This is a genomic window from Paenibacillus tepidiphilus (assembly GCF_008635795.1).
GTDB classification, from domain to species: domain Bacteria; phylum Bacillota; class Bacilli; order Paenibacillales; family Paenibacillaceae; genus Paenibacillus_AQ; species Paenibacillus_AQ tepidiphilus.
Genome location: NZ_VWRQ01000015.1, coordinates 1 through 115,343 on the forward strand (window position 1 = coordinate 1; position 115,343 = coordinate 115,343).

Here is a 115,343-nt window from a genome sequence, read left to right on the forward strand (position 1 = left end):
TCCCTACTGCTGCCTCCCGTAGGAGTCTGGGCCGTGTCTCAGTCCCAGTGTGGCCGTTCACCCTCTCAGGTCGGCTACGCATCGTCGCCTTGGTGGGCCGTTACCCCACCAACTAGCTAATGCGCCGCAGGCCCATCCCTTAGTGACAGATTGCTCCGCCTTTCATTCTTCCGCCATGCAGCCAAAGAAATTATCCGGTATTAGCTACCGTTTCCGGTAGTTATCCCAGTCCAAGGGGCAGGTTGCCTACGTGTTACTCACCCGTCCGCCGCTAAGTTAATCAGGAGCAAGCTCCTTCATAACTCCGCTCGACTTGCATGTATTAGGCACGCCGCCAGCGTTCGTCCTGAGCCAGGATCAAACTCTCCAATAAGGTTGTCCCGAATCGGCGTTAACCGTTCAGAACTTTATCGAATAAGCTGATAGCTCATTTTGAAACTGACGAGAATAAATTCTCATTTTGGAATCACCGAAGTGATTTCCGATACTCACTCGTTGTTCAGTTTTCAAAGATCAACATTGTTGCGTTCGATCAATTTCTTATCACCAGCAACTCTTATACTATATCATATCCAACCGATCATTGCAAGCTCTTTTTTAATTTCTTATTTCGAGCAATTATTTGATCTTTCTTGGCCGGAATTAGAATATACCATGTATACAGAATCATTGCAAGTATTTTTTTGAATAAATTATAAAAGCCGTGCTTCCTGCTTTACCTATCTTATTGGGGCAAACAGGTCTCACGGCTAAATCATATAGTATGGACTACCCTAAGCAATAATCTCCATGATGTATAACTCCCGCTCCAGCATCAGATTCACAATTTGCCCCTCAACTTGCACCATAGGCCGGGTCGGGTTACTGCGGTCTGTAAAAATAATCTCACCATGGCGTCCGTCGCTCAGACGAATCCGGGTTCCGTTGTAGAGATCTGTAGTCTTCTGGATGAAGGTCTGCACAATGACCGGGTCGAGCTTACCGAAGCTCTCCTTCTGCAGCTGCTCTAATACCAGATAAGGGGACTGTGCTCTTCTGTAGGCCTTTTCCAGTGTCATGGCGTGAAAAATATCGGCTACCGCGACAATCTTCGCATAGAAATGAATCTGGCTGCCTTCCAGACGCAGCGGATAGCCTGTGCCGTCAATCTTTTCATGATGCTGCAGTGCCGATAACCGGACGCCCTCATTGATGGCTGTTACGTTACGCAGTAATTGGTATCCGTATGTGGTGTGCCGCCGAACCTCATCCAGCTCAGAGGAGGTCAGCGGTGTGGGCTTCTGCAATAATGCGGAATCTACCTTCACATTTCCGATATCATGCAGCAGACCGGCAAAGGCCGCCTGCATCCAATCTTTTTGGGGATGGCCGCACCACTGGGCAATTCTATAGGAGGTTAGTGCCGATAATACGGCATTATGATAGTTATAATCCTGATCTGCGATCACCCGCGGGGTGAACTTCAGTACATGGTAATCCTTTAGCTGACCTATTAACGCTTCAAGCTGCCCTCTCAACTCCAGAATTGGCAGCGGAGCCGCGGCGGCAGACTGGTATATTTTCTTGATCAGCAGCAGCATTTTCTCGTACTCGTCATGAAGCGAAGATACACTCCTTGACAGCAGTGCTTCATTGATGGTGGCACCGGGCTTTACTGCAGGCTGTTTGGCAACCGGCTTAACCGGCTCAGCCGGCTTGTTGTCCCCTTGTGCGCCTTCAATCTCCACCTGCTGGATCAGGAAGGCCTGCATAATTTCAATATCGCGCGGCAGCACTATTTTACCTTTGGTGAATAGCGTTCCGCCCAGCGGGGTAATCACATCCTGAATAATCTTTGAACCTAATTTAATTTCTGCTACGGATACACTTGGCATACATTCAGCCCCTCTACTTCATGACACGGTGTTGAAACCAATCTGCTTAATATGAATGCTTTAATTATAGTATGGAAGGCTCTAAGCGACTAGATAGCGCGGCGGTCCGACTGAACTTTATTTTTGGTCCTGATTGGCGAATAAAAAAGCACAGATTTCGCCTGAACGAAACCTGTGCTGTATATCTGCTTACTCCAAATTATCTTCCGTGCTATCTTCACTTTGTTCTGGAGCCGTTTCCGATGTTGTTTCCGCAGCCGATTCCCCGGCTTCCTCATTGCCCGCCATTTCCAGGCTCTCTTCCGGGAGCTCTTCTTCCTTATCGGCCCGGCAAAGGGTGGCCACAGCGTCATCCTCGCGGATATTGATCAGTCTAACACCCTGCGCATAACGGCCCATCGTGGATATTCCGTCCATGCTGGTGCGGATCAGCGTTCCGCTTGTGGTAATAATCATTAAATCCTCATCATCCTTAACGACCTTCAGGCCGACGACAAGGCCGTTCTTCTCCGTAAGATTGATTGTCTTGATTCCCTTGCCGCCCCGGGTCTGAGAGCGGTAATCCGCAGCAGGTGTACGCTTCCCGTAGCCTTTGGCAGTAACAATCAGGACGTCAAGTTCCTTGTCCACGCAGTCCATGCCGATGACATGGTCATCATCGTCCAGCGTAATGCCCTTAACGCCTGTGGCGCTGCGGCCCATCGAACGGACATCCGTCTCCGAGAAGGTAATGGACATTCCCTTGGCTGTACCGATAATCAGGTTCTGCTCTCCATCGGTCAGCTTAACCTCAATCAATGAATCTTCCTCACGCAGATGTATGGCAATCAGACCGCCCTTGCGGATGTTGGAGTAGTCTTCAAGCGGAGTCTTCTTCACAATGCCTTCACGCGTTGCAAAGAACAGATATTTGTCGCTGTCCGCTTCCTCCACCTGAATAACGGCACTGATCTTCTCACCCTGTTCGATCTGGATCAGGTTGATAATCGGCGTTCCCCGGGCAATTCGGCTGAGCTCCGGAATCTCATACGCTTTGATCCGGTACACCTTGCCCTTATCGGTAAAGAACATAAGGTAATTATGGGAGTTGCTGACGAACAGATGCTCCACAAAGTCCTCATCTTTGGTATCCATCCCGATGACGCCGCGTCCGCCGCGCTTCTGGCTGCGGTAAGTGTTAACCGGCAAACGTTTGATGTAACCCGTATGCGTAACGGTTATAACTACCTCTTCACGCGGAATAAGGTCTTCATCGAGAATGCTCTCTTCGCCGACGGTAATCTCCGTACGACGTTCATCGCCGTATTTGTCGCGGATCTCCTGCAGCTCATCGTTGATGATCTCCAGTACCAGATGTTCGTTGGCCAGAATTTCCTTATACTCGGCAATTTTACCCATCAGCTCATTATATTCATTCTCGATCTTCTCGCGTTCCAGGCCGGTCAGGCGCTGCATCCGCATGTCGAGGATAGCCTGGGACTGTTCCAAGCTGAGATGGAATCGTTCCATTAAGCCTTCGCGTGCAATTTCAGTCGTGCGCGATGCCCGGATCAGGGCGATCACTTCGTCCAGATTGTCGAGCGCGATCCGCAGACCTTCCAGAATGTGTGCCCGTGCTTCGGCCTTCTTCAGATCAAAGATGGTCCGCCGCCGGATGACCTCAATCTGATGCTGTAAATAATGGTACAGTATATCGCGAAGATTAAGCACTTTCGGTTCATTATTAACAATAGCCAGCATGTTAATCCCGAACGTCGATTGCATCGCTGTATGCTTGTACAGATTGTTAAGCAGGACGCTTGGATTGACATCACGCCGCATTTCAATGACGATGCGCATACCGTTGCGGTCGGACTCGTCACGCAGGTCAGTAATGCCCTCAATACGCTTCTCCCGAACCAGCTCAGCGATCTTCTCGATCAGTCTGGCCTTATTGACCTGATAAGGAAGTTCATGCACAATGATGCGTGCCTTCCCGTTGTTGTCCTCAATGTCTGCTTTGGCACGCATGGTAACTGCCCCACGGCCCGTGCGGTAAGCTTGCCGGATGCCTTCACGTCCAAGGATATAACCTGCTGTCGGGAAGTCCGGTCCCTTAATATATTCCATCAATTCCATCGGGGTAATGTCAGGATTCTTGATCATCGCCTGTACGCCCTCGATCACTTCACCGAGGTTATGGGGCGGAATATTCGTAGCCATACCCACCGCGATCCCGGATACCCCATTGACGAGGAGGTTTGGAAAGCGGGCCGGCAACACGGCAGGCTCATGCTCCTCACCGTCATAGTTAGGCACGAAATCAACGGTATCTTTGTTCAGATCGCGCAGCATCTCGCCGGCGATTTTGGACAACCGGGCTTCGGTGTAACGCATGGCCGCAGCCATATCGCCGTCAATCGATCCAAAGTTGCCGTGTCCGTCTACAAGCATATATCGCATGGAGAAATCCTGCGCCATCCGTACCATCGTTTCATAAACCGCAGAATCACCATGAGGATGGTACTTACCAATGACCTCACCCACGATTCTTGCCGATTTCTTGTGAGGTTTATCCGAGAACATGCCTAGTTCCGACATTGCAAACATAATGCGTCGGTGAACAGGCTTCATTCCGTCCCGCACATCCGGTAAAGCCCGGCTGACAATAATGCTCATGGCGTAATCCATAAAGGATTCACGCATCTCCACACCAATGTCCCGATCTTTAATTTGCGGGTTATTTTGTTCAGCCATGAATTGCTGGACCTCCTTCAGTTAAAAACCGCTACCCTTAATTATATTACTTTCACAAAAACTGCACAATTAAACACGCTAGCTTCTGTGTGTCGATTGAATTTCTTTTTCGTCAGATAAGGGTATACGCCCTTTCCGCCAATGCGCATGGCACATAGACTATACAGACAAAAAGAGTAGTGATATGGCCCTGTTACAGTCAACAAAGACGTAACCCCATATCCTTATATTATACCATTGTTTAGCTTGCTTGTCCTGACATTTCAGCTTAGGTTTAACAGCCCGGCAACATTGAAGGAGGTACCTCATGAAGATTCAACGGGTGTCCAGTAAATGGGCCAAAACCAAAGTCATTCTGCAGAACCGCCTTCTGGCAGCCTACATTCCGGATACGCGAAAATACAGTCAGACATCCCTTCGGGAACTGCTTGAATTATACGAGACGGTATACATTAAGCCAGACAGGGGCACTTATGGAATCGGGGTCATGCGTGCCCAGCGGCGGCTGGTCAATCTGGAACCAAGCGGTCAGCAGTTGCTCTCCCCCTTAGCTCAATCAGAAGTTTATGAGGCGGCAGAACGCGTGGAGCCGAAACTCATGTACGTTCTGCGCTATGGTCTGGAGGCGGAAGCATTCACCAGTCTGGAGGAACTTCATGCCGCCATTATGCCCAAGCTGGGCAGGCGTACCTATCTGATTCAGCAAGGAATCGATCTGCTTCGCTACGAGGACCGGCCGTTTGATCTGCGGGTGCTCACGCAGCAGACTCCGGGCGGTGCCTGGGAAACGACCGGAATGCTGGGCAGATTGGCCGCACCGCAGAAGATTGTTACTAACTACCATAATGGCGGGAGTATTCATCAGGTAAAAACGCTGTTTAAGCCTCATATGTCTAAGCTGGAGATGCAAAATACGCTGCAGGAGCTGAAAGACTTGGGGGTTAAGATTGGCGCCCAGCTGCAAACCGCCTATCCGGGCATCAAGGAAATCGGCCTTGATGTGGCGCTTGATCAGCACCATGATCTGTGGCTGCTTGAGGTGAACACCTTGCCTGCGGTAATGGTGTTCAAGACGTTTCCGAACAAGGAGATTTACCGGCGGATTTACCGGTATGCCGTAGCCTACGGGCGTTTCCGGAAAGCACATTCCGCCCCGTCACGCAGCCGAAGGGCAGCTTCCAAACGCTAGTCAACCGCAAAAAGAACCTCCGGCTCACTATTAGCAGAACATAGGAGCGGAGGTTCTTCTTTCTATCGAATCTAAACTTATTAAGATTAAATATCCAGGTTGCGCACCGTTTGAGCATGCTCCTGAATAAAGTCGCGCCGCGGCTCGACATTGTCGCCCATGAGTGTGTCAAAGATGGCGTCGGCCAGAATGGCGTCTTCAATCGTCACCTGCAGCATACTGCGGCTCTCAGGGTCCATCGTTGTATCCCAGAGCTGAGTCGCGTTCATCTCTCCAAGGCCTTTGTAGCGCTGAACGTTGACCTTGGCGCCTTCACCGTAGGTGGCAATGATATCATCGCGTTCCTTCTCGGTTTGTGCATAGCGGATCACCTTGTTGCGCTCAATCTTGAACAGCGGCGGCTGAGCAATGTAGACAAATCCGGCATCGATAATCTTCCGCATGTAGCGGTAGAAGAAGGTTAACAGCAAGGTGCGGATATGAGCGCCGTCTACGTCGGCGTCGGTCATAATGACCACCTTGTGGTAACGGGCTTTGGCAATATCGAAATCATCGCCGATACCGGTGCCGAGAGCCGTGATAATCGCCCGGATTTCAGCATTGGACAATATGCGGTCCAGACGTGCCTTCTCAACGTTGAGGATCTTACCGCGCAGCGGAAGGATAGCCTGGAAGTGCCGGTCCCGTCCCTGCTTGGCCGATCCGCCTGCAGAGTCACCTTCGACAATGAACAGCTCACTGATGGAAGCATCCTTGGAGGAGCAGTCTGCCAGCTTGCCGGGCAGCGCACTGACTTCCAGGGCACTCTTGCGGCGGGTCAGCTCACGGGCCTTACGGGCCGCTTCACGTGCTCTGGAGGCCTGCAGGGCTTTATCCAGCACTTTGCGGGATACGGACGGGTTCTCATCCAGGAACTCCTGCAGCTTCTCACCGAACAAGGACTCCACAATTCCGCGCACTTCACTGTTCCCCAGCTTGGTCTTGGTCTGGCCTTCGAACTGCGGCTCAGGAATCTTGACCGAGATAATAGCCGTCAGGCCTTCACGCACATCGTCACCGGTCAGATTGGAGTTGCTGTCCTTGATTACGCCGGTCTTGCGTGCATAATCGTTAATAATTCGCGTCAGCGCGCTCTTGAAGCCGGATTCGTGCGTGCCGCCTTCGTGCGTGTTGATATTATTGGCGAAAGAATAAATGTTCTCTGTATAAGAATCGTTATATTGTAAAGCGACCTCCACCTGGATCATATCCCGTGCGCCTTCCACGTAGATCGGTTCCTCATGCAGCGCTTCTTTTTTCTCGTTCAGATATTTCACGTATTCCACAATACCGCCGTCGTACCGGAAGGTGTTCGAGGCACCGGTCCGTTCGTCGAGAAGCGAAAGCTCAATTCCCTTGTTAAGGAACGCCAGCTCGCGGATACGGGTAAGCAGCGTAGTATAGTCATAGACTGTGGTTTCGGTGAAAATCTCCGGATCGGGGTGGAATTTCGTAGTGGTACCCGTCTCCTCTGAATCCCCGATAATCTGAATATCATATTGCGGTGCACCGCGTCTATATTCCTGCCGGTATACATGTCCGTCACGTTTGACGGTGACTTCCACACGCTCCGACAAGGCGTTAACGACCGAAATCCCTACACCGTGAAGACCGCCGGATACTTTGTACCCGCCGCCGCCGAATTTACCGCCTGCATGAAGAACGGTCATGACGACTTCCAGCGTCGATTTCTTCAGCTTTACGTTCTCGCCGACAGGAATACCCCGCCCGTTATCGATAACCGTAATGCTGTTATCCTCATGAATAATCACTTGGATCCGGTCGCAGAAGCCCGCGAGCGCTTCATCGATACTGTTATCGACAACCTCCCAAACCAGATGATGCAGGCCTTTGGCGCTGGTAGAGCCAATGTACATACCGGGACGTTTCCGGACAGCCTCCAGCCCTTCGAGCACCTGAATCTGGCTTTCATCATATGTCGGTTGATTCATTGACAATGCCTTCACCTACTTCTTTCTGATGATCTCTTGAAACACACACAATCTTATAATTCCAGCAGCGTTCTGGCTCTTTTCTGGAGAGTGGAGGAGGAAATAGGGGAATAATAGACCGTATTCTTCGTGACGATAATAGACTTCGCTTCTTCATCGCCAATGCGTTCCAGACGTTTGTCCTGCTGGGAATGAACCATAAACTGCTTGGACACCTTGGAAGATTTCTCGATCGAGATGTCAAAAATCGCAATCAGCTCCGAGGATCGGATAACCTTCTCCCCGCCCAAATGAATATACATGATCTGCCTCCGCTCTCTAATGCTCCACTTCGCCACTCTTCACGTGATACAGGTTCGAGCCTTTTAGCTTATCTGTGTTTAAACCCTCCACACCGGTAGCAGTGATAAAGGTCTGTACTTTGCTTTGAAACGTCTCGATCAGTTGGGTCTGGCGGAAAGGGTCCAGCTCCGAGAGCACATCGTCCAGCAGCAGCACCGGATACTCTCCGATCTCCTCGTGAATCAGCTCAATCTCGGCCAATTTCAGCGATAAGGCCGTAGTGCGCTGCTGTCCCTGGGAACCGTATACCTGCGCTTCTCTGCCGTTGATAAAAAAGGACAGGTCATCCCGGTGGGGGCCCGTCAGCGTCATACCGCGCCTGATTTCCTGTTCTCTCGTTTGTGATAACTTTAACATAAATTTGTCTAATAAGACAGCTTCATCTTCCGTATCACGATCTCCAAAAGAAGGCACGTAATGCAGTTTCAGCTCTTCTCCGCCGCTTGTTATGCTGCGGTGAATGTCTTCCGCCCACTTCTGCAGCTTTTTTATGAATTGTTTCCTCTTTTGGACAATTTTAACACCATGCTCCGCAAGTTGAATATCCCAGATCTCGAGCAGATCCTTGGCCGACCCTTCTTTACCCCACAGCTGCTTCAGCAGATTGCCCCGCTGGAGCAGTACCTTCTGGTATTGCTGCAGATGAAAAAGATAGCTTGGCTGGACCTGTCCGATTTCCATATCAAGAAAGCGCCGCCGGATTCCGGGGGTGCCTTTAACGATCTCCAGATCCTCGGGGGCAAACATCACGACATTGAGCGAGCCGATAAATTCGCTGAGCCGGCGCTGCTCCAGTCCATTAATCTTGGCCTTCTTGCCCTGTGCCGACAAGATCAATTCCAGCTTCAAATTCCCGTATTTACGCTCCACTTCGCAAGCAATATGCGCGGAGCCCCCTGGCGCCTCGAACGCAATCAATTCCCGGTCTTTGGATGTACGGTGGCTCTTGGTCATAGCCAGAACATACAGGGCCTCCATCAGGTTCGTTTTGCCCTGGGCATTCTGACCGAGGATCAGGTTGACATCGCCCAGATTCTCCAGACGCAGCAGTCCGTAGTTCCGGTAATACTGCAGACCGATATTTTTAACAAACACGAAACCCTGCCTCCCCGAGTGGTCTACTCTTCAGTTCCGCCGCCTTCGACGACGAAAGCGCCTTGATCCTGAACCTCTATTGTATCACCCGGATACAGCTTTCGGCCACGCCGATCTTCCTGTTCCCCGTTTACACGCACATGTCCTTCTTGCAGCAGCGCTTTGGCCATACCGCCTGTGGATACACAATCCGCGAGCTTCAGAAACGAGTCCAGCTTAATATATCCACTGTGGATAAGTATTTTTTTCATGAGAAATAATCCTTTCCACCGGTTATCCACAAGTCTTCAAACGTATGGATCCGGTGTTAATTGGTTGTACGGTAAGGCAGAATGACATACAGGCTGCGGCTGTCATCAAGCGGCTTCAGGATAATCGGGCTCATCATGCCGGTAAAGGCGATCAGCAGCTGCTCGCTTTCCACCACTTTGAGGACATCCAGCATATATTTCGAGTTGAAGGAGATTTTCAGCGGTTCACCTTTGAAATCAATAACTTCCAGTTCTTCACGCACCTTGCCGAGATCGGAGGAGCTTGAGGAAATTTCGACATCGCCATTCTCCAGCGTCTGCATGCGAACAATGTTCGTCTTCTCTTCACGGGACAGAAGATAGGCGCGATCGATGGAATCGGTCAGCTTTTTTGTATCCAAAGTCAGTTCTGTTTTGTAAGCTGTCGGAATAATTCTAGAAGTATCCGGATAAACCCCGTCCAGAATGCGCGAATAGAACAGCACTTTGTCGAGTTTAAACAGTACCTGGTTATCGGCTACGACAATATCCACGAGCATGTTCTGGTCCGGAATGATTTTGCTCAGTTCGTTCAGCGTCTTGCCGGCGATGACGACATTGCTGAAGTTGACATTCTCTGTGCTCTCCAAATGGGCGGCGCGGGTGGCCAGGCGGTGACGGTCGGTGGCGGTGAATTTAAATTCGTTATCATGAAGATTCCACAGAATGCCTGTCAGAATCGGTGTCGTTTCCTGGGTAGAGATCGAGAATGCGGTCTGCTTGATCATATTCTTCAGCAAATCTCCAGGTATCGAAATGGTCTCATTCTCTTCAATGTTCGGGAGTACGGGAAATTCCTCAGGATCAAGGCCGACGATCTGGATCTCGGTGGAACCGGAGGAAATATAGGTTTGAAAGCCTTCTTTGACTTCCATGTGAATTTCTTTGGACGGCAGCTTCTTAATAATTTCAACGAAGAATTTGGCCGGAAGCACCACACTGCCGGGCTGATCCACTTTGACGATGGTCTGGCTGTCATTCTCTGCAGGGATGAAGGATTGGATGGAAATATCCGTGTCGCTTGCAGTCAGGGTTACGCCCTGGTAGCCGACTTCGAATTTGATGCCGGTGAGAATGGGGATGGTCGTGCGGCTGGAAATAGCCTTGGATACATGTCCGATTGCTTCGTTGAGTTCATTTTTAAGAATGCTGATTTTCATGATTTCACTCCTAGCTCGAAAATTGGAAATGGGCACTGCCTGATTCTCTTCTGTCCACGCTTTAGGAAGAAGAATATTTATAGTTATTTAATAGTATTAGTAGTAGGGGCGACGTTTATGTGGATAACTGGGCAAAGCGCATAAAATTAAGCCTACCCACATGTGTATAGATTGTGTATAGGCTTGTTATTCCTTTCAGGAAGGATTTTTAATTTTCTCCGCTAAATTGTTTACCACTTTGTACAGCTCCTGGTCTACCTTAAGGGACTGGGTGATCTTCTCATGCGCATGAATGACTGTCGTATGGTCTCTTCCCCCGAAGGCTTCTCCGATCTTGGGCAGTGAATAGTCGGTCAGCTCGCGGGACAGATACATGGCGATTTGCCGCGGAAAAGCTACGGCCTTAGTCCGCTTGCGCGCCTTAAAGTCCTCCATCCGCAGATTGTAATACTCGCCGACCTTTTGCTGAATATCACCGATCGTAATCATCTTCGGCCGGCTGGACGGAATGATATCCTTCAGCGCTTCGGCAGCCAGATGCGTTGTCACATCCTGGTTCGTCAATGACGAATAGGCGACTACCCGGATTAGCGCGCCTTCAAGCTCGCGGATGTTGGTGTCGATCTGATTGGCAATATACATCATGGCTTCGTTCGGGATATCCAGGTTCTCCGCTTTGGCCTTCTTGCGCAAAATGGCGATCCGCGTCTCCAGATCCGGAGGCTGAATATCGGTAATAAGTCCCCATTCGAACCGGGATCTCAGCCGTTCCTCCAGAGTGGGGATTTCCTTGGGTGGACGGTCACTGGAGATGATGATCTGCTTGCGTTCCTCATGGAGCGCGTTAAACGTATGGAAAAATTCCTCCTGCGTCGATTCCTTGCCGGCCAGGAATTGAATATCGTCAATCAGCAATATGTCAACGTTGCGGTATTTGTTGCGAAAGCTTTCGCCGCGGTTGTCACGGATGGAGTTGATGAATTCATTCGTAAATTTCTCGGACGAGATGTAGATCACCTTATGGTTGGGGTTGTGCTCCAGCACATAGTGTCCAATGGCATGCATCAGATGGGTCTTGCCGAGACCTACGCCGCCGTACAGAAACAGCGGATTATAGGCTTTGGCGGGCGCTTCGGCGACAGCCAGGGAAGCTGCGTGAGCGAAACGGTTGCCGGAACCGATGACGAAAGTGTCGAAGGTGTATTTGGGATTCAGCAGATGGGTCTGCGCCTCTTCGCGCAATACCGCAGGCGAAGCAGCCATTGGCTGTACGACGGGTTCTGCCGGCTTGTTCTCCTCAATGACAAATCTGACGTCGACCTGTTCTCCGGTCACCTCATAAACTGTTGCCCCCACAAGCTTGGTGTAGCGGCTTTCCAGCCATTCGACAGCAAAGGTGGTGGGTGCCGAGATGATCAGGCCCTGCGGACTGAAGCTGATAGCTTTCGTCGCCTTAAACCAGGTATCAAAGCTCGGCTTGCTCAGTTTGGTTTGGATAATTGATAAAATTTGCTGCCATAATTCGGAAGTATGGCTGTCCACAGACTGTCACTCCTTTAAATCTTCCAAATGTGGCGTCAGCCAAGAAGTGGAAATGTCGAAGAAAATGGGTTTGTGCTGCATCTTATCCCCAATATGCAATATAAAGAGACAAAAAAATATGGATAAATTTGATTTGTTCACAACTTTATCCACAGCTTGTTGATAATTTATAGAACAAACAAATCTATTCACATTCAAAAGTAATACCATCATAGCAAAACCACCCTTGTTTTTCAATGAGCCCCGCCATTTTATCCACAAATTCAATCACTTGTGTATAATTCTTAAGCACACCACTACATATTGTTGATAATTTGTTCATGGTTCGACAAGTTCCGGCATGTGGATGATTTTTTTATACACAAGTTGTGCGCAATCGTTGGCAGTCGACTTTATTCTTTAATCACAGGTGGATAACTGCCGAACCCTGTGGATTGCTGTAACCGGCGCAGTGGATTATGGATAATGAGAATTGAAAAGAGGGAGAGGACTGTCTTTTTGAGGTTGACTTTTCGGTGGAAGTTATGGTTAAATATATAAAGGTGTTTTCTGTGAGGATATACCGCGTTTAAATTGATGATAAGAAATGATACTGTCCTTAAATAAAGGGCGGCTTAGTCCGTTTCTGCTAAATATGACAGTAATAAGTTTCCTGTAAGGGAGGTGCAATACATGAGACCAACGTTCAAACCGAATGTAAGCAAACGCAAGAAGGTACATGGTTTCCGCAAAAGAATGAGCACAAAGAACGGCCGTAAAGTGCTGGCAGCCCGCCGCCTGAAAGGCAGAAAAGTTCTGAGTGCGTAAGGTTAGGCCGCTTGGGACCACTGCCGTGGTCCTTTTTTAAAATGAGCACACCCCACTCAGGTGGGGTTCTTTTAGATATATGGAGGAAACGGACCGGCGAACGGATGGTTTCCTTCTATATATAGTGCCCCGGGAACGGACATGCTTCTCCAGTGAGGGAGCGGGCGGCCGTTTCTTCTTGTTGCTAAGCCATTGTATAAGCTCTGCAGAGGATGCCATGCCGCACTTTGCGGAGCTTTTTTACTGTTCTTTTGATCTCAAACGGCGCTCTGGCGCTGCGGTTTACCGCTGTGTTTCATTGCCCATACTATATTAGTAGCAAATTTGCCGGAATGATGAACATCCGGTCTTGGAATAGGAGATTCCCGTGCACAAAAGTTTACGATTACGAAACCGTGCCGACTTCAGCCGCGTATACCGCCATGGGAAGTCATTTGCCAATCACCAATTTGTAGTGTATTGGTTCAGTAGAAAAGAGGTGGAGCGGTTCCGGCTGGGTGTGTCGGTCAGCAAGAAGGTCGGAAATGCCGTTGTACGCAACCGGATGCGGAGGCTCGTGAAGGAGATTATCCGACATCACGAAGACGAGATTGCCGGCGGTCTGGATATGGTATTTATCGTAAGAAAAGGAGCGCTCTCCATGAATTACGCCGAACTCGAGAAAAGTGCGCTTCATGTGCTGCGCAAAGCCAAGCTGCTCAAGGCTTCACGTAAGTGATGCCTCCCGAAGAGGCTTGTTTATTTGTATTCATAATTATGGTATGATTTACGGTGCAATGGAATGTTTAAGAGAGGGGTTTTGAGGTGTCTCTATTGAAGACTAAACGAGGAAAACAGTTTCTCCTCCTCGGGGTATTGGTATTGCTGATTGCTGTTCTATCCGGGTGCGCACCTTCATCAACGGTAACGCATACCACGGAAGATTTGAAGAACGGAGGCTTTTGGCAGAGTAATGTTGTGTACTACTTCGCCATCGCCCTTGATACGTTTGCCAAATGGTTTAACGGACAGTATGGACTAGCCGTCCTTGTTATGGTGATTATCGTGCGTACGCTGATTCTGCCGCTTACCCTCAAACAGGTAAGAAGCTCGCGTGCGATGCAGGCCATTCAGCCGGAGCTCCAGAAGATCCAGAAAAAATATAAAGATCAGCCGGAAAAAGTGCAGCAGGAAACGATGCGTCTCTTCCAGGAGAATAAGGTCAACCCGATGGCCGGCTGTCTGCCGCTGATCGTGCAAATGCCAATCTTTATCGCCCTGTACAATTCAATCTATTATAATCCCGATCTGCGCGAACATTCCTTCTTATGGCTTCAACTGGGTGAGCCGGACAAGATGTTCATCCTTCCGATTCTCGCGGCTGCTACAACTTTCCTGCAGACCCGGATGATGACCAAGATGAATCCGGTGCAGCAGCAGGGGCCTATGCAGTTCATGATGATGGTCTATCCTGTATTGATCTTCATTATGTCCTACAATTTCCCGGCAGCATTGCCGCTGTATTGGTTCTATAGCAATGTGTACACGATTATTCAGAACTACTTCTTGTACCGCAACAATGGTAAAACACCGGTGGTTGTTCAGGGCGTCGATAATGCTAAGGATGTCACTCCTTCCGCCAAGAGCAAGACAAATGCTTCAGCTGTTAAGAACAACAGCGGTAAGCCGGCTAATTCCGGAAAGAACAAATCCGGTGCTTCCGCGGGTAAGGGCAATAACGGCAAAGGGGTAAAGGAGGCCAAAAAGTCAAAATGAGCAAAGTCGTCGCGACAGGGAAAACCATTGAAGCAGCTGTGGAACGGGGACTTCACCAGCTTGGAGTTCAAAAAGACCGGGTCACGGTCGACGTACTTGAACAGCCGTCAAAAGGATTCCTTGGTTTGATCGGTGCAAGGGAGGCCAAGGTGGAGCTCACCTTGATTCCTGAGGCTGCACCGGTATCAGCGGCGAGTGCTCCGTCACTGCCTCAGCAGCCAGCGAACAAGAGCAACCAGGAGGCGGAAGGCGGCGTGCCACGCCAAGATTCGGGACATTCGGTGAGTGAGGCTTATGATGAGGCCGTTCATTTCATCGTGGATGTCGCAAGAACCATGGGACTTACGGTGGAAGTGGAGATCGTTCACACCAAGGAAACAACGATTCTGCAAATATCCGGCCCGGATCTGGGACTCTTGATCGGCCGAAGAGGACAAACGCTTGACGCTTTGCAATATTTGGCCAACATCGTAGCCAACCGGTATTCCGATAGCTTCGTCCGGCTGGTACTTGATGCCGAGAACTTCCGTGAGCGCCGCAAGAAGACGCTGGAAGAGCTGGCCGACCGGCTAGCAGGGCGGGTGATCCGAACCCGCAAAGAGGTCGTGCTGGAGCCGATGTCTCCGCAGGAGCGGAAGATTATTCACTCCAGGCTGCAGGACAACCCGCAGGTAACCACCTCAAGCAAGGGTGAAGAACCCAACCGCCGTGTAGTGATAAGCTTGAAGTAAAGAAACTATATTGCCGCAATGACTCCTTGACCGTGTAAGGAGTCATTGTTTTTTTCAATAGAGAAAAGAAAGGATCAAGGGGGGAACATACTGTATGCTAAGTGATACAATCGCTGCCGTATCGACGGCATTGGGCGAAGGAGGCATCGCCATTATCCGGGTAAGCGGGCCTCAGGCGGTCAGAGAGACAGCCAAGCTGTTTAGAGGCCGTATTCCATTAACTGAAGCAGAGTCGCACACCGTGCATTATGGACATATCATTCAGCCCGAAACCGGCGAACGGATGGAAGAGGTGCTGGTAACGGTGATGAAAGCACCGCGGTCATTTACTACTGAGGATGTAGTGGAGATCAGCGCCCATGGCGGAGTCATATCTGTTAGAAGAGTGATGGACCTGCTGCTTCAGCAGGACATCAGGCTGGCTGAACCGGGTGAGTTTACGAAGCGCGCTTTTTTGAACGGACGGATTGATTTATCTCAGGCAGAAGCGGTGATCGACCTGATCCGCTCGAAGTCGGACCGTGCCTTCTCCGTAGCGTTGAAGCAAGTCAGCGGATCTTTATCGCAGCGGATAGGCGCTTTGCGCCATACCTTAATTGAAACGATGGCTCATATCGAAGTCAATATCGATTATCCGGAGCATGATGTGGAGTCTCTGACCGCAGAGTTTATCAAGGAGAAGAGCCGGGAAGTGATGGAGGGTATCGATAAGCTGCTGAAGACGGCTGGCGAAGGCAAAATTTTGCGCGAAGGCATTACAACTGCCATTGTCGGGCGGCCCAACGTCGGCAAATCCTCGCTGCTTAACGCACTGGCCCGCGATAACAAAGCCATCGTTACCGATATCCCAGGAACCACTCGGGATGTTATCGAAGAATATGTAACGATCAACAATATTCCGTTAAAATTGTTAGATACTGCGGGAATACGCGAAACAATGGATATTGTGGAGAAGATTGGCGTAGAACGTTCCAAGGCTGCTTTCAGTGAGGCGGATCTGATTCTGCTTGTGCTGAATGCCAGTGAAGAGCTGCACGAAGATGAATTGGCGCTAATGGAACAAATCCACGGTAGACAAGCGTTGGTAATCATGAATAAAATGGACTTACCGTCCCGTCTGGATAAAGGACAATTGCTTTCCTATTTTAATGAAGAGAGCATTGTACCCATGTCTGTTCTGGAGGAAGAGGGTCTGGATAAACTGGAGGAGGCCATCTCTGAATTATTCTTCGGAGGCAAGCTTGAAGCGGGTGACTTGACTTATGTAAGCAATGTGCGGCATATCGCTTTGCTTAAGAAAGCGCGCAAGTCGTTACAGGATGCCTATGAAGCAGCGGATATGCTGATTCCAATTGATATGATTCAGATTGATGTGCGTCTGGCCTGGGAACAGCTTGGCGAAATTATCGGCGACACTGCTGCAGATTCGCTGCTGGACCAGATTTTCTCGCAATTCTGCTTAGGCAAATAACAACTCTCCCCGGGTGGAGGGTTGTACACTATAAATTGAGGGGACAGCGTGACGACGGTTGTCCCTCTATTCAGGAGGAATAGATTTATGAGTTATGATGGAGGCAGCTATGACGTTGTTGTCATCGGTGCAGGACATGCCGGCTGTGAAGCTGCCCTGGCAGCAGCGCGGATGGGCTGCCGCACGTTGATGATAACGATTAATCTGGATATGGTGGCGTTTATGCCCTGCAACCCGTCCATCGGCGGACCAGCAAAGGGCCATGTGGTGCGGGAAATTGATGCACTCGGCGGTGAAATGGGCCGAAATATCGATAAGACGTTTATTCAATTGCGGATGCTGAACACAGGTAAAGGTCCGGCTGTACATGCCTTGCGTGCACAAGCAGACAAATTCCTCTATCAGCATACGATGAAGGAAACGATGGAGAAGACCCCAAACCTGACACTTCGTCAAGGGATGGTGGAAGAGTTAATCGTAGAGGACGGCCACGTCGCCGGAGTCATTACCAAGACCGGAACGGCCTACTATAGTAAAACTGTAATTCTGACAACGGGAACGTATCTGCGCGGCAAAGTCATTATGGGTGAGCTGACCTATGAGAGCGGGCCAAACAACCAGCAGCCTTCCGTGAAGCTGTCCGAGAATTTACGTGAGCTGGGCTTTGAGCTGGTTCGATTTAAGACCGGAACACCGCCGCGTGTTCATAAAGACACCATTGATTTCTCGAAAACGGAAATTCAACCGGGCGATGAACAGCCGAAGTTCTTTTCCTATGAAACGAAGTCATCTTCGAATGAACAGCTTCCTTGCTGGCTGACTTACACTTCAGAAGTGACACATCAGATTATTAATGATAACCTGCACCGTGCGCCAATGTTCACCGGTATTATTGAAGGAACAGGACCACGGTACTGTCCTTCGATTGAGGATAAGGTCGTACGCTTCAGCGACAAATCGAAGCATCAGATCTTCCTGGAGCCTGAAGGCAAGAACACTTCGGAGTACTATGTGCAGGGATTGTCGACCAGTCTGCCGGAAGATGTGCAGCTCGCTATTCTCCGTTCGATTCCCGGGATGGAAAAGGTTGAAATGATGCGTAATGGATATGCTATCGAATATGACGCTATGGTACCCACGCAGCTCTGGCCATCTCTGGAGACAAAGCGTCTGCCGGGATTATTTACGGCCGGACAGATCAACGGAACCTCCGGTTATGAGGAAGCGGCAGGACAAGGAATCATGGCCGGCATTAATGCGGCGCGCAAAGTTCAGGGGAAGGAGCCAGTAGTGCTCGACCGTTCCCAGGGCTATATCGGAGTGCTCATTGATGATCTGGTCACCAAGGGCACCAATGAGCCTTACCGACTGCTGACCTCCCGGGCAGAATACAGATTACTGCTGCGTCACGACAATGCAGATTTGCGTTTGACGCCAATCGGGTACGATATTGGTCTGATTACAGAGGAACGGTATACCGCATTCACCGATAAAAAGTCCCGTGTCGAGCGTGAAGTCGCCCGGCTGCAGGAGACTAAGGTGAAACCGCAAGAGGTGAACGAGGCGCTTGCCGCTTACGGCTCCGCACCGATTGTTGACGGCAGCAACCTGCTGACGCTGATGCGCCGTCCAGAGGTGGAATACAGCTTTGTGGAACGAATTTCGCCGTCTGCTGAAGAATTGGATGACGAAATGAAAGAACAGGTTGAAATTCAAATTAAATATGCCGGTTATATTGAGAAGCAGCTGCAGCATGTGGACAAGCTGCAAAAGATGGAGCAAAAGAAGATTCCTGAGGATATCAACTATAATGAGATTCATGGTCTGGCAATGGAAGCCCGGCAAAAGCTGACCAAAATTGCTCCGATCTCGATTGGTCAAGCTTCACGCATTTCAGGAGTGACGCCTGCAGATATTTCAATTCTTCTTGTCTATCTGGAGCACTATAACCGTGTAACGGCAGCGAAAGGATAACCGATGGATCAGATTACGGAAAAGTTCACTACCCTATTGAAGGAGCAAGGGATTCAGCTTACAGAGATACAATTGGCACAATTCGAGCTTTATTATCAGGAGCTGGTTTCCTGGAATGAGAAGATGAATTTAACCGGCATTACAGAGCGGGCACAAGTGTATATGAAGCATTTTTACGATTCCTTGTCGCTTTCCTTCTATTTAAATATGCAAGAGGTTCAGAGTCTGGCGGATATCGGCTCAGGGGCCGGATTTCCCGGTATTCCCCTGAAGATCGCTTTTCCCCATTTAAAGCTGTCCATTGTAGATTCTTTGGCCAAGCGAATCTCGTTTCTGCAGCATATTTGTGATAGCCTGAAATTATCGGATGTAGAGCTGATCCATGGACGGGCAGAGGATATTGCCAGACAGCCAGCCCATCGGGATGCTTATGATGTTGTAACAGCCCGGGCAGTTGCCCGGTTAGCGCTGCTCAATGAATTCTGCCTGCCATTCGTCCGTCAAGGTGGAATGTTCGCAGCTATGAAGGGCAGCGATCCCGTTGAAGAAGTTGCAGAGTCACGAAAGAGTCTCAAGGAGTTACGTGCTACCTTGAACAAGGTGGAGGCTTTCCGGCTGCCTGTGGAGGAATCGGATCGTCACATTGTTCTGATCCACAAAAGCGGCGCTACTCCTGCAAAATATCCACGCAAAGCGGGAATTCCCGCCAAGTCTCCAATCCTCTAATTGTTTCACGTGAAACAATAAACATGGAAACAAATAACACACAGATCAAGCCGCTTATCGCGGACTTGGTCTTTTTTTATAGTAAATGTAAGCTTAGAGCCTAAAAATTAAAGAGATTTCTCTAGAGAATGAGCCAAAACAGGAAAAATAGGTCTAAACGGAGAATAGGATTATTGGCAGAAAAGTGATAGAATAATATAGTAAGACTTTAAAGGAAAATTGGTAATCAGGGAATTACCGGGATATCCGGCTCCTGCTGGATGAAGTGTTGTCATGAAATGGATGCTGCATGTGTATTGAAGACATAAAAAGCATGATATGCTTCTTCCCCGAACCGTACGATCAGCTTTTCACTTGAAGAAGGGTTATTAGTATCGTACTATAATGAAACTAGGTGGTAATGAACGGAATGAAAGAACAATTCACCAAGCTTTTTGGATTTACCGAGCGGAGCAGCGGAGAAGAGATCAAACAAATCCCGGTTCATGAGGTCATCAGCAGTCCTTATCAACCCCGGACGATATTCGATGACGAGAAGATAGACGAGCTCTGTCAGACCATAAAGACCCACGGTGTGATTCAGCCTATAGTCGTGCGCTACCGCGATTCACGTTATGAGATTATTGCCGGTGAGCGCCGGTGGCGTGCTGTGAAGAAGCTGGGGCTGGAGTCTATTCCGGCTATTGTACGTGAATTTAATGATTCACAAGCTGCTTCCATTGCTCTTATTGAAAATCTGCAGCGTGAAGGCTTGACTTCCATTGAAGAAGCCATTGCTTACCAAAAACTTATAGATCTCCATCAATTAACCCAGGAAAGCCTTGCACAACGGCTTGGCAAGAGTCAATCTACAATCGCCAACAAAATCCGGCTGCTGCAGCTTCCTGAAGAGGTGAAGACCGCTTTGATGGAACGCCAAATTACAGAGCGTCACGCCCGTTCCCTGCTGTCGCTGGACACTGTAGAAATGCAATTGAAGGTGCTTGGCGAGATCATTGCCAAAGGCCTTAATGTCAAACAAACGGAAGCGAGAATTGCCTTCTACAAAGCAGCCTCGCAAACGAAAAAGTCGAAACGCATCTCCTACACGAAGGATGTCCGTCTTGCGCTTAACACCATCCGGCAGTCTATAGATATGGTATCCGGATCAGGTATGGATATTAAAACCTCAGAAAATGACCGTGGAGACCATTACGAGATTGTAATTCAGATCCCAAAACGATAAATCGATTCAAAAGCTGAAGGCGGCCCTGAGGTGATTGGCCGCCTTTTCTGTGACCTCCCTCGGCGTATATTGTTTTATGGAAATTGAACAGCAATGTACATAGGTTATTTCATTGTTAATGATCGTTTCCGAGCGGATGCACTGTTACAACTCACGACCGACAAGATGATTCTTTCTAACAATTCGAGGTGAACTAAGTGTCCAAGATTATTGCCATAGCAAATCAAAAAGGTGGTGTCGGAAAAACGACGACCTCTGTCAACCTGGGTGCCGGAATGGCTACTTTGGGGAAACGGGTGCTATTAGTCGACATAGACCCCCAAGGCAACACCACAAGCGGCGTTGGTGTCAATAAAGCTGATGTAGCCAATTGTGTGTACGATATTTTGATCAATGAAGTAAACACGGAAGAAACCATTTTGGAGACGGGAATCGAAGGTCTGCATATTATTCCGGCAACCATACAGTTGGCTGGGGCGGAAATCGAATTGGTCTCCACCATTTCGCGTGAGTTAAAGCTAAAGAAGGCTCTTCATGCCGTGAAGAGCAACTATGACTATATCATTATTGATTGTCCGCCATCGCTCGGGATTCTCACAATTAACTCGCTGACCGCTGCGGATTCGGTAATTATTCCAATTCAATGCGAGTATTACGCGCTTGAGGGGCTCAGTCAGTTACTCAACACAGTCCGGCTCGTACAGAAGAACCTTAATCCGCATTTGAAGATTGAAGGTGTATTGCTGACGATGCTGGATGCCCGGACCAACCTGGGGATTCAAGTTATCGAAGAAGTGAAGAAGTATTTTCAAGAAAAAGTATACCGCACCATTATTCCCCGCAATGTACGGCTTAGCGAAGCGCCTTCGCACGGCCAGTCTATCATAACCTATGATACAAGGTCTAAAGGGGCGGAAGTGTATTTAGAGCTGGCAAAGGAAGTGATCTCCTATGAGTAAACGTTTGGGCAAAGGGCTGGATGCTCTGATTCCTTCGCTCTCCATCAATGAGGATGACAAGGTGGTTGAAATTCCACTGAGTCAATTGCGGGCCAATCCTTACCAACCGCGTAAAAACTTCGATGAGGATGCGATTCATGAACTGGCTGAGTCGATCAGACAGCATGGCATCATACAGCCTATTATCGTCCGCAGCGTACTGAAAGGCTACGAGATTATCGCCGGGGAACGCCGCTTCAGGGCATCGCAATATTGTGGCAAGGCTACCATACCGGCGGTTGTCCGCTCGTTTAGCGACCAGCAGGTAATGGAAATTGCCCTGATCGAGAACCTGCAGCGGGAAAACCTGAATGCAATGGAGATTGCAGTAGCCTATCAAGGGTTGATGGACCAGTTCTCATTGACGCAGGAAGAACTTTCCTTAAAGGTCGGCAAATCAAGATCACATATTGCGAATTTTTTGCGGCTGCTGACCTTGCCAGATGAAGTCAAAGAATATGTTTCACGTGGAACAATTTCGATGGGGCATGCGCGGGCAATTGTTGGTCTTAAAGATGCGGACACTATAAAAGAGCTGGCTAAGCAATGTGTGGAGCAGGAATGGAATGTTCGGCAGCTGGAAGAAATCGTGAAGAACTTGGATCGGAAGCCGGCAAATGCAGCCAAGGTTAAAGCGGTGAAAGTTGACCCTTATATCAATAATGTGGAAGAGACATTGCGGGAACGCTTCAAGACAACGGTGAAAATTAAGCAAGGGAAAGAAAAGGGCAAGATCGAGATAAATTATTACAGTGCTCAGGATCTGGAAAGACTTCTTGAATTGTTGGGGAATTAATCCGGATAGATCGGTATTCGCGAACATACTCTGAGATATCCTGGAAACGGATATGGAGGAGTATGTTTTTTGTAATATGCATATTAGAATACAATAGTAAGGTGTGACGTGAAGGTTGAGAGAGGGGGAGGAAAAGTGGATGAGATACAACCGTTGATTTATTTGGATCATGCCGCAACTTCATGGCCCAAACCTCCGGAGGTAGCTGCAGCAATGTTGGATGCTCTACAGAACTCTGGTGCAAACGCCGGGCGGGGGAATCACTCTCTGGCGGTAGGCACCGGGAGGGTGCTTGTCCGGACAAGAAGTATGCTTGCGGAGTTATTCGGAGTCGCCAACTCCCAGGATATAGCCTTCACTCATAACACAACTATGGGGCTAAATATGGCGATAAAGGGCACACTTCAACCAGGGGATCATGTCATTTCTACAATGACGGAACACAACTCTGTTCGGAGGCCACTGGAATACTTGCGCAATACAATAGGTGTTGAAGTGGATTATTTGCAGGTGGACCAGAAGGGACAAGTGGATTTGCTTGAGTTGGAACGGACGTTTAGACCAAATACACGGATGGTTATATGTAACCATAGCTCGAACCTGCTCGGCAGTATATTGCCGATAGGAGATATCGGCGATATAGCAAAAACCCATGGTGCGCTATTTCTAGTCGATGCTGCCCAAAGTGCAGGTGCGCTTGATATTGATGTGGCGAAAATGAATATTGATCTCCTTGCCTTCCCGGGACACAAAGGTCTGCTCGGTCCCCAAGGCACAGGGGGGTTGTATATTTCACCGGGTCTCGATTTGGAGCCGCTAATGCTGGGAGGAACGGGGAGCCAGTCCGAAAACAGTATGCAGCCCAATGTACGTCCAGACCGTTACGAGGCGGGTACCCAGAATGCGGTGGGGATTGCCGGTCTATTGGCCGGATTGAAGGTCATACGGACAATCGGGACGGAAGTGATTCATCATAAAGAATGGCTGCTGACACAGCGGTTGATGGAGGGTCTAGCAGGTATAAAGGGGCTACGGTTACTCGGACCCGCTCTGGGAGAAGCGAGGACCGGGATTGTATCCTTCGTTATTGAGGGAGAGGACTCGGCGGCTATAGCCCATTATCTGGATCGTGGATGCCATATTGCCGTCCGGGCCGGAATGCACTGTACACCGCTGGCCCATAAATCTGCTGATACGCTGGAAAGCGGAGCAGTCCGTGCCAGTGTAGGAGTTAGCTCGACAGAGTTGGAGATAGAGAGAATGCTGGCTGCAATGAAGGAAAAGTACGGCCAAGCCGGCAGCAGACAAAAATAAAGGATGGTTCAGGCGATGTCGGAATTAAATGAATTGTTTAGTGAACAGTTGGCAGCAGTTCTTATGCTTATGAGTGTGTTGATAATCATTATGCTAATCCTTATCATTGTCCAGGGTGCCAAAATACGCAAGATGCGGCGCAGGTATGAAGCGATGATGGCAGGCAGTGGAGTAGAGGATTTGGAAAGTCTTCTGATTGAGCTGAAGAACCAGGCTGACATGCTGGAAGAAGGGCAACGCGAACAGAAGGCGTATCTTGAAGCTGCACAAGCCAAAATTCGTGGGATGAAATCAAAAGTGGCCATGAAGCGGTATAATGCTTTTGGTGAACGGGGCAATGAAATGAGCTTCTCACTGGCTATCCTCGATGATAACCGTAACGGAGTCGTGCTAACCAGTCTTCATAACCGGGAAAATTCATATATTTACTCCAAGCCCCTCACAGGGGGAGAGTCGCCGTATCCATTGTCCCCGGAGGAAAAAGAGGTTATTGCTCTCGCGTTGCAGCAGAATTAGCATGCAGATTCCATTGCTTCAAGGCGGAGTATAGACTGGCAGCGATAATGTCAGATAAACGCATTACCAGACTCAATCTCGTGTTTTGCAGGACAAAATATTCCATGAATCCGCCGACATTCACGATGCCTGTCAAGTGGATATCGCCGACCGGAGGCAGCTGCTTATTTACACCGGCGCCGGGTCTGAGCGGTCCTTCGACGACCTGAATCGAGCCGACACTGGCCGAATGTCCGAGACAAGCGTCAATGCCGATAATGAACGGGTTCCGGTGCTTGTCTTGAATAAGGCGGAGAGTCTCCTCCAGATTGACAGCATGTACAGGTTCGTCCAATGTACCGTACAAGTGGAACAGATGGCTGTGGAAACGGGCTAATGCCGTGCCTACCAGGGGGCCAAGCGCATCACCTGTGGAACGGTCTGTACCTACACAGACAATAACGATCGGTGTATCCGGGCGGGTACGCGAAAAGTGGAAAAGCAGACGGTGGGTAATCGCCGAGTAAATGTCGGGGTCCTCATGAGATACTTTTAAGCAGGACGGCTCCGGCAGCGGTGTGGCTTTGGAAAAGAGGTTCATACGATCTTCCTTTCTGAAGGGAGAAGTATACTAAAATATCAGGCTATTTTATTTTGCTTTGAAAAAAGCTTATAATCGTGCAAAGACTCTGAAGTGTAAAGGTTCTTTTGCTGATGATCCTAGTATATGGATGAAAAAGAGTTTTTATACTTCACAGTCGAGAGACAGGAAGAGCAGAGCGGAGGGAGGCGAGAAGATGGAGGGTGAATTGCTGATTGCCTTTGATTCTACCCAGCAGGCGCTGCGGGCGGAAATGCTGCTGGAATACGCTGAAATAGAAATAGATATCTTCCCGACTCCCAAGGAAATTACGGCCGGGTGTGCGATGTCGATTGCTTTTGGCCGAAGTGAACTGGGACCGGTCTGTACCATTATTAAAGAGCAAACCATCGAAATTCGCGGGATTTACGGAAGAGCCGGGGAAGACGGCGGATATGCGCTAATCGTGGAACAGGAGGAACTTAAATGAACAAATGGCTGTTAAATGCGGCAGACCCGGATCCAATACAAAGTATGGTAACCTTCAGCGATAAAATCTGGGCCTGGTTCACGGACGCCGACATGTGGGCGAATGTAATGTTTGCCGGAATCCGGATTCTGGTGATCTTTATTCTTACGCGAATTGTAATCAAAATAGTCGGCAGGTTCATTGACCGCTCGATGGAGAGTGAGAGCAAAGGGGGAAGATTACTTTCCAACAACCGCAGAATCACTACTGTCGGCGGCCTGCTGAAGAATGTAGTGACGGTCATTTGTAACTTTATTATGATCATGCTGATTCTCTCTGAGTTTGGGTTCCAGCTAGGACCGCTGCTGGCCAGCGCCAGTGTGGCCGGTTTGGCTATTGGTTTCGGGGCGCAGAGCTTGGTCAAGGATGTCATTACCGGCTTCTTTATCATCTTTGAAGACCAGTTCGCCGTAGGTGATGTGATCCAGATCGGTACTTATAAGGGAACTGTAGAAATGATCGGTCTACGGACCACGAAACTGCTGAGTACGACGGGCGAAGTCCACATTATCCCTAATGGCTCAATCGTTAACATCACCAATTACTCGCTAGCCAATGCGCTGGCGGTTGTGGACGTACCGGTTAAGATGGAGCGGGGTCTGGAGGCAACGCTGGCGCTGATCGGCAATGCGCTGCAGGGTATTGAGGAACGCAATCCGAGCGTCATTGAATATCCGAATATTCTTGGCATTCAGTCCATGAGTACCTCCGAGTTCGTGATCCGTGTTGCGGCCAACTGTCTGCCTAATGGCAGAGAATCGGCCGAACGGCAGATCCAGGCAGATATCAAGCAGGCCCTGGAGCAGCAAAGTGTACTTGAAGCAGCCAAGGCAGAAGCCGCAGCCAAAGAAGAGGCGGAGCGTGCAGCCAAAGAGCAGGCGGAACAAGCAGAACGTTCGGAAGCAGTAGGGCGGGACGGACAGTCAGAGGCACTGCGCCTGATTAAGCAGATTGCTGCAGCATCCGAAACAGGCGGCACAAAGACCCAAAAGGGGGAAGAGTGATGGAACGCAAGGTCTTCGGTCTGGGTGACATTGTGCAGATGAAGAAGCCGCATCCCTGCGGCAGCAATGAGATGGAGATTATCCGAATGGGAATGGATATCCGGATCAAATGCGTCGGCTGCCAGCACAGTGTACTGATTCCCCGGGCTAAATTCGAGAAGAATATGAAGAAGGTGCTGCGTGCTGCCGAAGGCGGTCCAGCGGCAAATATTTAATGCTTGCAAAACTGTAGACACCATGATACAATAAGTCTTGCTGCGGAGAGGTACCCAAGAGGCCCAAGGGGGCTGACTCGAAATCAGTTAGGCGTGTCAAAGCGTGCGTGGGTTCGAATCCCACCCTCTCCGCCACCACAGCATAAATAAATAATTAACCAAGCCTCCGCGTAGCGGGGGCTTTTTTTGGCGGCAATGTAGTGGGGTCCCCGCAAAGTAATAGGAATAAGCTGCGTCAGTATTCACTTCAATTTGTGGGGCTAAAACAAAAAGAGGAACCGCAAGGGTCCCTCTTCAGGAGGCAGTACATCATTGATGTTCGGATTAAGTCTGTACACAGCTTCTAAAGTGATTGGGCAGTGCTAAGGGTGAATGCTCTTTTTTAAGGAGCGCCTTACTCTTCCCGTAGTACGATAGTTGCTTTATTCAGAAACCCTGTGAGATCCAACGGAACCACACCTCTCTTTTGTACTGCCTGAGATTATTATGGTGCAGGAGTCCTTTTATTATACATGCTCTTCAAAAAAATTAATGGACCCGCGCTTTCTCGACCTTTTTCCATTTACGGTCCTTATTGGTGGTCTCCGGGAATGTGTCCCCGCGTTTCATCTCAATGCGCTTCGGGTTCTGTATCTGGGTGTGGAAGCTGCGGGCCTCGCCCACCTCAGTGTAAATGCCGGGATTTGGCGCTTTGTCGCCTTTTTCATACTCCGTCTGTTCGCCCATGGGGATCATCCTCCTTCATGTAATGAAGTGCATTGAATATTGTGCGCAGGGAGAGGGTGGTTCATGTAACGGTGCAGGTGCCTTTTCCTGCCGCTGCGGTTAGTTTTGCTTGCAATTGGAAAGGTGATTTGGTATAGTAATACGGTGCGAGTTTACATTTGTGCTCGTTCCTTGCTCCTGACGTTGATCAGGGGCCTCAGACCATAAGGAGGTGAAATTTATGCGCAAATATGAAGTGATGTACATTATTCGCCCTGATCTTGAGCAAGAAGCCGTTCAAGCAGCAGTCGAAAAATTCCAAGGCATCATCTCCAACGGCGGAGAAATTACAAAGCACGAAGTGCAAGGTAAACGCCGTCTTGCGTATGAGATCAAGAAGTTCCGTGATGGCGTCTATGTTCTGGTTAACTTCACTGCAGAACCTGCAGTAGTTACTGAGCTTGAGCGTATCATGAAGATTTCCGACGAAGTAATTCGTTATCTCATTACGAACGACGTTGCCTAAGCATCAGACAAGCTTTGTAGTGAATCGCTGTAAAGGAGGGGACTTGAATTGTTGAACCGAATCATTCTGATCGGTCGGTTGACCCGTGACCCGGAGCTTCGTTATACTCCCGCTGGTGTTGCCGTAACGCAGTTTACGCTTGCCGTAGACCGCAACTTTACGGGCCAGAACGGTGAACGCGAGGCGGACTTCATCCCGATTGTAACCTGGAGACAGCTGGCGGAAACCTGTGCCAATTATTTGCGCAAGGGTCGTCTGGCAGCCGTGGAAGGACGCATCCAAGTACGGAATTACGAAAATAATGAAGGTAAGCGTGTATACGTAACCGAAGTCATTGCCGATAATGTCCGTTTCCTGGAATCTTCGCAGAACCGTGAAGGCGGAAACTCATCAAGCGGAGCCGGTATGCCGGAAGAACCAGCCTATGGCGGTGGCGGTAACAGTGGACGCGGAAATAACAACAATTTCTCGCGTAGCAACAATCAACAGGATCCTTTTTCCGGCGATGGAAAACCGATCGATATATCGGACGATGATTTGCCATTTTAATAAGGAAGGACTGAAACTGACATGGCTTTCAAACAAAGAGAAGGCGGAGACAACGACAAGCGCCCAGCTCGTCGCGGTGGACGCAACAAGCGCAAGAAAGTGTGCTACTTCACTGTGAACAAAATTACTCACATTGACTATAAAGACACTGAACTTCTGAAGAAGTTCATCAGCGAACGCGGCAAGATCTTGCCACGTCGTGTAACTGGCACCAGTGCCAAGTACCAACGCGCTCTGACTATTGCTGTAAAGCGCTCGCGTCAAATCGCGCTGCTGCCTTACACAACAGAATAGGACGTATGAATAACGAAGCAGCCGGATTTCCGGCTGCTTTTTTACATATGCATCAGATTGGATGGACACTTATGTACCTGATTGGCGCAGTCCTGTTTCTTCGGATATAATCAAGAACGACGGTACACCCGTGCCGTAAATAAATCAGCTGGAGGCATAGGAAAATGATCAGTGCAAGTCCGTACGTTATCATTCAACAGGTGCAGGAATCCGTGGAATATTATCAAAGTGTATTAGGCGGAGACATCAAGGTACTCAATGAGCATCAAGGCAAATGGCTGCATGCGGAGCTGCATTTGGGCCAGACGCTGATTCATTTCTCTGATGACTACGGCCGGGGAGCAAAGACGGAGAACGTAAGCATCATTCTGCAGCTGGACAGTGAAGGGCAGCTGCAGGCCATCTATGACAGGCTCAAGGCGGATGGAGGAACTGTAACTGTGGAACTGCAGAAAACGTTCTTCGGCGCGCTGCATGGACAGGTTTCGGATGTTAAAAACGGGATTACCTGGGTCATGAATTGCTTTGCCGGGAATTGACGCAAAGAGCTAAATGTAGTAAATTACAAATATCCTATACTAAAGGGGAAATTTTGATGACGGGGATCGTTCTTAACTAAGCAATTTCATATCACCTGACTGACCAAGCAGCTACGGGTCCGCATTTGATGCGGTGCTTGTGCTCTGTTCGAGTCTGTCGCCTTACAGCTTACGTAGGGTTAACGGTGGATGATTTAGTTAAGAACACGCGAAGCGTCAACATGGCCTCTTTATGGCTACTGTTCTCTTTGTGATTAACCGTGCTCTTGCAGCACGGTTTTTTGGCGTTTAGGGGACAAGTAGCAGAAGAATGAGGGCAAAGACAGCCGCAGTGGCTGTCTTTGCCCTTTTTTGCTTTAGGCAGGAATAATTAAGGGAGGAATCCAAGTGAACGTACAACAGTTGAACCAGTTAGAATATGACGGGATCAAAGCGGAGCTGGCGCGGTATACGGTATCTTATGAAGGAAGGAGACATGTGGAGGCTCTGGCACCAATGACCGTTCTGCCGGGTATTCAGAGAGCACTGGATGAGACAGAGGAAGCCAGAGAATTGCTGGAACGGGGGGCAAGCGTACCGATTCCTTCACTGGAGGGCATGGATGTGCTGATGTCGCTCCTGGGCAGCGGATATCTGTTCTCGGAGCAAGAGCTTACTGCGCTGACAGTCTTTCTCGGAAGCTGCGCCCAATTGCGTAAGTATATGATAGCTAAAGAGCAAAGCTCCCCGCGGATGGCTGCCTATGCTGTTTCGCTGCAGGAGCTGAGATCCCTCAAGGAAGAAATCGAGCGCTGCATCCGGTTTGGCGTCATTGAGACCCATGCGAGCAAAGGTCTGGAGCGTGCCCGCAAGAAGCTGGCGGTAGCCAAGGAACGGCTGCAGCGCAAGCTTGACGGGATCATGTCCCGGCATCATTCCATTCTGCAGGAGAATCTGGTCAGCATGCGCGGGGGCCGCTATGTCATACCGGTGAAGAAAGAGTACTACAAGCAGGTAAAAGGAACAGTGCTGGACCAGTCGACAAGCGGGCAGACGGTATATGTGGAGCCGGATGAAATTGCCGCTCTGCAGGGCGAGGTGGAGCTGCTGGCCGCTGATGAAGCGAGAGAGGAGAATATCATCTTAAGCATGCTCAGCGGGCTTGTAGAGCGGGAGCAGGCAGCACTCGCCGCCAATATTGAGGTGACGGGCGTTTATGATTTTATATTTGCCAAGGCTAAATATGCCCGTACGCTCGGAGCCAGAAATGCGTCTTTGAATGACCGAGGGTACCTGAGGATGAATGGCGGGCGCCACCCAATGCTGAAGGAGATGATTCCGGTCACTCTCGAATTGGGGTCTGGCTATAAGTCCCTGATTATTACGGGTCCGAATACTGGCGGAAAAACAGTGGTGCTTAAGACGGTAGGGCTGCTCGCCGTTATGCTCCAGTCGGGAATGCTGATCCCCGTGGAGGAAGACAGCTGCTTTCCGGTATTCGCCGATATCATCAGCGTAATTGGCGACGGTCAAAGCCTGACCCAGTCGCTGAGCACGTTCTCGGCTCAAATGAAGAGCATTGAAGGGATGCTCCGCCAGGCCACCCGGGGTGTGCTGCTGCTGATCGACGAGCTGGCTGCGGGCACCGATCCGGGAGAAGGCTTTGCGCTATCCATCGCAATCCTGGAGGAGCTGAACCGGCGGGGAGCCAACATTATTGTGACTACGCATTTTAACGAGCTGAAAGCCTTTGCTGCGGCTACAGCGGGCTTTGAGAACGCGCGAATGGAGTTCGATAAAGACTCGCTGCAGCCGCTTTACAAGCTGACGATAGGCGAAGCCGGCGAGAGCTATGCGCTGCAAATCGCCGGTCGGCTGGGGATTCCGGATGCAGTTATAGGCCGTTCCCGGGAGCTCATTGACGGGCAGCGGGAACAAGCAGGAGGGAGCCCCTTTGACCCGGCAGCATTTGCACAAAAAGAGCGTACGGAGAGGGTTCCGGAAGCAGATAGACGCCCCCAGGCTCACAAATCTCAAAAGGATGGGGCCAGGACCATTTTTGAAATCGGCGATGCTGTACATGTTACTTCACTTGGCAAGAGTGGCATCGTATATGCCAAACAGGACAGCATGGGGATGGTTGGAGTGATGGTGCAGAAGCATAAGCTGCGGATCAACCACAAGCGGCTGAAGCCGTACTTGTCCAAGGATGAGCTGTACCCGGAGGAATATGATTTCGACATCATCTTTGAAAGTAAGGAGAACCGCAAGAAACGCAAGCTGATGAACAAACGGCATGTAGAAGGACTGAGCATCATAAAGACGGAGGATGAGCAATAAATCCGAGCTAATGAACACTGAAATCTGCCCGCTCAGGGCAGATTTTTATTTGATCAGATAAGAGCGTCCGGTACCAAACCGGTGTGCAATGGCTTGAAGCTCTTCACAATCCCCCGATTTTTGTATATTCTCTATAATAGTTATTCAATTTTCCGAAATTAAAATTTACGCAGTGCATGTTATATACAAGATATAATAAGGAAACGCTTACAAATAAATCAGACGAGAAGCGAAGTGCCCGGCTTAAAGGAACAGAAGAAAGGAAGGCACAGATGCAGAAGCAGAAGATTATCGCATTCGTACTTGTTCTTGCGTGCACACTTACCGCATGTTCGGCAACAGATACGTTACGGTTTACCAATATGGCAGGGCGTGAAGGGAATACCGTTCAACCCAGAGAAGGAGGAATAGCCACCTTTGCTTACACCTCCGCGTTTCAGGGATTGTTCGAACCGGCCTTCGTCGAAGGCGAGGATGATACCAATGTCCTGGAGTTTATCACCGAGGGTATGTTCACGGTCAGTGATGATCTGACTACGGTTCCCAATATTGCATCGTGGCAGGAGTCGGAGGACCATACGGTGTTCACATTCCGGATCAAGCCCGGTGTCCGGTGGCACAATGGCGACGAATTGACTGTGGAAGACTGGAAGTTCGCCTTGGAGACGATTGCCAGTCCGGATTACACCGGCTCCAGGTATTACAGTGTAGAGATGATCAAGGGCGCTGAAGAGTATCATGCAGGAACAGCCGATGAAATTTCCGGCCTCAAAGTGATTGATCCCTATACGCTGAAAATCACGATGAACGCCGCCCGCGTCAATACAATTACCAATCTATGGCCTTATCCGATGAATAAAAAATATTACACCGGCGTAGCTGTCAAGGACATGCCGGATAGCGACCAGGTTCGTAAACAGCCGATCGGCATCGGGCCATTCAAGGTCGTAAGCATTGATCCGGGCCGGCAGGTTGACATGCAGCGGTTCGATCAATACCACCGCGGCAAGGCACTGCTGGACGGTGTGAGCTATACGGTGGTCGACGACCAGTCACTGCCGGGACTTCTTGAACAAGGAGCGATTGACATGGCGGCGGCTCCCCGCGACCAGTACAAGACGCTAAGCGGGCTTGAACATATCTCCGTACTGCAATCACAGGAGCTGGCTTACGAATACATAGGCTTTAAGTTTGGACACTGGGATGAGACGTTGCAGCAGAATGTGATGGACAATCCGAAGTTTGCCGACAGGCGGCTTCGCCAGGCTATGTACTATGCGCTCGACCGCCAAGGCATTATCGATAAGTATTCTTACGGATTGGGCAATCTGATCGAAACCCCGATTCCCAGCTCCAGCTGGGCTAAAATTGCCGACGAAGAGATCAACACCTACCCGTATAATCCGGAAAAGGCAAAGGCGCTGCTGGAGGAGGCCGGGTATCTGGATACGGATGGAGACGGGCTGCGGGAGGACCCAGAGGGCCAGCCGTTTGTCATCCGTTATGATGCCATGAGCGGGAGTACGACAGCAGAAGCACGGACACAGGCTATTCTGCAGAATTGGCGGGAGGTCGGGCTGAATGTACAGCTCAGCGGCGGCCGCCTGAAGGAGCTGAATGACTTCTACGAGGCAGTGGAGCAGGATGAGCCGGGCGTGGAGCTGTTCAACGGAGTATGGGGACTCGCCAGTGACCCTGATCCTACAGGATTATGGCGGAAGGATGATATGTGGAACTATCCCCGCTGGTATTCGGAGCGTAGCGACTCGTTGATCAGCGAGGGTGTGGGCAGCAAAGCCTATGATCCTAAATACCGTAAGCAGATTTATAACGACTGGCAGAGGCTGATCAATGAAGAGGTGCCAATGATCTTCTTCGCGGAACGTACAAGAATCACTGCAGTTCATGAACGATTGCAGGGAGTCCGTGTGAATGCCATGAGCATTATCCTGGAGCCTTATAAATGGTGGATCAAGGAATAGGAACAGAACTCAGCCAGGACCGTGGCTGCTGCTGTGAAGCGGCTGCTGCGGTCCTCTTTCGTTAACCTGTGGCGGAAGGTCTGTAAAAATTATTTTGCCAAATGCAAAACAAAACGGGGCTTTTTCCGTCATATACTATAGTAATTACAGGCTCCTTATACCTCAGCCGGGAGAATCCTGTCGTTATTTGTTGTTTCTTTTTGCAGGCAGAGTGATTACAATAGAAATATTGTTTGTGTGTCAAAGGTTATTTCCAGGTTTATTCTACATCTATAAGCGGCCCTAATTCCTGAAAGGGGGAACACTAACAACCGGAAAGGGAGCAAGACAACAAGAGAAGCTTACGTCATGACTGCCTGGAAGCAGCAGGCAAGCATTTGCAAATAGATTGCAGGCAATTCTTTGCGCTTATGCATATTCCATCATAAAAGAAGGTCGAACGATGAAAAAATTGAAAATGAAAAAAAGGTATTTAATACCTCTTATTATTCTTGTACTGATCGTCGCCGGGGGCTTCTTGTTTCGCAAGCCGCTGACGGTGCTGGCCTTTGATTTGTTTCTGGCAGACCAGGTCGAGGACAAACTGCAGCAGGAGTCCTATCAGCCGCTGGAGAACGACCGCGTTACAGATCAGGTAAAGCCTGAGCCTGTCGTCTATGAAAGTGATCCGTTCTCGGTGATGCTTCTGGGTACAGACCAGCGGGAGAACGAAGTAGCACGCTCGGATACGATGATTTATGCGGTCATCCGTCCCGAGGATTACAAGGTTCTGCTGATTTCAATTCCGCGTGATACGTATACGGAGATTATTGGCCACAAAGATAACAAAAAGGATAAAATCACGCATGCGTTCGCTTTTGGCGGACAGCAAATGGCCAAGGATACGCTGGAGGCGCTGCTGGAGCATGATATCCAGTACTATGCGACGATTAACTTCCAGGGTCTGAAGGATGCGGTCGATGCCATTGGCGGGCTGCCCCTGCCGATCAAGAAGGATATTGTCAACAAGAAATCCGACCATGAGAAATTTACAATTGAAGGCGGCAAGTCCAGCTATGACGGTCAGGAATCGCTGAATTACACGCGTTACCGCGAGGACAGCGATTTTAACCGCACCAAACGCCAGCAGGTCTTTATTGACGTGTTCGCGAATAAAATGTTATCTATCAGCCAAATCGGGAAAATCCCCGAGCTGCTGGATATTATGGGCGATAATTTCAAGACCGATATTGAGCCGGCAACCATCATCAGCCTGGCGAAGAAATTTATGAGCGGCAAGGACATGGATATTTCCAGCTTTACGGTCATGGGCGAAGGCAAACGCATTGACGGCGTATATTATGATATTGTCGATGAAGAGGATCTGGGCGAAGCCAGAGTGATGATCGACAACTGGATGAATGCCAGTACTCCGGTCAGCCAGCTGATTGAACCGGGCAAGGCTGCAAATGCGCTTGAACCGAAAGCAACGGCGGAAGCGCAGTAACAGCTTACGGGACAGTACAACGCTAGTAAGATAAGCTATATGTAAGAAGACAGCAGCCATGGAAAAGATCAATGGCTGCTGCTTACTGTCCCGGGATGGTATAATAACAAAGTGGAACGTATGGCCTTGTCTTTACGTATGAGCAACTGGATGCCCCTGCCGCCAAAGGGGCGGGAAGAACGAATCCCTTCGCACTCTTTGAGGAGGATCAAGAGATGAATATTGCTTTTTTTCTGCTTCCTAAACAGGAGGTAGCCTGTGTTACCCTCGATTCCACGCTGCGCCAGACCCTGGAGCGGATGGAGTTTCACCGCTATACGGCAGTGCCGATTCTTACCCGGAACGGAGAATATGCCGGTACGGTTACCGAGGGAGATTTGCTGTGGTACATGAAGGATTCCGACGGCGGGGTTACTTTTGAAAATGCCTCGAAATATCTGCTTAAGGATGTACCGCTGCGTGTGAATAACCGCCCGGTGTCGATTGACGCCGACATGGAGGATTTGATCAAGCTGGCCAAGGTGCAGAACTTTGTGCCGGTCGTCGATGATATGAACAAATTTATCGGCATTGTCCGCCGTAGTCAGATCATTGAATATTGCGAGAACGTAGTCGCCCGCCAGTCCCAGGAATCTGTATAACGCGCTGTAACAGAGTAAGAGCATGCCAGTTAAGGCCTGTACTTCCGCAAGCACGGAAATGCGGGCCTTTTTTGAAGACGGCAGACTGTCGTTGTCCGTTAAGCCTACAGGCGGCGATCGCCGGTACCCGGAGGCTTCAGTGTAGCCCGGATATATTTATGCTATAATGGAGAATAATGCTTTTTCCGGAGGTAGAGAGACGTGCCCAATGTGCCCAAGGACCTCGATGTAGCCAAACGCGCCAAGGTAATTGAGTGGTTGAAGACCGAAGTAATTGATCAGGTCTCCCGGTTGTTCAAAGCAATGTGGGAAGGCAGCACCGCCCGTGTAGGCGACAGTCTGGCCAGCTTGGTAATGAGTTCCTATATTCTGGGGCGCAGACTCGGCCTATCTTACCGTGAGCTTGACGATTTGCTGCTGGAGAAGCTGCGAAAACACAAGCAGGAAGGGCATCAGCTTGAAGAATGGTATCAGGATATATCCGCACTAGAAGAACATATGCGTAAGAGGTGAATACTGTTGAAATTTCGCTGGACATCAGTGGCTTGGAGCATCGTATATCTGCTTCTTCTGCTATCCTTGTCAACCCCGCTGCTCATTATCACCACCCTATTTATGTTTATTCCGGCCGTAGTGCTGTTCACTACACTGAATACAAAACAGTTTATCGTACATCTGGTGCCGGTGCTGCTGATTGTGGCGCTGATATCGCCGGTGTATGTTCTGCTCGCTGTCTACTTCCTGATTCCGGCGCTCGTCATGGGACGCTGGTATAAGAAACGTGCTTCTGCCATGTCCACGATTCTTGCGGGTATGATTGCCATACTGGGTGAATATCTGCTGATTCTGCTGCTTGGCACGGTACTCTTTAATTTTGACCTCTCCACCTATGTCAACGATATGATGCATACGGCTCTCGCACCGCTGAACGATCTGAGCACAGCCAATCCGCTGATGAGTGACCTGGGCTTTACCTCGGAGGATGTCAGCACGATCAGTTACCTGACCGTTCAGATTATCCCGATGACACTGATTGTAAGTGCGTTCCTGCTCTCCGTCATTACCCATTCGGTTGTACGGCCGATTCTGAACAGCATGGAGTATGCTGTACCTAAGCTGAAGCCGGCCCGTGAATGGAGATTGCCAAGATCGCTGATCTGGTATTACCTGATCGGTGTGGTGATCACCTTGCTGTTCGGCGGCCTGGAAAGCGGCTTTATGTCGATGATTACCGCCAATCTGCTGCCGCTCCTCAGGATCGTCTTCAAGATTCAGGCTATCGGCTTCCTGTTCTTCCTGGTCTATGAACGCAAATGGAGCAAAGCCGTCGCACTGCTGCTGTCCATCCCGGTCATTCTGTTTCCGGGACTCTGGATTATCGGTGTCATTGATCTGGCGATGCCGCTGCGGCAGCTTGTGACGAAATCGAAACGATAGGGTGAGAGCTCATGCCTAAATTTCTGCTACGGCGCTGGCACGGCTATCATACCGTATGGGCGTTTATGCTGCTGCTGGTCCTGATTATTGTGGTCAGTATCTACAACCCGGTGTTGGGCGTAGCCAGCCTGTTCGTGACCGGCACCATGTGCTTCTCCATGCTGAAGGCGGAGATTTCTTTCCGCCGCAATCTGGTGGAGTATATCAACGGGCTATCCTTCCGGATCAAGCGGGTAGAAGGTGAAGCGGTCAGCATGCTGCCGCTGGGAATTATGCTGTACGGCGAGGACCGGACGGTAGAGTGGCATAACCGGAATGCCGGAGAGATCTTTGCCCGTAAAACGCTGGTAGGTGAAGCACTGCAGGAATTGATGCCGGATATTATGTCATCCCTGACGGTAAATCCGGCGCATAAGCGAGAGCAGGCCAAGGATAAAGAGCAGGGCATTAAGGAGATCAGACAGGAAATTACAGTCAATGACCGTTATTATCAGGTGGTCATTATTCCGAGCGAACGTCTGCTGTATCTGGATGATATCACGGAGCTGGTTGTGCTGCGTGAGCGGTACGAGGAAGAGAAGCTGGCGATCGGAATAGTCATGATGGACAATCTGGATGAGGCGGCGCAGGGCATGGATGACCAGCAGCGCACCTCCTTGATTGCCAAGGTGGCAAGTGAAATTACCGAATGGAGCAAGATGTTCGATGTCTATCTTCGCCGCCTTTCTTCAGAGCGGTATCTGATGCTGCTGAATCACCGCAGCCTGACAGCGCTTGAAGAGAGCCGGTTCGTTATTCTCGATGAGGTGCGCGAGATGACGGCGGATCTCAAGGTTCCGATGACGCTGAGCATCGGGCTCGCCTACGGCGCGGAATCGGCCAGTGAGCTGGGCGCGCTGGCACAGTCCAGTCTTGATATGGCCCTTGGCCGCGGCGGTGACCAGGCGGCCGTCAAGGCGGGCCAGCGGCTCTCCTTCTATGGCGGCAAGAGCAACGCCGCCGAGAAGCGTACCAGAGTACGGGCCCGGGTCATCGCCCATGCGCTCCGCGATTTGATGCAGGAGAGCGACCGGGTGCTGATTATGGGGCACCGGACGCCGGATATCGACGCCGTCGGCGCCGCCATCGGGCTGCTGAAGGCGGCGCAAATGTACAATGTGGAAGCGAACATTGTGATGGAGCCGCCCAATCCGTCGATTACCCGGATGATGGAGCAGATCCGCAAGGATGAGGATTTGTACAAGTCCTTTGTCACTCCGGAGCAGGCGCTGCAGATGATGACGGAGCATACGCTGCTCATTGTGGTGGATACCCATAAGGCTTCGATGACGATGGAGGCGCGTCTGGTCCATTATGCCAGCCGGATTGTCGTGGTGGACCATCACCGCCGGGGCGAGGAATTTATCAATGATGCGGTGCTGGTCTATCTGGAGCCGTATGCCTCATCCACCTGTGAGCTGGTCACGGAGCTGCTGCAATATATCCATGATAAGATCAAGCTCAGTCCGCTGGAGGCCACGATGCTGCTGGCCGGAATTACAGTTGATACGAAGCATTTCGCGCTGCACACGGGTTCGCGCACGTTCGAGGCTGCCGGATTCCTGCGCAGGATCGGGGCGGATACGGTGCTCATTCAGCGCATGCTGAAGGAGGACCTGCAGGAGTACATCTCCAAGGCGGAGATCATCAAGCATGCACGGATGGTCTACGACCACATTGCCCTGGTTGTGACAGAGCCGGGCAAGAGAATCCCGCAGCTCCTGATTGCCCAGACGGCGGACACGCTGCTGGGGATGACGAATGTGGTAGCGTCCTTCGTCATCAGTGAGCGCCCGGATGGCCTGATCGGCATCAGTGCACGCTCCCTTGGACGGATGAATGTCCAGGTGGTTATGGAGAAGCTGGGGGGCGGCGGGCATTTAACCAATGCCGCAGTCCAGCTGGAAGGAACAAGCAAGGAAGCGGAAGCCAGACTGCTTGAAGTGCTGGCGGAAATTGAAGCGAAAGAGGGGCTATTCGAATGAAGGTCATTTTCATAAAAGATGTGAAGGGTCAAGGCAAAAAGGGACAAGTCAAAGAGGTATCGGAAGGCTACGCAACAAACTTCCTGCTGCCGCGCGGACTGGTGCGTCCGGCGACGGACGGCAATGTGAAGACGCTGGAGAATCAGGCAGCGGCCGAACAGCGCAAGAAGGAGCAGGAGAAGGAAGAAGCCCAGCAGCTCGGCAAGAAGCTGGATGAGCTTACGCTGACCATCAAAGCGAAGGCCGGTGAAGGCGGCCGTCTCTTCGGCGCCATCACCAGCAAGCAGATTGCTGAGGCGTTGGCGTCGGCGAACGGCATTGTAATCGACAAGCGCAAGATTGAACTGAACGATCCGATTCGCCATATCGGTACTTTCCTGGTTAATGTGAAATTGCATTCCGAAGTGAAGGCCCGGTTCACGGTTCAGGTTACGGAGGAGTAGGATGGGCGGAGATCTCTTTTTCGATCGGGTCCCTCCCCAGAATCTGGAGGCGGAGCAGGCCGTCATCGGCGCCGTTCTGCTGCAGGATGAAGCGCTGATCACAGCGATGGAGCGGGTGAATCCCGAAGACTTCTACGACAAGGCGCATCAAATGATCTTTGATGCCATGATACAGCTCGGAGAAGAGAGCCAGCCGATCGACCTAGTTACGCTGACTTCACGGCTGCAGGATAAGGGGGAGCTGGAGGACATCGGCGGGGTCAGCTATCTGGCCAAGCTGGCGCATGCGGTGCCGACTGCAGCGAACGTAGATTACTACGCTCAGATTATCGAAGAAAAGGCCATGCTGCGCCGGTTGATCCGAACCGCGACCCAGATCGTAAGCGAAGGGTATACCGGCGGCGAAGACGTCGGTATTATGCTGAGCGACGCCGAGCGGCGGATTCTTGAAATCTCCAACCGGCGCAGCGGCAGCGGCTTTATCGCCATCCGTGACGTGGTCATGGAGGTCTTCGAGCGCGTTGAGCTGCTGCATCAGAATAAAGGGAACACCTCGGGCATTCCGTCTGGCTTTGCCGATCTGGACAAGATGACCAATGGTTTTCAGCGCAATGATCTGATTATTGTCGCTGCGCGTCCTTCCGTCGGCAAGACGGCGTTTGCGCTTAACATCGCCCAGAACGTCGCGGTCCGCGCCAAAGAGACCGTAGCCATCTTCAGTCTCGAAATGTCCGCGGCCCAGCTCGTACAGCGTATGATCTGCGCCGAGGCTAACCTGGACGCCAACATCATGCGGACCGGCGAATTCAAGAATGATGACGACTGGTCCAAGCTGACCATGGGAATCGCCTCGCTGGGCGAATCGGAGATTTATATCGACGATACGCCAGGCGTTACGGTTACCGATATTCGGGCCAAATGCCGGCGCCTGAAGAAGGAGAAGGGCCTTGGGATGATCGTCATCGACTATCTCCAGCTGATCCAGGGCCGCGGCAAGCCCGGCGAGAACCGCCAGCAGGAGGTCTCGGAAATCTCCCGTACACTGAAGCAGATTGCCCGTGAGCTGGATGTGCCGGTCATTGCCCTTTCCCAGCTTAGCCGCGGGGTAGAGCAGCGTCAGGACAAGCGTCCGATGATGAGTGACCTTCGTGAATCCGGTTCTATCGAGCAGGATGCCGATATTGTAGCATTCCTGTACCGGGATGATTACTATAATCAGGAGACCGAGAAGAAGAATATTATCGAAATCATTATAGCCAAGCAGCGTAACGGCCCGGTGGGCACGGTTGAGCTTGTGTTTCTGAAAAATTTCAACAAATTCGTCAACTATGAGCGTGCTCATGCCGAACCCTTTGCAGGTTAGACGATTTTCGTACAATATCCGAACGATCGCACATTTGATGGTGTGATCGTTCGTTTTTATTTGACTTTAAAAAGTCCCGCTGGTACACTGGTTATTGTGCTTTAGCGGGTTAAACCGCTTAGTGTCCGGAGGGCGGTGTACATAAGAAACCCGTACAGAGCCCATATTATGAAAAATAATGGTGCTGCCAGCACCTACGGAGGAATGAACATGTCAACGGTAGTCGTCGTGGGAACACAATGGGGAGACGAAGGCAAAGGGAAAATCACGGATTTTCTGGCGGAGAGCGCAGATGTGGTCGCCAGATATCAAGGAGGTAACAATGCCGGTCACACGATTCTGATTGACGGAAAGAAGTTCAAGCTGAGCTTGATTCCATCGGGTGTATTCTATAAAGAGAAGACTTGTGTTATCGGCAACGGGATGGTTATTAATCCGGAAGCCCTGATTCAAGAAATTAATTATATTCATGAGAACGGCTTTGATACGAAGAATCTGGTGATCAGCGACCGCGCCCATGTCATTATGCCTTATCATATGCTGCTGGATGCGCTGGAGGAAGACCGCAAGGGACCGAACAAAATTGGTACCACCCGGAAGGGCATCGGCCCGGCATACATGGATAAAGCAGCCCGCAACGGAATCCGCATCGCCGATCTGATGGACGCCGAGGAGTTCGAGCTGAGACTGCGTCATCTGATGGAAGAGAAGAACCAGGTCATCACGCAGGTATACGGGGCAGAGCCGCTGGATGTCGAAGAGATTCTGGTGAAATACCTGGAATATGCGGAGGTCCTTCGAGGCTATGTGACCGATACTTCGGTGGTGCTGAACGATGCCATCGACGCCGACTCGAAAGTGCTGTTTGAGGGTGCACAAGGCGTCATGCTCGACATCGACCAAGGTACTTATCCGTTCGTAACCTCCTCGAATCCTTCCGCCGGTGGAGTATGTATCGGCTCCGGCGTGGGTCCTTCGAAGATCAAGCAGGTTATCGGCGTAGCGAAATCTTACACCACCCGTGTCGGCGACGGTCCGTTCCCGACCGAGCTGAACGATTCGATCGGTGATTACATCCGCGAGACAGGACATGAATATGGTACAGTTACCGGGCGTCCCCGCCGGGTGGGCTGGTTCGACAGTGTTGTGGTGCGTCATGCGCGCCGTGTCAGCGGAATCACCGGATTGTCGCTGAACTCGCTGGATGTGCTGAGCGGTTTGGAAACGGTAAAGATCTGCACCGGCTACAAGTACCGTGGTGAGGTTATCACGCACTATCCGGCCAGTCTCAAGATGCTGGCGGAATGTGAAGCCGTTTATGAGGAGCTTCCGGGCTGGAGCGAGGATATCACCTCGGCCAAGACACTGGAGGATCTTCCGGCCAACACACGCCGTTATGTAGAGCGTGTTGCCGAACTGACCGGCATTCCTATTGCCATCTTCTCGGTGGGACGCAACCGTGAGCAGACCAATCAGGTACTGCCGATTTACGAATAAGTAAGAGCATAGTAACGACTTTGGAGGGACCCTGGCGGGTCTCTTTTTTTTGCAAAAACTAAATATTTAGAGAATTAAGGGGCTTCGCAAATTTCCTGAACGGGCATCGGGTATATCCTCACTTTATGGGGTGAATTAGGTTTCTCCCGGCGGCTTCCGGTCAATACTGGAAGAATAGAAGAGTATAAAAGCTCAGGTTATCCAGACAATGGGGAGCCCGCCAAGCAGATGTGAGGGAGAGAACAAAATGAAATTGCTGAAACGTGCATTGGGAGTAGGGCTGATCGTCGTATTGGCCAGCGCATTATCCATCGGGACTACTGCAATCGTCGTACATACGTACATCCAGTCCGTACTGACAGGACTCGGTATTGAGCTGGATACGCCAGAACCCGGAATAGGCGGGCTAATGAAGACCCTAACCGGAATGGGCGGCAGCAGCGTAGTGAAGCAGCAGGATAATGGGGATGCAGCCGGGCAGGAAGGCGGTTCCGGTTCTGCAGGTCCAGGCAGCGGGCAGCAGGATGGCGAAGAACCGGCAAATGATGAGGTTCCCGAGGATTCCCTGGCCGTTATGGGGGAGGCAAGCACAGAGGAACAAACCGGGGGAGCGCTTGACCAGCAGCTTGTGATGACACCCGAGGCCATGGGCGAAATGAAGGACAGCCTGCCCTCTGAGGAAAAGGCCAGTATTTTTAATATACTGATGAACAAGCTGCCGCAAGAGGAAATGCAGAAGATTTCGACGGCAATGGAAGACGGATTAACAGAGAGTGAAGTTAAGGAACTGCAGGATATTATTGCTAAGTACGTAGAGCCGGATGAATATGACAGCTTAATGAAAATGCTTACACCGGACGAAGCTACGAATTCCGGAAATTAAAAATTGTCACTTTTTGGACACACCGGACCTGTTTAAACCTTATATTTACGCATAAAACCCGCGATTATCGCGGGTTTTGTCATGAGAACAAAGTTGAAATATTTCAGGAGGCTATGGTACAGTAAAAAAGGACTGCAAGGGGTTAATTTTTTGTAACCTTTTTGAAATCAAAAATTTATAAATCCCGGGCAGAGCTTTAACTGACGCAAATCCTATAAATAGACGCAGCAATTATATATATAAGGGGTCGTACAACAAGCATGGACGTCTTGTAACGGACTGAAGGGGACGGACTGAAAGGGAGAGTTTCATGAAAGGATTTAAGTTTATGCGCCGGGCGGGGAAACTGCGGGAATCCGCAGGGTTCGGTGCAGAAGACCGGCAGGATGCCGGTGCTCCAGAGCAAACTCATGTCTTCGTTCAAGAAACCAAACGCCGGAAATTGCGGCGCTCCTGGATTCTCGGCTCTGCCGGCCTGGTGCTGGTAACCGCGTTCTTGATTGGGGCAGAGCAGAAGTATGTGACTGCCAATACGGAGACCTATTACAAAGTGCTGGTCAAGGGCCAGGAAGTCGGCAAGATTTATGATGAGGCGGAATTGGACAAGCTGTTCGAAAGCAAACGTGAGGAATATCAGCTTAAATATCCGGAGTCGGTCATGGTATTGCAAACACAAGGCATCACGACAGAGCAGGAGCAGGCCTTCAAGCCGGAGGTTGATGCGGAGGCCACGCTGGAGAAGCTGGACGGCATGCTGAAGGCCTATGCGCTTGGTGTGCAGCTGACGGTGGACGGTGAAGCGCTCGGCATTGTCAAGGATCAGGAGACGGCAAATGCGGTGCTGGAAGCGGTCAAGCAGCATTACGCGCCGCAGGCTGCTGCCGCCACCGGTTCCAAGCTGATGAGGACAGCGGCAACGACCAAAGCCGTGGCTGCCGATGCGGACAAGCTGGAGTCGGCTGAAATTCGTGAAGAGGTATCCATTGTTCCGGTCAAAGCAGACCCGAACAAGGTGCTGACAGTGGAGGATGCCGTTAAGGTGCTGACGGAAGGTGATGAAGAACCGCTGGTCTATGCTGTACAGGAAGGCGACACGGTCTCTGCCATTGCCCAGCGTTACGGCATAACCCAGGCTGACATTTTCCGCAATAATCCGGCCGTCAAGGAGTTAACTCTGCAGATCGGGGATGAGCTGCAGCTGACCGTGCCGCAGCCGGACCTGACGGTGGTGACCGTAGAGCAGGTGACAGAGCAGGTCGTGACCGAACCGGAGGTTGAAATCCGCAAGAGCGATCAGCTGGCTGCCGGCAAACGCAAGGTCGTGCGTCCGGGCCAGACGGGGCTTAAGGAAATGCAGTACCGGGTCACTAAAGAGAACGGCATCGTTGTGAAGGAAGAATGGCTGGGCCAGACGGTGCTGAAGGCGTCGCTGCCTGAAGTCGTGTACAGCGGCACCAAGGTCGTTGGCGAAGGCACCGGCAGGTTCGCTTGGCCGGTCAGCGGCGCGACGATCTCCAGCAGCTTCGGTGAACGGTGGGGCCGTGCCCATAAAGGCGTGGATCTGGTCTCGGGTAACCGGACGATCAAGGCTGCGGACGCCGGCGTGGTCACCTTTGCCGGAACACAAAGCGGTTATGGCAATGTGGTCATTGTAAATCATAGGAACGGTTATGTGACCTACTATGGTCACTTGAGAAGCATATCAGTGTCTGTCGGCCAGAGGCTGTCGCAAGGCAGCAAGATCGGCATTATGGGCAACACCGGCCGCTCGACAGGGACTCATCTGCATTTTGAAATCCGTAAGAACGGCACAGCCGTTAACCCGATGAAGTATCTGAAATAATCCAATATTTCTTTCAGCCGCCCGGAATTTCCGGGCGGTTCGTTTGTTTCATAGGATGTGGCGCCAAGGCAGGTATGTTAGAATAAAGGGAAAGGGTATAACAACGCTTAGAAAGGTGAAGCTGAGCCATGCAGATGGGTACGATCCTGGTAGTAGACGATGAGCAGCCTATTGCCGATATCTTAAAGTTTAATCTGGAGAAGGAAGGCTATGAGGTCATTTGCGCATTTGACGGCAACAGTGCGGTCGATCTGGCCCTGTCCAAGCGGCCTGATCTGATGCTGCTCGATCTGATGCTGCCGGGCAAGGACGGGATGGATGTATGCCGTGAGGTGCGCTCCGCGCATCTGGATATTCCGATCATCATGCTCACGGCCAAGGACGGCGAGATCGACAAGGTGCTCGGGCTGGAGCTGGGTGCGGATGATTATGTGACCAAGCCCTTCAGCACGCGCGAGCTGCTGGCCAGAGTCAAGGCCCAGATGCGCCGCCAGCAGAAGCCTGCGCAAGCCGAGACCTTCAGCGAACGTCCGGAGACGAAGCAGGGAGTGTATCACTTCGGGCTGTTTATTGATACCGATATGTATATGGTGTATAAAGACGGCGAGCCGCTGGATTTGACCCATCGTGAATATGAACTGCTCTATTATATGGTCCGCCACGCCGGCAAGGTTATGACGCGCGAGCATCTGCTGCAGGCAGTGTGGGGCTTCGAATATTTCGGCGATGTGAGGACGGTGGATGTGACCATCCGCCGGCTGAGGGAGAAGATTGAAGAGAATCCGAGCAAGCCTGAATACATCTTTACCCGGCGGGGCCTCGGATATTTAATGCACAGCCCGAAAAGCGGGGGCATGGGATGAAGGGGCTGTCCTTTTTCCGGACGATACAAGCCAGACTGATTATGATTTATGTACTGCTCATTCTGATTGCCATGCAGCTCATCGGCGTCTACTTCGTCAGCTCGATGAAGAACTCGCTGACCGATAATTTCACCAAGGATTTGAAGGCCCGGGCGGAAATGCTCTCGATTCTGACTGCGGATAAATTCGGCAGCGAAGCCGGAACCTCCGATGAAGAAGGCGTAGTAGAGAGTCTGCGCGGCATGGTCAATAACCTGTATATCAGCGGTGCGGAAATTCAGGTGCTGGATGCGAGCGGCAAGATTATCACCACCTCCGTCGCTTCCCGCAACGATATCATCGGGCAGCGGAACACGCAGACGGTGGTCAACCGCGCACTGCAGGGCATCAGCGACAATGAAGAATACATCATTGCCGATGACAATGTGCGGAAGAAGGTAGTCGCCAAGCCGGTGCTATCCGGCGACAAGGTTGTCGGTGCGATCTATATCGCAGCGGATATGAAGGATTTATATGCAACCATCAGCCGGATCAACAATGTTTTTCTCTCCGGCCTGCTGCTGGCCCTGGCCCTGACTGCGGTGCTGGGCGTTATTCTGGCCCATACCATCACGCATCCGATCAAGGAGATGACCCGCCATGCCACAGCGGTGGCCGAGGGGCGCTTCAACCGCAAGATGCCGGTATTCGGCAACGATGAGATCGGGCAGCTGAGCCAGGCGTTCAACTATATGACGGGACGGCTGCATGAGGCGCTCTCACAGAATGAAGAGGAGAAAGAGAAGCTGGCCTCGATTCTGGCAAATATGAGCGACGGCGTAGTGGCTACGGATGAGAACGGCAGGGTTATCCTGATGAATACCAGGGCCGCACATATGCTTGGCTCCTCAGATCCGCTGCCCGAAGGGGCGCCACTGGACGAGCTGCTGGGACTTGACCATGAGCAGTCCGGTTCTCTGGCCCAGGGGAATGCCCAGTCGGCCATGCTGCGGTTATCGCCGATGGACGGCGAGGAAGCGAAGATCGTGCGGGTAACCTTCACGCCGATCCACCGCCGCGAAGGCCGCGGCATCGCCGGAACCATTGCCGTGCTGCAGGATGTTACCGAGCAGGAGAACCTGGAGGAATCCCGGCGCGAGTTCGTGGCGAACGTCTCCCATGAGCTGCGGACGCCGCTCACTACCATCAAGAGCTATGCCGAGGCGCTCGATGACGGAGCGCTGGAGGACCCGCAGCTGGCGGTACGGTTCGTCGGCGTCATCCGCAATGAGACCGAGCGGATGATCCGCCTGGTTACCGATCTACTGCATCTCTCACGGCTGGATTCAAAGGAATCCAGCCTGCGCATCCAGCAGACCGATATTTTTGAGATGCTGGACGATGTAGCCGACCGCTTCTCCTTTCAGCTGCGCCAGAAGCGGATTCATATCAATACCAAGGTGCGTAAAGAGGTCGCGTCGGCGTGGCTGGACCGCGACCAGATCGATCAGGTGCTGGGCAATCTGGTCTCCAATGCCCTGAAATATACGTCAGAGGGCGGAAGCATTGAGCTCGAGGCGCGGAAGAACGATGAGGGAATGCTGGCCATTTCGGTACGCGACTCCGGAATCGGGATTCCGAAGAAGGATATCGAACGGATATTTGAGCGTTTCTACCGGGTAGACAAGGCGCGCTCCCGCAACATGGGGGGAACCGGTCTAGGGCTGTCCATTGCCCGGGAAATTGTCAAAGCGCATGGCGGCTCCATTTCCCTGCAATCCGAGCTGAATGAGGGCTCACTGGTCACCTTTACATTGCCGCTTTTGCAGCAAGGGAGGAGTGAGCTGTGAAGGAGAAAATCAAATCATGGCTGCTTGCTCTGCTGGTATTCGGCAGTCTCGTCGAGAGCTATTACCTGATCTACCGGCTGCCGGGCAGTGATTCGGCGGTGATGTCGGAAAGCCTGTACGTCAAGACAGACAACATGGGACCCAAGCAGAATGTGGAGAACCTGCTGTATCCGGAGCGGATGGTGATTCATATGGGCGGGGACCGGCATACTTTATTCTACCCGGGCTCGGCCTTTTATGACCTGATTCTGAACCGTATCAAGGGGCGGGGCTTTGAAAGCTTCCAGCGCCGTTCGGTGCAGGATTTCGACTGGAACAAGATCCGCAGGGAAAATTCCGGCATCGAGCTGTCATTTGGCGAGGGTATACCGGTTACACTGCTGCAGCGGGTGATGCAGTTGTCTCCCGATTCGCTGTTTGAAGGCGAGAGCATTAACCGGATCTGGATTTATAACGGCAAGAACGACTCCAAAGCCCATGCCGTATTCTTCAGCACCCGGGGCGATATCGTGTACGAAGCGGCCAAGGCGGATCTCACGGTCCAGGACGTGCAGCAGCATGTGGACTTCGGGCAGAATCTGACCCCTTACAGCGTGGTCAACAATAATTATTATATTCCGGAGATTCCATTGCAGCTTCTCGAAGTTGAGCTGCCGATAGGCATGTACACTATTGAGCAAATGCAGAGCAATTTGTTCTTCGACGCCGGCAGTACCCGGTATATCCCGGAGAAGGACGGTTCAAAAATCTATACCGACAGCAAGCGCAGCCTTCAGGTGGACGAGCAGAACTGGATGAACTACAGCGATCCGGCGGCTCTTCCGGCCGGGGAGAGCACCCCGGCAACCGATGCGCTGGAGGCGGTTGATTTCGTCAACGAGCATGGCGGCTGGAACGGAGAGTACCGGCTGGCAACGGCGGAGGAAGACCGGCAGGATCGCAGTGTAGCCTTCCAGCAGTATTACGGCTCCTACCCCATTATGAGCGAGCCGGGCCTGCGTTACGGAGTCATTCACCTTGAGCTGCAGCAGGGGACCGTTTCTTCTTATGAACGTTCGCTGATCTATATGGAAGAGGACAAAGCGGTAAAGACGATTGTAGAGTTACCCGGTGGTGAGGAGCTGCGCACCAAGATTAGCGAGCTGAAGCTGGCGCTGCCCATCAAGGATCTGACGCCCGCCTATTTGCCGGGTCAAAAAGAAGACAGGCTGCATCTGGTTCCGGTGTGGCAGATTACGCTGAGCGACGGCAGTGTCATTGTACTGAATTAACACTAAAGCCGCGGTTAACGAAGAGTTTAATATTCTCACGGAGGAGGGTTGGCAATGGACTGGGGAAGAGCGAAAAGTGTGCTGATCTATGCATTTCTGGTGCTGAATTTGCTGCTGTGCTATCAGCTGTGGCTCGACTTGCGCGATCAGGCCAGCGCCAACCTGGACTTCACCTCCCTGTCGGAAGAAACAAAGGCCGTGATGGAACAGAAGGGGATTCGGGTTGTGTGCCCGATACCTGCTATGACACCGCAGTTGCCTCCGATCACCTACCGTTATTCCGGCGAGGAGCAAACTGCACCGCCGGTAGCGCTCAAGGAGCCGGTGGACAGTGCGCTGATCTATTCTTCGTTCACCGAACTCGGCAAGCTGCTGGAGCCGGAGATTCCGGATATCGCCAGCTACCGCTTCTATCAGAATGAGAGTGAGCCCGGCAAACATGTGCTGCACCCGCTGGTGGACAATCAGTGGCCCTTGTTCAGGGTGAGATTGGAGCTGATTAACAGCGACCAGAAGATTGTTGCTTACCGCCAGCCGCAGCTGCAAATCGGGCCGACCGCAAGCGGAGATGACATACAGAAGGTGCTGCCCGCATCCCAGGCGCTGAGCAGCCTGATCGAGAAATCGTTCCCGGCGGATGCAGTGGTCAATGAGATTGAACTGGGATATTACGGGGAATTGTTTAACTCCGAAAGTCAGGTGGCGTCGCCGATGTGGCGGTTTATGCTGCAGGATGGCAGCGCCTATTATGTGGATGCCATTACTGCGGACATCATTAGTCCCAAGACAACAGAGTAGAGGGAGCAGGAGAGGAAATGGGAATTTCGTTTACAATACTGTCCAGCGGGTCCACCGGGAATGTAACGGTGGTGCACAACGGGGAAACGACACTGATGATCGACGCCGGCCTTAGCGCCAAGCGGATCGAAGAGCTGCTCGCTATGCGCGAGATGACCGGTCATAATATCGACGGCATTCTGGTGACACATGAGCACTCCGATCATATCAAGGGGCTGGGAGCGATTGCGCGCAAATATGACCTGCCAATCTATGCAAATTCGGGAACCTGGGGAGCACTGGAGAAGGGCATCGGGACGATACCCGAGCAGAACCGGATCGTGCTGGAGACCGGCCAACACCGGGATTTCGGGAGTCTGCGCGTAGAATCGTTCGCCATTTCGCATGATGCTGCGGAGCCGGTAGGCTATAATTTCTATGATGGCAGTGAGAAGCTCTGCGTAGCTACAGACCTTGGTTACGTCAGCGATAAAGTCCGGACAGCGATGGAGGGCTCCGATGTTCTGGTGCTGGAGGCCAACCATGATATAGAGATGCTGCGGATGGGCCGATACCCCTGGAACACCAAGCGGCGGATACTCGGGGATATGGGGCATCTCTCGAACGATGCAGCGGGCGCTGTACTCAGCGAAATTCTGACCGGACGCACCAAACGGACTTATCTGGCGCACTTAAGCCGTGATCACAACATGATGGAGCTGGCCAAAATGTCGGTGCGCGGAGCGATGGAGGACAGGGGCTGCTTCTACAAGGACAGCGAGTTTAGACTATGCGATACCTTTTATGACCAGCCTACGCCATGGGATAAGGTGAGCCAATCATAAGCCGGTCCGTTTCGGTGATTCGCTGCTCCAGCTCCTGGCGCGAGATCAGGCCTTTTTCAATCAATAGCTCAATCAAGGCGCTTTGCACCAGGATTAGCTGATAGTGCTCATCCTTTAGATCGCCAAGCTTACCGATGAACTGGACCAAGTCCGTGCTTGTGGAAAATGAATCCATGGGATAACCTCCTCATTAAGGTAACGTTGAACAGTGTTACACGAAATAACCGTTATTTTCCATAAAAGAAAAAGCGGGAAGTCTAGCCTGCTGTGTTACAATCAGGTAGAGAAATCTCTAACCGATGAGTAGTGCAACTCTTCTAATATGTATTGTAGTCTTTGAAGCAGCAAAATATTCCGCTCGAAAGCTAGCAATTTCCCAGGTCCTTGCCGCTGGTGAAAGATTTCTTGCGCGCGTGGTCGGTCACCCCGTTTGTGGTGAAATGAATAATGAAACCTTTTGGCGCTGCCGGTAGTCTATAAAAGTAGCGGAAAGCACGGGTTGCTTGGCGTTCAGTGTTGAACGCGTTTTGGCCATAGAGGGGAGAGGATGAACGGTGGGACTGTTTGACGACGATTTCTATTCTACCAAAGTGCCGCGGCGCATTGGTAGAAAGCAGGAGACTTCAGGCTTAAGCGACAGCCGCAGCTGGTCGCGCAGGGAGCGCAGAGGTCTGGCGACATGGCAAGTATCTGTGATCAGCTCTGTAATCAGTGCAGTAGTCGCTGTACTGCTGTTCAGTCTGGTGACTGGAGAGCTGACACGGGATAAGCCTGAGGCAGCTGTTCCGGTAGCAAGCCAGGCGGTCAGCGCCCAAGATCCCTATGAGCGGCTCGTTCAGGCTGCGGCGGTTGTCCGCCCTGCGGTCGTCAGTATTATTAATCATAAAGAGGACAATGAAGAATTGAATATTCTCGACGAGTCGGCGCTGGGCTCGGGCGTAATTTATAAAAAAGACGACAAGAATGCCTATGTTATTACCAACAACCATGTCATTGACGGCTCAGGCAAGCTGGAAGTGGTTACTGTGGACGGGGAGACGCGCAAAGCGGAACTGATCGGGACGGATAAGGTAACCGATATCGCGGTACTGTCCGTTGAGGCCAAGGGAATCAATACGGTGGCGCAGATCGGTGATTCTTCACAGCTGCGCTTCGGCGAGACGGTCATTGCCATCGGCAATCCGCTCGGACTGGGAGACTCGCTCACCTCGGGTATTGTCAGCTATACCGAGCGGACGATTCCGGTATCGCTGAATCAGGACGGCGTGTATGACTGGGAGCAGGCGGTTATCCAGACCGATGCCGCCATCAATGAAGGCAACAGCGGCGGCGCCTTGGTCGATCTGGACGGCAAAGTAATCGGAATCAATACGATGAAGATTTCGGATACCGGGGTCGAAGGACTCGGGTTCGCGATTCCTGTCAATCATGTTATGAAGACGGCAGATGAATTGGTGACGAGCGGCCGCATTGCCCGTTCGTATCTTGGAGTATATTCGGTGGATTTGAACAATCCGTATGTGCCGCTGGCAGAAGATCAGGTCAAGGAGCTCAACCTGCCTAGCAGCATTAAGGATGGCGCTGTGGTGCTGGATTCGGTGGGGCCGGCCAAAGAAGCGGGCCTGCAGTTCAACGATGTAATCACCAAGTTCAATGACCAGCAGATAACCTCTACGTTATCATTGCGCAAATACCTGTATGAACAGACGAAGATCGGCGATGATCTGGAAATTACGTTTTACCGTAACGGTGAGATGCATCAGGTGACGGTGAAACTTCTGGAGAAGCCGGAGGAATAATTCCCGCAGATGCGGTATATAATAACAAAGCAGTGGGCCGGCAGGAACCAGCTGGCCCATATTTTTTTGGAGCGGCAGCTGTTTCAAGACTGGTTAGGCAGGGTAATTAGTATTAAATTGGGTGACATTAAAGTGCTGATAGCATTTACATTGGCAAAACAACCTAAATAGAGCATAACCGTAGAAATTCGGAAACCATCTTGCCTTTGTTATTAAGGTGTGGTAACATTAGAATAATCGTAGTCTTGATACCTGATTCTCGTATTGAAAAGGGCTGTCAACTGCTTACAACCCTTTTCAATGTGTGAATTTTTTCTTTGTCTGAAGATAAAAAGAACATATTAATTTAAATTTGTGGAGGTAACACACATGCAAACAGGTACAGTTAAATGGTTCAACGCAGAAAAAGGTTTCGGATTCATCGAGGTTGAAGGCGGAAGCGACGTATTCGTTCACTTCAGCGCAATCACTGGCGACGGATTCAAAACTTTGGACGAAGGCCAACGCGTTGAATTCAACGTTGTTCAAGGCAACCGCGGACCACAAGCCGAAAACGTTGTAAAACTGTAATAATAGAAGGAACCGCCCCGCTTCACGCGGGGCGGTCTTTTTGTATACTATTACCCGCTTTGCCCGGCTCATAAGACACAGGCGAAGTACAGGAGGGAGGATCGGCAAATGAACTACCGAAAAAAGCCTTTGGAGGAAATACCGGAAGTGGATACAGCGATCTGGTCCTGCACCAATGACGGCTGTAACGGATGGATGAGGGATAACTTTGTGTTCGAGGAAACACCAGTCTGCCCCCTTTGTCATGCCCCTATGGTTCGCAGCACCAAGATGCTGCCCCAATTGCTGAATTCAAGCGGCGATTCCAAAACGCAGAAGAAAGGCATTTCCATTACCTGACTGCAACCCTTATAATAAAAATCTACATAGTCTGTGAATTTATGGGACGGCATAAAACCGTCTCATTTTTTTTGCTTTCTACAGACAATATTGTGATATTTGTCACAAATTTATTATTTTTACCCCTGAATACAGGCGTATAATGTGATAAATATCACACTATGCCTGTTAATCTTTTGACAGAATAGACATATGAAATGGGGAGAAGGAAGGGGCGAAATATGGATACAGTAATGCTGTCGCGCATTCAGTTTGCGTCGACGACGATTTTTCATTATTTCTTTGTACCGGTGTCCATCGGACTTGCGCTCATGATCGCAATCATGGAGACGATGTATGTCCGCAAAGGCAACGAGGAGTACAAAAGAATGGCGCAGTTTTGGGGAAAGCTCTTCCTCATTAACTTCGCAGTAGGTGTAGTAACAGGGATTCTTCAAGAGTTCCAGTTCGGGATGAACTGGTCAGATTATTCCCGCTTTGTAGGCGACGTCTTTGGCGCTCCGCTGGCGGTGGAAGCCCTGCTTGCCTTCTTCCTGGAATCAACGTTTATCGGAATCTGGATCTTTGGCTGGGACAAAGTCTCCAAGAAGGTGCATCTCCTGTCGATCTGGCTGGTAGCCTTCGGCACGATGCTGTCGGCTTTCTGGATTCTGGCTGCCAATTCGTTCATGCAGCATCCGGTCGGCTTTGAGATCAACAATGGCCGTGCTGAAATGAACGATATTTTTGCCCTGATTACGAACGGACAATTACTGGTTGAGTTTCCGCACACGGTGCTGGCTGCCTATGCAACAGGCGCGTTCCTGGTGACGGGTATCAGTGCATATAAGCTGCTGAAGAAGCAGGATGTAGCCTTTTTCCGAAAATCGTTTGAGATTGCCGCAATCGTCGGAATTGTGTCCTCCATCGGCGTAGCCGTTGCGGGCCATGCCCAGGCACAATATCTGGTGGAGACCCAGCCGATGAAGATGGCGGCTTCCGAAGGCCTGTGGGAGGATAGCGGTGATCCGGCAGCCTGGACGATTACGGCGAACATTGACCCTGAGAATAAATCAAACAGCGGGGAAATCAAGATTCCTTACCTGCTGAGCTTCCTGTCTTACAGTAAATTCTCCGGTGATGTTAAAGGGATGAATACACTGCAGGCGGAGTATGAGCAGCAGTATGGACCGGGCAATTATATCCCGCCGGTGCGGACCACCTTCTGGAGCTTCCGGATTATGGTTGCCGCCGGATCGCTGATGGTTGTGCTGGGGCTGTATGCGATGTATCTGATCTGGCGTAAAAAAATGGACCGTCCGAATACCTGGTTTATGCGCTTTATGTTCTGGGGGCTGCTCTTGCCGCCGATTGCCAACACCTCCGGCTGGATTATGACCGAGATTGGACGCCAGCCATGGACGGTATTCGGGCTGATGACGACGGAAGACAGTGTATCGCCGAATGTAACAGCAGGACAGGTGCTGTTCTCGGTTATTTCTTTTACAGCCATTTACGCTATTCTTGGCGCTGTATTGATCGGACTCTTCATCAAGGTCATCAAAAAAGGCCCTTATGCCATGGACAACGATCATGGCGAAGCGCATGATCCATATAACAAGGAGGGATCGTCGCATGCTTTCTCTTAATGAGCTGTGGTTCGTACTGATTGCTGTACTGTTTATCGGCTTCTTCTTCCTGGAAGGCTTCGATTTCGGGGTAGGAATGGAAACCCAGATCCTCGCCAAGAATGATACAGAGCGCCGGGTGCTGATCAACTCGATCGGACCGTTCTGGGATGCCAACGAAGTATGGCTCTTAACAGGTGCGGGTGCGATGTTCGCCGCTTTCCCGGACTGGTACGCGACGCTGTTCAGCGGTTTCTATATTCCATTCGTCTTTGCGCTTCTTGCGCTGATAGCCCGCGGTGTCGCCTTTGAATTCAGAGGCAAACGCGATTCCGTGGCCTGGCGGAGAACCTGGGATGCCTGCATCTTCTTCGGCAGTCTGCTGCCGCCGTTCCTGCTGGCGGTTGTGTTCGCCAGCTTTATCAAGGGGCTGCCGATTGACGGCGAGATGCAGATGCGTGCCGGATTCTTTGATATCGTAAACGGATATACCGTTGCAGCGGGAATTACAGTGGTTCTGCTCTGCCTGGTGCATGGCCTGATGTTCACCACACTGCGCACGTTCGGCGATCTGCAGACGCGGGCGCGCAAGCTGGCACGGACACTGCTGCTGCCGCTGGCTGCACTACTGGTTATCTTCGTGGTCATGACGTATTTCATGACTGACATCTTTGAGCAGCGCGGAGCCCTGCTGTGGGTACTGGTTGTTCTGGGCATTGCCGCGTTCGTGCTGTCGGGTTATTTCATGAGCAAGAAGAGAGACGGCTGGGCGTTCGGTATGACCGGAGCCGTGATGGCGCTGTCGGTATTGTCTATCTTCGTGGGACTGTTCCCGCGGGTCATGATCAGCTCCATCGATCAGGCGTTCAACCTGACGATTACCAATGCCGCCTCCGGACATTATTCGCTGAAGGTGATGACAATTGTAGCCCTGTCGCTGCTGCCGTTCGTGCTGGGCTATCAAATCTGGAGTTATTTCATTTTCCATAAACGGGTTCACGAGAAGGAGCATCTGGAATACTGATGGATAAAAATTTGCTTGGGTACAAAGGAGTTAAGCCGGTCTTCCTGATCGTGGGCTTCCTTACCCTGGTGCAAAGCTTATCCATTATCCTGCTGGCGAAGTCGCTGGCCGGGGTTGTCTCCGCGCTGTTCGCGGGAGAACCGCTGAAGGAACAAGGGGCCGAATCGCTCTTGTTCCTTCTTGCGTTTCTGGTCCGCCATGCCTGCGCGATGCTGATGAGCCGCGTGTCCTATGCTTTTGCAGAGGCGACGGGCAGCAGCATGCGGAGACAAATGATGGACAAGCTGTTCCAACTGGGACCGCGCCTCGCCGGCAACCGGGGAACCGGAACGCTGGTCACGATGGTGCTGGAGGGAGTGACGAAGTTCCGGACGTATCTGGAGCTGATCATTCCCCGTATGGTAGGGATGGGGATCACACCTTGGCTGCTGCTGGTCTATGTCTATACGCTGGACACGGCGAGCGGAGTTATCCTGACGCTGACGATGCCGATTATCGTTGTGTTCATGATTCTGATCGGTGTTACCGCCCGCAAGCAGATGGACCGCCAATTGAAGTCGTACCGCACGCTCTCCAATCATTTCGTGGACTCGCTGCGCGGTCTGGAGACCTTGAAGTTCCTCGGCCGCAGCCGCGGCCACGCAGCGAGCATCGCCACGGTCAGCGACAGCTACCGCTCGGCGACGATGCGGACGCTCAGAGTGGCTTTTCTGTCGTCCTTTGCCATGGATTTCTTCACCATGCTGTCCGTGGCTTCGGTAGCGGTCAGCCTCGGTCTAAGACTGGTCAACGAACAAATGACACTCGTCACGGGTCTGACCATCCTGATTCTGGCGCCCGAGTATTTCCTGCCGGTGCGGCTGGTCGGTGCTGATTTCCATGCAACGCTGGACGGCAAGGAAGCCGGCGAAGCCATGAAGGATATTATCGACCGCGATACAGTGCAGGCGAAGCTGCTGGATGCGGAAGCAGCCGGACAGGCTGAAGTGGCTGTGCGCGGGGATTCTGTATTCTCCTGGAGGCCGGATAGTTCTCTGGAGCTGCGGGGCCTTGGTGTGCAATATGAAGCCGAAGGCATCCCTTCGCTGGATGGAGTCCATCTTGCGTTTCAAGGCAACGCCAAGATCGGCATTATCGGAGAGAGCGGCGCAGGGAAGTCAACGCTGATCGATATTCTCGGCGGCTTCCTGCATCCCTCCTCCGGCGAGCTGGTGCTGAACGGTCAGCGTCTCAGCGCATTGACCGATGAAGCCTGGCGGAAGCAGACCTCTTATATTCCGCAGCGGCCGTACATCTTCAGCGGTACGCTGGCCGATAATGTACGCTTCTATCATCCGGAGGCTACGGAGGAAGAGGTAGCCGCTGTTGTGTCGGCTTCGGGGCTGTCGCAGCTTGTGAAGTCGCTGCCCGGCGGGCTGAACGAGATGATCGGCAGCGGCGGGCGTTCGCTCAGCGGCGGTCAGGAACAGCGCGTGGCGCTGGCCCGCTCGCTGGTGAGCCGCCGTCCGGTGATGCTGCTGGACGAGCCGACGGCTCACCTGGATATTGAGACGGAATACGAATTGAAGGAAACGATGCTGCCGCTGTTCGCGGGCAAGCTGGTGTTCCTGGCAACGCACCGCCTGCACTGGATGGTCGACATGGATCTGATTATTGTCATGAAGCAGGGGCGGGTGGCCGAAACCGGCACCCACCGTGAACTGCTGGCCCGCAAGGGTGTATATTATGAGCTGATTGAGGCGCAAGGGGAGGGAGTCCGATGAAACGCGAAGGATGGTTTGCCCCATATGTTTCAGGTTACTTCTGGCGCTTCCTGCTGATTATTGCCCTGGGTGCGCTGACCATATTCTCGGCTTCATCCCTGATGTACACCTCGGGCTTTCTGATCTCCAAGGCTTCGATACCGCCGGAGAATATTCTGATGATCTACGTGCCGATCGTCGGCGTGCGCACCTTCGGGACCAGCCGGGCCGTTATCCACTACGTGGAGCGGCTGGTTGGTCATGATACGATTCTGCGGGTGCTCTCCAAGATGCGCATCCGGCTGTACAAGGTTCTGGAGCCGCAGGCGCTGTTCCTGTCTTCGCGCTTCCGTACCGGCGATATTCTCGGCATGCTGGCAGACGACATCGAGTACCTGCAGAATGTCTATCTGCGTACGGTATTTCCGAGTATCATCGCGCTCCTGATTTACGGCGCTGCGGTCATTGCCTTGGGCACCTTCGACTGGGCTTTCGCCCTGCTGATGGCGCTCTATATTCTGGTGCTGGTCGTGGTACTGCCGCTGATCTCGCTGCTGTTCACCCAAAAGCGGCAGCGGCAGGTTAAGACAGAGCGTAACCGGCTCTACCAGAAGCTGACCGATGCCGTGCTCGGCATGGAGGACTGGATGATCAGCGGACGGCAGGCGCAATTCGTCGCTACGTATGAAGCGGACGAGAAGGCGGTTGCCCGCACCGACAGTGCGCTGCGCCGCTGGGCGCGGCTGCGCATGTTCATCGGGCAGGCCGTGGTCGGCCTCGCCGTACTGTCGCTGATCTACTGGGCGGCAGGGGAATATGCCGAGGGTACCCTTGCCGGAACGCTGATCGCTGCGTTCGCGCTGGTGGTATTCCCGGTGGCGGATGCCTTCCTGCCGGTGTCGGAAGCGGTCGAGAAGCTTCCGCAGTACGCCAGCTCGCTGGAGCGGCTGGACGGTGTGGAGCGCAGTGCGGCTGATATGCCGCAAGCTGCCTCGTTCACCGTCACGCCGGCGACAGCGCAGCAAGCGGCCCGGGCGGCAGCCGCCGGCAAAGCGGGCGGGCGCGTGCATATCCGGCTCGACCATGCCGGATTCCGCTATGACACGGACGGCCAGTGGTCCGTCCGTAATGTAAGCATCGATATTCCGCAGGGACGGAAGATCGCGGTGATCGGGCGCAGCGGCGCGGGGAAATCCACGCTGCTGAAGCTGATCCAGGGCGTGCTGGCGCCTTCGGCCGGCACGGTGCAGATCGGCGGCCTGGACGCGGCCGCCTACGGCGAGCACATCCCCGGCATCATCGCCGTGCTGAACCAGAGCCCGCATCTGTTCGACACCACGGTGGCGAACAATATCCGGCTCGGTGATCCGGGTGCGCCGGATGATGCCGTTAAGCGGGCAGCCTCGCTCGCCCGGCTGGATGCGCTGATCTCCACGCTGCCCCAGGGGTACGACACCCCGGTGCGCGAAGCGGGGCAGCGGTTCTCCGGCGGCGAACGCCAGCGGATCGCGCTCGCGCGCATCCTGCTGCAGAATACGCCGGTCGTCGTGCTCGACGAGCCGACGGTGGGGCTGGACCCGCGCACCGAGCGTGAGCTGCTGTCCACGATGTTCGGCGCCATGCAGGACAAGACGCTGATCTGGGTGACGCATCACCTGGTGGGCGCGGAACAGATGGACGAAGTCATCTTCATGGAGAACGGCGTCATCGAGATGCGCGGCACACATGCGGAGCTGATGGCCACGCAGCCGCGTTACCGCAAGCTGTATGAAATGGACCGCCCGCAGGGAGTTATGGATCAAGCCGCGGAATAACGCGGAGCAGACACAACCAAAGTAAAAGCCCCTTTTGGCCCGTTTACGGGAGGAGAGGGGCTTTGTTTTATGATCGAGTTCACTAATAATACATTTCCCATGAACATAGTTGGCATTATAATTACCCTCAAACAGGTTACTGCAACAAGTGTAGATGGATGCCTGCGGAGGGGGATGCGTTATGGGCAGAGAAACAGGGTCCACTTCAAGCACCGGTGCTGGAGCTGTAGAGGTGATTCAGACTGGAGCTGCGGAGATGCTGCAGACGGGTGAGATGGAGGCGAAGTGGACCGGAGATGTGGGGGTAATGTGGAAGACTGTATCCGAGGATTGCAATCTGGCTTGCGATTATTGCTACTACAGTACATGCGGCGGCAAACCGGGCGGAGTGAGCCGGAGAATCGGGACAACGATGCTGGAGGCGATGATCCGGCAGATCATGAACCGCAACCGGCAGGTCGCCTCCTTCGCCTGGCAAGGCGGGGAGCCGCTTCTTGCGGGACTGGATTTCTTCGAGGAAGCCGTCACGCTGCAGCGTAAATATGCCCGGCCACAGACGGTCATCGTCAACTCAGTACAGACAAACGGGACGCTGATAACGGGGGAGTGGGCGGCTTTTTTCAAAAAGCACGGATTTCTGGTCGGTGTCAGTCTGGATGGACCCGAGGAAATCCATGACGCACGGCGTGTATACTCCAGCGGCAGCGGAAGCTTCCGGCAGGTCATGCGGGGAATCCGCCACTTGCAGGAGCAGCGTGTGGAATTCAACATACTTACCGTGGTGCATGAAGGCAATGTTGGCAGGGGACCGGAGATGCTGAGATTTTTTGCGGAGCAGGACTTTCACTTTATTCAGTTTATTCCGGGCATGGACTTCCGGGCGCAGCAGCCGGATCTGCCGCCGCAGTTCCTGATTACACCTGAAGAGTACGGCCATTTTCTGTGCGGAGTATTTGATTATTGGTACAATGACGGCCGGCCGGTGATCTCTGAGCGGTTCTTCGACAATCTGTTAGCGCAGCATGTCGGTTATCCGTCTTCTTCATGTGTGCATGGGGAGGCCTGCTCCAATATGCTGGTGCTGGAAGCAGGAGGTGAGGCATATCCCTGTGACTTCTATATGAATGGCAGCTACCAGCTTGGCAATGCCGGGACGGACAGTCTGGACGGGCTTCTGGAGAGCCCGGCGTACAGACAGTTTGCTCCCTTAAAGCAAACCGTGCCCGAATCCTGCTCTGCCTGCGAATACTTCCGCTTCTGCCACGGCGGCTGCCCCCGGAACCGGGAATGGTCCCGGAACGGTGCGGCGCTGCAGCCCGATGTATTCTGCGAGAGCTACCGCAGGGTGTTCCGCTACTCTTACGAGCGGATGGAGAGCTTTGCACGCTACTGGCGGAAGGAGCGGACCGAGGAGTGGCTGCGGCGGGGCCGCAGGCTCCCCGGGCGAAACGATTCCTGCCTTTGCGGCAGCGGCCGCAAGTACAAGAAATGCTGTGAGGGTATACTGTCCTCCTAATCCCCGTAGCTTACCTATCCTCCCAACAACAAAGCAGCAGGGCTGCTCGTCCTGAGCTTGCCCTGCTGCTTCCAGTTATCTCTGTACGCTGCGGCACAGGTTATTCTTCAGCCTGCAAGGGATCTTTGGGCGCATCGCTGCCAGAAGAGGGCTGAATGGGCGTGGAAGTCTTTCCGGACCGTCTTTTCCGGACCGGCTTCGGCTTCTCTATCGTTCCTTCAGTTGAGGCATTGGTGACCGTATTCTCCGCTATCGGAGTATCCCCGGTGCCCGCCGCATTTACTGACGGCTCCTGTATGTCTTCGCCATGAACAGGCCCGCTCCGGACGTCTTCCCCCTCTACAGGTGTAACCTGGACCCGCTCGGCCGGGGCTGTTACCTCCAGCGCTGCGGCTGCCTCCTCCTGGATCAGCTGCTCACGGGGGACCGCTTCCAGGATGGCGTCTTCTGTCACAGCTTCCTCCTGCACCAGCTCCTGCTGCACCGGCTTATCCTCTACCACCCCATCCTGTACCACTGCTTTTTGCACCGCCGCATCCTGCACCAGTTCCTCCTGAGTCAGCTCCTCCTGCGCCAGCTCCTCCTGAGTCAGCTCCTCCTGCACCAGCTCCTCCTGAGTCAGCTCCTCCTGTGCCAGCGCATCATGCACCGCTTCATCCTGTACAGGTACCTCCGGCAGGCCAACGCCAAAGCGCCCGTTCACCCATTCGGTGAACATGGCATAATCTTTTTCCACCTGATTGGCATAAGCGTAGGCCCATTCGGCAATATACCTGGCAAAAGCATCGCTATCGGGGCCCATAGCAGCGGCGATTTCCCGCTCACTGTGATAGGCGAGGATGCCCTTGTTGACATCGGCGTCGGCACGGGCATGCATTTTCGCGGTCAGGCGGCCCATGCTCTCCAGTACCCGCTCCATATCTTCACGGTCGGCGATCTCCTGAAGCTTCAGGCGTTTCTTATAAGGAGAACGTTCCCGCACGTAGAAATACCGCCCCTCCAGCGTAAGGAAGCCGAGATAAGGGTCCGCCTTGTGATGCATGGCCTGCTGCGTTGCCGCTACCCGTTTGCCCTGATGCCCGAAGAAATTCCAGAACGACTCCGAGTAAGGGAGGAAGTAGGCCGGCACCGGTACGCGCACCTCTTTGGCCTCAAGCACGGTATCATCCAGCTCTTCCGCTCCGGCGTCGCCCTCAATCAGCACATAATAGCGGTCCAGACCGATTGATGCAGTGCCTGACCCGTGCTTCACGGCGATGTCTTTAATGCGGTAGTGGTCCTTGTTGTCCTTGGGGGCGAGGATCGTATCCAGGTAGAAGCTCCATGCCTGCTCCAGCTGCTCCTGCTCGGCAAGCTCTGGAATGGCCAGCTCGGTATTCTCCAGAAATACACGTCCGGTCTGCATCTGCGCGGTCACCTTCTCCAGAAAATGCCCCTGGCGCCGTCTTTCCAGCTTGCGGAGCAGCTTGCGCACCGGACCTTTGGCTTGCTTGTGGTCCATCAGAAACTTCTCAGGGTCATCCTTGCCTTGGACGAAGCGGCGGATTTGCCGGTAATAGGCCTGAATATATTCTTCAATGCTGCCCGTTTGCTCACGGGTATCGTAACCGAGCTGCCGCCCGACGAGAGCGATGCTGACGGACATCCGCAGGAGGTCGTACAGATAAGAGCCGACATAACCTTCATCAAAATCATTCACATCATAGACAATATCCCCGTCTTCGCTGCGGAAAGCGCCGAAATTCTCGAAGTGCAGGTCGCCCTGAATCCAGGTGGGCCGCTCCCCGGAGGTGTGGTAGGGGAAGTACTGGCGCGTAGCGTCAAAATAAAACAGATAAGCGCTGCCCCGGTAGAACGAGAAAGCGCTTTGCGCCATTTTGCGATATTTCTCGGCCCGGCTCTGCGGGTCCAGTCCCATAATGCGTTCGTCAAATTCATCAAGAATAGAAATCAGTAAGTCTTGGCGAAGCTTGGTGCGTGTGCGGATGACGCCCTCGGTAATGGACGGATTAATCATGGCAGACACTCCTTGACTTGACAGAATTTATAATTATCATAACCCTTATGCTTGCCGGGGAAAAGAGGGCGTAAGGCCTGCGTCACATTTTAAAATGGGCCGCCGTGCTATAATGAAGCGGTTCTTTAGGTAACAGTAGAAGAGGTGTAAGCATGTGAGATGCGATGAAACCGACATGATACCTGTAGGTGAGCATAAGCGAACAGGGAGATGTTATAGATATGGAATTAACATGGGAATTGGACAGCCTGTACCCGGGCTTTCAGTCGGAGAAATTCAAGGCGGACCGGGAGCTGGCCGAGCAGCTTGCCGCTGAGCTGAAGCGTTGGCCTACAGTCCATTTACAAGATAGTCAGGATGCTGCGGTGCGGATTGAGAATTTCCTGAAGCAGTACAATGCTTATAAAAGCGTTCATGTCTGCCTGTTCAGCTACGCCGAACTCCGCTACAGTGCGGAGGGTGGAAATGAGGAAGCGGCCGGCAGGATGGACGAGCTGGAGGAGACACTGGCTCAGGCCGAGGAAGGATTGAACGGGTTCAGCAAGTGGCTGGTGCAGTTGGACAGCCGGGAGCTTAAGGAGATCGTAGGGTCGTCGACGTATGTGGCCGAACACGGGTTTTATCTGCACGGACTGCTGGAGCAGTCCTGTTACCGGCTTGGAGAAGAGGCTGAAGCCGCCATTGCGCGGATGAAGCTGACCGGCTCCAAAGCCTGGGAACGGCTGTACATGCAGACCTTGTCCACTTTAAGGACCCAGGTAGAGCTGCAGGGAAGACAGCAGAGCCTGTCTCTATCCGAGCTGCGGAATCTCGGCTATGATGCCGATCCGGCAGTCAGAGCAGCGGCAGCTCTTGCCGAGCAGGAGGCCTGCCGCAGTGTGGCTGAGCAGAGCGCAGCCTGCCTGAATGCCGTAACCGGCGAAGCGTCGGCGGTCTATGAGCTGCGGGGATATGCTTCACCGCTGCACAAAGTGCTGGCCGCCTCCAGGATGGATGAAGAGACGCTCGAAGTGATGCTGGAGGCGGTGGCGGAGAGCCTGCCGGTCTTCCACCGCTATTACGCCAAGAAGGCGGAGCTGCTTGGGCACTCCGGTGCATTGCCGTTCCAGGATGTGTTCGCGCCGCTGGGCGCAGAGCCTTCCGGGAGTATTTCCTACCCGGAAGCCGCAGCCATCATCGGCTCTGCGTTCGGACGCTTCAGCGGAGAGCTGGGTGGCTTCGCCCGCAAGGTATTCGAGCGCCGCTGGATTGATGCCGAGCCGCGCAGCGGCAAGGGCAATTTCGGGATGTGCGTCGATATATTTCCGCTTGGCGAGAGCAGGATCATCACCAGCTTCAACGGCCAGCCGGTCGATGTCAGCGTGCTGGCCCATGAAATCGGACATGCGTATCACAGCAGCTGTCTGACCGGGCAGACGATGGTGAACAGTGATTATCCGGTGCCGATTGCCGAGACGGCTTCGATCTTTTGCGAGAGTCTGGTCCATGAGGAGCTGCTGAACCAGTCTGGACCGGGTGAGGAGCTCGCCCTTCTGGAACGGAGCCTGTCAGACAGCGGGTATTACATTGTCGATTTCTACGCCCGCTACCTGTTCGAGAGCAGACTGTACGAACGGCGGAAATCCGGTCACTTGCCGGTAGCTGAGCTGAACCGCCTGATGTTGGAATCCATGACAGCCGCCTACGGTGACAGTGTGGACCCGGGCACGATTCATCCGTATCAGTGGATCAGCAAGGCGGGATACTATATGGCAGGCAACGAGTATCTGAACTTTCCGTATTCGTTCGGGCTGCTCTTCTCTAAAGGGCTATATGCGCAATATAAGAAGCAGGGCGGCGATTTCCCCGAACGCTACCGGGCGTTTCTGGCTGCCACGGGTACTGCGAACATTCGCGATGCAGCCTTGCTGCTGAATATTGATGTCCATTCGCCGGAATTCTGGCGGGGAGCGCTGCAGCTCATTGGCGAGGATGTAAAGCGGTTTGAGGAGCGGGCGCAGGAAGAAGAGCAGGCAGCAGCAAAAGTCGTGTAATGTAAGGGGCCGGTTGCGGCAACAGACACAATGGGTGCTCCGGCGGGCAGAACCTCGCAGTGCAGGTAAAATGCGGCCCGGGAGGTTCCTTTTTGCCGGGAAGTGTGGTAGAACAGAAGTAGGAAGACTACGAAGCGCGGCACAGAAAGGGATGCTTGATCGAATGTATGTAGTGTGTAAGGAACATGTGGAGCTGGCCATCGACAAATTCGTGGACGAATACGAGGATGCACCGGATGTGGTGGACCTCAAGGAGACCGAGTTCTCGGACTGGGACCCGCCGGCGAAATGTGCAGAATGCGAGAAGAATGCGGAATATCTGGTTGTGTAAACGGGTGTACTTAGAATAGCTGGCTAAATAAATCCCCTGCCGCTTCACCGCGAAGCGCAGGGGATTGTTGTGATATAAGCTGAATATTAAGCTGCTGTTATAAGCGGAAAGGGAGGTGGAGTATGCCATTATCTGAATGGCTGCTCTGGCTGATTGCCTTTGCCGTGCTGCTGGCTGTAGCCTGGATGGCGGCAAGAAGCTGGAGAAATGGTATCTCTCCTATGCCTGCTTCCAGAGCAGTCAGACGGCTGGTCATTGAAGAAGTAAACCGGATCTCCGGTTACGCGAGTATTGTGGAGGCCGGTTCCGGGTGGGGGACGATGGGTCTTGATGTTGTCCGGCACTGTCCGGGAAAGAGACTTACGGGTATCGAGAACTCATCTATTCCGCTATGGTGCTCACAGCTGCTTGCCCGGCTGGCCGTCCGTTCCCGGACGGCTGGAACAGAGGGGGGAAGTCTGCGCGGCAGAGTCCATTTTCGGCGGGGTGACATTTACCGGCATTCGTACCGGGACGCCGACATTGTCCTCTGCTACCTGTACCCCGGTGCGATGAAGCAGCTGGAAGGGAAGTTCAGGCAGGAGCTTGCCCATGGAGCAACTGTCATCAGCGTATGCTTCGCCATTCCGGGCAGGCGTCCGGTCCGGACCTTGACCTGCGGGGATGCGCTGCGGACCAAGGTGTATGTGTATATTTATTAAGGCAACGCCCGGGGAGGGGCCCCGCTGCTCTCTAGAGCTTAAAGCAGGGCCTGAATCGACGATTCAATATCAAGCGGATTTACGAAGGATTCGAAGCGCTTGACGACATGCCCCTCGCGGTCGACCAGAAACTTCGTGAAGTTCCACTTGATTTCATCATCCTCAAGAGAAGCCGGATCACGGTTAAGGAGCATAAGCTTAAGCAATTTGGCATTGGAGTTGTCCTCATCAAAGCCCTCAAACCCGGCCTGCTCCGTCAGATGGCGGAAGAGCGGGTGTTTGTTCCCGCCTTTCACAGCAATTTTCTCGAACAGGGGGAAGCTCACTCCGTAGTTAATCTGACAGAATACGTCGACCTCTTCATTCGTGCCTGTCTCTTCACCAAACTCGTTACTCGGAAACCCGAGGATCTGCAGGCCGCTCTCCGAGTATTTCTCATGCAGCTTCTGGAGGTCGGCATACTGGGAGGTGAAGCCGCATTTGCTCGCCGTATTGACGATGAGCATCACCTTGCCCTTATATTGGTCCAGCTCTACGTCCTTGCCGCGGATATTGCGGGCGGTGTACGAATAAATGCTCATGAATTGAATCATCCTCTCGGTGTGGGATAGTCAGGAGTATGCAGAAATAATATTATAAACAATTAAATTGTATACAATATAAAATGGGCTGTCAATTGCGGATAAATAATTACAAAGTGGAGGCCTCTATGTTCATTCAAATTATTGGCGTAGGCAAATTGAAGGAAAAATATCTGGTGGACGGCATTGCCGAATACGCGAAGCGGCTGACGCCGTACCTGAAGTTCCAGATCATCGAGGTTGCCGATGAGAAGGCTCCGGACAACCTCAGCGATGCGGAGGTTGCCCAGGTCAAGTCGCGCGAGGGCGAACGCATCCTCGCGCACATCAAGAGCGAGGCGCATGTCATTGCGCTCGCGATCGACGGCAAGCTCTGGAGCTCCGAGGAGCTTGCCGCGGAGATCGACCGGCTCGGCACCTACGGGACGAGCCATGTCGTGTTCGTCATCGGAGGCAGCCACGGGCTCTCCGATGAGGTGATGCGCCGCGCGCAGCAGCGCATGAGCTTCGGCCGCATGACGCTGCCCCATCAGCTCATGCGGCTGGTGCTGGCCGAGCAGATTTATCGCGCGGTGAAGATAAATCGGGGAGAACCGTATCACAAGTGACGGCTAAATTGCTCGGTGATAAGAGCGTGGAGGCACGGTATAGGCGGGTAGGGTAGGTAGGGCTAGGGATAGAATAAATGAGACTCTATTAGCTGTTTAAGAGCTAATGCGGGTCTTTTTTTGGTGAGGACTAATACGGAGAGTAGTTGGGCTGAATTTACCCCTTAAAGCTAGACAGATTAATTTATTAGGGGACTTGTTGGGCCGGAGTGGATTCAGTAAAGTAGAGAAAAATAAATCGTAACCCGCTTCGATTAATGCCTGACCAGATACAATCACTGCTTCACCCCCGAGGCAAAAACCTTCAACCCTTATCCATCCCTTTTTCGTTGTCGGAAAATGTTAAAAAGGACATCCTCCACACGAATAGATTGTGTCAAAGACGCCCCTAAATTAATCATAAAACCTCACTTCATACTCACAATACTCAACGACGTGAACATTGCACTTCACGCACGGAGACGCGTTTACCTCGCATTTTGGCTCTTCACAAAAGCAATCATGTACAACAACACATTATTTCCGATTTTGATCTATATCAATTTAACATGACAAGGTTCACCCTATACTGAAATTAGCAAGAAGATAACTTACACTTTTAAGGGGGATTTACAATGACAACAACTACTTTCCAATTAGAACAACTTACTTGTCCTAGCTGCATCAAGAAAATTGAAACAGCGTTAAACAACAAAGATGGCGTATTTGAGGTAAAAGTTCTATTCACTTCAAGCAAGGTAAAAGTGAGTCACAATGAGAATATTGTCAATGCTGCGGGTGTCGGTAAAGTTATCACCGATCTGGGCTTTCAAATTCTAAACATTAAATAAGGGGGGATGCATCATGTCTAGAAAGAAGAAGGAAAGGGTTATAGTGATTGCCGGGCTGCTTATCGCTACATCTTTTCTACTGAAATTATGGAACGTGCTAGCGTTATTCTCTGATATTCTCATGATTACAGCCGCGCTTAGCGCGGGGTATCCGATTATGAAGAATGCCATTCAAGCCTTACGTTATCGCATATTGGGCATTGAGGCGCTCGTTACGATAGCCGTCATTGGCGCTATCATGATCCAGGAATATTGGGAGGCGGCAGCCGTTACCTTCCTATTCATCTTAGGTTCCTATCTTGAAGCGAGAATTATTGAGAAGACGCGCTCTTCATTGAAAGCATTGATGGATTTGGCACCTGCGATGGCCACTGTGATGCGTAATGGGATAGAGGTTAAGGAGTATCCTGATCAGGTGATCCAAGGGGAAATTGTTCTAGTCCGTCCCGGTGAGAATGTTCCGGTGGATGGTACTATTCGGAGTGGGCAAGCTACGATCAATCAAGCAGCAATTACAGGAGAATCTGTTCCAGTCAGTAAGGAAAAGGGTGCACAGGTGTTCAGCGGAACGATCATTGAGCACGGGTATTTAGAAATTATTGCTGATAAGGTCGGTAATGACACAACTTTTGCCCGCATTCTAAATATGGTTGAGGAAGCACAAGAATCGAAAGCACCCACACAGAAATTAATTGAGAAATTTGCTCGGTACTACACTCCTGCTATTTTTATATTAGCTATTATCGTGTATATCCTTACTAGAAATATTGAGTTAACACTGACTTTGTTAGTTATTGCTTGCCCAGGTGCCATGGTTATTTCTGCTCCAGTCTCCATCGTAGCCGGAATTGGTAAAGGTTCGAAGAACGGCATTCTGTTTAAAGGGGGGGAGACGTTAGAAAAGGCGGAAAAAGTTCAAGTGGTCGCATTTGACAAAACGGGCACACTCACTATCGGCAAACCAAAGGTCACGCGGATTAATGCGTTACACATGAATGAGGATGAGCTCCTGCAGATGATAGCCCGTGCAGAATATGCATCCGAGCATCATTTGGCCAGAGCCATCGTTGCAGAAGCTGCGTCAAGATCTGCCCTCAAGATTGTACCCGCAGAACAGTTCGAAGCGTTGCCTGGCAAAGGGATAGCTGCTACAGTTGAAGGAGTTCATCTATATATTGGAAATCGCAAGTTAATGGAAGACCATAACATTCAATATGATCAAGAAGTAGCCGACCACGTATCTCAAGAGGAGAATAGAGCACAGACGGTCGTTTTTGTCGCTAATGATGAACGGGTATTAGGGCTAATCTCTATTGCAGATGTCTTACGGACTGATGCTTATAAACTTGTTCATAACTTGAAACAGTCTGGTGTTAAAAAGGTTGTCATGTTAACCGGTGATAATGAACGTGCCGCTGCTGCTGTCTCGGTTGAACTTGGAATCGATCAGTATTATGCGGGACTGTTACCTGAGGATAAGGTTAAAATATTACAAGATCTGCAAAAAGAATATATCGTTGCTATGGTTGGCGATGGTGTGAATGATGCCCCCGCTCTAGCCATTGCCGATGTAGGGATTGCTATGGGCGGTTCAGGAACCGATGTCGCAATTGAGACAGCCGACGTTGTACTTATGTCAGATCGCCTAATGAATCTTCCATACGCTCTGGGACTTAGCCAAGCTACAATGAATAATATGAGGCAAAATATTTACTTTGCTGTATTCATCGTTGTGGCTCTGTTAATCGGTGTGTTAACTAGAAATGTATTCATGGCTTCTGGTATGCTCGTGCATGAATTGAGTGTATTGTTAGTCATTATTAATGCGATTCGTTTAACACGTTACAGAGGTGTGAAGGCTGGGCAACCTATACAATCAACCAAGGATAGAGGGATCCGTAATGGAATGCAATCATCATCGGCCGAGTAAGCCGTATGTTCCGGGGCAGGCCTCAGCATTATGTATCAACAATGTACCTATTCTGGATATTTTATCGCCTGAAGAGAAGATTGAGGTTATGAACGCCTCTATTAGTAAACAGTATACAAAAGGTGAAGCTATATTTTCTCCTGGGCATTCCTCAGCGAATTTATGGATAGTCCATCGAGGCAGTGTGAAAATATCCCGCTTCTCCCCTGCAGGTAAAGAGCAGATTGTGCGTATCCTTAGCCCGGGTGATTTCACAGGGGAGTTGTCTTTGTTCAGTCATGCAATATTAACGAACACCGCTGAAGCATTGGAGCCTACAGAGATTTGTTTGATTCAAGGTAAAGTTATCAGTGATTTAATGTTGAGAAATCCCCAAATCGCAATCAAGTTCCTTGAGAAGTATACAGAACGTATTGAAATGGCAGAAGATAAACTAGAGCAACTTACTCTATATGATGTTGAGCAACGAATCGCAAAAGTCTTAATGGAAATGTTGCATGATCAGCAAAATGATCACCTCCAGGATAACGTACTCATACTGCCCGTTAGTAAGAAAGACTTAGCGGTAATGATTGGGACAACGCAGGAAAGCCTAAGTCGCAAGCTTGCCTTGTTTCAGGAACGAGGGTGGATTAAGCTCACAGGTCAACGCCAAATTATTATAGTAGATCAGACGAGTCTTAAACAATTGAATGAATAGAATATCTAGCCAAGCAAACAAATATGCCATTTTAATCGTATAGTCGGATTACCTTGCGGCCATGGTTTTAAATATTTGTGTGCGAGCTACGTGCCTCACGCATGATATTCTATTGCCTCTCTACGCCGCGCGTGCTCCGTTATCACTATGGCTCAACCGCTTCTGTATTCGCTTTACAGTCTGACTCACATGCATCTGTTCCATCATCCTCCATGCGCTGGGTCACAGCATCATGCTGCTCCATCGGGATAAACTCAAGGATAGCTATGGTGATGGCCTGTTCGCGCGCTGCCTCATGCACCATGATCACTTCCATCAGTCCAAGCGTCTTCTTTATAATTTATGGGTCATAAGGAGAAAAAAATGACTGAATTATTAGCCCCAGCAGGAAATATGGAAGCTTTAAAAGCTGCAATATCTAATGGTTGTGATGCAGTATACTTAGGAATGCAAAAATTTGGTGCACGTGCATACTCCTCTAATTTTGATTTAGAGTCGTTACAAGAGGCTGTTGCGTATGCGCACCTGAGGAATATTAAAATCTATATTACAATGAATACCATCGTTTTCGAAAACGAAGTGGAAGAGATGAAAGAGCAGATCCGCCAATTAAATGAACTCGGTGTGGATGGCATTATCGTCCAGGACCTGGCTGCTTTCGATTATATCGTGAAAAACTTTCTTGATATGGAAGCACATTGTTCAACTCAAATGGGAATAGACGATTTAGCCGGAACTTTATTATTTAAAGAACTGGGTGCTAAGAGAGTTGTTCTGTCCCGTGAGGTTGAGATGGAAAAAGTAAAAGAGATCAAAAGAATAGCCGAAATCCCTTTAGAAATTTTCGTTCACGGTGCTTTATGTGTATCTTATTCGGGAAACTGTCTAATGTCAGGATTAATCGGCTATCGAAGCGCAAATCGCGGAAGATGTGTTGGCTCATGCCGCAAGGAATATGAACTAATGGATAAGACAACAGATACATCTTTAGGGAGAAGCTACATTCTATCCACGAAGGACTTAAACACAATCGATTATATTGATGATTTAAAAGAAATCGATTCTTTAAAAATAGAAGGTCGAATGAAAGATCCTACGTATGTGGCTAATGTTGTATCCAAATATCGCATGGCCTTAGATCATACAATCACCGAAGAAGACAAAGAAAATCTGAAAAAAACCTTCAATCGAACATTTACGAAAGGATATTTATTTCGCGAAGATAAGAGAAATATTACAAACATCTCAAGACCGAATAACTTTGGTTATGAAATTGGAACAATCAGCAAGATTGTTAAAGACATGTATGAAATAACACTTACACGTCCTTTAAATCAAAACGATACCATCCGAATAAGTCACAACCATGAAGATGTTAATTTAACGGTTGCAAAACTGTACGATAAAGATGGCGGATTAATCAACAAAGCAGATGATGTCTGCTATATCAAAATCAAAGAAAAGATGTCTAAGGGAGCTCTAGTCTATAAAACGAAGGATTATTTCTATACCAAAGAATTAGAAGCATCACTTGTAAAAGAATTTAAGCGGTTTACCCTGGATATTAGAGTATATGCATGTCCAGATTCAAAGCTTCGTATAGATGCGGAGGGCTTGGGCCATCATTATTCATATGAAAGCGAGGAAATGCTAGGCGAAGCCATTAATAATCCAACAACAAAAGACCAGGTAATCAAGCAGTTCTCAAGATTAAATGATACGATATTCGAACTTCATCATGTGGATTACGAGGAGTGCAATGCGTTTATTCCAGCTAAACTGTTAAATGCAGCAAGAAGAGATATTGTCCTGGGCTTATATGATTTAAAGCTTAACAGCCAAGAGAAAAGAACCAAGGCTGTGGAAGCAAAAGAAAAAATAAGCTTTGCCCCTGTAAAACCATACCTTACGGCCTCTGTAACGACGAAGGAACAGTATGAAGCTTGCGTGAGCAGTGGAATTCAGGAAATCTATTTTGAAAACGTGGTTAGAAGAAATCAGAATAGGTATAAGGACAAAGAAGGGCAGCTGCTAATCGGAGGATATGGCGGGATTTATCACTACAGACAAACGAATCCGTTTGTTACGGACTATTCTCTAAATGTTGTTAATGCTACCAGTTGCTATGAATTATATAAATTAGGTGCAAAACGGGTCACTTTATCCTATGAATTGAATAAAAGCCAAATTGAAGATGTAATGAATGCCTATTATGAGGAAAATGAGGGCTATCCCGCCCTAGAAATGATTGTATATGGTAAGACTCCTTTGATGTTTACAAAATACTGTCCGATGAAAAAAATGAATCAATGCCGAATTTGCAAAACAAAGAGCTATGAGTTAAAGGATGAGCACGGAACATTCCCAATCCTTTCCCATGATGATTGTACAACGACTCTCCTTAATGGGAAGACGCTGAATCTTCTGGATGAGCTACCAAGCATCAAAGGAATCGAGGCGCTCAGATTAAACTTCACCGTTGAATCTAAAGAGCAGGTTGTGAAAGTCATTAATATGGCCTCAGGCAAATTAAATGGTACAATGAATCATGCTGTCTTTAATCAGGAAACAGACACAAGAGGACATTTTAATAAAGAGATTGTGTAGGCAGCCCGTCACCACTATCGTTTTTGAGAAAGGTAACCATATGATAAAAGTTGATAACTTATCCTTTTCGTTTCCGCAAAAAGAGCTATATCAGGACATTTCGTTTACGCTTGAAGAGGGGCAACATTGCGCTTTTATCGGAACAAGCGGCAGTGGGAAAAGCACGCTGATCGATATACTCATGGACCCGGAGAGACATTTATTCGAGGGCAAATTGGAGATCGACCCGGATTGTACAATCGGGTATGTCAGTCAGTTCTCGCAAGTCGAGCAAAATAAAGAAATGACCGTTTTTGAATATATCGGAGAAAAATTTATTAAGCTCCAAGCTGAAATCACGTCGACTTATGCTGAAATGGAAACCACATCGGACATGGAATCGCTGTTGGAAAAGCTTCAATTGGCTTTGGACGCATTCGATTCGTTGGATGGGGATAATTTCGAAAATAACATCAATAAGCAGCTCAACCTGGCCAACCTCATGAAGCTAAAGGACCTTAGCGTATCTGCTCTGAGCGGCGGGGAATTCAAACTTATTCAAGTCATCAAAGAAATGTTGAGCAGTCCTGATTTGATGATCATGGACGAACCCGATGTGTTTTTAGACTTTGAAAACCTGAATGGGCTTAAAAAATTGATCAATTCCCACAAAGGGATGCTGCTGGTCGTTACGCACAACAGATATCTGCTCAATCATTGCTTCAACAAAATCATTCACCTTGAAAACACGGAGCTCCAAGAGTTTGACGGGCGGTATATCGAATATAATTTCTCGTTGCTGCAGACCAAAATTGAGCTGCAAGAAATCGCAGTCGCTGAAGCAGAAGAGATCGAGAGATACGACAGCATCATCGATAATCTTAGAGCGATCGCGACTTATAATTCAGAAGCTTCAAGAGGCAGAGCGTTAAAAGCCAGAGTGAAGTTTCAAGAAAGATTGGAAGCACGTAGAATTAAAGCGCCGTTTGTTGATATTAAGCAACCGAATATTAAATTTGGCATTAATAATGAAATTGAAGATACCGTTGTTGTAAAGGTCGATGATTATAGCGTTGCCTTTGACGAGCTGCTTTTAGAAAATGTTAACTTTGAAATAAAATCTACAGATAAAGTAGCCATTATCGGTCCAAACGGTACCGGGAAAACGACTTTGCTCCGAGAAATCTTCAAAAATAATCATGATTCAATTAAGATAAATGCTGATGTGAAAGTGGCTTATTTATCCCAGCTTCAAGGCGAAACGTTAACGGATTCGAATACCATACTCCATGAATTCATTGATGCCGGGTTTAACACTTATGATGAGATTAGAGCGTATCTTAGACATTATGGTTTTGAAGGCGAAATCATGGATCAGAAGATCGGATTGTTATCTGGCGGGGAAAAGAATATGCTTCAGCTAGCCAAAGTGGCGGCCAGTCAAGCCAATGTACTGCTTCTTGATGAACCGACCAGTCATTTGGATATCTATGCACAGATCGCACTGGAGAAAGCCATCGAAGACTATAAAGGTGCGATTCTGATGGTTTCCCATGATTTCTATTCGGTTGTAAATGGTATGGATTATGTTTTAATCATTGGCGATAAGAAGATTAGAAAGATGAGCATGCGAAAATTTAGACAGATGATTTATGCGAGTCACTTTAATCGAGACTATTTGGAAACAGAACAAAAGAAAAAGTCGGTTGAAATGAAAATAGAGTTGGCATTAAAAGATAACAATTTTGAACTTGCCAAAGGATTGGTCGATGAGCTGGGAGAGATCATTAAGCTGCTTTAAATGATAACTTAAGTTTATGAATCGCATCGTTGAGGCATTTAGTTTATTTCGTTGTTCTTTTCCTAAATGATGGAGGGGTACTATGAACAGCAAAGTGACAAAGAACGTCTTCTATGGGGATCTTCAGGAGGCCGGTAAGTTCGCGCAGCTTGAGCAGCGCTTGCTGGATGAATCGAACCTGCCGGGTCCGCGGGCCAATCTGGGGGCGGCTTCCGCCTTCGCGGATGCCTTCGCTTCGGATGGGGTGACGGACGAAGCCTGGGAGCTGCTTGTGCAGTGGAGCGGGAAGCCGGAAGCGGAGGCGCCAGAGGACGATCCCCGCGAGTTCCTGCCGTTCTGCGCGCTCCAGGCGATGGGCAGCTACTTCCGCTATGCCGAGCCTGCCCGCCGGCAGATTATTCTGGAGCGTTGCCGGGCGGCGATGAATGACGGCCGCTGGCGGATGCGCGAAGCGGCGGCGATGGCGCTGCAGCGCATCGGAGAGCAGGACTTCAGCGCGCTACAAGCATTGTTCGATGGTATGAAAGGGACGGCTAACGCGCTGGAGCAGCGGGCCTTTATTGCCGCCCTGGCCCACCCGCCGATGCTGAATGAGCAGGCCCATGTTTTGTACGCGCTGGAGCTGTCGGAAGCCATTCTGGATCAGATTGCCGCCGGACAGACCCGCTACGGCGCGGAGGAATTCCGCGTCTTGTCCAAAGGCCTGGAATACGCACTCAGCGTATTCGTGGAACGCGCCCCCGGGGCCGGCTTCAAGCTACTCGCCAAATTCGCGGTGACAGATGACAAGCGGATGCAGAAAATCGTAAAATCCAACCTCGGCAAAGCCCGCCTGGCCAAAAAATTCAGCCAGGATGTGGAGCGCATTCAGTTGTTGGCTAATAAGGATCACTGAGTGGTTCCCGATATCTGGATACCAGTAAAGAAAAAGTACCGTTAGTCCTAAGCATACGATAGTTGAGCAAAGCGAAAGGGCCATCCCAGAAAGGATGGCCTTAACTTGCCGCTTCAGCTATCGACGAATATGGCGTCAGGACGGAATGTTCATAGCGGTCTGAATATTTTTCAGATCAAGCTGAATTTGCTCTTGAATATGGTAGGGGTGGTAAAGGCCCCGCTGCATCATGTAGTCTGTTATCTTTTCATGGGAATTTATAGCCTCGCCGAGCTGTTTCATCAAAATTTCCCTGACTTCGGGGGTGGCACATTCGGTTACAGCCATGGCGTAGTTTCTGACACCGCTCTTGGCGTTCATCAAAAAATCCATTGCGATCACGTCATCGGTCAGCGTATGAAGACCGGTCAAGTGTTCTAATATTGGGTTCATTTTTTTATCTCCTATACAGTCACTTTAGATAGAACTCCACCGAGTTCCTGAAGCTGTTGTTGTGATAATGTCGCATCTTGTTGCAAAATTTGCATGAGCTCCGGGTCGGTTACCAGAGCTTGCATGGTCTTGGATTTAGTTATGCAAACCGTCTTAAACGCAGCTATTTCACGGACCTCGAGCATCTCATGCAAAGCGTAATTAGAATTCATTCAGGTTGTCCCCCCCGTGTATCTATCCATATTCAAGGCTTTAAGATGACTTTAATGCAATCATCCGTTTTGGTATCGAACACTTCATAACCCTGCTTGGCATCGCTGAGCGGAATGACATGAGTAACAATGTCTCCAGGGTCCACCTTGCCCGACGTGACCAACTCATACATATACGGCATGTAGTGAATGACCGGGGCTTGTCCGGAGCGGATATTCACGTTGCGTTGCATGATGTCGCCGAGGGGGAATCCGTTATAGCGTCCCCCGTATACCCCGGTGACTTGGATGGTACCGCCTTTACGTACAGACTGAGACGCAATGACAAATGCGCTCATGGTTCCGCCTTGCAGTTTCAAACCGCTGGCCAGAAATTCGAGATCACTCATCTTGCCGTCCATTCCTACCGCATCAATCACGACATCGGCACCGCCTTTGGTCATTTCCTTGAGGTGGTTGCCAATATTCTTGTCCTGTTCGAAGTTTACGATTTCCACATGGTTTGTTCGTTTCGCATGCTGTAAGCGGTAATCGACATAATCCACGGCGATGACCCGCTTCGCTCCCTTCAGCCAGCAGAACTTCTGGGCCAGAAGTCCGACCGGACCGCAGCCGAGCACGATGACCGTATCTCCATTCTTGACGCCAGCGTTATCTACGCTCCAGAATGCTGTCGTCATGGCATCGGCGATCAAGCTAAGCTTTTCGTCCGGTTGTTCGCAGTTTTCGGGAATCTTGAAGTGAGTAAAATTGGCAAACGGAACCCGTAAGTACTCGGCTTGCCCGCCAGGATAACCACCGGTTGTTCCGGAGTAGCCGAAATATGCACCCATATCTCCATGTTCGTTAGAATTGTCGCATTGGCTTTCCAGATGATTCTTACAATAGAAGCATTCTCCGCAAGCGATGTTGAAAGGGATGATCACCCTGTCGCCTTTCTTTACCTTGGTCACTCCTGGGCCCACTTCTTCTACGATCCCCATTGGTTCATGTCCGATGACATAATTCTCTTGAAGGTTAGGAATCATTCCGTGAATAAGGTGAAGGTCAGACCCGCAAATGGCGGAACTGGTGATTCTTACGATCATATCGTCCGGTTTCTCAATCTTCGGATCTGGCACCTCTTTGACCACGACATTCTTAATCCCTTGATACGTTACCGCCTTCATGCGTTATGTCCTCCAATATGTTCATCTGGGGTCCGATCAAACATCCCTTTACGCGATGTATCATCCGGGAACAAATTCATCTGCCCGATCATCACTGTATTATTCGCTGAAAGCTGGTCGAGTTGGTACTGTTCATTAAGCTCATAAGGATGGAACCATTTTTTGCGAATCATAAGCTCCGTGATTTCCTGGTGCAGTGCAATTCCCTGCATAAGATGATTGCGCAGCAGCGCTCTTGCATCGGGAGAAGCTGTTTCCGTCAGGGCGATGGACAAATTTCGCACGCCTTCCTTGGCGCGAATAAGGAAATCCATGGCAAATGTCATATCTGCCATCTCCGGCATATTTAGTGAATTAATCGGGTCTAAATAATCGGTGTTCATTGGCGTTCCCCTTTAATGAGTGATAGGTGTTGGACTATTCGGAACAGGCGCCTGGAATGGAGCTTTTGCGTAGATGGCCTGGAGCTCGGCGATCTGTTGCGTGGATAATATGACGTCCTTCTGCATTAACGCTTTCAGTTCTTGGTCAAAGACCAAGCCTTGCATAAGTTTTGACTTCGCGAGGCAGAGCGTTTTGAAGTTTAACGCTTCATGCAGTTCCATCGATTCGTGTGGCGCTAGCGTTGGCATATTCATGGAGTCAGTATCCCTTCCTTTCTTTTATGAAAGTTAGATTTTCCTGCACATTGGATTTCTATCCTAGAATGGAACACCATTTACACGTTGTCCCAAAATAGCCGAGCCACCTGCTATTCCCTTTCTTGACGGGCGTTTTAATGCTCATTCCCGGTTGGATCTACTTTATTGTCCTGATGTATTCAGGGTAACCGTTATCGTCGGCTTAGAGTTGTTGCATATCGTGATTGCCGCGATCTTCGGTTCCATTTCGATGATTTTATATCCAGACGTAACTTATTATTTTTTTCCGCCCAATATGGGTTTCTGGGGGTTAAATCTGGTCATGCTTGCGGCTTATAAATTCGGTTGGGCGCTGGGGGAGCTGGCGCGACAGCTCCTTCCTTTTTTTGCGATATGCATGATGCGGTGAACCGTAGTATATGCAGGGGCAAGTTTTAGGAGAAACACCGGCAGGAGTAATTTGCGTATATGCAGAGTAATAGAGGAATATTACGGGGCTAAAGTACTTATTTAACATAAATAAACTAAAAGTGGTATATTTACGGGTACTTTCATGCTATTCTTTTTTGTGTTCAAACGTTTGCACGAAAAGTGAACAGAATGGGAGAGTTGGCGAATGAAAGGTTATCGAATTATTGCTACATCGGCCTTATTATTTGTTGTCATGCTCTGCGTGGGAAGTATCATGTTTGCGGCGCCAGCCAGAACAGAGCTGCAGGTATTCAAGCAGCCTAGTGGTGAAACGTTTACAGCAAGGCTGCAGGGGGATGAGCGATTAAATTGGGCGGTTACGTCCGATGACGAAATCATCGTTCGGGATAAGAAGGGGTATTGGAATTATGCAGATCTGGGTTCCAGCACACTAAAGCCGAGCTCCGCCAGAGTCAAAATTGATAGTAAGCCCAAAGCAGTTAAGTATAAGAAGGACATGGATCTATGGATCGAAGAGCACTCAGAGGTATTGGACACTGCTGAGGAGGCACTAGGGACGGGTCAGTTAAAGGCAGATGAAGCTTCACCCTCTCTCAGTGATGATGCTGCAGCTTCCGGAGCAGCGGGAGCAGGCGGACCCGGCCTTTTCTTCGGAATGGATGACAATGCTACGACCGGAACGCAGCCGATCCTTGTCCTGCTAATTGAATTTAGTGATATTAGTCTGCAATACTCCGAATCGCAGTGGAGCCAGACGTTCTTCGGCACGACCAACCGGAGCGTCAAGGATTACTATCGCGAGGTGTCCCAGGGTCGCCTGAACTTCGTTCCTGCCACTGAGAATGCAGGGACGGCTAACGACGGAATCATCAAGGTTCATCTCAATCACGCGTATACCTCGGGGGCGGGAACGGTTGTCGAAGCACTGAGTGCCGCTGATCCCTACATCAATATGGCAAGCTACGATACCGACGGAGACGGCTATATTCAGAACGATGAGCTTAAGGTCGTTACGATTCTGGCCGGATACGAACAGTCTTACGGTTCGTCTGCAACCCAGTCTGTATGGGCGCATTTCACTAGTCTGGGGGATACGGGTGCCCCGGTTCTTGACGGCAAGAAGGTATGTGTCGGTTATAAGGGCGCGGGTTATACACAACAAGGAGAGCGGCATGCCGACCATCAGTCAACCATCGGCGTACTCTCCCACGAATTGGGCCACATGCTGGGTCTGCCGGATCTCTATGACACAGATGGAAGCTCAAGCGGCATCGGCAATCATAGCCTGATGTCTTATGGCAGTTGGGGGAGCATGGCAGGCGAATATCTGGGAGCGACTCCGGTTCATCCGGATGCATGGAGCAAGTATATGCTTGGCTTCGCCGACGTGGTTACCGCCCGATCCGATTCGAGCGTATCGTATACGCTGAATTCAACAGGAACAGGCTCCTATAATATCGTCAAGATCCCGACACAGGACCCTAACCAATATTTCATGCTGGAGAACCGTCAACACGAAGGCTACGATCGCAGCTTGAATGTTCATGGCGGTGTTGCGATCTGGCATATCGATCAAAGCATGGGCGGCAACTATGACGATGCTCGGCGTCTCGTGGATTTAGAGGAATTAAGCGTGGACAATCCGTATTTCTATGCGGGCAACGGGACGAGCTTCACTCCGCTTACTTCTCCAAATAGCGATCGCTACTACAAATATACGGGAATCAACGTGAGCGTTCCACAAGCCAGTTCCAGCAGTATGACTGTAAGCGTGTATGGAGACTACACAGGTCCGTCTGCTGTGACAGGACTGTGGGCTCCTTACGTTGCACGGAGCAACGCGGGATTAACCTGGGAGGCATCGCCTAGCGGGGATGCGGAGAGCTACTACGTCTATCAAGACGGCGTGCCGCTCGGGGCGACTACCGGAAGAACGCTCAAAGCCTGGTTGTACGATCCCAATATAACGTATACCTATACGGTGAGGGCGGTAGATAAAGCGGGGAATTCGTCGGCTGACAGCAATGTCGTCACGGTAACCCCGGCCAGCACAGATAAAATTATTGTCTATTATAAAACGAGCTTCAAGACGCCTAATCTTCACTACACGCTCTCGCCAGTCGGCACGACTGAAATATGGAAGGACATACCTCTGACACCGTCCGAATTTCCCGGGTATAGCAAAGGCGTGATTGATACGGGACCCGATCGCATCTACGGAAGAGGCGCCTTCAACGACGGTAACGGTAATTGGGACAATAATGCAGGTCAAAATTATACGCTCTACTCCGGAGTATCTACTATTAACGCCGGGCAAATTGTCGAAGATTTCCCGGCACCGCTGTCGGCTCCAGACTTCGAGGCTCCGAGCGTGCCGACGAATGTGGCGGCGACGGCAGGCTCGGCTTCTACAGCAACGGTGACGTGGAATGCGTCTACGGACAATGTAGCTGTGACGGGCTATGAGGTGTACCGGGACAGTGTGAAGGTTGGAACGGCAACAGGCACAAGCTATTCCGATTCCGGTCTGGTTGCCGGCACGGCGTATAGCTATTCCGTCAAAGCATTCGACGCAGCCGGCAATGTTTCGGCTGCGAGCATAGCGGCATTGGTGACGACTGCTGACACTAACTCCGTTACGATTTACTACAAGAATGCTTCGTTCGGCAACCCGTACATTCATTACAAGCTGGACGGCTCCACCACATGGACGACGCCGCCAGGTGTGCAGATGACCGCCTCTGCCTATGCGGATTATAGCGTAGTGACGGTTCAACTGGGCACGGCGACCGGATTAACGGCAGCATTTAATAATGGAGGCAGCACTTGGGATAACAACGGTACAGCCAACTATCACTTCAATAGCGGAACGTGGAGTCTCGTGAACGGCAATCTGTACGCAGGCGATCCGCAAGCGGATAGCGTGACGTTCAAGGTGACAGTGCCAGGAACGACGCCAAGCAGCGGGCCTGTCTACCTCTCGGGTTCGTTTAATAACTGGAATGCAGCCGACCCGGCTTACCTGCTGACCAAGGGAAGCGACGGTACGTATAGCATTACGCTGAGCCTGCCGGCGGGGACGGCGATCACGTACAAGTTCACGCGCGGAGATTGGACCAGCGTGGAGACTGCGCCCAGCGGAGCCGACATCGCGAACCGCACAATGACGCCTTCGGGCGGACCGCAGACGGTGCAGCTTACTGTCGCGAAGTGGAAGGATTTGCAATAGAGAGATTCAAAAAGACATAAAGAGACAGTAACAAACAGAAACAAGATCCTGCGGTTTTGCAGGGTCTTGTTTCTTGTTTTGTGGCGCACGCAAGGCATGGCAATTTCAAACTTCTGGATGAAACGGCGCGAATAAATACCATATATATTACACATTAAGATATATATAACAACATAAATTCAGGAAATATATTATAAATTAGGCATAAAAATTGGCCGTTTTTTTGTTTTTAACGCATAATCTATTAAATTTTAATATAATTATTGACTATGAAAAAATAAATATGTTATGTTTTCTAACATAAAAAATATACATAGGATAAGGAGAGATACACCGTTATGAGTAAAATGAAACGTTTGCGTAAAACGATAAGAAATCAATCCGGTTCCAATGGCCCTGCAAATTCACCAGCCTCCAATAACCGGGGTAAAAAGCAGCTTATCGCTGCTTCGATTACGTTATCTGTTATTGCTTCAGGAGTCATTCCGTTTCAAACAGCGGATGCCCTAACCCGGGTGACATCAGAAAGCGGCACCGTATGGGAGATTCACGATGCCTTTGCCCCTAGCCTGGATACAGGAAGCTTACGTACAGTCGGTACTACACAAGTACAAGGGTTCGGCAATATCTTTGTTAAGGTGTCCTCCCCTTCAGCTCCACGGATGAATGGGCAAATGATGCGCGGATTCAACTTGAAATACGATGGAGTGAATACCTTTACTTCGGCTCAGTCTGTAAATCTGGGAAATGTCACAGTAACACGTGAGGTATATGTAGACACGATTCATAATCGAACGAGATTCTTTGATACATTCACTAATGTAAACAATGAAGCTGTAACAGTTAACGTGTCTTTCGGCGGCTCTTTAGGATATGGCACAACAACAAATGCTTCAGTAGTAAAGGCGACCTACTCTGGAGATCAAATGGTAACTACAGACGATTCATGGATTGTTGTAGACAGCAGTGCCAAAAACAACAAGCCGCTCGGTATTGCAGTCGGTTCTCCGAAACCCTTTAATAATGGATTAACCGGCCTGGGAAATCAGCAAAAGGACCCGTTCACTACACCGCTCGCTGAGTCCGGAAATGAAGCGAATTTCTATGGGTTCATTAATACTATGAACATCCGGCCAGGTGAGTCGAAGTCTCTGGTCCATTACGTACAGGTTGGAGAGCCTGGTGAAGAAGGGCTGAAGAATATCGCTGCTATGCTGGATGGACTTCAGAGTCAGCTGGATGTCAGTGGATTGACCAACGCACAAATCCGTTCAATCAGCAACTGGGATATCTCTGCTATAGAGGGGCTTGATACTGGAGATCAGCTGGTTATTCCGGAGGCTCCCGCAGCCAAAGAATTTGTGACTTCATCCGCATATGATGTTACGAACAAGTCAATCGCCGAAATGCAGCGGGATCTGAGGAACGGGACGACTACCTCTGTAGAAATTACTCAAGCCTATCTGGATCGGATCAAGGCATACGATGAGGGTCAGCTAGGGTTCCATGCCTTCCTTCATGTATCTGAAACTGCGCTGGACCAGGCCAGAGCAGCAGATAATGCACGTATGAATGGTGCAACAGGTGATCTGCTGGGTATTCCGATTGCAATTAAAGATATTTATGATACCAAAGATATGCCGACAACAGGCGGTTCCAAGGCCCTTGAGGGCTGGCAGCCTGATTCTGATGCCTTCCAGGTTGCTAAGCTTAGAGAAGCCGGGGCTGTAATCATTGGTAAGGTGAATACATCCGAGTTCGCGAACAGCGGAAGCTTTAGCGAGAGCGGCTGGCAGCAAACCTGGAACGCGCTGTACCCGTCCAAAACCTCTTTTGGCTCAAGCGGCGGATCAGCAGTATCTGTTGCAGCGGATTTTGCAGCAGCAGCAATGGGATCGCAAACAGGGGTATCGCTATATGCGCCATCTACAGGCGCCAGCTTAACCAACTTCCGCGGGACAGACGGTATGGCAAGTACTACGGGTGTAATTCCACTCACCTGGGGACAGGATTATGCAGGCCCGATTGCCAAAACAGTCACTGACCTGGCTATTCTATTAAACGCTACAACGGGTACGGATCCGCAGGATATCTTTACAGTGACTGCAGATGCCGATCACAAGCGTCCGGCTGACTGGAAGGAATCTCTGGATTCCAACGCCTTGCAGGGTAAGAAAATTGGTTATATTCCGGCATCCTTTGTATCTGCGTTTGCTGACGATGATACCGGACAGGCAGTAATGGACAAGTTCTCCGAGCTTGAAGCAGCCGGTGCGGTAATGGTTGAAATGTCTGCCGTACCTGCAGCGCCGAGTCGTCCATCAGGTATTAATGGATCTACTGAAGGCTGGGCCCGTTATATTGAACTTCATAAGGAGTTCCCTTACATTGATGGAGCAAGTGTACTGGCTTCAGACAAGGTGCTTATCTATAATAAAAGAGAATATAGTACTCCAACCCGTATGACTGAACAGGCGGTACAAGATTACATTAAGTATAGAACGGACTATAAGGAAGTTATTAAGAACTGGATGGACGAGAATGGCGTTGATGCCGTTGTGTACGCAGGTTTTATTAGTGACGTGTATAACAATGACGCAGCAGCATCTCAGTTAAGCTCTGACCGTGGCACGGGCGTATTAACCTCCAATGTGGGACTTCCGACGGTAGTTGTACCCGTAGGGACGAACGATAGCGGCTATTCTATCTCTATGCAGCTTGTTGGAAGAGCGTGGGATGATGCTGAAATTCTGGGTATGGGCTATGCTCTGGAGCAGCAAACGCAAGCCAGATTACTTACAGCCTATGCTCCAGCCCTTCGATACGTATCAAATTCAGACAACTCTGGACCGGTAACTCCTCCGGCTCAAGGCAATCCAAGCCCGGCTGTTCCAAGCCCTGATAATGGTGCAGTAACTCCTGCTCCGGAACCGGCAGCACCTCAAGATACAGTTAGCTTTGCAGATACCATTAACCATTGGGCCAAGGCAAGCATTGACGCTCTGATTGCCAAGGGATTACTGACAGGTTATACAGATGGAACCTTCCGTCCGGATTCAGGTTTGACCCGCGCTGAAGCCATTAAGGTCATCACAACCTACCTGGGACTTGAAGGACGGGTTAGCAGCTTTACAGATGTAGCTGCAACTCACTGGGCTAATGCGTATATCGGTGCAGCTGCCGGGTCAGGCTTGATGAACGGATACGGTGATGGAACCTTCCGTCCGGATGAGAAGATCAGCCGTGGGGAATTGGCAGCTCTAATTGCAAGAGCGTTCAAGTTAACAGGTACCGGAAATACGTCATTCCAAGATGTTAGTGGAAATGCATGGTCTTATCAATACATTGATGCACTCGCATCCAATAAGATTATTACAGGTTATGCAGATCAAACATTTAAGCCGGCTGCAAGCACTACCCGGGCTGAATTTGCTACAATGATGGCTAGATTATTAGAGACTGTGAAGTAAAAGGATTTATCATTTGATGTAATAGGGATGCTGAAGAAGGTATATTAGGCGGGGAAGGAGCTGGCGGGACAGCTCCTTTCTTTTTTTCTAATCAATGGGTCATATCAAGGACGATCCGGCCATTGATTTTGCCTTCTATCATAAGATCGTAGATCTCATTAATATCTTCTAATTTACGTGTTTCAATAATCGTTTTGATTTTTCCTTCCGCAGCGAATTGTAATGTTTCCTGCAGATCCTTGCGGGTGCCGACAATCGAACCGACTACCTTTGTACCATTTAATACCGTATCAAAGATCGGAACATCCATGGATTCAGGGGGCAGACCAACCATGACGCAGGTACCGCCCCGACGAATGGCACGATAGGCCTGGTCGAATGCCTTTTTGGCAACCGCAGTACAAACAACACCATGAACTCCACCGAGTTCCTTTTGAATCCAGTCTGCCGCATCTTCTTTTGATGAGTTTACGGTTTTGTCTGCGCCAAGTTGTTTGGCAAGCTCCATTTTTTCATCCGACATGTCGATGGCCACTACGTTCATTCCCATCACTTTTGCATATTGAACGCCAAGATGGCCCAATCCTCCGATACCGAAAATGGCTACCCACTCACCTGGCTTTACACCCGATACTTTCAAAGCTTTATAGGTTGTAACTCCAGCGCAAAATAAGGGTGCAGCTTCGATGAAGCTTAGATTATCAGGAACTTTCACCACATAATCCGCAGCCGCCACACAATATTCTGCATATCCGCCATCGACGGAATATCCGGAATTTTGCTGATCCAGACAAAGGGTCTCTCTTCCTGTCAGGCAATATTCGCAATGACCGCAGGCAGAATACAGCCACGGAATACCTACTCGGTCACCTACCTTCAAGTGTGTTACTCCCTCACCCAGCTCTTCAATAATTCCGACCCCTTCATGTCCGGGGATAAGAGGGAGCTTCGGTTTGACAGGCCAATCGCCATGAGCAGCGTGCAAATCAGTATGGCACACCCCGCACGCCTGAATGTGGACCAGAATTTCTTTGGGTCCTGGTTTGGGTCTGGGTACGTCCTGTAGTTCTAACTTTTCTTTAAATTTTTTGACTACCGCTGCTTTCATTAGCATACTCCTTTAGATTTTGTTTTTCAGAAAGTATTATGTTCCCAAAGCGTCATTTAAATTCTTGTGGAGGAATAAAGGTGCTGGATTTACTCTGGGGACGATCGCGGTGCTTTCTTCAGGTTCACTTTTTGAGGTAAGATTGGAGTAGACAAGAAACATACATGCGAGAGGAAGAACAGGATGCATACGAAAGAGACCCTCATAGCGCAGTTACAGCAGCTAGGCATTAACCGTGAAGGGACGTTGCTGGTCCATTCTTCGATGAAGAGTTTGGGGCAGGTTGAGGGCGGAGCGGATACGGTTCTGGATGCGTTGTCGGAATATATGAAGGATGGATTGCTGGTGTTACCCACTCATACGTGGTCTTATATCAATGCGGAGAATCCGAGATTCTACGTCGATCGTTCACCGGTGTGCGTGGGGATTCTGCCCGAGCTGTTCCGGAAGCGGCCGGAGGTCGTCCGCTCCTGGCATCCGACCCACTCGGTAGCTGCGCTCGGCCGGGATGCGGCAGAGTTCACGTCCGGCGACCACCGGTTCGATACACCCTGCGCCAGAGGCTCTGCCTGGGGAAAGCTGCTGGGCCGGCAGGCAACGATTCTACTGGTCGGCGTCGATTTAAGACGCAACACCTTCATTCATGGAGTCGAGGAGTGGGTGGACATACCTGGCAGATTAACGGATGGCCATGAAATGCTGTACACGGTTCTGCCGGATGGAACGGAGATCCCCGTACCTTCGCGCAGGCATTGCGGGCTGTCCTGGTCGGAGCATTTCTGGAAATTGGACGAGGTGCTTGAAGAGAAGGGGGCAATGGTTAAGGGGAGGCTCGGAGACGCCGAAGTAAGGGTATGCGATGCAGCATTGGTGGCGAAAGTGGTAACAGAGATGCTCAAGGATAACCCGGATTTATTGTCGGATAACCTCCCGCTAGACCATTAGGAAGGATAAGCAGGTTGATTGACCTGACAGGAAGACGAAGACCGGCATCTATGGTACGATAGAAGTCTATACGTTAAGAGGACGTGATAAAGCTGATAACGATTACAATTCCAACACCGGAAGTAACCATCTATAAGCAAGAGGCTCCCCAATTGAGCCACATTTATGGATTTACGGATTTCCACCTGATCACCAGGGAACAAGGCGGCATCTTCATGTTCTACAACAGCAAGGATGAGCTGCTCTTTGTCGGCAAGGCCCGGAAGCTGCGCCAGCGGATTAAGAAGCATTTCGAGGATACCGTCTCGCCTATCAAGAACCACAGGGACGAAGTAGTGAAGATCGAGGTGTATCTCGTAGAGGACCCCGTTGAGCGGGAAATCTATGAGACCTATATAGCGAACAAGTTCCACGCGAAATACAATCCGGATAAACTAACTCCATAAAAGCTTATCGCAGAAGCAATGTGCTGATCCCCAGGGACCGGCACATTGTTTTTGGTATGAAACGACTATTCAGCAAGCCTCAATGGTTAACGCTACTCAAATGTGTGCGATTGCACGAATCTCAACCCATTGCTCCGGAAAGGCGAGTTCAGCCACACCAATCATACTGCCGGCGGGGCGGTGGTGTTCAATATATTTTTTGAACAACTCTATAGCGATCTCTCCATGCTCCTTAGCGTGGGTCAGATAAAGTTCTACATAGGCAAGATTTAATTTGGTTGCGCCAAATTCGTTCAGTACAGAATCAAGATTAGTCAATGTCTGCAGCACTTGTGTTTTAATATCGTCCGCGCCAACGAATTCCCCCTTAGTATTATGGGAGAACTGACCCGAGATATAAAGGGTGTTGTCAACACAGTAGCCCTGAGAAATCCCGTGATCCCAAAGATTGTGATTGTACGTTTTTATTGTAGTCATTTCGTTATCTCCTTTACTTCAAAGTAAGGCTAGTATAAACTGGGCAATAATAAAGGGATAGTACGCACTTATAGGATAGGTACTGTCCGAAAGGATAGTGGGAATATGGGAATATCCGATCTAAAGGGCAAGGATACGATTATTCAAAACACACCATTTGGTTATACAATGTCTGTGATTGGTGGAAAGTGGAAGATGGCGATCCTTTACCTTTTAGCTGCAAAGCAACCGGTTCGCTTCAATGAGATGAAGAGACAACTCGGAGCGATCACCTACAAAATCTTAAGTACACAGCTTAAGGAGCTGGAGGCAGACGGATTGGTGGAACGTAAGGAATATCCCCAGGTTCCCCCTAAAGTGGAGTATACTCTTACGGAAAGGGCACAGACGCTATTGCCCGTTCTGGAGCAGCTATGCGAGTGGGGAAGCCAAAACCGCCCTGGTTCGCTATGATTAAAAAACCTCTTCTTATAGGCATCGCTGTTGCAGTATTGGTTGTGGCGGCAATGCTTCGAAATAGTACGCTCTGAGTCGAAAAAAGGATGATTCAATTTATTGTAAATCATTGTAGCAATGGCTTACATGTCCTTTCTATGCCAAAGGAGGAGGCCGTAAAATGAGCCAACAGCATGAAGCACCAGACATGCTTCAGGAGTTGCGTCCGGAACTGACCGGTTATTGCTACCGGATGATGGGCTCCATCTTTGAGGCGGAAGATGCGGTGCAGGATACCCTGCTCCGCGCCTGGCAGAACTGGGACCAGATAAGGGAGCAGTCTTCGCGTAGAACATGGGTATACCGGATTGCCACCAATGTCTGCCTGGACAGGCTAAGGACTGCAAAGCGCCGGGCACTCCCGATGGATCTCTCTGAATCGGCCGTCACGATAACAGAGCCTAAGGACAGCCTGCCCCGGGATTCCTGGATATGGCCGACCCCTGATGCCGCTACCGATCCGGTCAATATCCTGATCAGCAGAGAAACGATTCGATTATCATTTATTGCGATTCTGCAAATATTACCGCCCCGGCAACGTTCCGTGCTGATCCTGCAGGATGTCTTCCGGTGGTCGGCCCAGGAGACTGCGAGTGCGCTGGAGATGACCGTGGCAGCCGTCAACAGTGCATTGCAGCGGGCACGGGCGACAATCAGCCAACGCAACCTTCGTTCAGATGAGCTGCAGGATAGCGACGCCGAGGCAGATGAGCAACTGGTTGTGCGTTATGTGGAAGCCTTTGAACAATACAACATTGATGCGCTTCTGACCTTATTCAAGGAGAATGGCAGCCTGTCGATGCCGCCATTTACGATGTGGGTTCAAGGCCATTCGAATCTTGCAGAATTCTACAATACAACTCGCAGCCATTGCTTGGGTTCACGGTTGCTGCCGGTCCGGGCTAACGGGAACAGTCCGGCATTTGCCCAATATGCTCCCTCAGGGCAGGACGGGGTGCTGACCCCATGGGCCCTTCATGTTCTTGAGGTGAGTGACGGTGAAATCGCGCATATCCATCATTTCATTGATTCTGAATTGTTTACTCGATTTGGATTACCGGTTGGATGGGAAGCAGATTCAGATTTTTTGAAGACATACCGATGATTTTAAGCCTTCCGGATCGTCTATACTTATGAATCCCTAATCCGATTCAATTTCAAACTCGAGGAGGAACAAGCTATGACGGTAAAACTTACCCCCTATATTACTTTGGAGGGGCGTGTAAAGGAAGCTATCCAATTTTATGAGCAAGCCATAGGTGCTGAAGTCCTCTCCCTCACTACTTACGGTGAAATGCCGGGCATCCCGGATACGTTCACGGACGATCTGAAGAATCTTGTGGCGCACGCCAAGGTGAGAGTCGGTGGAACAGAGCTTATGTTCTCGGATGCTCCAGGCGGTACACCTGTTGAAGACGGGAAAAAGGTTACTATATGTATTACAACAAACGAAGTAGCACATTCCAAAAGAATATATGAAGCCTTGCAGCAAGACGGTCAAGTCAATCTGCCCTTTAAAGAAGAGCCGTTCAGTCCCGGGTTTGGCGATGTAACGGACAAATTCGGCGTGACGTTTCAAATTTACACGGAGCTTGAAGCTTGAATATGTGATCCGTATAATCAGATATTCGTCTATATTTAGCATCAGAAAAAAAGTAAACCGCCCAGTCGCCCTCTCCGCGAATGCATATGATGATGTATGCCTATTCATTGAAAGGAGCGATCAGATATGGGGATTTTTCCAGCACCGGGACCCGGCGGAGGGTTTCCTGGGTCCCCGGGGGGCGGACCTGGCGGCCCGGGAGGCGGATTTCCCGGGATTCCGGGACCCCCAGGGGGTACGCCGGGAGGAGCACCGGGAGGAGCACCGGGAGGCGTTCAGGCGCCGACGGCTCCTCCACCGCAATTCATACCGCAAATGTCGGCCACTACATTTGCCGTCGACCCCGGCGGGATCAGACGCTGCCTGTTCCGCAACACATACATTTGGCTGAACAACGGCGAGCAATTCTGGTTCTACCCGGTATTCGTCGGACGTAATTCAATTGCAGGGTTCAGATGGTTTGGCTTCTTCTGGGGGTACTTCGGCGTTGATTTGAATCAGGTGCGCTCGTTCACATGCTTCTAAGGGTGGATAGCGAAAGAGAACAGCCTGGGGCTGTTCTCTTTGCTGTGCTTCTCATTCAATGAGCAGCATAATGACCAATATAGGTTAATAAATACGGTTCAATGGCTACTGTTATTCTACGTTATACCCTTCATATACCCCTGAATTTTCCCGGAGAACGAGAAGAGCAGAATACTAAGGAGAATTGCCGCTCCTCCAATGACACCAAAGTAGACCATCTCGGTGGCAGGCGAATAAAATCTGGCAATTTGCGCATTAATCGCCTGGGCAGCTGCATTGGATAGGAACCACAAGCTCATGGTCTGGGCGGAGAAGGCAGCGGGAGCTAATTTTGTCGTAGCCGATAGCCCTACAGGAGACAAGCACAGTTCCCCCAGCACAACAATGAAGTAGCTGAGAACGAGCCATAAAGGGTTCACCAGGGAATGCTCGCCGCCAAAGTAAGCGGGCAGCAGGATCACCAGAAAGGATAATCCGGCAAACAATAGGCCCAAGGCAAATTTCTTGGGTATGGTAGGCTGACGTTGTCCAAGCTTCATCCATAACCAGGCGAACAGCGGGGCTAAAGTGATAATGAACAAAGGATTCAAGGACTGGAACCAGGCCGGGGAAATATGAATTCCGGCAAAATCCAGCTGCGTACGCTTATCCGCATAACTGGCCAGGATGGTTGCTCCTTGTTCCTGGATGGCCCAGAACATAATCGCGGCAATAAACAGCGGAATATAAGCAATAAGTCTGGAGCGCTCAACACCGGTTGTCCGCGGACTGCGGAACATGACGATGAAATATATGGTGGGAATCAGAATGCCCAGAATACCTACCAGCAGAATAAAGGATTTAAACGTTAACAGGCCTAACGGAATCGTAATAGCTACAATAACAGCGAGCACAACAATACCGATACCAATGGAGAGAAACACCTTTTTCCGCTCTGCCGGTGATAAGGGGCTGGCTACGACGCTGCCTGCAAGACCCAGGTTGTTCTTCCGGGTATAGACAAAGATGATTAATCCCGCCAGCATGCCGACGGCCGCAATGCTGAAGCCCAGGTGGAAATTATATTTCATACCGACGGTTCCAACGATTAGCGGGGCAATGAAGGCCCCCAGGTTGATGCCCATGTAGAATATACTGAAGCCTGCATCCCGGCGGTCGTCATGTTCGCTGTAAAGCTCACCTACGATACTGGACACATTGGGCTTGAGCAGGCCCGTACCCAGCACAATCAGAACCATGGAAACAAAGAATAATGAGATGCTTCCCGGAATGGCCAAGGTAATATGCCCGAGCATAATGAACAGACCGCCGTAGAATACGGCCTTCGACGCCCCGAATATCCGATCCGCCAACCAACCGCCAATAATTCCTGACATATAGACCAGTGATCCATAGATGGACATAATGGCCAGAGCCGTGCTCTCCTCCATGCCGAGTCCGCCTTGACTCAGCTCGTAATACATATAGTAAACAAGAATGGCTCTCATTCCATAATAGGAAAAGCGCTCCCAGAACTCCGTGAAGAACAGCGTAAACAACCCTTTGGGATGCCCGAAAAACCCCCTTTGCGGAACACTTTCAACAATCCTTTGCTTGTCCAAATCAGCCATGCTGCTGTATCCTCCCTTGATGTTAAACAAAATTATAGCAACGTATTGCCCTTAGTAAGAATACCCTATATGAACCATTTCAACTTACCCGAACGAAAAAACAGTATATAACCCCATAGAACTTTAGCTGGTTACCGGTGGGTCTTTGGTATGGGCCAATCTGCCGCCGGCTGAGACTATGCGACGATTCTTCAGCGTTAGGCGGCTAAAGTGTTGTCATGTCAGGGATGGCCGGGTAATAAAGATGATTAGAACTTCCGGATATTGGGTGAATTGGGGCGGGAGTCAAGGAAACGGAGGGGAAGACCATGGCGGTACAGACAGTAGCAGGCATCAGCCCGGTACAGGCCATTGCGGCCTACGGCGGGACTCAGAGCGATGTCAGTTCTCTGGAGAAGCAGCGGAACCGGCTGATGATGGAGCTGGACAAGGTAAATGCGGCCCAGGGGAGCGAGATGCAGACGCCTTATCGCCGGGAGCAGCTGCAGCGGCAAATCCGGCTGCTGGAAGCCCAACTGGTGCAGAAGAGCGGAAGCAGCACCCCGGTCAATTTCGTACCGGCTTCTCCGCTTCAGGATCATCTCCCGCTCTGGCGGACTGAAGGAAAGGGAAGCCTTAAGGGCATGGAGCTGACTGATCCCCGGACGGCGACAGTGAACGCAGAAGGCCACTTCGACGCATTGATTTAGGCCAAACATGAAGGTGTGAAAAGCGCACGGTGATGAACCGGCTTTTCGCACCTTTTTTTTGAATAGACGGCAGTGTTTGTCCTAATGCACCAGACTCTCCAGCTCCGGCTGCAGTTTATTCCGCAGAACATACAGCATGACAGCACCGACAAGAAAGGCGACGGCATCGGCAATGACAAGCGACCAGACCACCCCGTGGAAGCCGTTCGTCTGGTTGGCGAGAAATAGTACCGGAATGAGTGTAACGCCTTGAATAATCGACATAATAAATGCGGCCGTTCCCTGCGCGGTAGCCTGGAAGATCCCGGTGAACAAGGTGGTCATGCCTGTAATGAACAGGGACAGGAATGTCACGTGCAGAATGTAGCTGCCCATTTCGATTAATTGCGGGTCATTGGTAAACAGGCCGATCAAGTGGTCCGAAACCAGATAGACGATGACGCCGAACACGGCTGCCATCCCCGCAATGACTTTGACCGTAAATCCGACGGTGTTCTTCATGCGCAATTTATCCGCTGTAAAAGAAAAGGCAATAAGCGGCACAACCCCCTCGCATAAGCCCATCAGAATAAACTCGGGAAACTGCAGTAAACGGGAGGAAATTCCGTAAGCGGCTACGGCTGAATCGCCATATTCCACAAGGAAATGGTTGAAGATGAGCGACATCGCCCCCAAAAAGATGCTCATAATAAAGACGGGAACGCCGATTTTGAACACATTGCCCAGAATGTCCTTGCTGGCCTTGAACCAGCGGATGGAGACCGTTAAGAATGGACTCTTCTGTCCCATATGGAAGGTGTAATATACACTCGCAACCAGATTGGAAATCACCGTAGCCGAAGCAACGCCGATCACGTCCCAGTGGAATACGAAGATGACGAGCGCATCAAGAATGATGTTTACAGCTACGCTGAGCATCATACCGATCATCGAGGTGACGGCTGCACCCTCCGAGCGCACGATATTCTCCAGCGTGAAGAACAATACGACAAATGGTGAACCGATAAGCATCACTGTGACATAGTCCTTGGTGAATCCGAAGGAATCAGGCGTTGCGCCCAGGCTATGAACGATGGGATCAATTAGCGGTAGACCCACGGCCATTACAATAAGACCCAGGACTAAGCTGCTGTAAAAAGCGAAGGAGGATACGTGCTTCACCTCATCCGTTCTCTTCTCTCCCAGCAAACGGGAGATGAAGGTGCCGCTGCCCATCCCAATCAGATTGCCGAGTGCCATGATAATAGCGAATAACGGCAGGGTCAGTGCGAGAGCCGTTAACATAGCCGTATTGTGGAGCGTGCCCAGGAAATAGGCGTTCAAGATGGAATAGATGACATTCATCGATGTGCCCAGCATCATTGGTACAGCGAAATGGGCCACGGCTTTGGCAACCGGTGCTTGTTCAAAGTAATACAGGTTTTCGGAATCCATATCGGATCACTTCTTTCTTTATTTTCTAATCTAACAGTGTTAGATTGAACCTTACAGTGTAAGATGATAACATGGGACTATGAGCCTGTAAAGTATAAACTTACACTGTTAGATAAAAGGACGGATTACATGAAAAAACAGCAGCCTCAGATTTCGGAGGACAGGATACTTGAGGCTTCCTGGGAGCTTCTTGGAGAAGAGGATATTGAGAAATTCAGCATGAGACGACTGGCCGACAGGCTGGGTATCCAGGCTCCTTCGTTATACTGGTACTTCAAAAGCAAGCAGGATCTGTACCAGCGTCTGGCCAATCAGGTATCGAGGGTCATTCTGGAGGAGTTCCATTCCGGGGGGGACTGGAAGGAGCAGCTGACAGGACTGGCGGTAACAGTACGGAGTGTGCTCAGCCGTTATCCCTGCTCGACACAGCTTATGATGATGACGCTGCCCCACGAACCGGACATTATCCGGTTCACCAACCGTATGCTGCTCTGCGTGGAATCGACGCCGCTTGACCAAGCGCAGAAGATGCAAGTGGTGACTACGCTTGTGAACTATGTCTTCTACTTCGTACTGGATGATTATCAGCATGAGCGCAATGTCGCTGCAATCTTCAAGGACCAGGGGACTGCTCCCGGCGACGAGATGATCCGCCTGCTGGACTCCATGAGCGACACGGATGCGGGGCTGTTCCGGAGGATGTTTACGAATGGGCTGTTCGAGCTGATGGGTACGGACAAGGCGTTTGAGTTCGGCTTGAGGCTGATTCTGCTTGGAATTGAGCAGGTGATTAAAGAGCAGGAGAAGTAAGAATTCAACTTGCAACAAAATTCAGGTTGGAGGGATATCAATGCCAGACAAATCAGTTCTTGAGGGGTTATTTAAGCCAGAGCACGTAGCCGGCAAGCCACTAGTGATACTGATGTGCGGAATTGCAGGCTCGGGTAAGACCACCTTGTCGCAACAATTGGCGGAGGAGTACGGCTTAACACGCCTTTCTATTGATGAAGAGGTATGGTCAGCGAGTGGACGATATGGAATCGATTATCCCGCCGAAAAATACAGGGAGCATTTGAATGAGGCCCATACCCGGCTCTGCGACAAGCTTGTGCAGCTCATTCAGGACGGTAAACCTCTCGTTGTCGACTCCAGCTTTTGGCGCAGGTCGGAAAGAGAGAAGTACAAGCAGCTTATTGAGGAAGCGGGCGGGGAGTGGAAGCTTCTCTACCTGAAGGTGCAGCCTGATGAACTGCGGAAGCGGTTGAAGCTCCGCAGCGAACGGTTTGATGCGAATGCAGCGTTTACCATTACAGAAGAGCTGTTAACGACTTTCCTCCAAGGGTTCGAGGAACCACGGGATGAAGGAGAAGTTGTCATAGAGTGATAGGGATTTTACAGGGCATAACCTTTCCATCAAGATATACCGGCACATTGTTTCCAGAATATTAATTTTGATGGAAGGTTTTGTATTGACGGCCATTGGGGTTGATGGTAATATCAAACCAAAGTAAAAACCTTTATACTTTAGGGGCGGGTTGGAGATTATTCAAGCAATGGCAAGCTGACACGGTTTGTACGATTTCTCAGTCATAGCATAGATATATCAGGACATGTAAGATTTTTTTTATTTAGCCCAAAAGTTTAAACGTTTTAACTTTTGAGTTCGGGAGGTATGAATAAGCCTAAATGAACATTCATGATGTAGCCAAGAAGTCGGGGCTCTCGGTAGTGACTGTATCCAGAGTCCTTAACAATTCACCGTCTGTACGAGAATCGAACCGGCGGAAAGTGCTTAAGGCAATGGAGGAATTGAATTATCAGCCCAATTCAGCGGCGCGGAGTCTTGTGCGCGGGAAGACGGGTGTAATCGGGATGTCGATTACCAACTTTAACGACTCTTTCTATGACCGGGTGATTCGCGTGGTGAACCGGAAGCTGGCGGAGCAAGGGTACTTCCTGGCCTTGTCCATTGCCGAGGATGAAGATGGGGGCACTAACTTTCTGTTTCAGAAGGACCGGGTGGACGGAATTATTCTCTTATCCCCGCTTGAAGAGAAGGAATATGTAGAGGAGCTGAAGAGAAAGAGCATTCCGGTTGTCCTGCTGGATAACCAGTTCCAGCATGAGGATGTTCCCAGTGTCGTAGTCGATAACTATCAGGGCGGCTATGAAGCGACCAAGCATCTGATTGGTCTTGGACATACGCAAATTGCCTATATCGGCGGCCCTTCGGTATTCCTGAGTGTAGCGGAGCGCAAACGGGGCTTTGTCCAGGCGCTGGACGAAGCAGGCTTAACTCCTTACGGAACGGATTCCTGCGGGTTTACGGTAAGCAGCGGTTATGAGGTCGCCAAGCGCTGGATGCGCGAGGATAAGCTGCCGACAGCTTTTTTCTGCGGGGATGACTTTATTGCTCTGGGAATTGTTCAGGCGCTGCGTGAAGAGGGAATCCGGGTACCCCATGATATCTCGGTAGTCGGCTTTGATGACCAGCAGTTCGTGGGTGAATTCTACCCCCGGTTGACGACAGTCAGACAGCCTGAGGCGCAAATGGGCAGTATCGGCGTTGATCTGCTGATGAAGCTGATCAATGGGGAGGTGATGCCGCCCGCTGTAACAAAGCTCGCTCCCCAGCTTCTCGTGCGTGAATCAACCGCATCTGTAAGATTAACCTGAACAGTAGGAGTGAAATGATCTGTGAAGTATTACTTGGGAGTGGATGCAGGGGGCAGCAAGACCTACGCCATGATTGCCAACGAACAGGGCAAGGTCATCGGTGCAGGCCGGGGTGGGAACGGAAATCACCAAAAGAACCGTGAGCAGGCCGAGGACAGCTTGCAGCAGGCGGTATCGGAAGCGCTTCAAGCGTCCGGGTTGATCAAGGATCAGCTGGAGTGTTCCTGGTTTGGCCTGGCCGGAGCGGACAGAGAGACGGATTATAAGATTTTACGGCCTATTATCAGCCGTCTGGACCTTCCGCGAACGGAGATATCCTGCGATACCTGGAATGCACTGCGCTCGGGGACCGAGAAGAGCTATGGGGTTGTATTAATTTGCGGCTCGGGCGTGAACTGTGCAGGCAAGAATCCGGAAGGCGTTACGTACCAATGCGGCGGGTTCGGCTACCGGTTCGGCGATTTTGGCGGTGGCTATGATTTAAGTGTTGAAGTATTCCGCAGTGTTCTGCGGGCGGATGAAGGCAGAGAGGGCAAGACGGTGCTGACAGAGCGCCTCACGGATCTGCTGGGATATTCCAGTGTCTCCGAGCTGCGGGAGGATTATCTGGATCATCACAGGGAATTGCCGCCGCACATTGCCGAGCTGCTGTTTCAGGCGGCAGACGAAGGAGATCAGGTGGCCACCGGGCTGCTGATCAGGCAAGGAGATGAGCTGGGGCTGGCTGCGGCGGCGACGATCCGGCAGTTGGCGATGGAGAAGGATACCTTTGACATCGTGCTTGCCGGCAGCCTGCTGACCAAGGGGGATCGTTCCGGCATTATCCGGCGGGCCATTGAGCAGAGAGTGAAGCAAGCGGCTCCCAATGGCACCCTAAGAATACTAACTCGTGAGCCGGTTGTCGGCTCGGTCGTGCTGGCAATGGAGAGCAGCGGTCTGCAGGTCGGTCACGAAATTCTTGACCGCCTGTCTGTGGGAAATATCCCCAGCAGTTAGGCTATATAACCAAAATGAAAAAGACGAAGGAAGGGTCTGTCATGGAGGAAAGATTGAAGCTGGTTGTTATCGGGGCAGGGTCATCGTATACCCCCGAGCTTATGGAAGGCATCATCCTGCATCATCCAGAGCTCCCTGTCGGCGAAGTATGGCTCGTAGACATTGAGGAAGGGAAAGAGAAGCTGCATACGATTGCGGAGCTGAGCAAGCGCATGGTTGCCAAGTCGGGCCTGCCGATTACTGTCGTGGAGACGCTGAACCGCAGGGAGGCTATACTCGGAGCGGACTTTGTCTGCACGCAAATCCGGGTAGGCATGCTGGAAGCACGCAAATGGGATGAGCTCATTCCGCTTCAGTACAACGTTATCGGCCAGGAAACGACCGGACCCGGAGGAATGATGAAGGGCCTGCGGACGATTCCGGTCATTCTGGATATCTGCAAGGATATGGAGGAGCTTGCCCCGGATGCCTGGCTGCTGAATTTCACCAACCCGGCCGGCATGGTGACCGAGGCGGTTCACAAATATTCTTCCGTCAAGAGTGTAGGCCTGTGCAACTCGCCGATCGGTTTTCAAAAATGGCTCTCCGGGTTCTTCGGGCTTCCAACCGAGAAGATCTACTCCGAGTTTGTCGGCATCAACCATCTGCACTGGGTATCCGATGTCGTGATCGGCGGAGAGAGCAAGCTGCAGGAGCTCATTGACTATCCCCAGAGCTATAAGGCGAGCAATGTCCCCTTCGACTCCTGGGACCACCGGTTCCTGAACGGACTGCAGGCCATCCCCTCCTATTATCTGAGCTATTACTATATGAAGGATGCCATGCTGGAGGAGCAGAAGGAAGCGGCAGCCACAACCGGATCGCGGGCTGAGGTCGTGAAGAAGGTAGAGGAAGAGCTGTTTGAGCTGTACCGGAACGTGGAGCTGGAGGAGAAGCCGAAGCAGCTGGAGCAGCGGGGCGGAGCCTATTACTCGGAGGCGGCCGTACTGCTGATGCGCTCCATCTATAATGATTCCCGCGATATTCAGACGCTGAATGTACGCAACAATGGCATTATTGATTTCCTGCCGGACGATGCTTCGATCGAAGTGAACTGTATCGTGACCAAGCAAGGTCCGTTGCCGGTTCCGCTGCGCAAAGTTCCACCCTCCGTCAAAGGTCTGCTGGCGGCAGTCAAACAGTATGAGAGCCTGACCATCGAGGCGGCCGTGCATGGAGACCGGGATATTGCCCTGCAGGCCCTCGTCCATCATCCGCTGGGACCTTCAGTCACAGTGGCCGAACAGCTGCTGGATGAAATGCTGGAGAAGAACAAACCGTATCTGCCATTGTTTCATTAGAAGGCTCCAGAGGAGGAGAAGCGGATGAAGGCGGCCGTTAAACCAGGTGTATGGAAGAAATTGACCAATCAGTTGGATTTACAATCCATGGTTTGGCCGGGAATTATCTTTGTTGCTATATTCAGCTACATTCCGATGTACGGCGTGGTAATGGCGTTCCAGCAGTACGATATTTTTAACGGCATTCTGGAAAGCCCATGGGTGGGATGGATGAATTTCAAAATGTTCTTCGAAGCCCCCGAGTTCTGGAATGTGATGCGAAATACCATTGTTATCAGCCTGCTGAAGCTGGTCATTACCTTTCCTGCCCCGATACTGCTGGCACTGATGCTGAATGAAGTCGGGAACATGGCCTTCAAACGGTTCATTCAGACGGTCAGCTACCTGCCTTATTTCCTGTCCTGGGTTATTGTATCCGGCTTTGTGTTCTCGCTGCTGTCCGTGGACAACGGAACGGTGAACTTCCTGCTGGAACGGCTCAACCTGATTCAGGAGCCGGTGAATTTCCTGGCGATTCCGGAATACTTCTGGTCGATTCTCGTGAGCGTCAACGTGTGGAAGGAGATCGGGTTCGGTAGTATTGTCTACCTGGCCGCCATTGCAGGCGTTGATCCAGCCATGTATGAGGCCGCTTCGATAGACGGCGCAAGCCGGTTTAAGCAAATTTACTTAATTACACTCCCCAGTATTGCTCCTGTTATTATCATCTTTATGATTCTGGCCATCGGCAATTTGCTTAGTGCAGGCTTCGAGGACATTTTGCTGCTGGCGACCAATCCCATTCTGCGGCCTTACTCCGATGTGATCGACACCTATGTGTACCGTGTGGGAATACTCAATGCCAGATTCTCTTATGCGACAGCGGTAGGGCTGTTCAAAGCGGTAATCAGTGTAATTCTGCTGGTGACAGCCAACAAAATCGCCCGCCGGGCCGATGTCAGTCTCTGGTAGACCTACAACCTGAGGAGGGTGAACAATGAGACTAAGCCTGGGCGACAAAATGATGCAGCGGACGATTTATCTCCTCTTAACTTTGATGGCGGTGGTCATGCTCTATCCGTTCTGGAACGCACTGGTGATCTCCTTTAATCAAGGGAGCGATACGGCGCTCGGCGGCGTAACCTTGTGGCCAAGAGCGTACACACTGGAGAATTATTATATTGTATTTCAGGATCGCCGCCTGCTGAATTCCTTCATGATAACGATTCTGCGAACCCTGAGCGGCACAGCGTTATCCGTCTTTTTTACCGCGCTGTTAGCGTACGGAATGTCCAAGAAGAGCCTGCTGTTCCGCAAGCAATACATGGTGTTCTTCATGATCACGATGTTCTTCAGCGGGGGACTCATTCCGACGTATATGCTGATCCGCGCTCTTGGGATGCTGGACACCTTCTGGGTGCTGATTATTCCGGGCATCATCAGTGTCTATAACATGATTGTTATCCGCACCTTCTTCGCTGCGCTGCCCGACGGGCTGGAGGAATCGGCCAAGATCGACGGCTGCAGCAACTACGGGATTTTCTTCCGGATTGTCATCCCCGTCTCCGGCCCGGTGCTCGCTACGATCTCCCTATTTACAGCGGTGGGTTACTGGAACGACTGGTTTACAGGCGCGATCTATATTACGCAGGACCAACTGCTCCCTATACAGACGCTGCTGCGGCAAATTATGAACTCCAACATTATGACGGAAATCGGTTCCTCGAATGCCATCGCTCTGGATCACATGAACCGCAATCGGACGATTACCACCAAGTCGCTGACTATGGCAACGATGATGATCGCTACGGTTCCGATTATTCTGACGTATCCTTTTCTCCAGAAGTATTTCGTTAAGGGCGTGTTGATCGGTTCATTGAAAGAATAGCAGTCACCATATTGTGTAGAAAAGAGGGATAAGTATGCGCAATCGATTAAAAGGGGCATCGCTTCTGACGGTCTCCCTGCTGCTAGCTCTCACGGCCTGTAGCGGCGGCGGAAATTCTGGCGCTTCGCAGAATACAACTGAGGGTAATGCGAATACCGGGGCAGCAGCAGATGACGGCAGCGGCATTAAACCCGTTACCTTCAGCTTTTATGGAAACTATGACTGGCTTACGACAGCGCCTTGGGGGGAGAATGAGGCAACGAAGTGGATTCAGGAGAACCGGAAGGTTACCGTTGAACCGGTGCAGTCGGGAGGAGCTTCCGCGGAAAAGCTGAATACGATGATCGTCAGCGGCGATTTGCCGGATGTGATCTTCACCGATCGGGGCTCCACGGTAGAACGGCTGGTGCAGGCCGGAAGACTCGTTGCGCTGGATGACTACTATGAGAAGTATCCGAACTTCAAGAAATATGTAAAGGAATCCACCCTCAATCTGCTCCGCTCCGAGGACGGGAAGATCTATCAGATCCCGAACTGGTATACCTCAGGCCAATTCGGCAACGGCGGCTGGATGGTCAATAAGGATATCTATAGCGCGCTCGGCAAACCGAAGCTCGAAACCTTCGACGATCTGTATCAGTATTTGCTTCAGGTGCAAGAAAAGTATCCGGATGTGGTGCCTCTGGAGGTCGGGGAGAAGGGGGCAGGCCTGGAAATTATGTACGGCGGGTTCCGGGAGAATGCCACCAGCAAATTCATCTCTCTTATGGGCTATCCGGAAGGCGACAAGCTGCTCCCGATCTATGACGATCCTGCCTTCGAGGAAATGATGCTGTACGTCAACAAGCTGTTCCGCGAGCGGCTGATTACCCAGGATGCGCTGCAGCAAACCCAGGATGCGGTTAAGGAAAAGGTAAACACCGGCCGCGTGGCGGTCATGGTCGAGTCCAATATCACGACGTACGGAGCCGAGGGGCACCGTGCATTGACGGCAGGCAATCCGGACAGCGGATATGAAATTATCTGGCCGGTGCATAAAGCCGGGCTGGACAAAAACAAGGTGTTTGTAAGCGGCTTTGAGACGCTGGGCTGGAACGTCAACGTAATTACGAAGAAAGCCAAGGACCCGGAGGCAATCTTCGCCTACTTTGACTGGATCACGGGTCCGGAGGGACAGAAGGTACTCTTCTTCGGACCTAAGGGCTTGTACTGGGATGAAGAGGATGCGGACGGGGCGCCGATTCCGAATGAGAAGTACAAGACAACGGCGGCCAACGAGCGTACGGAAACGATGCGGAAATTTGAGGACTTCAACTGGGCGGGGAATACGACCTTTATCGATACGGCCAAAATGGCCCTTGAGGCTTCGCTTTCGGAGAACCAGAAATCGTGGGAAACGGTGGCGCAGTCCACAGTAACCTGGAAGACCGCGCTGGACATCACCGAGTTTGTAAATACTGATCCGGTACCGGATACGGAGACCGGTATCATTGCCCAGAATATTCAGGATATTTATACGCTTGCTTTCGCCCAGATGGTTCAGGCCAAGTCGGATGAAGAGGTGCTGTCGGCACTGGCAACGGCTAGGAAGAACGCCGAAAAAGCCGGACTCGATAAGCTGCTTCAGTTCAAAACGGAAAAGTGGCAGGAGAATGTCCAGAAGATCAACGCAACGAAATAATTCTGGTTTGAAATATAAATAAAACTATTTATATGGAGGCGGGAATATGTCATATGCGCTGAAAACAAAGTTCATTGCTGCATTGAGCCTGGTGTTGGCATCTTCGGTAACGGGTACTGCCGTTCCGGCTAAGGCTGCGGAGGGGGATAATCCCCCTTTTGAAACGGAGGTTATTGTAAGAACGGTAAACCAGTTCAGGGACAGTGCGGATGTCCAGGATTTTGTGGCAATGGCCGAGCGTTACGGCGTCGATGTCATCAGCATGAATGTGAAGCAGGATGAGGACGACGAAGTTCCGTCCGGCCGGGTCTTCTATCAGAGTGATATCGCTCCAATCGCCCAAGGCTACGAGGATTTCGACGCCCTGCAGGAGGTTATCACGGCAGCCCATGCAGCAGGGATCAAGGTTCACGCCTGGATTCCGCAGTTCCATGATCAGGAGGCCTTCCTGAAGCATAAGGAATGGCAGATGCAGGCACTGGTGGATGGGGTGCAGACTCCGTTTACAGGCGCGAACGACAACGAATACTTCGTCAATCCGATTCACCATGAGGTGCAGGCTTATGAGCGCTCCATCATCCAGGAAGTGATCGAGAATTATCCGGTGGACGGCGTGGTGCTGGACTGGATCCGTTTCGACAATTACAACATGGACGTCAGCGATTATACGGTGGACAAATATGAGGCAGAGTTCGGGTATTCGCCGCTTACAATTAATTTCGATGCGGATTCTGCGCGGCGGCAGCAATGGAATAAGTGGCGGACCGAGCAAATCGGACAGTATGTAGGCGATATCCGTGACGATATTTCCCGGTCCTCGAGCCCGGATGTGCAGCTTGGCGTGTATATTCTGCCGCCGGAATTTATTGAAGTGGGGCAGAATGTAGCCGAGTTCAAGGACTACATTGATTTTGTGGCCCCGATGGCTTACTTTGACGATTGGGACTTCGACAGCGATTGGGTCTACAGCACAGAGTACGGCATTCTGAAGGATACGAGTGACCGGATCAGCGGCACCGATGTGGCCATTGTACCTACGCTGGATAATGACTGGACGGATGATGAGTATCAGGAGATTTATCAGGGAATCCGCGAGAATTATCCGGACGTGCAGCGCTTATCGTTCTTTGCTTATGGAGCCTGGCCGGAGAGCGAGCTGGCCAAAATTAATGAACGGATCACCTGGCCTACCCCGGACTGGTCCACGCCGGGGGAGCAAGACTATCCGGCTCAGCTGCCGTCAGGCTGGAAGGCCAGAAACATCGGGTCCATGCCGGGCAATACCACCTACAATTCATCCAAGAAGCAATTCACAATGAGCAGCACCTCCACGGATATCTGGGGCAGGGCGGATCAGCTGAACTTCGTATATAAGTCTGTGAAAGGCGATGCGGAGATTGTGGTTCAAGTGCGGTCCACGGACCGTATGAACGGCTGGGCCAAGGCAGGTGTTATGATTCGCGAGGCGCTGGATAACAATGCGAAGCATGCGGATATGATGCTGACCCCCGAGAATGGAGCAACCTTCCAGTATCGTACAGAGACTGCGGGCAGTATGGCCGACCAGACCGCGGATGCCTCGGCTCCGAGCTGGCTGAAGCTGAGCCGTAAGGGAAATACCTTTACCGGCTCGGTCTCCTCTGACGGTAAACGCTGGCAGAAGGTCGGGAGTATACAGATTCCGATGAACCGCCAGGTCTATATCGGCATGGCGCTCAGCAATCCGGGGGACGACACGCGCAATAAGGCCGTGTTTGGAAGTGTGGGTATCACGAATTAAGCCGAAAATGGGGGCATCTGTATTAGATGTCCCCATTGTTGTTTTAGATAGTTCTATTGGACTTGCAAGAAGAAAGCGTGGTCTGGATTGCTTAGTTCACTGGGGCTTAAGAATTCAGCGTAAGTGCCCTCAAACTTCAATTTTCCACGATGCAATAAATATAGTTTGCATCTTATTTGTTCGAAATCATGCAGGGTATGACTTGACAATAGTACAGTGCATTTTTTGGTTAATGCGAGTTGTTCAATTCTTTTGAGAATGTAGTATCTAGCAGCAGGGTCTATACCCGAGGTCGGTTCATCAAAAATATACAATTTACGGTCGATCAGTGTTATCGCAAGAATACTCAGGTACCTGCGTTCACCAACCGACATTTTTCCAAACTCCATATTCCAGATTCGTTCAACAAGGTCTAATTCAAATGGGCTCATAAGTTCGTCACTGTATGGTTTCTTAGTAATCGTGATCGTATTTTTATGGTTGGTATACAAGAAGAAACGAAAAAGATCTTTGCCTTTTAAGGTATTAGGGAAATAAAGTCCTTGCAGTTGATATACGATTTCCTTCTCTTTTGGGAGACCTTCAACATTTTTTGGGCATGGAATAACATTCGTTATGATATCAAAGAAGGTTGTTTTACCTGATCCATTCTGTCCAAGGATGACATTAATGAGTCCGCCATGAAACTGAACATTGAAATTGTCCAGATTTAAACGACTGGAATCTTTATACGAAAAAGACAAGTCTTTAACTGTAATCATGTATTCCTCCTAATATTAGGTTCGCGCAGCTACAGAGACAATCTTGAAATATCGTAGTCCAATTAAGCCACTGAGTATGTAAATACAACCAATGGCAATGATATTAGCCGTACTTATATGAGTGAAATTCATACCACTGATCCAATTACCGATTAAAAATGTCAAGTTTCTGATGTAATCGAGAGGATTCAGTAATACCAGAATAGCTCCATAATGTGTGAGGCTTGATAAATCGTTCGCACTTGCAATAAATAAAACAAATAATAGCATGTTTAAAATAGTAGTGAGAGACTCTTGTTTGATAGGCAAAAGCATTAAAATTAACAAAAATAATGAAACCGTTAACGCACCAAGTAAACAAGCCAACAATGATATACCTATATAATTTAAAAAATCATGGGTATTATCTAAAAATACAGTTCCGGTTGTCACAGTAAAAATGAGTACTGCAAGGAGCAGAAAAAACAGCTGATTTAGGTATTTCCCAATTACGATTGCATATTTGCTGCCGGAAACAAACTTGAACATTTTCAAGAATCCATTCTCTCGCATAGCGATTAAATTAGTTGTTACATCAATAGACATGGTGAAAGAGATATAGGAGATAAACAGACTTGAGTTTAAGTAAAATGTCTCTATCTGGGGCTTAGTTGCTATCCAGGAGTAGTTATATACAAAAAAGGCGACCAGAGGGAAGATAAGATACCACACAAACCCGATTTTATTATTTAGCATCATGACAGTAAATAATCTAAAATACTCGCTAATAATTTTCATTTTAATAACTCCTAACCAAACGGAATCATTCTTCCAATATTATGAAATTCATTCCTGTGCGTTTTCAGAAATTCAATTTCATTTGGATTTATTTTCGCAGCGTACATATGAGGGAAACCACGCGGAGATAATACTTTTACTGTTTTTGTACTAAAATATTTATTGATTGGGGGGATGTAGCATAGGACAAAATCCAGACCTGTTTTATTTGATATTATATTTACTTTATCGCTAAGAGAACTTGGAGACATGCTTTCAATGGTTAGATCAACATTAATAAGTGGACAATTATATAAGTATTGAAAATCTGATTTTAATGCGCTTGGACTCACATTCAAAAAATGATGCCCATAAAGCAACGGATTAAGGCTGTCATCATTGTCTCCTTTAAGCATATGTTTAATATTATCATTATTTTGATTAATGGTGATGTACTGAAAAAGTTCACTTAAACTTCCTATGATGGCATCTTTATAGCTCCAATTAGCACATAGCCCGACACCTTTTGTATCCTTACCTATGCCTATTGATAAAATTACCTTTACCTCTTCGCATAGTGATATATCGAATAGGTGTAGCTCTGAAATATGGAAGGAAGCCATCTCTAAAATTCTATTAATAGTAAAATCTTTTATTAATGACGTTGTATTGAGTTTTATAGCATTAGCTTTAGTAAACCAACTATAAAGGAGACACTGACGTTCAAAGCACTCTAAAAATGCTGTGTTGATACTGGACGATGAGGTTACGTGACAAGCAGCGCCGCAAGTATCATTGAAGAGGCCATTAAGGTTCATATTTTTCAAAACTGGAACGCTCCAGTTAAGTAAAATTCTATATAAAGGAACGAGTGTTTTTTCAGAAGTAGCCATGTTGACCCCACTAATGTGTTGGTCGAGCATTCTTTTGTTATTTATATAGAGTGAACTCCGTTCCAATTGTTCACCTATAGCTGCTTTTAAAGTGTTAGTTTTTATGAAACTTACGGAGCTTGATTGAGGGCCATTTTCTTTAAAAGGAATAATGTCAGTTTGATAATAATCATTTAAGAATATATTTTGTTTAGTGTAAATTGATTTAATGAAAAAAGGAGTACCGTTAGTTAAGTTATTTAACAAGATATCAGCTCCTGTTTCATGATTTTTAACTATAGGACAGTGCAGTCGGGCAGGTTTAACAAATGCTTATAATTTAAATTAATCGTGTTCCTATTCATGGGATTATCAAGGTTCAGTAATCCTTTAATTGGTATATGGTTATACATAAAAGGAGAAAAAACCTTTACACATTTAACTTTTTTTGCAATTACTTGATGAAGGGGAATGAGATATACATCCTCTATCCAAGTCGGTAACACTTCTAGAAGTCTTGATACGCTAAATGTTTTTTTTTCTTGAATGTCATTTAATAATTCCCAAGAACTAACCTTTTCATAGCTTTCTAAATGAGAAAGATACTCTGAATGGTTCTCGTGTTTTTTTTTGAATGTTGAATTTTGTGAATCAACTAACTCTAGAGTCTCATCTTTCCACTGCAATAAATATGCTTCTTGAAGAGCCTTTTGTGCAGCTTCCATTAAACAAAATGAAGAGCCTACTCCAGATGAACAAATATAGTTATCAAGTACAATAAATGAAAATATCACTCTTAGGGGATAGAAATAATCAATTGAAAAATAAATAACATTCTTTCTGTTATTGTTCAAACCCATCGTTAATTTATTTTGATTAAATTTACCGTCTTTGTTCTCGATTTGCACCCCCTTTTTTCCATACCAAAAGATAAAAAGGGCATTTTTTTCTATTAGTTCTTTTAAAGCATAATATATTGAATTATTTGAACTGGAGTGACACGCTGTTCCGGTTGTATCAATTGGGTATTCTTGGTTATATGAATATGAAGTATAATCTTTACTAATAATTGAGGTTATATTTTTTTTTAAATTAATAACATCGATTTGTTCCTTTTTTATAGCTGTGCTTCCTAGTGAAAGAGCCCTTCTCTCGACAATTTCAGAAAAGGCTTTAATCAAGGAACCATGTTTGTTAAGGTCGATGGCAGTTGATCCATCCGGGCCGATATATCCAGATGATGGATAGTTTCCTATTTTACAGTATGAGGTGTAAATATTATCGATGTTAAATTTCTGCTGAGGTATATTAAAATGGAATGGCTCGCTCATATATAGCATAGTAATCACTTCCTGTTTTTTACATGTCCAAACCATTGGAGCATTACTATTGGGCATAATCTAACATTAAGTCCACACTTATAGCTTAACTCATTGTCATTAAATCCTGACCAGCTAACCTCACCGACGTTATCCTTTAATTGGTGTAAACTTTCTTTAAATACTTGACTCATTGCTCCCACTTCTATTAGGGCATGTCGATATCCTCTTATATGATATTTAACAATTGCTCTTCTTATATCAATGGCATACGCAATACATGTATTGGGTAACTTATCAGAAAAAAAACATACGTTGGATTTTATGTTATGTGCTTCTTCTATCGTCCAACTTTTTATTTTTAAAAGACTTTGGTCAAGACTATGATATACGTAAGCGCCTGATTCCAGAAGATTATCGGTCTTAAAGTGTAATAACAAAGGGATAACAGGATAGAGCGCACCTGCTGAACCATATCGTTTTGAAAGATTATTCATATCTCTACCAAATGAACTATTTATGACTTGTGAAAGTTCCTCAAATGTAAAGTTCATTTCAGGATTATATTCTCTAAAGCTCCCCTTAATATTTAGATTGTCGAGCTTTTTTAAATCGATTTTTTGCTCATAGTATTCTGGTAATACATCGCTTTTTTCTATCTGTCTTAACCAAAAATAAATCTCGCTATTTGTATTATTATTTAAACTATATTTATTCTGCATAAATGAACTACTTTGATGAAATTTAATAATATAATTCTCAATTTTTTTAGGCAAACAAAGGTTGTATATATAATCACTAAAAGATCTTTCAACTGTATTTTTCTCTAATTTATTCATAGCAATCACATAGCTCCCAATGCAATGAGTAATCTGTTTGCATTTTATTTGTTTGAAGATCTAACATAAAACATTCTTGCAACTCTTCCGGGTATATTAATTCACCATTTTCAAGAGTTATAAATTTTGAAATTTTGTTACTTAACAAAGTTGCTATGTTCATGATGTTATTTTTAGATAACACAGAGTAAATCGGAAAATTCGGTTTATTAAAATATATAGAATCAATTATTTGTTGATAAGTTATATTTCCGGTAGAGTTTATCCGCAGTTGGGCCTCGATATGTCCCATATGACAAAGATGACATGGATTTTTTAACTGTGGAAAATAGAGAGAATCCATGTAAAAGTTACAGTTGTAAACATAACTCATAAGCAAAATAGATCCTTCTGAGGCTATAACATGATTCTGGAGTGTTTGGGCAAGTTCTTTGCTATATGGATTTAGAAAAACTATTAATAATGAATAATTATCAATTAATAGATTTTCTGTATAATCAGTGGTTTCTGCAATAAATTTCTTTTGATATGCAAGGTTACTTACTTTACTATCAAAGATATTATCAGATAAATCATAAACTTCTTTGGAATTTGTAATTAAATAAATGTTTTTTAAATTATAATTTATTTCTGGTTCTTCTATTAAAATATAGTTGCTTATTAAAAATTCTACAGCAGCCTTAAAGTCAGATTGGAATAATTTTTTCAAATAGTAATTGCTAGTCTCTTTAATTAAGGCTTCATCCCAATTCATAATTAATTCTTTCATGCGTGAATCTGTTATCTTTACAATTCCTTTATTATGCATTACTACCAATTCGCCATCATCAAGTTCATATGTAATATAATTGTTTACTTTGTAAGTGGCTTTGTTACCTTCAATCAGTCCCATAGTATTTCTCTCCTCATAATCCGAGCAGACATTAAATTTAAATTAATTAGGCATTCATGTCTACTCGGATAAGTATAGCTTTCTAGACATTAGGATAAATTTTTTTGTGTTCTGCTCCTCCACCACTTCCGATACAACAGCAAAGTATACAACTTACATTAACGCCACAACTTCCTGTATTACCTGAGCCGCCACCACCTGTTGTATTCGTAGTTGCCATTCTAACTGCGCCAACTCCAAAAATATCTGTATTATTATTCAAGTCGGGGTACTTATTTTTGCCCTTATCTTTGCTACCCATATTTCTCACCTCCTTTCAAAATAAAGTAAATAAGATAAGATAATAGAATTCAATTTGAGCAAATACAAGTTTTAGTTTTGAGTAGTCATTCACTAGTTCCAAATACATTAAATTGATTACATGGTAATTTTTTTACATAAAAAAGTCAATATGATCCAGTAAAAAATATACATTAAATTAAAAATAAATTATCAAATACAATTAAATGTAAAGATAATTAAATGCGCTTCTTCTTCCCTGTTTGGGCACAGGCATTGGGGTTAAATATAGACCAAGACAACTGCGCAGGGAGGTGTATTATGGACAACCTATGGATGGCATTCGTGTATCCCGGCAGCTTCTTATGTGTGCTCGGGGCCGTGCTGCTTATTGTTGGTTACAAACGGCGGCGTACCGGCCAGCGCACCGGTCAGGAAGGCGTAGCAGCCAAACCCGGCCCGCCTGCACCCGGAGGACCCGGCACCGCATCGTTTCAGCGGGAGGTCGGATATTCGCTGGCAGGAGGGATTATCCTGGGCATCGGCATACTTCTGTTCGCTGCACTGGGGGTCACAACACTCTTTAGCTAGAAGAGGCAAGGGCGGAGAGCTGTCTCAAGCAGTGGTTGCTTGGGGGAGCTCTTTTTGTGCTGCTAAGGTGAGCTTCAGCGTAGAAAACGACAGGAAAATGTTTCTTGCATTTTGCAGGAGCATCATTTATATTGATAGTAACAAAATGAAATTATCATTAAGTTACTAAGAATTTTAGCTAAATGCTCGCATCAAGACCAATCACTGGACATGGAGGGATCCATCATGAAGAAGGCCTTAGGCAATTGGAAGCTGTTCGAGATCATCTGGCTGGTTGTATTCACTGTAACGGGTATTATCTTTACGGTTCTGTCCAAGGATTCATTGTTCGGATTCACGGTGTTTATCACCGGGGTGCTGTGCGTGGTGCTGACGGCGAAGGGCAAGCTGATGAGTTATGTATTTGGCATGTATAACACCTTCGGCTATGCTTATCTGGCCTATATTAACGGATTGTTTGGCGAGGTGATGCTGAATCTGCTGTTCTTTGTCCCGATGAATGTGATCGGCTTCTATATGTGGCGGAGGAATTTTCAGAGCGGCAAGCTGTCTATGCGCCAGATGGAGCTGAAGGGCATGCTGCTCGTTGGAGCGGTTTGTATTGCCGGCTGTCTGATGCTTGGCTTCGGCCTATCCTTCATCCCGGGGCAGAACTCGCCTTATATTGATGCTATAACCACAGTGTTATCAGTAGTGGCCACATTCTTAATGGTGAGACGATTTAAGGAACAATGGCTGGTATATATTGTGCTGAATATGTTCACAGTGCTCCTCTGGGTCATTCGGACAGCGGAAGGCAGCGGCGAAGGCCCGCTGATGATTGTGATGTGGAGCGCCTATCTGATTAACGCGGGATACGGCTACTATAACTGGAGCAAGGGCGCTAAGGAGGCACTGTCATGAAGAAGCTTGGATTGACGCTGGGGAAGTTCGCACCGCTGCATAAAGGGCATCAGTACATGATTGAAACGGCGCTCCAGGAGGTCGATGAGCTGATCGTAGTGATTTATGATACGACGGTTTCACCGGTTCCGCTGCAGGTCCGGGCGAACTGGATCCGCAGGCTTTATCCTGCTGCCCGGGTTATTGAAGCCTGGGATGGCCCTGACGGGTATTCCGATGACAGGGAGCATGAGATCCGGGAAGAGCAGTATATCCTGGGGCTGCTTCAGGGCGAGCAGGTGACCCACTTTTATTCGAGTGAGTTCTATGGCAAGCATATGAGCATTGCCTTGGGCGCTATAGACCGTAGAGTAGATGACGCCCGTCAGCAGGTGCCGATCTCCGCCACCATGATTCGTTCCAATCCTTATCAATACCGTGATTACGTGGATGAACTGGTGTACCGCGATTTAATCACCAAGGTGGTATTTGTGGGTGCAATGTCCACCGGCAAATCTACGATTACCGAAGCGTTGGCCCGGCGGTACCGGACGGCTTATGCCAGTGAGTATGGGCGGGACTATTGGGCCGAGCATCAGGTGGACCGCCGGATCAGCCTTGCGGCCTTCAATGAAATCGCCGTGGGTCATATTGAACGGGAAGAACAGGCGCTCCTGGAAGCAGACCGGTATCTGTTTGCCGATACGAATGCCATCACCACGTATATGTATGCCCTGGATTATCACGGGCAGGCACCGGAGCTGCTGAAGCGGCTTGCCTTGGAGAATGCGCAGCGGTACGATTTGTTCTTTCTGTGCGACGACGATATCCCTTATGATGATACATGGGACCGCAGTGGAGATCAGAAGCGGCATGTGTTTCAGAAGCAGATCATCGCGGATCTGAAGGAGCGCCGGATTCCTTATATTACGCTGAAGGGAACGCTGGAGGAACGCATGCGCAAGGTAGACGAGGTGCTGGCGAGGTTTCGGCCTTACAGCAATTTTTTCGGAGAGCTGCAATGCTATACTGGTTGAATACAAGATGACATCAAAGGTGGGAGTGCGAAGGGGAAGTTTGGAACTGTAGGAGCGATAGCGTCCGCCTTTGTCACCGGATTTCAACCGCTAAGAGCGGTTATAATTAAGAAATCTGGGGACAACAGCGGCCGGAAGTCCAAACATTTCCCGCAGTTACGACTAACCCTTGGATAAGTTCAAATATTCAACTTATATATAATTAGGAGGCGGCGGTGTTGGAATTAAGGGATCGGGACGGACTTACGGAGCGTGAATTTTTGGCGCAGTACCAGGCAGGGGATTATGAGCGGCCCTCGGTGGCGGCGGATATGGTGATCTTCACCGTGACGAAGACGGAGACGGATAACTACCGCAAGCTCCCGGAACAAGATCTGCGTATCCTGCTGATCCGCCGGGGAGGGCATCCTTACCTGGGCAAATGGGCGCTGCCGGGCGGCTTCCTGCGGCCGGATGAGACGGCGGATCAGGCTGCTGCACGGGAGCTGAGCGAAGAGACGGGCGTAAACGACGTCTATCTGGAGCAGCTGCGTACCTTTACCGATGTCGGCCGTGACCCCCGCACCTGGGTTATCAGCTGCAGCTATATGGCGCTGATTGACAGCAGCCGGTTTCAGCTAACAGCCGGGGATGATGCCGAGGATGCGACCTGGTTCAAGGTAAGCTACCGGCTGCTGCGGGAGCAGAAGGAGCTGCTCGAAGAAGGCTACGTCAAGACATGGACCTATGAGCTCAAGCTTAGCAGAGAAGAGGAAGAGCTGACCGCGGTGATTAGCCGCAAGGTAACGGCCAGACCGACCTCAAGGTCCACCGAGTATTCGATAGATTTGAATAACGGGCTGGCTTTTGACCACGCCAAGATCATTGGCTATGCTATCGAACGGCTGCGCGAGCAGACCAATGACACCGACATTGCGCTGCACTTGATGCCGAAGCTGTTCACCCTGACAGAGCTGCAGCAGGTGTATGAAGTCATACTGGACAAGGATCTGCTCAAGGCGGCCTTCCGGCGCAAGGTGGCCGGGCTCGTGGCAGAGACCGACCACTACACGGAGAATGCAGGACACCGGCCATCCCGGTTGTTCCGGCGGAGTTGGGAATAATATATTGGTATTAAACAGCAGAGCCGTGGTCCTCCCGTCAGGGGAAGATCACGGCTCTTGTGGTAAGCTATGCCTGAGGATGCTCCTTGCCCGCGGCGGCGGACAGGCCTTCCTTCCGCGCTTTCTTCTTCATCGGCATAAAGAAGAATGTGATCACAAACGCTACGGCGGCCAGGATCATCATAAAGTAATAGGCGTCACCCGCTCCTAAGATGGACGTAAGGGTTCTAAGGCGTTCAGCAGGTGCAGCAGGATCGTTCTGCAGCAATGTAACTGCATGGCCCTTGGCCTGCACGGTATAGATTGTAATCACGACGGCCGTCCCGATGGCGCCGGCAATCTGGCGGACGGTGTTGTTCACGGCAGTGCCGTGCGT

The 115,343-nt window shown here is 50.0% G+C and carries 108 protein-coding genes, 1 tRNA gene and 1 rRNA gene (1 of these 110 running past the window's edge); 78 read left to right on the plus strand and 32 right to left on the minus strand.

What is annotated here, in order from left to right; translation table 11 throughout:
* From F1379_RS18630 to gyrA, 3 genes are all read right to left on the minus strand, one after another.
* Positions 1 to 373 (minus strand): 16S ribosomal RNA (locus tag F1379_RS18630); the annotation flags it as partial.
* 400 nt (positions 374 to 773) lie between these two features.
* A complete protein-coding gene (locus F1379_RS18635; RefSeq protein ID WP_150272591.1) occupies positions 774 to 1,874 on the minus strand; it encodes an HD-GYP domain-containing protein in 1,101 nt (366 codons plus the stop codon).
* A gap of 189 nt (positions 1,875 to 2,063) precedes the next feature.
* Positions 2,064 to 4,610, minus strand: coding sequence for a DNA gyrase subunit A (gene gyrA, locus F1379_RS18640; RefSeq protein WP_150272593.1), 2,547 nt, complete (start codon positions 4,608 to 4,610; stop codon positions 2,064 to 2,066).
* A 307-nt stretch (positions 4,611 to 4,917) separates the two neighbouring features.
* On the opposite strand from gyrA, the gene F1379_RS18645 reads away from it, so the two are divergent.
* On the plus strand, positions 4,918 to 5,799 hold the full coding sequence (locus F1379_RS18645) for a YheC/YheD family protein (RefSeq protein WP_150272595.1): 882 nt from the start codon (positions 4,918 to 4,920) through the stop codon (positions 5,797 to 5,799).
* Between the two features lie 86 nt (positions 5,800 to 5,885).
* On the opposite strand, the gene gyrB is transcribed toward F1379_RS18645, so the two are convergent.
* The 6 genes from gyrB to dnaA all read right to left on the minus strand — a co-directional run bounded on the left by gyrB (position 5,886) and on the right by dnaA (position 12,219).
* Positions 5,886 to 7,790 carry a DNA topoisomerase (ATP-hydrolyzing) subunit B gene (gene gyrB / locus F1379_RS18650; protein ID WP_203457130.1) on the minus strand — a complete coding sequence of 635 codons (1,905 nt, stop codon included), beginning with the start codon at positions 7,788 to 7,790 and terminating at the stop codon, positions 5,886 to 5,888.
* A gap of 53 nt (positions 7,791 to 7,843) precedes the next feature.
* Complete coding sequence (gene remB, locus F1379_RS18655) at positions 7,844 to 8,092, minus strand: extracellular matrix regulator RemB (protein WP_150272599.1); 249 nt, start codon at positions 8,090 to 8,092, stop codon at positions 7,844 to 7,846.
* A gap of 16 nt (positions 8,093 to 8,108) precedes the next feature.
* On the minus strand, positions 8,109 to 9,227 hold the full coding sequence (gene recF, locus F1379_RS18660; protein WP_150272601.1) for a DNA replication/repair protein RecF: 1,119 nt from the start codon (positions 9,225 to 9,227) through the stop codon (positions 8,109 to 8,111).
* Between the two features lie 23 nt (positions 9,228 to 9,250).
* A complete protein-coding gene (yaaA, locus tag F1379_RS18665; RefSeq protein WP_150272603.1) occupies positions 9,251 to 9,478 on the minus strand; it encodes a S4 domain-containing protein YaaA in 228 nt (75 codons plus the stop codon).
* A gap of 56 nt (positions 9,479 to 9,534) precedes the next feature.
* On the minus strand, positions 9,535 to 10,677 hold the full coding sequence (gene dnaN / locus F1379_RS18670) for a DNA polymerase III subunit beta (protein ID WP_150272605.1): 1,143 nt from the start codon (positions 10,675 to 10,677) through the stop codon (positions 9,535 to 9,537).
* A 195-nt stretch (positions 10,678 to 10,872) separates the two neighbouring features.
* A complete protein-coding gene (dnaA, locus tag F1379_RS18675) occupies positions 10,873 to 12,219 on the minus strand; it encodes a chromosomal replication initiator protein DnaA (protein WP_150272607.1) in 1,347 nt (448 codons plus the stop codon).
* Between the two features lie 672 nt (positions 12,220 to 12,891).
* Here dnaA and rpmH point away from each other — a divergent pair.
* The 12 genes from rpmH to F1379_RS18735 all read left to right on the plus strand — a co-directional run bounded on the left by rpmH (position 12,892) and on the right by F1379_RS18735 (position 24,532).
* Positions 12,892 to 13,026 (plus strand): 50S ribosomal protein L34, encoded by a 135-nt coding sequence (rpmH, locus tag F1379_RS18680; protein WP_019914530.1) that lies wholly within the window; start codon positions 12,892 to 12,894, stop codon positions 13,024 to 13,026.
* A 367-nt stretch (positions 13,027 to 13,393) separates the two neighbouring features.
* Positions 13,394 to 13,744: a ribonuclease P protein component gene (gene rnpA / locus F1379_RS18685; protein WP_150272609.1), complete on the plus strand. Its 351-nt coding sequence runs from the start codon at positions 13,394 to 13,396 to the stop codon at positions 13,742 to 13,744.
* Between the two features lie 86 nt (positions 13,745 to 13,830).
* Positions 13,831 to 14,781 carry a YidC/Oxa1 family membrane protein insertase gene (locus F1379_RS18690; protein WP_150272610.1) on the plus strand — a complete coding sequence of 317 codons (951 nt, stop codon included), beginning with the start codon at positions 13,831 to 13,833 and terminating at the stop codon, positions 14,779 to 14,781.
* Positions 14,778 to 15,512 carry an RNA-binding cell elongation regulator Jag/EloR gene (jag, locus tag F1379_RS18695; RefSeq protein ID WP_150272612.1) on the plus strand — a complete coding sequence of 245 codons (735 nt, stop codon included), beginning with the start codon at positions 14,778 to 14,780 and terminating at the stop codon, positions 15,510 to 15,512. Before F1379_RS18690 ends, jag begins: the two co-directional genes overlap by 4 nt.
* Before the next feature lie 94 nt (positions 15,513 to 15,606).
* On the plus strand, positions 15,607 to 16,983 hold the full coding sequence (mnmE, locus tag F1379_RS18700; protein WP_150272614.1) for a tRNA uridine-5-carboxymethylaminomethyl(34) synthesis GTPase MnmE: 1,377 nt from the start codon (positions 15,607 to 15,609) through the stop codon (positions 16,981 to 16,983).
* 87 nt (positions 16,984 to 17,070) lie between these two features.
* Positions 17,071 to 18,957 carry a tRNA uridine-5-carboxymethylaminomethyl(34) synthesis enzyme MnmG gene (gene mnmG / locus F1379_RS18705; RefSeq protein WP_150272617.1) on the plus strand — a complete coding sequence of 629 codons (1,887 nt, stop codon included), beginning with the start codon at positions 17,071 to 17,073 and terminating at the stop codon, positions 18,955 to 18,957.
* 3 nt (positions 18,958 to 18,960) lie between these two features.
* Positions 18,961 to 19,683, plus strand: coding sequence for a 16S rRNA (guanine(527)-N(7))-methyltransferase RsmG (gene rsmG / locus F1379_RS18710; RefSeq protein ID WP_150272619.1), 723 nt, complete (start codon positions 18,961 to 18,963; stop codon positions 19,681 to 19,683).
* Between the two features lie 409 nt (positions 19,684 to 20,092).
* Complete coding sequence (gene noc, locus F1379_RS18715; RefSeq protein WP_150272621.1) at positions 20,093 to 20,908, plus strand: nucleoid occlusion protein; 816 nt, start codon at positions 20,093 to 20,095, stop codon at positions 20,906 to 20,908.
* Positions 20,909 to 21,105: 197 nt separating this feature from the next.
* A complete protein-coding gene (locus tag F1379_RS18720; protein ID WP_150272623.1) occupies positions 21,106 to 21,867 on the plus strand; it encodes a ParA family protein in 762 nt (253 codons plus the stop codon).
* Positions 21,860 to 22,702 (plus strand): ParB/RepB/Spo0J family partition protein, encoded by an 843-nt coding sequence (locus tag F1379_RS18725; protein WP_150272625.1) that lies wholly within the window; start codon positions 21,860 to 21,862, stop codon positions 22,700 to 22,702. The genes F1379_RS18720 and F1379_RS18725 overlap by 8 nt, the downstream gene beginning before the upstream one ends.
* Positions 22,703 to 22,846: 144 nt before the next feature.
* Positions 22,847 to 24,016, plus strand: coding sequence for an aminotransferase class V-fold PLP-dependent enzyme (locus F1379_RS18730; protein ID WP_150272903.1), 1,170 nt, complete (start codon positions 22,847 to 22,849; stop codon positions 24,014 to 24,016).
* A gap of 15 nt (positions 24,017 to 24,031) precedes the next feature.
* A complete protein-coding gene (locus F1379_RS18735; RefSeq protein WP_150272627.1) occupies positions 24,032 to 24,532 on the plus strand; it encodes a DUF4446 family protein in 501 nt (166 codons plus the stop codon).
* On the opposite strand, the gene yyaC is transcribed toward F1379_RS18735, so the two are convergent.
* Positions 24,504 to 25,112, minus strand: a complete 609-nt coding sequence (gene yyaC, locus F1379_RS18740) for a spore protease YyaC (RefSeq protein WP_150272629.1) — start codon at positions 25,110 to 25,112, stop codon at positions 24,504 to 24,506. The genes F1379_RS18735 and yyaC overlap by 29 nt on opposite strands.
* Before the next feature lie 196 nt (positions 25,113 to 25,308).
* On the opposite strand from yyaC, the gene F1379_RS18745 reads away from it, so the two are divergent.
* The 4 genes from F1379_RS18745 (at position 25,309) to F1379_RS18760 (ending at position 26,974) form a co-directional block, all read left to right on the plus strand.
* Positions 25,309 to 25,581, plus strand: a complete 273-nt coding sequence (locus F1379_RS18745; protein ID WP_150272632.1) for a putative Se/S carrier protein — start codon at positions 25,309 to 25,311, stop codon at positions 25,579 to 25,581.
* Entirely contained in the window at positions 25,578 to 26,624 is a 1,047-nt protein-coding gene (locus F1379_RS18750; protein WP_150272634.1) for a mechanosensitive ion channel family protein, read from the plus strand. Before F1379_RS18745 ends, F1379_RS18750 begins: the two co-directional genes overlap by 4 nt.
* Positions 26,624 to 26,839 carry a DUF951 domain-containing protein gene (locus F1379_RS18755; protein WP_150272636.1) on the plus strand — a complete coding sequence of 72 codons (216 nt, stop codon included), beginning with the start codon at positions 26,624 to 26,626 and terminating at the stop codon, positions 26,837 to 26,839. Before F1379_RS18750 ends, F1379_RS18755 begins: the two co-directional genes overlap by 1 nt.
* A 44-nt stretch (positions 26,840 to 26,883) precedes the next feature.
* Positions 26,884 to 26,974 (plus strand) — tRNA-Ser (locus F1379_RS18760).
* 393 nt (positions 26,975 to 27,367) lie between these two features.
* Here the strand turns inward: F1379_RS18760 and F1379_RS18765 are convergent.
* Positions 27,368 to 27,565: a YjzC family protein gene (locus F1379_RS18765; protein ID WP_150272639.1), complete on the minus strand. Its 198-nt coding sequence runs from the start codon at positions 27,563 to 27,565 to the stop codon at positions 27,368 to 27,370.
* Between the two features lie 220 nt (positions 27,566 to 27,785).
* Between F1379_RS18765 and rpsF the strand changes: the two genes are divergently transcribed.
* The 21 genes from rpsF to F1379_RS18870 all read left to right on the plus strand — a co-directional run bounded on the left by rpsF (position 27,786) and on the right by F1379_RS18870 (position 50,955).
* Positions 27,786 to 28,070 carry a 30S ribosomal protein S6 gene (gene rpsF, locus F1379_RS18770; protein ID WP_150272641.1) on the plus strand — a complete coding sequence of 95 codons (285 nt, stop codon included), beginning with the start codon at positions 27,786 to 27,788 and terminating at the stop codon, positions 28,068 to 28,070.
* Positions 28,071 to 28,118: 48 nt separating this feature from the next.
* A complete protein-coding gene (gene ssb, locus F1379_RS18775; protein ID WP_150272643.1) occupies positions 28,119 to 28,619 on the plus strand; it encodes a single-stranded DNA-binding protein in 501 nt (166 codons plus the stop codon).
* A 21-nt stretch (positions 28,620 to 28,640) separates the two neighbouring features.
* Positions 28,641 to 28,913 carry a 30S ribosomal protein S18 gene (gene rpsR, locus F1379_RS18780; protein WP_019914552.1) on the plus strand — a complete coding sequence of 91 codons (273 nt, stop codon included), beginning with the start codon at positions 28,641 to 28,643 and terminating at the stop codon, positions 28,911 to 28,913.
* Positions 28,914 to 29,077: 164 nt separating this feature from the next.
* On the plus strand, positions 29,078 to 29,452 hold the full coding sequence (locus tag F1379_RS18785; RefSeq protein ID WP_150272646.1) for a VOC family protein: 375 nt from the start codon (positions 29,078 to 29,080) through the stop codon (positions 29,450 to 29,452).
* Positions 29,453 to 29,839: 387 nt separating this feature from the next.
* Positions 29,840 to 31,771 carry an endonuclease MutS2 gene (locus tag F1379_RS18790; protein ID WP_150272648.1) on the plus strand — a complete coding sequence of 644 codons (1,932 nt, stop codon included), beginning with the start codon at positions 29,840 to 29,842 and terminating at the stop codon, positions 31,769 to 31,771.
* 272 nt (positions 31,772 to 32,043) lie between these two features.
* On the plus strand, positions 32,044 to 33,753 hold the full coding sequence (opp4A, locus tag F1379_RS18795; RefSeq protein WP_150272650.1) for an oligopeptide ABC transporter substrate-binding protein: 1,710 nt from the start codon (positions 32,044 to 32,046) through the stop codon (positions 33,751 to 33,753).
* Positions 33,754 to 34,195: 442 nt separating this feature from the next.
* Positions 34,196 to 35,239, plus strand: a complete 1,044-nt coding sequence (locus tag F1379_RS18800) for an LCP family protein (protein WP_203457131.1) — start codon at positions 34,196 to 34,198, stop codon at positions 35,237 to 35,239.
* Between the two features lie 215 nt (positions 35,240 to 35,454).
* The gene (locus F1379_RS18805; RefSeq protein WP_150272652.1) at positions 35,455 to 35,880 is read left to right on the plus strand and encodes a CBS domain-containing protein; all 426 of its coding nucleotides are present in this window, start codon (positions 35,455 to 35,457) and stop codon (positions 35,878 to 35,880) included.
* Positions 35,881 to 36,090: 210 nt separating this feature from the next.
* Positions 36,091 to 36,393, plus strand: coding sequence for a MazG-like family protein (locus F1379_RS18810; RefSeq protein WP_203457134.1), 303 nt, complete (start codon positions 36,091 to 36,093; stop codon positions 36,391 to 36,393).
* Between the two features lie 6 nt (positions 36,394 to 36,399).
* Positions 36,400 to 37,317, plus strand: a complete 918-nt coding sequence (locus tag F1379_RS18815) for a DUF2232 domain-containing protein (RefSeq protein WP_150272656.1) — start codon at positions 36,400 to 36,402, stop codon at positions 37,315 to 37,317.
* An 11-nt stretch (positions 37,318 to 37,328) separates the two neighbouring features.
* Complete coding sequence (locus tag F1379_RS18820; RefSeq protein WP_150272658.1) at positions 37,329 to 39,341, plus strand: DHH family phosphoesterase; 2,013 nt, start codon at positions 37,329 to 37,331, stop codon at positions 39,339 to 39,341.
* Positions 39,338 to 39,784, plus strand: a complete 447-nt coding sequence (gene rplI, locus F1379_RS18825) for a 50S ribosomal protein L9 (RefSeq protein WP_150272660.1) — start codon at positions 39,338 to 39,340, stop codon at positions 39,782 to 39,784. The genes F1379_RS18820 and rplI overlap by 4 nt, the downstream gene beginning before the upstream one ends.
* Position 39,785: 1 nt before the next feature.
* Positions 39,786 to 41,147 (plus strand): replicative DNA helicase, encoded by a 1,362-nt coding sequence (gene dnaB, locus F1379_RS18830; RefSeq protein WP_150272661.1) that lies wholly within the window; start codon positions 39,786 to 39,788, stop codon positions 41,145 to 41,147.
* A 210-nt stretch (positions 41,148 to 41,357) separates the two neighbouring features.
* Positions 41,358 to 42,644 (plus strand): adenylosuccinate synthase, encoded by a 1,287-nt coding sequence (locus F1379_RS18835; protein ID WP_150272663.1) that lies wholly within the window; start codon positions 41,358 to 41,360, stop codon positions 42,642 to 42,644.
* A 247-nt stretch (positions 42,645 to 42,891) separates the two neighbouring features.
* Positions 42,892 to 43,527, plus strand: coding sequence for a hypothetical protein (locus tag F1379_RS18840; RefSeq protein WP_150272665.1), 636 nt, complete (start codon positions 42,892 to 42,894; stop codon positions 43,525 to 43,527).
* A 310-nt stretch (positions 43,528 to 43,837) separates the two neighbouring features.
* A complete protein-coding gene (locus F1379_RS18845) occupies positions 43,838 to 45,370 on the plus strand; it encodes a M23 family metallopeptidase (RefSeq protein ID WP_150272667.1) in 1,533 nt (510 codons plus the stop codon).
* 128 nt (positions 45,371 to 45,498) lie between these two features.
* Positions 45,499 to 46,233 carry a response regulator YycF gene (gene yycF, locus F1379_RS18850; protein ID WP_150272669.1) on the plus strand — a complete coding sequence of 245 codons (735 nt, stop codon included), beginning with the start codon at positions 45,499 to 45,501 and terminating at the stop codon, positions 46,231 to 46,233.
* The gene (walK, locus tag F1379_RS18855; protein WP_150272671.1) at positions 46,230 to 48,062 is read left to right on the plus strand and encodes a cell wall metabolism sensor histidine kinase WalK; all 1,833 of its coding nucleotides are present in this window, start codon (positions 46,230 to 46,232) and stop codon (positions 48,060 to 48,062) included. Before yycF ends, walK begins: the two co-directional genes overlap by 4 nt.
* Positions 48,059 to 49,333: a YycH family regulatory protein gene (locus F1379_RS18860; RefSeq protein WP_150272673.1), complete on the plus strand. Its 1,275-nt coding sequence runs from the start codon at positions 48,059 to 48,061 to the stop codon at positions 49,331 to 49,333. The genes walK and F1379_RS18860 overlap by 4 nt, the downstream gene beginning before the upstream one ends.
* A 54-nt stretch (positions 49,334 to 49,387) precedes the next feature.
* Entirely contained in the window at positions 49,388 to 50,131 is a 744-nt protein-coding gene (yycI, locus tag F1379_RS18865) for a two-component system regulatory protein YycI (RefSeq protein WP_150272675.1), read from the plus strand.
* 17 nt (positions 50,132 to 50,148) lie between these two features.
* Complete coding sequence (locus F1379_RS18870; RefSeq protein ID WP_150272677.1) at positions 50,149 to 50,955, plus strand: MBL fold metallo-hydrolase; 807 nt, start codon at positions 50,149 to 50,151, stop codon at positions 50,953 to 50,955.
* Here the strand turns inward: F1379_RS18870 and F1379_RS18875 are convergent.
* Entirely contained in the window at positions 50,924 to 51,130 is a 207-nt protein-coding gene (locus F1379_RS18875; protein ID WP_150272678.1) for a nitrile hydratase subunit alpha, read from the minus strand. The two genes, F1379_RS18870 and F1379_RS18875, sit on opposite strands and share 32 nt — an antisense overlap.
* Before the next feature lie 379 nt (positions 51,131 to 51,509).
* On the opposite strand from F1379_RS18875, the gene F1379_RS18880 reads away from it, so the two are divergent.
* The 8 genes from F1379_RS18880 (at position 51,510) to F1379_RS18915 (ending at position 61,366) form a co-directional block, all read left to right on the plus strand.
* Positions 51,510 to 52,754, plus strand: a complete 1,245-nt coding sequence (locus tag F1379_RS18880) for a S1C family serine protease (protein WP_150272680.1) — start codon at positions 51,510 to 51,512, stop codon at positions 52,752 to 52,754.
* 369 nt (positions 52,755 to 53,123) lie between these two features.
* The gene (locus F1379_RS18885) at positions 53,124 to 53,324 is read left to right on the plus strand and encodes a cold-shock protein (RefSeq protein ID WP_019914582.1); all 201 of its coding nucleotides are present in this window, start codon (positions 53,124 to 53,126) and stop codon (positions 53,322 to 53,324) included.
* Between the two features lie 108 nt (positions 53,325 to 53,432).
* The gene (locus F1379_RS18890; RefSeq protein ID WP_150272683.1) at positions 53,433 to 53,663 is read left to right on the plus strand and encodes a cold-shock protein; all 231 of its coding nucleotides are present in this window, start codon (positions 53,433 to 53,435) and stop codon (positions 53,661 to 53,663) included.
* 221 nt (positions 53,664 to 53,884) lie between these two features.
* Positions 53,885 to 55,291, plus strand: a complete 1,407-nt coding sequence (locus tag F1379_RS18895; protein ID WP_150272685.1) for a cytochrome ubiquinol oxidase subunit I — start codon at positions 53,885 to 53,887, stop codon at positions 55,289 to 55,291.
* Positions 55,278 to 56,294, plus strand: a complete 1,017-nt coding sequence (gene cydB, locus F1379_RS18900; protein WP_150272687.1) for a cytochrome d ubiquinol oxidase subunit II — start codon at positions 55,278 to 55,280, stop codon at positions 56,292 to 56,294. Before F1379_RS18895 ends, cydB begins: the two co-directional genes overlap by 14 nt.
* Positions 56,294 to 58,057, plus strand: a complete 1,764-nt coding sequence (gene cydD, locus F1379_RS18905; protein ID WP_150272689.1) for a thiol reductant ABC exporter subunit CydD — start codon at positions 56,294 to 56,296, stop codon at positions 58,055 to 58,057. Before cydB ends, cydD begins: the two co-directional genes overlap by 1 nt.
* Positions 58,054 to 59,850: a thiol reductant ABC exporter subunit CydC gene (cydC, locus tag F1379_RS18910; RefSeq protein ID WP_150272691.1), complete on the plus strand. Its 1,797-nt coding sequence runs from the start codon at positions 58,054 to 58,056 to the stop codon at positions 59,848 to 59,850. The genes cydD and cydC overlap by 4 nt, the downstream gene beginning before the upstream one ends.
* Before the next feature lie 181 nt (positions 59,851 to 60,031).
* Entirely contained in the window at positions 60,032 to 61,366 is a 1,335-nt protein-coding gene (locus tag F1379_RS18915) for an anaerobic sulfatase maturase (protein ID WP_239004735.1), read from the plus strand.
* 100 nt (positions 61,367 to 61,466) lie between these two features.
* On the opposite strand, the gene F1379_RS18920 is transcribed toward F1379_RS18915, so the two are convergent.
* Complete coding sequence (locus F1379_RS18920) at positions 61,467 to 63,383, minus strand: DUF2252 domain-containing protein (RefSeq protein ID WP_203457132.1); 1,917 nt, start codon at positions 63,381 to 63,383, stop codon at positions 61,467 to 61,469.
* Between the two features lie 221 nt (positions 63,384 to 63,604).
* On the opposite strand from F1379_RS18920, the gene F1379_RS18925 reads away from it, so the two are divergent.
* The 3 genes from F1379_RS18925 to F1379_RS18935 all read left to right on the plus strand — a co-directional run bounded on the left by F1379_RS18925 (position 63,605) and on the right by F1379_RS18935 (position 66,448).
* On the plus strand, positions 63,605 to 65,416 hold the full coding sequence (locus F1379_RS18925; RefSeq protein ID WP_150272694.1) for a M3 family oligoendopeptidase: 1,812 nt from the start codon (positions 63,605 to 63,607) through the stop codon (positions 65,414 to 65,416).
* Between the two features lie 163 nt (positions 65,417 to 65,579).
* On the plus strand, positions 65,580 to 65,747 hold the full coding sequence (locus F1379_RS18930) for a CxxH/CxxC protein (RefSeq protein WP_082452016.1): 168 nt from the start codon (positions 65,580 to 65,582) through the stop codon (positions 65,745 to 65,747).
* Between the two features lie 122 nt (positions 65,748 to 65,869).
* Entirely contained in the window at positions 65,870 to 66,448 is a 579-nt protein-coding gene (locus F1379_RS18935; protein ID WP_150272696.1) for a class I SAM-dependent methyltransferase, read from the plus strand.
* 38 nt (positions 66,449 to 66,486) lie between these two features.
* On the opposite strand, the gene F1379_RS18940 is transcribed toward F1379_RS18935, so the two are convergent.
* Positions 66,487 to 67,029, minus strand: coding sequence for a glutathione peroxidase (locus tag F1379_RS18940; RefSeq protein ID WP_150272698.1), 543 nt, complete (start codon positions 67,027 to 67,029; stop codon positions 66,487 to 66,489).
* A gap of 128 nt (positions 67,030 to 67,157) precedes the next feature.
* Here F1379_RS18940 and rlmH point away from each other — a divergent pair, with 128 nt between their 5' ends.
* The 4 genes from rlmH to F1379_RS18960 all read left to right on the plus strand — a co-directional run bounded on the left by rlmH (position 67,158) and on the right by F1379_RS18960 (position 71,097).
* A complete protein-coding gene (gene rlmH, locus F1379_RS18945; RefSeq protein ID WP_150272909.1) occupies positions 67,158 to 67,637 on the plus strand; it encodes a 23S rRNA (pseudouridine(1915)-N(3))-methyltransferase RlmH in 480 nt (159 codons plus the stop codon).
* Between the two features lie 614 nt (positions 67,638 to 68,251).
* A complete protein-coding gene (locus tag F1379_RS18950) occupies positions 68,252 to 68,467 on the plus strand; it encodes a heavy-metal-associated domain-containing protein (RefSeq protein ID WP_150272700.1) in 216 nt (71 codons plus the stop codon).
* 13 nt (positions 68,468 to 68,480) lie between these two features.
* Positions 68,481 to 70,397 carry a heavy metal translocating P-type ATPase gene (locus tag F1379_RS18955; protein WP_150272702.1) on the plus strand — a complete coding sequence of 639 codons (1,917 nt, stop codon included), beginning with the start codon at positions 68,481 to 68,483 and terminating at the stop codon, positions 70,395 to 70,397.
* Positions 70,369 to 71,097 (plus strand): Crp/Fnr family transcriptional regulator, encoded by a 729-nt coding sequence (locus F1379_RS18960; RefSeq protein ID WP_150272704.1) that lies wholly within the window; start codon positions 70,369 to 70,371, stop codon positions 71,095 to 71,097. The genes F1379_RS18955 and F1379_RS18960 overlap by 29 nt, the downstream gene beginning before the upstream one ends.
* A 145-nt stretch (positions 71,098 to 71,242) precedes the next feature.
* Here the strand turns inward: F1379_RS18960 and F1379_RS29810 are convergent, their stop codons facing one another.
* Entirely contained in the window at positions 71,243 to 71,413 is a 171-nt protein-coding gene (locus F1379_RS29810; protein WP_162551212.1) for a hypothetical protein, read from the minus strand.
* 47 nt (positions 71,414 to 71,460) lie between these two features.
* On the opposite strand from F1379_RS29810, the gene F1379_RS18965 reads away from it, so the two are divergent.
* The 3 genes from F1379_RS18965 (at position 71,461) to F1379_RS18975 (ending at position 76,379) form a co-directional block, all read left to right on the plus strand.
* Positions 71,461 to 73,704, plus strand: coding sequence for a U32 family peptidase (locus F1379_RS18965; protein ID WP_150272706.1), 2,244 nt, complete (start codon positions 71,461 to 71,463; stop codon positions 73,702 to 73,704).
* A gap of 40 nt (positions 73,705 to 73,744) precedes the next feature.
* Positions 73,745 to 75,484, plus strand: coding sequence for an ABC-F family ATP-binding cassette domain-containing protein (locus F1379_RS18970; RefSeq protein WP_150272708.1), 1,740 nt, complete (start codon positions 73,745 to 73,747; stop codon positions 75,482 to 75,484).
* 82 nt (positions 75,485 to 75,566) lie between these two features.
* Complete coding sequence (locus tag F1379_RS18975; protein WP_150272710.1) at positions 75,567 to 76,379, plus strand: hypothetical protein; 813 nt, start codon at positions 75,567 to 75,569, stop codon at positions 76,377 to 76,379.
* A gap of 135 nt (positions 76,380 to 76,514) precedes the next feature.
* On the opposite strand, the gene F1379_RS18980 is transcribed toward F1379_RS18975, so the two are convergent.
* From F1379_RS18980 to F1379_RS19000, 5 genes are read right to left on the minus strand one after another with little or no spacing between them, the layout of a single operon-like run.
* Complete coding sequence (locus tag F1379_RS18980) at positions 76,515 to 76,811, minus strand: spore coat protein (protein WP_150272712.1); 297 nt, start codon at positions 76,809 to 76,811, stop codon at positions 76,515 to 76,517.
* Between the two features lie 11 nt (positions 76,812 to 76,822).
* On the minus strand, positions 76,823 to 77,023 hold the full coding sequence (locus tag F1379_RS18985; protein ID WP_150272714.1) for a hypothetical protein: 201 nt from the start codon (positions 77,021 to 77,023) through the stop codon (positions 76,823 to 76,825).
* Positions 77,024 to 77,055: 32 nt separating this feature from the next.
* Positions 77,056 to 78,192, minus strand: coding sequence for a zinc-dependent alcohol dehydrogenase (locus F1379_RS18990; protein WP_150272716.1), 1,137 nt, complete (start codon positions 78,190 to 78,192; stop codon positions 77,056 to 77,058).
* Positions 78,189 to 78,575: a spore coat protein gene (locus F1379_RS18995; protein WP_150272718.1), complete on the minus strand. Its 387-nt coding sequence runs from the start codon at positions 78,573 to 78,575 to the stop codon at positions 78,189 to 78,191. Before F1379_RS18995 ends, F1379_RS18990 begins: the two co-directional genes overlap by 4 nt.
* 12 nt (positions 78,576 to 78,587) lie before the next feature.
* Positions 78,588 to 78,830 (minus strand): spore gernimation protein GerQ, encoded by a 243-nt coding sequence (locus F1379_RS19000; RefSeq protein WP_150272720.1) that lies wholly within the window; start codon positions 78,828 to 78,830, stop codon positions 78,588 to 78,590.
* Positions 78,831 to 79,449: 619 nt separating this feature from the next.
* Here F1379_RS19000 and F1379_RS19010 point away from each other — a divergent pair.
* Together F1379_RS19010 and F1379_RS19015 are read left to right on the plus strand one after the other, a co-directional pair.
* Positions 79,450 to 82,494 carry a M6 family metalloprotease domain-containing protein gene (locus F1379_RS19010; RefSeq protein ID WP_150272722.1) on the plus strand — a complete coding sequence of 1,015 codons (3,045 nt, stop codon included), beginning with the start codon at positions 79,450 to 79,452 and terminating at the stop codon, positions 82,492 to 82,494.
* Positions 82,495 to 82,832: 338 nt separating this feature from the next.
* The gene (locus F1379_RS19015; RefSeq protein WP_239004736.1) at positions 82,833 to 85,964 is read left to right on the plus strand and encodes an amidase family protein; all 3,132 of its coding nucleotides are present in this window, start codon (positions 82,833 to 82,835) and stop codon (positions 85,962 to 85,964) included.
* Between the two features lie 91 nt (positions 85,965 to 86,055).
* Here the strand turns inward: F1379_RS19015 and adhP are convergent, their stop codons facing one another.
* On the minus strand, positions 86,056 to 87,072 hold the full coding sequence (gene adhP, locus F1379_RS19020) for an alcohol dehydrogenase AdhP (protein ID WP_150272724.1): 1,017 nt from the start codon (positions 87,070 to 87,072) through the stop codon (positions 86,056 to 86,058).
* 183 nt (positions 87,073 to 87,255) lie between these two features.
* Here adhP and F1379_RS19025 point away from each other — a divergent pair, with 183 nt between their 5' ends.
* Entirely contained in the window at positions 87,256 to 88,017 is a 762-nt protein-coding gene (locus tag F1379_RS19025) for an AAC(3) family N-acetyltransferase (RefSeq protein WP_150272726.1), read from the plus strand.
* 92 nt (positions 88,018 to 88,109) lie between these two features.
* On the plus strand, positions 88,110 to 88,463 hold the full coding sequence (locus F1379_RS19030) for a nucleotide excision repair endonuclease (protein WP_203457135.1): 354 nt from the start codon (positions 88,110 to 88,112) through the stop codon (positions 88,461 to 88,463).
* 96 nt (positions 88,464 to 88,559) lie between these two features.
* Here F1379_RS19030 and F1379_RS19035 read toward each other — a convergent pair whose 3' ends face one another.
* Complete coding sequence (locus F1379_RS19035; protein WP_150272731.1) at positions 88,560 to 88,940, minus strand: RidA family protein; 381 nt, start codon at positions 88,938 to 88,940, stop codon at positions 88,560 to 88,562.
* 105 nt (positions 88,941 to 89,045) lie between these two features.
* Here F1379_RS19035 and F1379_RS19040 point away from each other — a divergent pair, with 105 nt between their 5' ends.
* From F1379_RS19040 to F1379_RS19055, 4 genes are all read left to right on the plus strand, one after another.
* The gene (locus F1379_RS19040) at positions 89,046 to 89,393 is read left to right on the plus strand and encodes a winged helix-turn-helix transcriptional regulator (RefSeq protein WP_150272733.1); all 348 of its coding nucleotides are present in this window, start codon (positions 89,046 to 89,048) and stop codon (positions 89,391 to 89,393) included.
* Positions 89,394 to 89,556: 163 nt separating this feature from the next.
* On the plus strand, positions 89,557 to 90,540 hold the full coding sequence (locus F1379_RS19045) for a sigma-70 family RNA polymerase sigma factor (protein ID WP_150272735.1): 984 nt from the start codon (positions 89,557 to 89,559) through the stop codon (positions 90,538 to 90,540).
* 75 nt (positions 90,541 to 90,615) lie between these two features.
* Complete coding sequence (locus tag F1379_RS19050) at positions 90,616 to 91,038, plus strand: VOC family protein (RefSeq protein WP_150272736.1); 423 nt, start codon at positions 90,616 to 90,618, stop codon at positions 91,036 to 91,038.
* 126 nt (positions 91,039 to 91,164) lie between these two features.
* The gene (locus F1379_RS19055; protein WP_150272737.1) at positions 91,165 to 91,563 is read left to right on the plus strand and encodes a collagen-like protein; all 399 of its coding nucleotides are present in this window, start codon (positions 91,165 to 91,167) and stop codon (positions 91,561 to 91,563) included.
* 116 nt (positions 91,564 to 91,679) lie between these two features.
* On the opposite strand, the gene F1379_RS19060 is transcribed toward F1379_RS19055, so the two are convergent.
* The gene (locus F1379_RS19060; RefSeq protein WP_150272738.1) at positions 91,680 to 93,173 is read right to left on the minus strand and encodes a peptide MFS transporter; all 1,494 of its coding nucleotides are present in this window, start codon (positions 93,171 to 93,173) and stop codon (positions 91,680 to 91,682) included.
* A 308-nt stretch (positions 93,174 to 93,481) separates the two neighbouring features.
* Here F1379_RS19060 and F1379_RS19065 point away from each other — a divergent pair, with 308 nt between their 5' ends.
* A complete protein-coding gene (locus F1379_RS19065; RefSeq protein ID WP_150272739.1) occupies positions 93,482 to 93,862 on the plus strand; it encodes a FlxA-like family protein in 381 nt (126 codons plus the stop codon).
* An 81-nt stretch (positions 93,863 to 93,943) separates the two neighbouring features.
* Here F1379_RS19065 and F1379_RS19070 read toward each other — a convergent pair whose 3' ends face one another.
* The gene (locus F1379_RS19070; protein ID WP_150272740.1) at positions 93,944 to 95,296 is read right to left on the minus strand and encodes an MATE family efflux transporter; all 1,353 of its coding nucleotides are present in this window, start codon (positions 95,294 to 95,296) and stop codon (positions 93,944 to 93,946) included.
* Positions 95,297 to 95,425: 129 nt separating this feature from the next.
* Here F1379_RS19070 and F1379_RS19075 point away from each other — a divergent pair, with 129 nt between their 5' ends.
* From F1379_RS19075 to F1379_RS19115, 9 genes are all read left to right on the plus strand, one after another.
* Positions 95,426 to 96,106 carry a TetR/AcrR family transcriptional regulator gene (locus F1379_RS19075; RefSeq protein ID WP_150272741.1) on the plus strand — a complete coding sequence of 227 codons (681 nt, stop codon included), beginning with the start codon at positions 95,426 to 95,428 and terminating at the stop codon, positions 96,104 to 96,106.
* 40 nt (positions 96,107 to 96,146) lie between these two features.
* Entirely contained in the window at positions 96,147 to 96,680 is a 534-nt protein-coding gene (locus tag F1379_RS19080) for a P-loop nucleotide/nucleoside kinase family protein (RefSeq protein WP_150272742.1), read from the plus strand.
* A gap of 302 nt (positions 96,681 to 96,982) precedes the next feature.
* The gene (locus tag F1379_RS19085; protein WP_150272743.1) at positions 96,983 to 97,972 is read left to right on the plus strand and encodes a LacI family DNA-binding transcriptional regulator; all 990 of its coding nucleotides are present in this window, start codon (positions 96,983 to 96,985) and stop codon (positions 97,970 to 97,972) included.
* Positions 97,973 to 97,993: 21 nt separating this feature from the next.
* Positions 97,994 to 98,968 carry an N-acetylglucosamine kinase gene (locus F1379_RS19090; protein ID WP_150272744.1) on the plus strand — a complete coding sequence of 325 codons (975 nt, stop codon included), beginning with the start codon at positions 97,994 to 97,996 and terminating at the stop codon, positions 98,966 to 98,968.
* 41 nt (positions 98,969 to 99,009) lie between these two features.
* Positions 99,010 to 100,308: a 6-phospho-beta-glucosidase gene (locus tag F1379_RS19095; RefSeq protein ID WP_150272745.1), complete on the plus strand. Its 1,299-nt coding sequence runs from the start codon at positions 99,010 to 99,012 to the stop codon at positions 100,306 to 100,308.
* Between the two features lie 24 nt (positions 100,309 to 100,332).
* On the plus strand, positions 100,333 to 101,259 hold the full coding sequence (locus F1379_RS19100; protein WP_150272746.1) for an ABC transporter permease: 927 nt from the start codon (positions 100,333 to 100,335) through the stop codon (positions 101,257 to 101,259).
* Between the two features lie 25 nt (positions 101,260 to 101,284).
* Positions 101,285 to 102,175, plus strand: coding sequence for a carbohydrate ABC transporter permease (locus F1379_RS19105; protein WP_150272747.1), 891 nt, complete (start codon positions 101,285 to 101,287; stop codon positions 102,173 to 102,175).
* A gap of 34 nt (positions 102,176 to 102,209) precedes the next feature.
* Positions 102,210 to 103,856 (plus strand): extracellular solute-binding protein, encoded by a 1,647-nt coding sequence (locus tag F1379_RS19110; protein ID WP_150272748.1) that lies wholly within the window; start codon positions 102,210 to 102,212, stop codon positions 103,854 to 103,856.
* A 46-nt stretch (positions 103,857 to 103,902) separates the two neighbouring features.
* Positions 103,903 to 105,636 carry a family 10 glycosylhydrolase gene (locus F1379_RS19115; RefSeq protein WP_150272750.1) on the plus strand — a complete coding sequence of 578 codons (1,734 nt, stop codon included), beginning with the start codon at positions 103,903 to 103,905 and terminating at the stop codon, positions 105,634 to 105,636.
* A 53-nt stretch (positions 105,637 to 105,689) separates the two neighbouring features.
* Here F1379_RS19115 and F1379_RS19120 read toward each other — a convergent pair whose 3' ends face one another.
* The 7 genes from F1379_RS19120 to F1379_RS19150 all read right to left on the minus strand — a co-directional run bounded on the left by F1379_RS19120 (position 105,690) and on the right by F1379_RS19150 (position 111,376).
* Positions 105,690 to 106,397, minus strand: coding sequence for an AAA family ATPase (locus F1379_RS19120; RefSeq protein WP_150272752.1), 708 nt, complete (start codon positions 106,395 to 106,397; stop codon positions 105,690 to 105,692).
* A 15-nt stretch (positions 106,398 to 106,412) separates the two neighbouring features.
* Entirely contained in the window at positions 106,413 to 107,174 is a 762-nt protein-coding gene (locus F1379_RS19125) for a hypothetical protein (RefSeq protein WP_150272754.1), read from the minus strand.
* 11 nt (positions 107,175 to 107,185) lie between these two features.
* Positions 107,186 to 108,292, minus strand: coding sequence for a YcaO-like family protein (locus F1379_RS19130; protein WP_150272756.1), 1,107 nt, complete (start codon positions 108,290 to 108,292; stop codon positions 107,186 to 107,188).
* A 29-nt stretch (positions 108,293 to 108,321) separates the two neighbouring features.
* Entirely contained in the window at positions 108,322 to 109,365 is a 1,044-nt protein-coding gene (locus F1379_RS19135; RefSeq protein WP_162551213.1) for a YcaO-like family protein, read from the minus strand.
* 5 nt (positions 109,366 to 109,370) lie between these two features.
* Positions 109,371 to 110,183, minus strand: a complete 813-nt coding sequence (locus tag F1379_RS19140) for a nitroreductase family protein (protein ID WP_150272760.1) — start codon at positions 110,181 to 110,183, stop codon at positions 109,371 to 109,373.
* Positions 110,176 to 111,075 carry an McbB family protein gene (locus tag F1379_RS19145; RefSeq protein WP_150272762.1) on the minus strand — a complete coding sequence of 300 codons (900 nt, stop codon included), beginning with the start codon at positions 111,073 to 111,075 and terminating at the stop codon, positions 110,176 to 110,178. The genes F1379_RS19140 and F1379_RS19145 overlap by 8 nt, the downstream gene beginning before the upstream one ends.
* 82 nt (positions 111,076 to 111,157) lie before the next feature.
* Positions 111,158 to 111,376, minus strand: coding sequence for a hypothetical protein (locus F1379_RS19150; protein WP_150272765.1), 219 nt, complete (start codon positions 111,374 to 111,376; stop codon positions 111,158 to 111,160).
* Between the two features lie 299 nt (positions 111,377 to 111,675).
* Between F1379_RS19150 and F1379_RS19155 the strand changes: the two genes are divergently transcribed.
* The 4 genes from F1379_RS19155 to F1379_RS19170 all read left to right on the plus strand — a co-directional run bounded on the left by F1379_RS19155 (position 111,676) and on the right by F1379_RS19170 (position 114,967).
* Positions 111,676 to 111,945 (plus strand): hypothetical protein, encoded by a 270-nt coding sequence (locus F1379_RS19155; RefSeq protein WP_150272768.1) that lies wholly within the window; start codon positions 111,676 to 111,678, stop codon positions 111,943 to 111,945.
* Between the two features lie 225 nt (positions 111,946 to 112,170).
* Positions 112,171 to 112,848, plus strand: coding sequence for a nicotinamide riboside transporter PnuC (gene pnuC / locus F1379_RS19160; RefSeq protein ID WP_150272770.1), 678 nt, complete (start codon positions 112,171 to 112,173; stop codon positions 112,846 to 112,848).
* Positions 112,845 to 113,864 (plus strand): AAA family ATPase, encoded by a 1,020-nt coding sequence (locus tag F1379_RS19165; protein ID WP_150272772.1) that lies wholly within the window; start codon positions 112,845 to 112,847, stop codon positions 113,862 to 113,864. Before pnuC ends, F1379_RS19165 begins: the two co-directional genes overlap by 4 nt.
* A 218-nt stretch (positions 113,865 to 114,082) precedes the next feature.
* Entirely contained in the window at positions 114,083 to 114,967 is an 885-nt protein-coding gene (locus tag F1379_RS19170; RefSeq protein WP_150272774.1) for an NUDIX hydrolase, read from the plus strand.
* Positions 114,968 to 115,034: 67 nt separating this feature from the next.
* Here F1379_RS19170 and F1379_RS19175 read toward each other — a convergent pair whose 3' ends face one another.
* Positions 115,035 to 115,343 carry the final stretch of a DHA2 family efflux MFS transporter permease subunit gene (locus F1379_RS19175; RefSeq protein WP_150272776.1) on the minus strand. It continues 1,173 nt past the right edge of the window, so only the last 309 of its 1,482 coding nucleotides appear in the window; the start codon falls outside the window, past its right edge; its stop codon occupies positions 115,035 to 115,037.

Excerpts from the sequence above, each read along its gene's own strand:
- rpmH (WP_019914530.1), top strand. The coding sequence starts at position 12,892 with ATGAGACCAACGTTCAAACCGAATGTAAGCAAACGCAAGAAGGTACAT.
- F1379_RS18985 (WP_150272714.1), bottom strand. The coding sequence starts at position 77,023 with ATGAATTCTAATTACGCTTTGCATGAGATGCTCGAGGTCCGTGAAATA.
- F1379_RS18845 (WP_150272667.1), top strand. The coding sequence starts at position 43,838 with ATGAAAGGATTTAAGTTTATGCGCCGGGCGGGGAAACTGCGGGAATCC.
- rplI (WP_150272660.1), top strand. The coding sequence starts at position 39,338 with ATGAAGGTCATTTTCATAAAAGATGTGAAGGGTCAAGGCAAAAAGGGA.
- F1379_RS19110 (WP_150272748.1), top strand. The coding sequence starts at position 102,210 with ATGCGCAATCGATTAAAAGGGGCATCGCTTCTGACGGTCTCCCTGCTG.
- F1379_RS18765 (WP_150272639.1), bottom strand. The coding sequence starts at position 27,565 with ATGGGCGAACAGACGGAGTATGAAAAAGGCGACAAAGCGCCAAATCCC.
- F1379_RS19015 (WP_239004736.1), top strand. The coding sequence starts at position 82,833 with ATGAGTAAAATGAAACGTTTGCGTAAAACGATAAGAAATCAATCCGGT.
- F1379_RS19085 (WP_150272743.1), top strand. The coding sequence starts at position 96,983 with ATGAACATTCATGATGTAGCCAAGAAGTCGGGGCTCTCGGTAGTGACT.
- F1379_RS18645 (WP_150272595.1), top strand. The coding sequence starts at position 4,918 with ATGAAGATTCAACGGGTGTCCAGTAAATGGGCCAAAACCAAAGTCATT.
- remB (WP_150272599.1), bottom strand. The coding sequence starts at position 8,092 with ATGTATATTCATTTGGGCGGGGAGAAGGTTATCCGATCCTCGGAGCTG.
- F1379_RS18935 (WP_150272696.1), top strand. The coding sequence starts at position 65,870 with ATGCCATTATCTGAATGGCTGCTCTGGCTGATTGCCTTTGCCGTGCTG.
- F1379_RS19055 (WP_150272737.1), top strand. The coding sequence starts at position 91,165 with ATGGGGATTTTTCCAGCACCGGGACCCGGCGGAGGGTTTCCTGGGTCC.
- F1379_RS19165 (WP_150272772.1), top strand. The coding sequence starts at position 112,845 with ATGAAGAAGCTTGGATTGACGCTGGGGAAGTTCGCACCGCTGCATAAA.
- F1379_RS19115 (WP_150272750.1), top strand. The coding sequence starts at position 103,903 with ATGTCATATGCGCTGAAAACAAAGTTCATTGCTGCATTGAGCCTGGTG.
- dnaB (WP_150272661.1), top strand. The coding sequence starts at position 39,786 with ATGGGCGGAGATCTCTTTTTCGATCGGGTCCCTCCCCAGAATCTGGAG.
- gyrB (WP_203457130.1), bottom strand. The coding sequence starts at position 7,790 with ATGAATCAACCGACATATGATGAAAGCCAGATTCAGGTGCTCGAAGGG.
- F1379_RS18635 (WP_150272591.1), bottom strand. The coding sequence starts at position 1,874 with ATGCCAAGTGTATCCGTAGCAGAAATTAAATTAGGTTCAAAGATTATT.
- F1379_RS19125 (WP_150272754.1), bottom strand. The coding sequence starts at position 107,174 with ATGAAAATTATTAGCGAGTATTTTAGATTATTTACTGTCATGATGCTA.
- F1379_RS18940 (WP_150272698.1), bottom strand. The coding sequence starts at position 67,029 with ATGAGCATTTATTCGTACACCGCCCGCAATATCCGCGGCAAGGACGTA.
- F1379_RS18925 (WP_150272694.1), top strand. The coding sequence starts at position 63,605 with ATGGAATTAACATGGGAATTGGACAGCCTGTACCCGGGCTTTCAGTCG.
- walK (WP_150272671.1), top strand. The coding sequence starts at position 46,230 with ATGAAGGGGCTGTCCTTTTTCCGGACGATACAAGCCAGACTGATTATG.
- F1379_RS18820 (WP_150272658.1), top strand. The coding sequence starts at position 37,329 with ATGCCTAAATTTCTGCTACGGCGCTGGCACGGCTATCATACCGTATGG.
- F1379_RS18800 (WP_203457131.1), top strand. The coding sequence starts at position 34,196 with ATGAAAAAATTGAAAATGAAAAAAAGGTATTTAATACCTCTTATTATT.
- cydD (WP_150272689.1), top strand. The coding sequence starts at position 56,294 with ATGGATAAAAATTTGCTTGGGTACAAAGGAGTTAAGCCGGTCTTCCTG.
- F1379_RS19135 (WP_162551213.1), bottom strand. The coding sequence starts at position 109,365 with ATGCTATATATGAGCGAGCCATTCCATTTTAATATACCTCAGCAGAAA.
- jag (WP_150272612.1), top strand. The coding sequence starts at position 14,778 with ATGAGCAAAGTCGTCGCGACAGGGAAAACCATTGAAGCAGCTGTGGAA.
- adhP (WP_150272724.1), bottom strand. The coding sequence starts at position 87,072 with ATGAAAGCAGCGGTAGTCAAAAAATTTAAAGAAAAGTTAGAACTACAG.
- F1379_RS19050 (WP_150272736.1), top strand. The coding sequence starts at position 90,616 with ATGACGGTAAAACTTACCCCCTATATTACTTTGGAGGGGCGTGTAAAG.
- cydC (WP_150272691.1), top strand. The coding sequence starts at position 58,054 with ATGAAACGCGAAGGATGGTTTGCCCCATATGTTTCAGGTTACTTCTGG.
- F1379_RS18725 (WP_150272625.1), top strand. The coding sequence starts at position 21,860 with ATGAGTAAACGTTTGGGCAAAGGGCTGGATGCTCTGATTCCTTCGCTC.
- F1379_RS19065 (WP_150272739.1), top strand. The coding sequence starts at position 93,482 with ATGGCGGTACAGACAGTAGCAGGCATCAGCCCGGTACAGGCCATTGCG.
- F1379_RS19045 (WP_150272735.1), top strand. The coding sequence starts at position 89,557 with ATGAGCCAACAGCATGAAGCACCAGACATGCTTCAGGAGTTGCGTCCG.
- F1379_RS18805 (WP_150272652.1), top strand. The coding sequence starts at position 35,455 with ATGAATATTGCTTTTTTTCTGCTTCCTAAACAGGAGGTAGCCTGTGTT.
- F1379_RS19150 (WP_150272765.1), bottom strand. The coding sequence starts at position 111,376 with ATGGGTAGCAAAGATAAGGGCAAAAATAAGTACCCCGACTTGAATAAT.
- F1379_RS18950 (WP_150272700.1), top strand. The coding sequence starts at position 68,252 with ATGACAACAACTACTTTCCAATTAGAACAACTTACTTGTCCTAGCTGC.
- F1379_RS18735 (WP_150272627.1), top strand. The coding sequence starts at position 24,032 with ATGTCGGAATTAAATGAATTGTTTAGTGAACAGTTGGCAGCAGTTCTT.
- F1379_RS18785 (WP_150272646.1), top strand. The coding sequence starts at position 29,078 with ATGATCAGTGCAAGTCCGTACGTTATCATTCAACAGGTGCAGGAATCC.
- F1379_RS18835 (WP_150272663.1), top strand. The coding sequence starts at position 41,358 with ATGTCAACGGTAGTCGTCGTGGGAACACAATGGGGAGACGAAGGCAAA.
- F1379_RS19060 (WP_150272738.1), bottom strand. The coding sequence starts at position 93,173 with ATGGCTGATTTGGACAAGCAAAGGATTGTTGAAAGTGTTCCGCAAAGG.
- yycF (WP_150272669.1), top strand. The coding sequence starts at position 45,499 with ATGCAGATGGGTACGATCCTGGTAGTAGACGATGAGCAGCCTATTGCC.
- F1379_RS19035 (WP_150272731.1), bottom strand. The coding sequence starts at position 88,940 with ATGACTACAATAAAAACGTACAATCACAATCTTTGGGATCACGGGATT.
- F1379_RS18870 (WP_150272677.1), top strand. The coding sequence starts at position 50,149 with ATGGGAATTTCGTTTACAATACTGTCCAGCGGGTCCACCGGGAATGTA.
- F1379_RS19100 (WP_150272746.1), top strand. The coding sequence starts at position 100,333 with ATGAAGGCGGCCGTTAAACCAGGTGTATGGAAGAAATTGACCAATCAG.
- mnmG (WP_150272617.1), top strand. The coding sequence starts at position 17,071 with ATGAGTTATGATGGAGGCAGCTATGACGTTGTTGTCATCGGTGCAGGA.
- F1379_RS19140 (WP_150272760.1), bottom strand. The coding sequence starts at position 110,183 with ATGAATAAATTAGAGAAAAATACAGTTGAAAGATCTTTTAGTGATTAT.
- F1379_RS18960 (WP_150272704.1), top strand. The coding sequence starts at position 70,369 with ATGGAATGCAATCATCATCGGCCGAGTAAGCCGTATGTTCCGGGGCAG.
- rpsF (WP_150272641.1), top strand. The coding sequence starts at position 27,786 with ATGCGCAAATATGAAGTGATGTACATTATTCGCCCTGATCTTGAGCAA.
- F1379_RS19040 (WP_150272733.1), top strand. The coding sequence starts at position 89,046 with ATGGGAATATCCGATCTAAAGGGCAAGGATACGATTATTCAAAACACA.
- F1379_RS19080 (WP_150272742.1), top strand. The coding sequence starts at position 96,147 with ATGCCAGACAAATCAGTTCTTGAGGGGTTATTTAAGCCAGAGCACGTA.
- F1379_RS19095 (WP_150272745.1), top strand. The coding sequence starts at position 99,010 with ATGGAGGAAAGATTGAAGCTGGTTGTTATCGGGGCAGGGTCATCGTAT.
- F1379_RS19010 (WP_150272722.1), top strand. The coding sequence starts at position 79,450 with ATGAAAGGTTATCGAATTATTGCTACATCGGCCTTATTATTTGTTGTC.
- F1379_RS18995 (WP_150272718.1), bottom strand. The coding sequence starts at position 78,575 with ATGAACACCGATTATTTAGACCCGATTAATTCACTAAATATGCCGGAG.
- gyrA (WP_150272593.1), bottom strand. The coding sequence starts at position 4,610 with ATGGCTGAACAAAATAACCCGCAAATTAAAGATCGGGACATTGGTGTG.
- F1379_RS19025 (WP_150272726.1), top strand. The coding sequence starts at position 87,256 with ATGCATACGAAAGAGACCCTCATAGCGCAGTTACAGCAGCTAGGCATT.
- pnuC (WP_150272770.1), top strand. The coding sequence starts at position 112,171 with ATGAAGAAGGCCTTAGGCAATTGGAAGCTGTTCGAGATCATCTGGCTG.
- rsmG (WP_150272619.1), top strand. The coding sequence starts at position 18,961 with ATGGATCAGATTACGGAAAAGTTCACTACCCTATTGAAGGAGCAAGGG.
- F1379_RS19000 (WP_150272720.1), bottom strand. The coding sequence starts at position 78,830 with ATGAATATGCCAACGCTAGCGCCACACGAATCGATGGAACTGCATGAA.
- F1379_RS18955 (WP_150272702.1), top strand. The coding sequence starts at position 68,481 with ATGTCTAGAAAGAAGAAGGAAAGGGTTATAGTGATTGCCGGGCTGCTT.
- F1379_RS18750 (WP_150272634.1), top strand. The coding sequence starts at position 25,578 with ATGAACAAATGGCTGTTAAATGCGGCAGACCCGGATCCAATACAAAGT.
- F1379_RS18920 (WP_203457132.1), bottom strand. The coding sequence starts at position 63,383 with ATGATTAATCCGTCCATTACCGAGGGCGTCATCCGCACACGCACCAAG.
- F1379_RS19120 (WP_150272752.1), bottom strand. The coding sequence starts at position 106,397 with ATGATTACAGTTAAAGACTTGTCTTTTTCGTATAAAGATTCCAGTCGT.
- F1379_RS18875 (WP_150272678.1), bottom strand. The coding sequence starts at position 51,130 with ATGGATTCATTTTCCACAAGCACGGACTTGGTCCAGTTCATCGGTAAG.
- F1379_RS18990 (WP_150272716.1), bottom strand. The coding sequence starts at position 78,192 with ATGAAGGCGGTAACGTATCAAGGGATTAAGAATGTCGTGGTCAAAGAG.
- F1379_RS18965 (WP_150272706.1), top strand. The coding sequence starts at position 71,461 with ATGACTGAATTATTAGCCCCAGCAGGAAATATGGAAGCTTTAAAAGCT.
- F1379_RS18895 (WP_150272685.1), top strand. The coding sequence starts at position 53,885 with ATGGATACAGTAATGCTGTCGCGCATTCAGTTTGCGTCGACGACGATT.
- F1379_RS29810 (WP_162551212.1), bottom strand. The coding sequence starts at position 71,413 with ATGGAAGTGATCATGGTGCATGAGGCAGCGCGCGAACAGGCCATCACC.
- F1379_RS18970 (WP_150272708.1), top strand. The coding sequence starts at position 73,745 with ATGATAAAAGTTGATAACTTATCCTTTTCGTTTCCGCAAAAAGAGCTA.
- F1379_RS19075 (WP_150272741.1), top strand. The coding sequence starts at position 95,426 with ATGAAAAAACAGCAGCCTCAGATTTCGGAGGACAGGATACTTGAGGCT.
- noc (WP_150272621.1), top strand. The coding sequence starts at position 20,093 with ATGAAAGAACAATTCACCAAGCTTTTTGGATTTACCGAGCGGAGCAGC.
- rpsR (WP_019914552.1), top strand. The coding sequence starts at position 28,641 with ATGGCTTTCAAACAAAGAGAAGGCGGAGACAACGACAAGCGCCCAGCT.
- F1379_RS18755 (WP_150272636.1), top strand. The coding sequence starts at position 26,624 with ATGGAACGCAAGGTCTTCGGTCTGGGTGACATTGTGCAGATGAAGAAG.
- F1379_RS19105 (WP_150272747.1), top strand. The coding sequence starts at position 101,285 with ATGAGACTAAGCCTGGGCGACAAAATGATGCAGCGGACGATTTATCTC.
- mnmE (WP_150272614.1), top strand. The coding sequence starts at position 15,607 with ATGCTAAGTGATACAATCGCTGCCGTATCGACGGCATTGGGCGAAGGA.
- F1379_RS18885 (WP_019914582.1), top strand. The coding sequence starts at position 53,124 with ATGCAAACAGGTACAGTTAAATGGTTCAACGCAGAAAAAGGTTTCGGA.
- cydB (WP_150272687.1), top strand. The coding sequence starts at position 55,278 with ATGCTTTCTCTTAATGAGCTGTGGTTCGTACTGATTGCTGTACTGTTT.
- F1379_RS18840 (WP_150272665.1), top strand. The coding sequence starts at position 42,892 with ATGAAATTGCTGAAACGTGCATTGGGAGTAGGGCTGATCGTCGTATTG.
- dnaN (WP_150272605.1), bottom strand. The coding sequence starts at position 10,677 with ATGAAAATCAGCATTCTTAAAAATGAACTCAACGAAGCAATCGGACAT.
- opp4A (WP_150272650.1), top strand. The coding sequence starts at position 32,044 with ATGCAGAAGCAGAAGATTATCGCATTCGTACTTGTTCTTGCGTGCACA.
- yaaA (WP_150272603.1), bottom strand. The coding sequence starts at position 9,478 with ATGAAAAAAATACTTATCCACAGTGGATATATTAAGCTGGACTCGTTT.
- F1379_RS19145 (WP_150272762.1), bottom strand. The coding sequence starts at position 111,075 with ATGGGACTGATTGAAGGTAACAAAGCCACTTACAAAGTAAACAATTAT.
- yyaC (WP_150272629.1), bottom strand. The coding sequence starts at position 25,112 with ATGAACCTCTTTTCCAAAGCCACACCGCTGCCGGAGCCGTCCTGCTTA.
- F1379_RS18745 (WP_150272632.1), top strand. The coding sequence starts at position 25,309 with ATGGAGGGTGAATTGCTGATTGCCTTTGATTCTACCCAGCAGGCGCTG.
- F1379_RS19070 (WP_150272740.1), bottom strand. The coding sequence starts at position 95,296 with ATGGATTCCGAAAACCTGTATTACTTTGAACAAGCACCGGTTGCCAAA.
- F1379_RS19155 (WP_150272768.1), top strand. The coding sequence starts at position 111,676 with ATGGACAACCTATGGATGGCATTCGTGTATCCCGGCAGCTTCTTATGT.
- F1379_RS18930 (WP_082452016.1), top strand. The coding sequence starts at position 65,580 with ATGTATGTAGTGTGTAAGGAACATGTGGAGCTGGCCATCGACAAATTC.
- yycI (WP_150272675.1), top strand. The coding sequence starts at position 49,388 with ATGGACTGGGGAAGAGCGAAAAGTGTGCTGATCTATGCATTTCTGGTG.
- rlmH (WP_150272909.1), top strand. The coding sequence starts at position 67,158 with ATGTTCATTCAAATTATTGGCGTAGGCAAATTGAAGGAAAAATATCTG.
- F1379_RS18975 (WP_150272710.1), top strand. The coding sequence starts at position 75,567 with ATGAACAGCAAAGTGACAAAGAACGTCTTCTATGGGGATCTTCAGGAG.
- F1379_RS18915 (WP_239004735.1), top strand. The coding sequence starts at position 60,032 with ATGGGCAGAGAAACAGGGTCCACTTCAAGCACCGGTGCTGGAGCTGTA.
- F1379_RS18890 (WP_150272683.1), top strand. The coding sequence starts at position 53,433 with ATGAACTACCGAAAAAAGCCTTTGGAGGAAATACCGGAAGTGGATACA.
- F1379_RS18980 (WP_150272712.1), bottom strand. The coding sequence starts at position 76,811 with ATGAACCCAATATTAGAACACTTGACCGGTCTTCATACGCTGACCGAT.